Source organism: Streptomyces sp. L2, from assembly GCF_004124325.1.
Classification (GTDB): domain Bacteria; phylum Actinomycetota; class Actinomycetes; order Streptomycetales; family Streptomycetaceae; genus Streptomyces.
Genome location: NZ_QBDT01000001.1, coordinates 1599674 through 1715016 on the forward strand (window position 1 = coordinate 1599674; position 115343 = coordinate 1715016).

The 115343-nt window shown below is 71.4% G+C and carries 94 protein-coding genes and 1 riboswitch (2 of these 95 running past the window's edge); of the genes, 29 read left to right on the forward strand and 65 right to left on the reverse strand.

Features of this window, described 5'->3' with window-relative positions; translation table 11 throughout:
• From DBP14_RS06570 to DBP14_RS06580, 3 genes are all read right to left on the reverse strand, one after another.
• Positions 1–1228: the 5' portion of a fatty acyl-AMP ligase gene (locus DBP14_RS06570; protein ID WP_129306091.1), read on the reverse strand. It extends 581 nt beyond the left edge of the window; the window shows 1228 of its 1809 coding nt (coding positions 1–1228); it begins with the start codon at positions 1226–1228; its stop codon lies off the left edge, out of view.
• Positions 1229–1374: 146 nt separating this feature from the next.
• On the reverse strand, positions 1375–2682 hold the full coding sequence (locus DBP14_RS06575) for a carotenoid oxygenase family protein (RefSeq protein ID WP_129306092.1): 1308 nt from the start codon (positions 2680–2682) through the stop codon (positions 1375–1377).
• Positions 2679–3239 (reverse strand): hypothetical protein, encoded by a 561-nt coding sequence (locus tag DBP14_RS06580; RefSeq protein ID WP_129306093.1) that lies wholly within the window; start codon positions 3237–3239, stop codon positions 2679–2681. The genes DBP14_RS06575 and DBP14_RS06580 overlap by 4 nt, the downstream gene beginning before the upstream one ends.
• 96 nt (positions 3240–3335) lie before the next feature.
• Between DBP14_RS06580 and DBP14_RS06585 the strand changes: the two genes are divergently transcribed.
• Complete coding sequence (locus DBP14_RS06585) at positions 3336–3848, forward strand: PadR family transcriptional regulator (RefSeq protein WP_129306094.1); 513 nt, start codon at positions 3336–3338, stop codon at positions 3846–3848.
• 89 nt (positions 3849–3937) lie between these two features.
• Here the strand turns inward: DBP14_RS06585 and DBP14_RS06590 are convergent, their stop codons facing one another.
• From DBP14_RS06590 to DBP14_RS06600, 3 genes are all read right to left on the reverse strand, one after another.
• Positions 3938–5692 carry a SpoIIE family protein phosphatase gene (locus DBP14_RS06590; RefSeq protein ID WP_129311723.1) on the reverse strand — a complete coding sequence of 585 codons (1755 nt, stop codon included), beginning with the start codon at positions 5690–5692 and terminating at the stop codon, positions 3938–3940.
• 414 nt (positions 5693–6106) lie between these two features.
• A complete protein-coding gene (locus DBP14_RS06595) occupies positions 6107–6805 on the reverse strand; it encodes an alpha/beta fold hydrolase (RefSeq protein ID WP_129306095.1) in 699 nt (232 codons plus the stop codon).
• 119 nt (positions 6806–6924) lie between these two features.
• A complete protein-coding gene (locus tag DBP14_RS06600; RefSeq protein ID WP_129306096.1) occupies positions 6925–8301 on the reverse strand; it encodes a deoxyribodipyrimidine photo-lyase in 1377 nt (458 codons plus the stop codon).
• Positions 8302–8588: 287 nt separating this feature from the next.
• Between DBP14_RS06600 and DBP14_RS06605 the strand changes: the two genes are divergently transcribed.
• The 4 genes from DBP14_RS06605 to DBP14_RS06620 all read left to right on the forward strand — a co-directional run bounded on the left by DBP14_RS06605 (position 8589) and on the right by DBP14_RS06620 (position 13001).
• On the forward strand, positions 8589–9173 hold the full coding sequence (locus DBP14_RS06605; protein WP_129306097.1) for a sigma-70 family RNA polymerase sigma factor: 585 nt from the start codon (positions 8589–8591) through the stop codon (positions 9171–9173).
• Complete coding sequence (locus tag DBP14_RS06610; RefSeq protein ID WP_129306098.1) at positions 9170–9919, forward strand: anti-sigma factor; 750 nt, start codon at positions 9170–9172, stop codon at positions 9917–9919. The genes DBP14_RS06605 and DBP14_RS06610 overlap by 4 nt, the downstream gene beginning before the upstream one ends.
• 591 nt (positions 9920–10510) lie before the next feature.
• Positions 10511–12208, forward strand: a complete 1698-nt coding sequence (locus DBP14_RS06615) for a molybdopterin-dependent oxidoreductase (RefSeq protein WP_129311724.1) — start codon at positions 10511–10513, stop codon at positions 12206–12208.
• Positions 12209–12347: 139 nt separating this feature from the next.
• Complete coding sequence (locus DBP14_RS06620) at positions 12348–13001, forward strand: fasciclin domain-containing protein (RefSeq protein ID WP_129306099.1); 654 nt, start codon at positions 12348–12350, stop codon at positions 12999–13001.
• 91 nt (positions 13002–13092) lie between these two features.
• Here DBP14_RS06620 and DBP14_RS06625 read toward each other — a convergent pair whose 3' ends face one another.
• Entirely contained in the window at positions 13093–13821 is a 729-nt protein-coding gene (locus tag DBP14_RS06625; protein WP_129306100.1) for a lytic polysaccharide monooxygenase, read from the reverse strand.
• A 474-nt stretch (positions 13822–14295) separates the two neighbouring features.
• Between DBP14_RS06625 and DBP14_RS06630 the strand changes: the two genes are divergently transcribed.
• Positions 14296–14775 (forward strand): DoxX family protein, encoded by a 480-nt coding sequence (locus DBP14_RS06630; protein ID WP_129306101.1) that lies wholly within the window; start codon positions 14296–14298, stop codon positions 14773–14775.
• A 140-nt stretch (positions 14776–14915) separates the two neighbouring features.
• On the opposite strand, the gene DBP14_RS06635 is transcribed toward DBP14_RS06630, so the two are convergent.
• The 3 genes from DBP14_RS06635 to DBP14_RS06645 form a co-directional block, all read right to left on the reverse strand.
• Entirely contained in the window at positions 14916–15203 is a 288-nt protein-coding gene (locus tag DBP14_RS06635) for a hypothetical protein (RefSeq protein WP_241740833.1), read from the reverse strand.
• A 168-nt stretch (positions 15204–15371) separates the two neighbouring features.
• Positions 15372–17762: a glycosyl hydrolase family 18 protein gene (locus DBP14_RS06640; protein ID WP_129306103.1), complete on the reverse strand. Its 2391-nt coding sequence runs from the start codon at positions 17760–17762 to the stop codon at positions 15372–15374.
• A 155-nt stretch (positions 17763–17917) separates the two neighbouring features.
• Positions 17918–19006, reverse strand: coding sequence for a zinc-binding dehydrogenase (locus DBP14_RS06645; RefSeq protein ID WP_206739217.1), 1089 nt, complete (start codon positions 19004–19006; stop codon positions 17918–17920).
• A 90-nt stretch (positions 19007–19096) separates the two neighbouring features.
• Here DBP14_RS06645 and DBP14_RS06650 point away from each other — a divergent pair, with 90 nt between their 5' ends.
• Entirely contained in the window at positions 19097–20014 is a 918-nt protein-coding gene (locus DBP14_RS06650; protein ID WP_129306104.1) for a LysR family transcriptional regulator, read from the forward strand.
• Between the two features lie 4 nt (positions 20015–20018).
• Here the strand turns inward: DBP14_RS06650 and DBP14_RS06655 are convergent, their stop codons facing one another.
• On the reverse strand, positions 20019–20639 hold the full coding sequence (locus DBP14_RS06655) for a TetR/AcrR family transcriptional regulator (RefSeq protein ID WP_129306105.1): 621 nt from the start codon (positions 20637–20639) through the stop codon (positions 20019–20021).
• Positions 20640–20753: 114 nt separating this feature from the next.
• Between DBP14_RS06655 and DBP14_RS06660 the strand changes: the two genes are divergently transcribed.
• On the forward strand, positions 20754–21326 hold the full coding sequence (locus DBP14_RS06660; protein ID WP_129306106.1) for a hypothetical protein: 573 nt from the start codon (positions 20754–20756) through the stop codon (positions 21324–21326).
• A 609-nt stretch (positions 21327–21935) separates the two neighbouring features.
• Here the strand turns inward: DBP14_RS06660 and DBP14_RS06665 are convergent.
• The 3 genes from DBP14_RS06665 to DBP14_RS06675 all read right to left on the reverse strand — a co-directional run bounded on the left by DBP14_RS06665 (position 21936) and on the right by DBP14_RS06675 (position 29379).
• On the reverse strand, positions 21936–24731 hold the full coding sequence (locus DBP14_RS06665; protein ID WP_206739218.1) for an AAA domain-containing protein: 2796 nt from the start codon (positions 24729–24731) through the stop codon (positions 21936–21938).
• Positions 24732–25366: 635 nt separating this feature from the next.
• A complete protein-coding gene (locus tag DBP14_RS06670; protein ID WP_129306107.1) occupies positions 25367–26695 on the reverse strand; it encodes a TRAM domain-containing protein in 1329 nt (442 codons plus the stop codon).
• 632 nt (positions 26696–27327) lie between these two features.
• Complete coding sequence (locus DBP14_RS06675; protein ID WP_129306108.1) at positions 27328–29379, reverse strand: APC family permease; 2052 nt, start codon at positions 29377–29379, stop codon at positions 27328–27330.
• Between the two features lie 410 nt (positions 29380–29789).
• Here DBP14_RS06675 and DBP14_RS06680 point away from each other — a divergent pair, with 410 nt between their 5' ends.
• On the forward strand, positions 29790–30461 hold the full coding sequence (locus DBP14_RS06680) for a TrkA family potassium uptake protein (protein ID WP_129311727.1): 672 nt from the start codon (positions 29790–29792) through the stop codon (positions 30459–30461).
• The gene (locus DBP14_RS06685) at positions 30461–31135 is read left to right on the forward strand and encodes a TrkA family potassium uptake protein (protein ID WP_129306109.1); all 675 of its coding nucleotides are present in this window, start codon (positions 30461–30463) and stop codon (positions 31133–31135) included. The genes DBP14_RS06680 and DBP14_RS06685 overlap by 1 nt, the downstream gene beginning before the upstream one ends.
• 64 nt (positions 31136–31199) lie before the next feature.
• On the opposite strand, the gene DBP14_RS06690 is transcribed toward DBP14_RS06685, so the two are convergent.
• The 8 genes from DBP14_RS06690 to DBP14_RS06725 all read right to left on the reverse strand — a co-directional run bounded on the left by DBP14_RS06690 (position 31200) and on the right by DBP14_RS06725 (position 38695).
• Positions 31200–31961, reverse strand: coding sequence for a DUF3159 domain-containing protein (locus DBP14_RS06690; protein WP_129306110.1), 762 nt, complete (start codon positions 31959–31961; stop codon positions 31200–31202).
• Positions 31962–31964: 3 nt separating this feature from the next.
• The gene (locus DBP14_RS06695; RefSeq protein WP_129306111.1) at positions 31965–32363 is read right to left on the reverse strand and encodes an OB-fold nucleic acid binding domain-containing protein; all 399 of its coding nucleotides are present in this window, start codon (positions 32361–32363) and stop codon (positions 31965–31967) included.
• 69 nt (positions 32364–32432) lie between these two features.
• Positions 32433–33119, reverse strand: coding sequence for a response regulator (locus DBP14_RS06700; protein ID WP_129306112.1), 687 nt, complete (start codon positions 33117–33119; stop codon positions 32433–32435).
• Positions 33116–35707 carry an ATP-binding protein gene (locus tag DBP14_RS06705; protein WP_241740834.1) on the reverse strand — a complete coding sequence of 864 codons (2592 nt, stop codon included), beginning with the start codon at positions 35705–35707 and terminating at the stop codon, positions 33116–33118. The genes DBP14_RS06700 and DBP14_RS06705 overlap by 4 nt, the downstream gene beginning before the upstream one ends.
• A gap of 143 nt (positions 35708–35850) precedes the next feature.
• The gene (locus DBP14_RS06710; protein ID WP_129306113.1) at positions 35851–36543 is read right to left on the reverse strand and encodes an ABC transporter ATP-binding protein; all 693 of its coding nucleotides are present in this window, start codon (positions 36541–36543) and stop codon (positions 35851–35853) included.
• A gap of 196 nt (positions 36544–36739) precedes the next feature.
• A complete protein-coding gene (locus tag DBP14_RS06715) occupies positions 36740–37504 on the reverse strand; it encodes a DUF3710 domain-containing protein (protein WP_129306114.1) in 765 nt (254 codons plus the stop codon).
• A gap of 1 nt (position 37505) precedes the next feature.
• On the reverse strand, positions 37506–38042 hold the full coding sequence (dut, locus tag DBP14_RS06720; protein ID WP_129311728.1) for a dUTP diphosphatase: 537 nt from the start codon (positions 38040–38042) through the stop codon (positions 37506–37508).
• Positions 38043–38110: 68 nt separating this feature from the next.
• Positions 38111–38695: a PaaI family thioesterase gene (locus tag DBP14_RS06725; RefSeq protein WP_129306115.1), complete on the reverse strand. Its 585-nt coding sequence runs from the start codon at positions 38693–38695 to the stop codon at positions 38111–38113.
• Positions 38696–38786: 91 nt separating this feature from the next.
• Here DBP14_RS06725 and DBP14_RS06730 point away from each other — a divergent pair, with 91 nt between their 5' ends.
• Positions 38787–39245: a DUF3093 domain-containing protein gene (locus DBP14_RS06730; protein WP_129306116.1), complete on the forward strand. Its 459-nt coding sequence runs from the start codon at positions 38787–38789 to the stop codon at positions 39243–39245.
• A 42-nt stretch (positions 39246–39287) separates the two neighbouring features.
• Here DBP14_RS06730 and DBP14_RS06735 read toward each other — a convergent pair whose 3' ends face one another.
• The 4 genes from DBP14_RS06735 to DBP14_RS06750 form a co-directional block, all read right to left on the reverse strand.
• Positions 39288–40172 carry a hypothetical protein gene (locus DBP14_RS06735; RefSeq protein ID WP_129306117.1) on the reverse strand — a complete coding sequence of 295 codons (885 nt, stop codon included), beginning with the start codon at positions 40170–40172 and terminating at the stop codon, positions 39288–39290.
• A gap of 13 nt (positions 40173–40185) precedes the next feature.
• Positions 40186–40482, reverse strand: coding sequence for a DUF4193 domain-containing protein (locus tag DBP14_RS06740; protein WP_129306118.1), 297 nt, complete (start codon positions 40480–40482; stop codon positions 40186–40188).
• Between the two features lie 393 nt (positions 40483–40875).
• Complete coding sequence (locus tag DBP14_RS06745) at positions 40876–42120, reverse strand: HAMP domain-containing sensor histidine kinase (RefSeq protein ID WP_129306119.1); 1245 nt, start codon at positions 42118–42120, stop codon at positions 40876–40878.
• Positions 42121–42125: 5 nt separating this feature from the next.
• On the reverse strand, positions 42126–42779 hold the full coding sequence (locus DBP14_RS06750) for a response regulator transcription factor (protein WP_003993508.1): 654 nt from the start codon (positions 42777–42779) through the stop codon (positions 42126–42128).
• Positions 42780–43245: 466 nt separating this feature from the next.
• Between DBP14_RS06750 and DBP14_RS35955 the strand changes: the two genes are divergently transcribed.
• Positions 43246–43419, forward strand: coding sequence for a hypothetical protein (locus tag DBP14_RS35955; protein WP_164992265.1), 174 nt, complete (start codon positions 43246–43248; stop codon positions 43417–43419).
• Positions 43420–43621: 202 nt separating this feature from the next.
• On the opposite strand, the gene DBP14_RS06755 is transcribed toward DBP14_RS35955, so the two are convergent.
• Positions 43622–44449, reverse strand: coding sequence for an inositol monophosphatase family protein (locus tag DBP14_RS06755; RefSeq protein WP_129306120.1), 828 nt, complete (start codon positions 44447–44449; stop codon positions 43622–43624).
• 8 nt (positions 44450–44457) lie between these two features.
• Positions 44458–45588, reverse strand: a complete 1131-nt coding sequence (locus DBP14_RS06760; protein WP_129306121.1) for a ferrochelatase — start codon at positions 45586–45588, stop codon at positions 44458–44460.
• Positions 45589–45781: 193 nt separating this feature from the next.
• Between DBP14_RS06760 and DBP14_RS06765 the strand changes: the two genes are divergently transcribed.
• From DBP14_RS06765 to sepH, 3 genes are all read left to right on the forward strand, one after another.
• The gene (locus DBP14_RS06765) at positions 45782–47020 is read left to right on the forward strand and encodes an MFS transporter (protein WP_129306122.1); all 1239 of its coding nucleotides are present in this window, start codon (positions 45782–45784) and stop codon (positions 47018–47020) included.
• Entirely contained in the window at positions 46980–48299 is a 1320-nt protein-coding gene (locus DBP14_RS06770) for a D-arabinono-1,4-lactone oxidase (protein WP_129306123.1), read from the forward strand. Before DBP14_RS06765 ends, DBP14_RS06770 begins: the two co-directional genes overlap by 41 nt.
• A 426-nt stretch (positions 48300–48725) precedes the next feature.
• Positions 48726–49778, forward strand: a complete 1053-nt coding sequence (gene sepH / locus DBP14_RS06775) for a septation protein SepH (protein WP_129306124.1) — start codon at positions 48726–48728, stop codon at positions 49776–49778.
• 78 nt (positions 49779–49856) lie between these two features.
• Here the strand turns inward: sepH and DBP14_RS06780 are convergent, their stop codons facing one another.
• Positions 49857–50708 carry a sulfurtransferase gene (locus tag DBP14_RS06780; RefSeq protein ID WP_129306125.1) on the reverse strand — a complete coding sequence of 284 codons (852 nt, stop codon included), beginning with the start codon at positions 50706–50708 and terminating at the stop codon, positions 49857–49859.
• A 311-nt stretch (positions 50709–51019) separates the two neighbouring features.
• Here DBP14_RS06780 and DBP14_RS06785 point away from each other — a divergent pair, with 311 nt between their 5' ends.
• Together DBP14_RS06785 and DBP14_RS06790 are read left to right on the forward strand one after the other, a co-directional pair.
• Positions 51020–51811, forward strand: coding sequence for a VOC family protein (locus DBP14_RS06785; RefSeq protein ID WP_129306126.1), 792 nt, complete (start codon positions 51020–51022; stop codon positions 51809–51811).
• 178 nt (positions 51812–51989) lie between these two features.
• On the forward strand, positions 51990–52499 hold the full coding sequence (locus DBP14_RS06790) for a DUF4232 domain-containing protein (protein ID WP_164992266.1): 510 nt from the start codon (positions 51990–51992) through the stop codon (positions 52497–52499).
• Between the two features lie 7 nt (positions 52500–52506).
• Here the strand turns inward: DBP14_RS06790 and DBP14_RS06795 are convergent, their stop codons facing one another.
• The 4 genes from DBP14_RS06795 to DBP14_RS06810 all read right to left on the reverse strand — a co-directional run bounded on the left by DBP14_RS06795 (position 52507) and on the right by DBP14_RS06810 (position 58051).
• Entirely contained in the window at positions 52507–53157 is a 651-nt protein-coding gene (locus DBP14_RS06795; protein WP_129306128.1) for a thymidine kinase, read from the reverse strand.
• A gap of 55 nt (positions 53158–53212) precedes the next feature.
• Complete coding sequence (locus DBP14_RS06800; protein WP_129306129.1) at positions 53213–54403, reverse strand: nucleotide pyrophosphatase/phosphodiesterase family protein; 1191 nt, start codon at positions 54401–54403, stop codon at positions 53213–53215.
• Positions 54403–54990 carry a DUF5998 family protein gene (locus DBP14_RS06805; RefSeq protein WP_129306130.1) on the reverse strand — a complete coding sequence of 196 codons (588 nt, stop codon included), beginning with the start codon at positions 54988–54990 and terminating at the stop codon, positions 54403–54405. The genes DBP14_RS06800 and DBP14_RS06805 overlap by 1 nt, the downstream gene beginning before the upstream one ends.
• A 172-nt stretch (positions 54991–55162) precedes the next feature.
• Positions 55163–58051, reverse strand: coding sequence for a bifunctional GNAT family N-acetyltransferase/acetate--CoA ligase family protein (locus DBP14_RS06810; RefSeq protein WP_206739219.1), 2889 nt, complete (start codon positions 58049–58051; stop codon positions 55163–55165).
• Between the two features lie 177 nt (positions 58052–58228).
• Here DBP14_RS06810 and DBP14_RS06820 point away from each other — a divergent pair, with 177 nt between their 5' ends.
• Positions 58229–58510, forward strand: coding sequence for an HPr family phosphocarrier protein (locus DBP14_RS06820; protein ID WP_129306131.1), 282 nt, complete (start codon positions 58229–58231; stop codon positions 58508–58510).
• Positions 58511–58630: 120 nt separating this feature from the next.
• On the opposite strand, the gene DBP14_RS06825 is transcribed toward DBP14_RS06820, so the two are convergent.
• The 4 genes from DBP14_RS06825 to DBP14_RS06840 form a co-directional block, all read right to left on the reverse strand.
• Positions 58631–59326: a GntR family transcriptional regulator gene (locus tag DBP14_RS06825; protein WP_129306132.1), complete on the reverse strand. Its 696-nt coding sequence runs from the start codon at positions 59324–59326 to the stop codon at positions 58631–58633.
• Positions 59327–59531: 205 nt separating this feature from the next.
• Complete coding sequence (locus DBP14_RS06830) at positions 59532–60287, reverse strand: M23 family metallopeptidase (RefSeq protein ID WP_129306133.1); 756 nt, start codon at positions 60285–60287, stop codon at positions 59532–59534.
• A 12-nt stretch (positions 60288–60299) separates the two neighbouring features.
• Positions 60300–60461: riboswitch (cyclic di-AMP (ydaO/yuaA leader) on the reverse strand.
• A 271-nt stretch (positions 60462–60732) separates the two neighbouring features.
• Positions 60733–62121, reverse strand: a complete 1389-nt coding sequence (locus DBP14_RS06835) for a pitrilysin family protein (protein ID WP_129306134.1) — start codon at positions 62119–62121, stop codon at positions 60733–60735.
• A complete protein-coding gene (locus DBP14_RS06840) occupies positions 62118–63539 on the reverse strand; it encodes a pitrilysin family protein (RefSeq protein ID WP_129306135.1) in 1422 nt (473 codons plus the stop codon). Before DBP14_RS06840 ends, DBP14_RS06835 begins: the two co-directional genes overlap by 4 nt.
• A gap of 488 nt (positions 63540–64027) precedes the next feature.
• Between DBP14_RS06840 and DBP14_RS06845 the strand changes: the two genes are divergently transcribed.
• Positions 64028–66487 carry a DNA topoisomerase IV subunit A gene (locus tag DBP14_RS06845; protein ID WP_129306136.1) on the forward strand — a complete coding sequence of 820 codons (2460 nt, stop codon included), beginning with the start codon at positions 64028–64030 and terminating at the stop codon, positions 66485–66487.
• On the opposite strand, the gene DBP14_RS06850 is transcribed toward DBP14_RS06845, so the two are convergent.
• The gene (locus DBP14_RS06850; RefSeq protein WP_129306137.1) at positions 66484–67548 is read right to left on the reverse strand and encodes a GTP-binding protein; all 1065 of its coding nucleotides are present in this window, start codon (positions 67546–67548) and stop codon (positions 66484–66486) included. The genes DBP14_RS06845 and DBP14_RS06850 overlap by 4 nt on opposite strands.
• A 150-nt stretch (positions 67549–67698) precedes the next feature.
• Between DBP14_RS06850 and DBP14_RS06855 the strand changes: the two genes are divergently transcribed.
• The 4 genes from DBP14_RS06855 (at position 67699) to DBP14_RS06870 (ending at position 72484) form a co-directional block, all read left to right on the forward strand.
• Entirely contained in the window at positions 67699–68967 is a 1269-nt protein-coding gene (locus DBP14_RS06855; protein ID WP_129306138.1) for a citrate synthase, read from the forward strand.
• Between the two features lie 69 nt (positions 68968–69036).
• Complete coding sequence (locus DBP14_RS06860) at positions 69037–69978, forward strand: sucrase ferredoxin (protein ID WP_129306139.1); 942 nt, start codon at positions 69037–69039, stop codon at positions 69976–69978.
• Positions 69979–70019: 41 nt separating this feature from the next.
• A complete protein-coding gene (locus DBP14_RS06865) occupies positions 70020–71804 on the forward strand; it encodes a sensor histidine kinase (RefSeq protein WP_241740835.1) in 1785 nt (594 codons plus the stop codon).
• Entirely contained in the window at positions 71804–72484 is a 681-nt protein-coding gene (locus DBP14_RS06870; RefSeq protein ID WP_129306140.1) for a response regulator, read from the forward strand. The genes DBP14_RS06865 and DBP14_RS06870 overlap by 1 nt, the downstream gene beginning before the upstream one ends.
• Before the next feature lie 70 nt (positions 72485–72554).
• Here DBP14_RS06870 and DBP14_RS06875 read toward each other — a convergent pair whose 3' ends face one another.
• From DBP14_RS06875 to DBP14_RS06885, 3 genes are all read right to left on the reverse strand, one after another.
• On the reverse strand, positions 72555–73610 hold the full coding sequence (locus DBP14_RS06875; protein ID WP_129306141.1) for an ABC transporter substrate-binding protein: 1056 nt from the start codon (positions 73608–73610) through the stop codon (positions 72555–72557).
• Positions 73611–73695: 85 nt separating this feature from the next.
• Positions 73696–74559, reverse strand: coding sequence for an ABC transporter permease (locus DBP14_RS06880; protein ID WP_129306142.1), 864 nt, complete (start codon positions 74557–74559; stop codon positions 73696–73698).
• Positions 74549–75364 (reverse strand): ABC transporter ATP-binding protein, encoded by an 816-nt coding sequence (locus DBP14_RS06885; protein ID WP_129306143.1) that lies wholly within the window; start codon positions 75362–75364, stop codon positions 74549–74551. The genes DBP14_RS06880 and DBP14_RS06885 overlap by 11 nt, the downstream gene beginning before the upstream one ends.
• Before the next feature lie 159 nt (positions 75365–75523).
• Between DBP14_RS06885 and DBP14_RS06890 the strand changes: the two genes are divergently transcribed.
• Positions 75524–76216 carry a response regulator gene (locus DBP14_RS06890; protein ID WP_129306144.1) on the forward strand — a complete coding sequence of 231 codons (693 nt, stop codon included), beginning with the start codon at positions 75524–75526 and terminating at the stop codon, positions 76214–76216.
• Between the two features lie 37 nt (positions 76217–76253).
• Here DBP14_RS06890 and DBP14_RS06895 read toward each other — a convergent pair whose 3' ends face one another.
• From DBP14_RS06895 to DBP14_RS06920, 6 genes are all read right to left on the reverse strand, one after another.
• Positions 76254–77846 (reverse strand): cation acetate symporter, encoded by a 1593-nt coding sequence (locus tag DBP14_RS06895; protein WP_129306145.1) that lies wholly within the window; start codon positions 77844–77846, stop codon positions 76254–76256.
• Positions 77843–78391 (reverse strand): DUF485 domain-containing protein, encoded by a 549-nt coding sequence (locus tag DBP14_RS06900; RefSeq protein ID WP_129306146.1) that lies wholly within the window; start codon positions 78389–78391, stop codon positions 77843–77845. The genes DBP14_RS06895 and DBP14_RS06900 overlap by 4 nt, the downstream gene beginning before the upstream one ends.
• 77 nt (positions 78392–78468) lie before the next feature.
• The gene (locus DBP14_RS06905; RefSeq protein ID WP_129306147.1) at positions 78469–79152 is read right to left on the reverse strand and encodes a response regulator transcription factor; all 684 of its coding nucleotides are present in this window, start codon (positions 79150–79152) and stop codon (positions 78469–78471) included.
• Entirely contained in the window at positions 79149–80300 is a 1152-nt protein-coding gene (locus DBP14_RS06910) for a histidine kinase (protein WP_129306148.1), read from the reverse strand. Before DBP14_RS06910 ends, DBP14_RS06905 begins: the two co-directional genes overlap by 4 nt.
• Positions 80297–80818, reverse strand: coding sequence for a DUF1453 family protein (locus DBP14_RS06915; protein ID WP_129306149.1), 522 nt, complete (start codon positions 80816–80818; stop codon positions 80297–80299). Before DBP14_RS06915 ends, DBP14_RS06910 begins: the two co-directional genes overlap by 4 nt.
• A 587-nt stretch (positions 80819–81405) precedes the next feature.
• Positions 81406–83529: a DNA topoisomerase IV subunit B gene (locus tag DBP14_RS06920; RefSeq protein WP_129306150.1), complete on the reverse strand. Its 2124-nt coding sequence runs from the start codon at positions 83527–83529 to the stop codon at positions 81406–81408.
• Positions 83530–83967: 438 nt separating this feature from the next.
• Between DBP14_RS06920 and DBP14_RS06925 the strand changes: the two genes are divergently transcribed.
• Positions 83968–84198: a hypothetical protein gene (locus DBP14_RS06925; protein WP_030735014.1), complete on the forward strand. Its 231-nt coding sequence runs from the start codon at positions 83968–83970 to the stop codon at positions 84196–84198.
• 120 nt (positions 84199–84318) lie between these two features.
• Here DBP14_RS06925 and DBP14_RS06930 read toward each other — a convergent pair whose 3' ends face one another.
• The 7 genes from DBP14_RS06930 to DBP14_RS06960 form a co-directional block, all read right to left on the reverse strand.
• Positions 84319–85179, reverse strand: coding sequence for a serine protease (locus DBP14_RS06930; RefSeq protein WP_129306151.1), 861 nt, complete (start codon positions 85177–85179; stop codon positions 84319–84321).
• Positions 85180–85300: 121 nt separating this feature from the next.
• A complete protein-coding gene (locus DBP14_RS06935; RefSeq protein WP_129306152.1) occupies positions 85301–86842 on the reverse strand; it encodes an RNA polymerase sigma factor in 1542 nt (513 codons plus the stop codon).
• Between the two features lie 481 nt (positions 86843–87323).
• Positions 87324–88211, reverse strand: a complete 888-nt coding sequence (locus DBP14_RS06940) for a FadR/GntR family transcriptional regulator (RefSeq protein WP_129306153.1) — start codon at positions 88209–88211, stop codon at positions 87324–87326.
• 162 nt (positions 88212–88373) lie between these two features.
• Positions 88374–91115, reverse strand: a complete 2742-nt coding sequence (locus DBP14_RS06945) for an ATP-binding cassette domain-containing protein (protein ID WP_129306154.1) — start codon at positions 91113–91115, stop codon at positions 88374–88376.
• 133 nt (positions 91116–91248) lie between these two features.
• The gene (locus DBP14_RS06950; protein WP_129306155.1) at positions 91249–92007 is read right to left on the reverse strand and encodes an NUDIX hydrolase; all 759 of its coding nucleotides are present in this window, start codon (positions 92005–92007) and stop codon (positions 91249–91251) included.
• 129 nt (positions 92008–92136) lie between these two features.
• A complete protein-coding gene (locus DBP14_RS06955) occupies positions 92137–94395 on the reverse strand; it encodes a glycogen debranching N-terminal domain-containing protein (RefSeq protein ID WP_129306156.1) in 2259 nt (752 codons plus the stop codon).
• A gap of 284 nt (positions 94396–94679) precedes the next feature.
• Positions 94680–96455, reverse strand: a complete 1776-nt coding sequence (locus tag DBP14_RS06960; protein ID WP_129306157.1) for a DUF4192 domain-containing protein — start codon at positions 96453–96455, stop codon at positions 94680–94682.
• Positions 96456–96586: 131 nt separating this feature from the next.
• Between DBP14_RS06960 and DBP14_RS06965 the strand changes: the two genes are divergently transcribed.
• On the forward strand, positions 96587–98752 hold the full coding sequence (locus DBP14_RS06965; protein ID WP_129306158.1) for a RecQ family ATP-dependent DNA helicase: 2166 nt from the start codon (positions 96587–96589) through the stop codon (positions 98750–98752).
• A 284-nt stretch (positions 98753–99036) separates the two neighbouring features.
• On the forward strand, positions 99037–99654 hold the full coding sequence (locus DBP14_RS06970) for a hypothetical protein (protein WP_129306159.1): 618 nt from the start codon (positions 99037–99039) through the stop codon (positions 99652–99654).
• Positions 99655–99925: 271 nt separating this feature from the next.
• On the opposite strand, the gene DBP14_RS06975 is transcribed toward DBP14_RS06970, so the two are convergent.
• From DBP14_RS06975 to DBP14_RS06985, 3 genes are all read right to left on the reverse strand, one after another.
• Positions 99926–100555, reverse strand: coding sequence for a hypothetical protein (locus DBP14_RS06975; protein ID WP_129306160.1), 630 nt, complete (start codon positions 100553–100555; stop codon positions 99926–99928).
• Between the two features lie 68 nt (positions 100556–100623).
• A complete protein-coding gene (locus DBP14_RS06980; protein ID WP_129306161.1) occupies positions 100624–101325 on the reverse strand; it encodes a ribonuclease HII in 702 nt (233 codons plus the stop codon).
• Between the two features lie 80 nt (positions 101326–101405).
• Complete coding sequence (locus DBP14_RS06985; RefSeq protein WP_129306162.1) at positions 101406–102029, reverse strand: TetR/AcrR family transcriptional regulator; 624 nt, start codon at positions 102027–102029, stop codon at positions 101406–101408.
• 189 nt (positions 102030–102218) lie between these two features.
• Here DBP14_RS06985 and DBP14_RS06990 point away from each other — a divergent pair, with 189 nt between their 5' ends.
• Positions 102219–103766 carry an MFS transporter gene (locus tag DBP14_RS06990; RefSeq protein ID WP_129306163.1) on the forward strand — a complete coding sequence of 516 codons (1548 nt, stop codon included), beginning with the start codon at positions 102219–102221 and terminating at the stop codon, positions 103764–103766.
• Positions 103767–104227: 461 nt separating this feature from the next.
• Here the strand turns inward: DBP14_RS06990 and DBP14_RS06995 are convergent, their stop codons facing one another.
• The 3 genes from DBP14_RS06995 to DBP14_RS07005 all read right to left on the reverse strand — a co-directional run bounded on the left by DBP14_RS06995 (position 104228) and on the right by DBP14_RS07005 (position 106548).
• Positions 104228–105133: an ADP-ribosylglycohydrolase family protein gene (locus tag DBP14_RS06995; RefSeq protein ID WP_129306164.1), complete on the reverse strand. Its 906-nt coding sequence runs from the start codon at positions 105131–105133 to the stop codon at positions 104228–104230.
• Between the two features lie 12 nt (positions 105134–105145).
• Entirely contained in the window at positions 105146–105805 is a 660-nt protein-coding gene (locus tag DBP14_RS07000) for a histidine phosphatase family protein (protein WP_129306165.1), read from the reverse strand.
• 137 nt (positions 105806–105942) lie between these two features.
• Complete coding sequence (locus DBP14_RS07005; RefSeq protein ID WP_129306166.1) at positions 105943–106548, reverse strand: YdbC family protein; 606 nt, start codon at positions 106546–106548, stop codon at positions 105943–105945.
• A 151-nt stretch (positions 106549–106699) separates the two neighbouring features.
• On the opposite strand from DBP14_RS07005, the gene DBP14_RS07010 reads away from it, so the two are divergent.
• The gene (locus tag DBP14_RS07010; RefSeq protein ID WP_129306167.1) at positions 106700–107233 is read left to right on the forward strand and encodes a TerD family protein; all 534 of its coding nucleotides are present in this window, start codon (positions 106700–106702) and stop codon (positions 107231–107233) included.
• Between the two features lie 2346 nt (positions 107234–109579).
• Here DBP14_RS07010 and DBP14_RS07015 read toward each other — a convergent pair.
• The 5 genes from DBP14_RS07015 to DBP14_RS07030 all read right to left on the reverse strand — a co-directional run.
• Complete coding sequence (locus tag DBP14_RS07015) at positions 109580–109909, reverse strand: helix-turn-helix transcriptional regulator (RefSeq protein WP_129306168.1); 330 nt, start codon at positions 109907–109909, stop codon at positions 109580–109582.
• Positions 109902–111029, reverse strand: a complete 1128-nt coding sequence (locus DBP14_RS07020; protein WP_129306169.1) for a tyrosine-type recombinase/integrase — start codon at positions 111027–111029, stop codon at positions 109902–109904. Before DBP14_RS07020 ends, DBP14_RS07015 begins: the two co-directional genes overlap by 8 nt.
• Positions 111030–111143: 114 nt before the next feature.
• Complete coding sequence (locus tag DBP14_RS35965) at positions 111144–111281, reverse strand: hypothetical protein (RefSeq protein WP_164992268.1); 138 nt, start codon at positions 111279–111281, stop codon at positions 111144–111146.
• Between the two features lie 177 nt (positions 111282–111458).
• A complete protein-coding gene (locus tag DBP14_RS07025) occupies positions 111459–112247 on the reverse strand; it encodes a DUF1883 domain-containing protein (protein ID WP_129306170.1) in 789 nt (262 codons plus the stop codon).
• 210 nt (positions 112248–112457) lie between these two features.
• Positions 112458–115343, reverse strand: the 3' portion of a protein-coding gene (locus tag DBP14_RS07030; RefSeq protein ID WP_129306171.1) for a vitamin B12-dependent ribonucleotide reductase. The gene runs 3 nt beyond the window's last position; the window shows 2886 of its 2889 coding nt (coding positions 4–2889); its start codon lies off the right edge, out of view; its stop codon occupies positions 112458–112460.

The following is a 115343-nucleotide window of genomic DNA, read 5'->3' on the forward strand; positions in this document are numbered from 1 at the left end:
CGGCGACACTGTCCCCGCGCAGCCAGATCTCCCCCACGGCGCCCTCGGGCAGTTCACGGTAGCCGACGGGGTCGACGATGCGGACGTCGAAGTCGGTGACGCGGCCGCTGGAGACCAGGGTGCGGGACTCGCGGCCCGCTTCGGCGGGGGCGACGACGTCCCGGGCGAGGGCGGCCGCGTCCGCGTCCCGGCGCCGGAAGGCCTCTCCGCGCACGCCGCCGGAGACGACGAGGGTGGCCTCGGCGAGCCCGTAGCACGGGTACATCGCCTCGGCGGCGAGGCCGGCGGCGGCGAAGCGGCGGGCGAACGCGTCGAGGGTGTCGGCGCGCACCGGCTCGGCCCCGTTGAGGGCGAGGCGCCAGCGGGACAGGTCCAGCCGCGCGAGCGCCGCGTCCGTGACCCGGCGCAGGGCGAGGTCGTAGCAGAAGTTGGGGCCGCCGCCGATGGTGACGCCGTACTCGTCGATGGCCTGCAGCCAGCGCACGGGGCGCTTGATGAACGCGGTCGGCGACATCATCACCGAGGCGCTGCCCAACCAGAGCGGGTGCAGCAGGTGCGCGATGAGCCCCATGTCGTGGTAGAGCGGCAGCCAGCCGCCGAACCGGTCGGCAGGCGTGGTGTCCAGCACCCGTTGCAGGGCGGCCTGGTTGGCGAGCAGGTTGCGGTGGGTGACCATCACGCCGCGCGGCTCGGACACCGAGCCGGAGGTGTACTGCAGGAACGCCAGGTCGTCCGGGCCGGTGGCGGGCGGCTCCCAGGCCTCGTCGGCGTCGGGCAGGGCGTCGCTCGCGACGCACACCACGTCGTCGGCGCAGCCCTCGGTCGCCAGCCACAGGGCGACGTCCGGCGCGCTGGCCCGGTCGGTGAGCACGACCCGCGCACCGCAGTCCCGCAGCATCGCCGAGCTGCGCCCGAGGCGTCCCTTGGTGTTGCCCTCGGGCAGCGGCGCGGGCACGGCCACGGCACCGCTGTACAGGCAGCCGGTGAACGCCTTGAGGAACTCAAGGCTCCCCGGGTACATCAGCAGCACGGGCCGGCCGGTCATGCCGTGCGCGCGCAGCGCGCGGGCGATCCGGCGCCCGGCGCGGTCCAGTTCCCCGTAGGTCAGCCGCTCGGCGGCCGGTCCGGCCGCGGTGTCGCGGAGTTGGATGTGTACGTCATCGCCCGCGAACTCGGCGCACCGGGTCCGGACGAGGTCGGTGAAAGTGGCGAAGCGTGACAACTGCATCCCCCTCGCATGTCCCGCATGGTCCCGCATGGTCGCGTAACCCATGTCGCCCTGGATCTTGCGACGGCCGCCTAAAGGGGCGCTTGCACGCACCATCCGGACATGCGGGGCTCGGCGGTTGTGCCGGGCGGGGGCCGGGCCGGGCCTCAGTCCGGCAGCCAGTTGCCGTGGAAGCCGAACGGCACGCGGGCCGGCAGGTGCACCGTGGCGACAGGGCCGGCGGCGAGGTCGCCGGCGTCCAGCACGACGAGGTCACTGCGGTCGGTGGCGGCGTCGTACACGTACGTCATCAGGTAGCCGGGGCCGCCGGGTGTGGCGTCGGCGGGGGCGAAGGCGGCCTCGCCGGGGGTGCGGTCGGGCCCGAAGTCGTGGGTGGTGGCCGCGCCGGTGGCCAGGTCGTAGCGGACGAGGGTGCTGTCGCAGGTGATGTGGCCGTGGGCGGCGGCGAGGCCGGTGAGCCGGTCGTCGACGCGGGGGAACTCGCCGGGCCGGTCGTCGACCTGCTCCTCGCGGACGGTGCCGCGCGCCGGGTCGACGGTCCACTTCCACAGCACGGCGTCCTTGGGGGGCGTGAGGCCCTGTTCGGTGCGCCGCCAGATCTCGTCGTACCGCATGACGTGGAGCACGATGCCGCCGTCGGGGGCGTCGTAGGCGTTCAGCGAGTGGAAGACGTAGCAGGGGTCGACGGGGAACCAGCGGACCTCGCCGTAGGGGTCGTCGCGGCGCAGCACGCCCAGCCGGGCGCCGTAGCCGTCGTCCCAGCAGTAGGGCATGGTGCCGCCGGCCATCGCGAGGTCGAGGTCGAAGACGACGGGCAGGTCGAGGAAGACGATGTGCTCGGCGGTGAGGCAGAAGTCGTGCAGCATGGTCGCGCCGGGCACCTCGATGGGCCGGCTGACCGCCAACTCGCCGTTCGCGTCGGCGCGGTGGTAGGTGAGGTGCGTGGGCTCCAGGACGCCGTAGCCGAAGAAGTGCAGTTCGCCGGTGGCCGGGCAGGTCTTGGGGTGGGCGGTCATGGCGGTGTGCAGCCGGCCGCCGAAGTCGTAGACGCCCTTCGTGTCCAGCTCGGGGGTCAGTTCGTAGGGCAGGGCCGTCTCGACGAGGGCGAGGGTGTGGCCGGCGTGCCGGACGACGTGGGTGTTGGCCGGGCCCGCGGTGAGGTCGCGCCGCCCCTGGTCGTCGTACATCCGCGCCCCGTCGGTGAGGGTGCTGGTGCGCACCCACCGGTTGCGGTACGAGGCCGCGCGGCCGTCCTCGATCCTTAAGCCGTGGACCATCCCGTCGCCGAAGAACCAGTGTCCGGAGGCGGCGTCGGCCGGGTTGGGGCCGTTGCGCACGTACCAGCCGTTCAGCTCGGGCGGGAGCGTGCCGGTCACCGGCAGGTCGTGGGCGGTGAGTTCCTCGGTGACCGGGGCGTAGTTACCGGCGAGATGGCGGGGGGTGGGGGCGGTCATCGGGCCACCTGCCCGGCCTTGGCCTGGACGTAGGCGATGTAGCGGACGGTGAAGACCATCGGGACGACGAAGCCGGCGATCTGCACGATCGTGGCGGTGGAGGAGTGCGGGTGCCCGGCGTGCGCGACCAGGGCGAGGACGACCGCGGTGACGGCGAACGCCAGGGTCCATACGGCGGTGATGACCACGTTGGTCCGGATGAACGGCTTCAGTCCCCACACCTCGCGCGGGGTGGTGCGCTTGGCGATGCCCAGGGTGAACGGCTTGCCGATGGCGAGCGAGACACCGGCGATGACGGCGAGGACGCCGGAGGAGAGGGCCGCGGAGTAGTCGTGGACGCCGGAGTGCGGGTCGGCGAAGGCGATGACGGTGAGGGCGGCGAAGAAGACCGCCGAACCGCACTCGATGATCAGCGCGTCGAACCCGGTTCCGGTCCGGCGCTGCTGGGCGATGATCGCGACGGCGACGAGCAGCGCGGCCAGGGCGCCCCACTGCCAGCTGCCCGAGGGGAACACGGCGAAGACGATCCACGGCAGAAACGTGCGCAGGTACGACATTGATCTCTCCCATTCCGGTGCGGGATTCCTCTCCCGACATGTCAAAACTAGAAGGTCCTCTAGCGACATGTCAAGAGTGGAATGTAGGGTGGGGGCATGAGCCTGAGACACGCACTCCTCGGCCTGCTCTCGGAGCGCCCCGCGAGCGGCTACGACCTGCTGAAACGCTTCGACACCTCGTTGGCGAACGTCTGGCCGGCGACCCAGAGCCAGATCTACACCGAGCTGACGAAACTGGCGGGCACCGGCCTGATCACGGTCGCCGCCGAGGGCCCGCGCGGCCGCAAGGAGTACGCCCTCACCGAGGAGGGCCTCACCGAACTGCGGCACTGGCTGACCGAGACCAAGCCCCAGCGGACCACCCGCAGCGACGTGCTGCTGCGCGTGTTCTTCCTCGGCGTCCTCGAACCCGAACAGGGCCGCGCCTACCTCGCCGACCTGGCCGGGCAGTCCGCCGAGGCGTACGACGAGCTGCGCGCCCTCGCCGACTCCATCGACTGGGACGACGACGACCTCTCGGTCCACGGCCGCATCGCCCTGGAGTACGGCCTGCGCTTCCACGAGATGCGCCGGGAGTGGGCGGCCTGGGCGGCGGGGCAGCTGAAGTAGGGCGGCCGGGCGCCTTGGGCGGCGGGCCGGCTCATGTCGCGCCGCGGGCGCCGGGCCGGCTCATGTCGCGCCCCGGGCGCCGGGCCTGCTCATGTCGCGCCGCGGCCGTTCGGGAGGTCCTGTTCGACCCAGACCACCTTGCCCTCGGGGATGCGGCACGAACCCCAGCGCCGGCACAGCATGTTGATCAGCTGCAGGCCCCGGCCGCCCTCGTCGGACTCGGTGGCGTGCTGGATCTGCGGCAGGTCCGGGCCGCGGTCGGAGACCTCCAGCATCAGCCGGTCGTGCCGCAGCATGCGCAGTTCGCCGGGGGCGCCGCCGTGCCGCAGCGCGTTGCCGATGAGCTCGCTGACGACCAGCTCGCTGACGTCCGCCAGTTCCTCCAGCTCCCAGTGGCGGAGCTGTTCGGTGACCAGGCGGCGGGCGGTGCCGGCGGCGGTGCCGTCCGGGGGCAGCCGCCAGACCCGCATGTCGCCGCCGAGCGGCTCGGGCCGGCCCGCGGCGACCAGCAGCACGGACTCGTCGTAGCGGTTGCCGGTGTTCGGCACGGTCCGGGTCAGCCGGCAGCCGTCCAGGTCCTCGCCGGAGAGCCCGGCGGCGGCGGCCCGCAGCCCCTCCAGCTGCTCGTCGATGTCCTCTCCGCTGCGGCGGGTCTTCACCAGCCCGTCGCTGTAGAGGACGAGCCGTCCGCGGGCCGGGACGGTCAGGCAGGCCGCGTCGTACGGGATGACGCCGGCGCCGAGCGGGGCCCCGGCCGGCACCGGCGCGTACTGTGCGCTGCCGGGCTCCGGGACCAGCAGGGGCGGCGGATGGCCGGCGCTGGCCAGGGTGTAGGTGGCGGTCGCCGGGTCGTAGACGGCGCACAGACAGGTGGCGACCTGGTCGTCCTCCAGGTCGCGGGCGGCCAGGTCGAGGCGGGCCAGCACCCGCTCGGGCGCGATGTCGAGGCTGAGCAGCGCACGGGCCACGGTCCGCAGGCGCCCCATGGTCGCGGCGGCGGGCAGCCCGTGCCCCATCACGTCGCCGACCACGAGCGCGGTGCGCCCGCCGGGCAGCGCGACCACGTCGAACCAGTCGCCGCCGACGCCGTGCGGGTCGTCGGCCGGGGCGTAGCAGCCGGTGACGTGCAGGCCGGCGGTGCTGGGGATGGCGCGGGGCAGCAGGGTGCGCTGCAACGACACGACGTGTTCGCGCTCGCGGCCGTAGAGGCGGGCGTTGTCCACGGAGACGGCGGCCTTGGAGGCGAGCTGGGTGGCGAGTTCCACGTCGGCACGGCCGAAGGGCGGGCTGGCGCCGCAGCGCAGGAAGTCGGCGATGCCGAGCAGCACCCCGCGGGCGACCAGCGGGACGGCGAGGTAGCTGTGCACGCCGGCCTTGCGCATCTGCTCGGCCGCGCTGGACGTCGGGGCGACCCGCTCGAAGTCCGGCCGCCGCATACGGTTCACGACGGCCGCCCTGCGCTCGCTCACGCAGACGCTGTAGACCAGCTTGTTGTGCTCGAAGGTGGAGGGCTCGCCCACCGGATCGGGTTCCAGGTCGCACAGCTCGGCGACGCACGACACGGCCATCGCGCGCATGGCCGGCGCGGTGCCGGCGGTGCCGTGCGCCCCGTCCTCGCCGAGCAGCACCGACTCCAGCAGGTCGACGGCGGCCGCGTCGGCCAGCCAGGGCACGCAGAAGTCGGTGACCTCCTGCGCGGTGCGGCGCAGGTCCAGCGTGGTGCCGATGCTGGTGGACGCCTCGTTCAGCCAGGCCAGCCGGGCGCGGGCGGTCCGCCGGGGGACGACCGGGGACACCACGCCGCGCAGCCGCCGGGGCAGGGTGCCCAGCACACGCCGGTCCATGGCACTCCGCAGCCGGTGGGACACCCCGCCGAGCGGCGCCACCGGCCCGCGCTCCTCAGCGCTCAAGCCCGTGTCCTTCCCACCTCGTCCTCCCCTCCTGGCCTCGACAGCACCCAGTGTGGCGTGCCGGAGGCCCACCCGCACGCCCGCGACGGGGTATCGGGGGCCGGGCTCGGCGGGACGGGGGCGCGGTGCGGCTGCGGCACGCCGGGGGCGCGCGGGGCGCGCGGGCGCGGGCTCAGGGACGCAGCGGGCCCAGGGTGCTGCGGGCCGGGGCTCGGGGCCGCTGCGGTCAGCGGTGGCGCGCGCGATAGCACGGTACGGCGGGCCCGCACCCGGGCGCGTTCGGCGCCGGGCTGGTTCTGGGCGGTCGGCAGGGGTGCCGTCGGTCCGGGCGCGCGCGGTGTCGTGGGGTCAGCGGTGGAGGAGGCCGGGGGCGCCTGGGGCGGTGGTGGTCTGCAGGAGGCCGGTGGTGGAGGGGTGGGCGCGGAGGAGGTCGGTGACGGCCGAGGCGGCGAGGTCGTGCCAGGTCGGGAGGCGGCGGAGCATGGCGTGGTCGCCGCCGCCGATCAGCACCATCCCGGCGCGGGCCCCGGCCGCGCGGGCCCGCCGTACGAAGTGGGCGGCGTCGGCGGAGCTGGTGACCCGGTCGGCGTCGCCGTGGAACACGAGCAGCCGCCGGCCGTCCAGCTGCGCGGCCGGTTCGCCGGGCGGCAGCCAGGGGGCGAGGGCCAGCACCCCGCGCACGGCCGGGTGCCCGGCCACGGCGACCGCGGCCCGGCCGCCCATCGAGTGCCCCACCAGGACGACGGGCACCGGACCGTAGCGGGCGTCCAGCTCGTCCAGGGCGCGCCGGACGTCGTCGGCGGCGGCGCCGTCGTTCCAGCCGCGGTGCCGGTAGCGGACCTCGCCCAGCAGGACGTGGTGCAACGGCAGCCCGGTGGCCACCGCGCGCAGCACGGGCCGCATCCGCAGCGCGGCCAGATGCCAGGGCCGGCAGACGGTGTCGTCCTGCGGCCTGCCCCCGTGCAGGGTGAGAACGGCGGCTCCGGGCCGTTCCGGCGCGTGCCGTACGACCAGTGCCGTCCCGCTGACCGATGTCCGCGTCGTCATCCGCCCCGCTCCCCGCTGCTCCGACCGTCCGCCGCCGTGGGGAATCCGTAGCCGCGCGTCGCCCGGCTTGGCCGGTCCCCCTCCGGTCGTACCGGGGGGCCGTTACCGCGCGCGGTCGCTCATCCCGCCCGGCCGCGCGCCCGGCGGAAGCGGTCCAGCCCCTCCGCCAGGTCCACGACCGGCTCAGGGTAATCCAGGGCGGCCCGCGCCGGACCGGTCAGTTTCCAGGGTTCGTGCACGGCCCTGCCGTCCACGCCGTCGAGTTCGGGCACCCAGCGGCGCACGTACCGGCCCTCGGGGTCGTACCGCTTGCCCTGGGTGACGGGGTTGAGGACCCGGTTGGGGCGGGTGTCGGTGCCGGTGCCGGCCACCCACTGCCAGTTGAGCTGGTTGTTGGCCACATCCCCGTCGACCAGCCAGTGCAGGAAGTGCGCGGCGCCGATCCGCCAGTCGACGTAGAGGGTCTTGGCGAGGAAGCTCGCGGTGAGCAGCCGGGCCCGGTTGTGCATCCAACCCTCGTGGCGCAGCTGCCGCATCGCCGCGTCGATCACCGGGTATCCGGTACGGCCCTCCCGCCATGCCTCGATGTCGGCCCCGGCGGTGCGTTCCGTGCGCCAGTGGTCGTGCCGGGTGCGGTAGTCGGCGTGGGCGGAGGCGGGACGGGCGGCGAGGACCTGGCGGTGGAAGTCCCGCCAGGCGAGCTGCCGTTCGAAGGCCGCCGCGCCCGGCCCGCCGTGGCTCCTGGCGCGGTGCACCAGCTCCACCGGGGACAGGGTGCCGAAGTGCAGGTGCGCGGAGAGCCGGGAGGTGGTGTCGCCGGCCATGTCGTCGCGCGTGTCGTCGTAGGCGTCCAGGCCACGCCGCCAGTACCCGGTCACCCGCTTGCGCCCCTCGCGCTCGCCGCCGGCCGGCAGCGCGGGCGAGACGCCGGTGACATCGGCGCGGCCGGGCAGTTCTTCTCCCGGCACGTCCCCGGGCACGGGCACCCGGCGGGGTGCGGCGACGGCCGCTCGCAGCGGCTGCCGCACCCACTTGCGGTGGTACGGCGTGAAGACCGCGAAGTGGTCGGAGCCGGCCGGGGTCACCTCGCCCGGGGGCACGGCCACGGTGACGGCGTCGTACACGTGCAGGCGACGGCCGTCCGCCTCCAGCGCGCGGCGCAGCCGGTCCTCGCGGCGGGCGGCGAAGCGGCTGTGCCCGGCGCTCACGTGCACCTCCCCGGCGCCGGCCTCCGCCGCCACCCGGCAGACCTCCTCGACCGTGTCGCCCGTGCGCACGACGAGCCGGCCGCCGCGTTCGCGCAGCGAGGCGTCGAGGTCGGTGAGGCAGTCGGCGAGGAACGCGCTCCGGTTGGGCGCCGCGAAGCCGGCCCCCGCCACGGCGGGGTCCCGGACGAACAGCGGGACGACCGCGTCGGCGCGGGCCAGGGCGGCGCGCAGCGGCGGATGGTCGTGCAGCCGCAGGTCGGAGGTGAACAGGACGACGGAGACGGTCATGGCCCCACCTTCTCGCCCCTGCCCCGCGGAACCCGGCATTGTCCGGCCGTCCGGGCCGTCCGGCCGTATCCGGGGATCCTCGGTGGGTCGCGGATGCGGCCAATCCGGGCGGGCGGCAGCCTCGGATTACCCGTGCGATCCATGTATGCATGCCTTTCCCACGTCCCGTGTCGTTCCCGTGTCGGTCCCGCGTCGGTCCTCGTAGCTCCACGTCGGGCCGTGTCGGTCCGCGTCGGGCCGTGTCGGGCCGTGTCGGGCCGTGTCGGTCCGCGTCCCGGAGGAGTCCCGTGAAAGAAGTCGTCCACATCGGCAGAAACCCCGCCGCGGGGCCCGATCTGGAGGAGTTGATCGGCGATGTCGCCCGGGGCGACCGCAAGGCGTTCGCGGCCGTGTACGACGCGGTCGCCGCACCGGTCCACGGCGTGGTGCGCGCGGTGCTGCGGGACCGGGCGCAGTCGGAGGAGGTGACACAGGAGGTGCTGGTGGAGGTGTGGCGCACGGCCGCCAACTACCGGCCCGACCGGGGCAGCGCGATCAACTGGATCCTCACCCTCTCCCACCGGCGCGCGGTGGACCGGGTCCGCTCGGTGGAGGCGTCGGCGGCCCGCGAGGAGAAGGCGGCCCTGCTGGACCGAGTGCCCGAGTACGACGAGGTCACGGAGGAGGTGGAGACCCGGCTGGAGCGGGAGCAGGTACGGCGCTGCCTGCGCACGCTGACCGAGTTGCAGCGGCAGGCGGTGACCCTCGCCTACTACCGGGGCCTGACCTACCGTGAGGTGGCCGAGCTGCTGGCGCTGCCGCTGGGCACGGTGAAGACACGGCTGCGCGACGGGCTGATCCGGCTGCGCGACTGCCTGGGGGTGACCGCGTGACCGCCGCCGACCTGCACACCCTGACCGGCGCCTACGCGCTGCACGCGCTGAGCGCGGAGGAACGCTCGGCGTTCGAACGGCACATGGCGTCCTGCGAGGCGTGCGCGACCGAGGTGCGGGAGCTGTCGGCGACCGCCGGCCGGCTCGGCCTCGCCGCGGCCGTCCCGCCCCGCACCGGCCTGCGGGAGGACGTGCTGCGCCGGATCGAGTCGGTACGGCAGGAGCCGCCGCGCCACACCGGCGCGCGGGCCCCGGCCGCCGTCCGGCGCGGAACCCGGCTGACCCGGTGGGCCCTGGCCGCGTGTCTGGCCGCCGCGGCGGGGCTCGGCGGCGCGACGGTGTGGCAGCACGAGCAGGCCGACCAGGCCCGCCAGCGGGCCGCGCGGGCCGAGCACCGCTCGGACGAGATCGCCGCCGTGCTGGCCGCGCCGGACGCGCACACCACTACGGCGCGGCTGGCCGGCGGGGGCACCGCCACGGTGGTGGTGTCCCGCGACCGGGACCGCGCGGTCTTCGTCGACGCCGGGCTGGCGACTCCGCCGCAGGGCAAGGTGTACGAACTGTGGTTCGACGACCACGGCACGATGCGGCCGGCCGGCCTGCTGAGCCCGGGCCGGGCCACCCAGGCGGTGCTGATGAGCGGCGCGGTGAACGGGGCACGGGGGGTGGGCGTCACGGTGGAACCGGCGGGGGGTTCCTCGCGGCCGACGTCGACGCCGGTCGCGGCGATGCGGTTCGCGGCGTGAGCCGCGGGGGCCGACTCCCTGGGGCCGGTGGCCCGGTGCCCGAGCGAGCCGATGGTGCGGCTCGGGCGCCGGGGCGGCTCACGCCCGGCGCTGTGGTTGGTCGCGCAGTTCCCCGCGCCCCTGACGAGGCACTGCCCCCAGGGCGCCATATCCGCCTGACCCGACGTTGTGGTTGGTCGCGCAGTTCCCCGCGCCCCTGGCGGGGCGCTGGCGCCTGTCTGCCTGCTCCAGGCCGCCCCGGTGCGGCTGGTGGCTCGGTCGGGTGGCCCTCGCTTGTCCGTCTCTTCGCTGGAGGGGGTGAGTGTGGTGACGAACAGTCAGGAGCTGGCGCGCAGCGCCGACTCCCGGGCAGATCAGCTCCAGCTTGGGGATATACCCGCAGGTGATCCGTAGCCGGGCGGGCCGCGGATTGGTGCGAAACGGAAGGTGAATCCGATCCGGTGACCGACCAATCCGGCACCCGGCCGGAGCCGGATTACCGGCGTGAGGACGAAGAAGCGCAACCCCGCCGGCGTCGCCCGCCATGTGCTGGCCGCGATCAGCGGTCTGCTCGCCGGGTACGCCGCCCTGGCCGTCGCGGAGCTGGTCTCCATGGCGGTCCGGCCGCAGGCGTCGCCGGTCGTCGCCGTCGGGTCGGCGGCCATCGACCGCACGCCCGCGTCGCTGAAGGACTGGGCGATCCGGCACTTCGGCACGAACGACAAACTCGTCCTGCAGCTCGGCATCGTGGTCGTGCTCGGCGTCATCGCGCTCGCCCTGGGCATCGTCGCGCTGCACCGGCGTACGGCCGGTTCGGCGGGCGTGCTGGTCTCCGGGGCTGTGGGCGCGTGGGCCGCGCTGACCCGCCCGGACTCGACCGGCGCCGCCGACGCCCTGCCGTCCCTGGTGGGGGCGTGCGCGGGCGCGCTCGCCCTGTACGCGGTGGCGGGCCGGCTACGGAGCCGCCCGGCGAACGCCGCACCCGATACCGCACCGGCACCCGTACGGGAGAACCCCACACCCGACACCACACCGGCACCCGCACGCGAGAACCCCACACCCGACACCACAGCGGCAGCGGCACCGGTGCCGGAGGACTCCGCGACCGGTGCCACACCCGGTGCCGTACACAAGGACGCCGCGCCGGACTCCCGGCCGGGAGGGGACCCCAGGTCGCTCACGGAGAGCCTTGGCGTCGGTGGCCCGGCGAGGGAACCCGGCTGGGACCGGCGTGGTTTCATCGGCGTGGCGTTGGCCGTGGCGGCCGCCTCCACCGGCGCCGGGCTGGCCGGCCGGACGCTGAACGCGCGGCGCGGCAGCGGTGCCGCCGCCTCCCGGAACCAGATCGTGCTGCCGGCCCCCGCGTCGCCCGCGCGCCCCGTCCCGAAGGGCGCCCGGCTGAACATCCCCGGCATCAGCCCCTTCACCACCCCGAACAAGGACTTCTACCGGGTGGACACCGCCCTGGTCGTGCCGAAGGTCGACACCACGACCTGGCGGCTGCGGATCCACGGCAAGGGCGTCGCCCGCGAGCGCACCTACACCTTCGAGGACCTGCTCGGCCGGGACCTGGTCCAGCGGGACATCACGCTGACCTGCGTCTCGAACGAGGTCGGCGGCCCGTACGTCGGCAACGCCCGCTGGATCGGCGTCCGCCTGGCCGACCTGCTCAAGGAGTGCGGGGTGCGCCCGCCCTCGCGTGGCGGCGCGGCCGACCAGCTCGTCGCGCGCTCGGTGGACGGCATGACGCTCGGCACGCCCGTCCAAGACGTCATGGACGGCCGGGACGCCCTGCTCGCCCTCGGTATGAACGGCGAACCGCTGCCGTTCGCGCACGGCTTCCCCGTGCGGATGGTCGTGCCCGGCCTGTACGGCTTCGTCTCCGCCTGCAAGTGGCTCCAGGAGATCGAGCTGACCACCTTCGACGCCTACGACCCCTACTGGGTCCAGCGGGGCTGGGCGAAGAGGGCCCCGGTCAAGACGGAGTCGCGGATCGACACCCCCAAGCCGTTCGCCCGCCCGAAGGCCGGCACGGTCATGGTGGCCGGCGTCGCCTGGGCCCAGCACCGCGGTATCGGGAAGGTCGAGGTCCGCGTCGACGACGGCCCCTGGCACACCGCCCGCCTCGCCGCGCAGGACACCACCGACACCTGGCGGCAGTGGTCCTGGCCCTGGCCGGCGACCCCCGGGACCCACACCCTCACCGTCCGTGCCACCGACAGCACGGGCGCGACCCAGACCCCGCGGCGCACGGGGACCATCCCGGACGGCGCCTCCGGATGGCACTCGGTGGTGGTCACCGTCGACTGACCGTGTGCAGCAACGGCCCCGCCGGCACGCCGGGCACCGGGCCCGCGCGCCCCGAAACACAGCCCCCCGCTCCCCCGAACCACTGCCCGACGCACCGCCGTCGGCGTCCGCCGCCGGCACCTGTCAACAGGAGAACACGATGAACACTCGTACCTTCCGCTTCCGCCGCACCGCCCTCGCCGTGGCCGCCGCCGGCGTCCTGCCGCTGGCCCTGTCCGCCTGTTCCGGCGACAGCGGCAACAGCAGCAGCAAGGCGGCGGACACCTCCTCGTCCACGGCCGCGTCGAAGGCGACCCCCTCGGGGACGATGACGGCGGACCAGCCGTTCGGTTCCGCGTGCTCGGCGGTGCCGAAGAACGGCGCGGGCTCCTTCGACGGTATGGCCCAGGACCCGGTGGCGACGGCCGCCTCGCACAACCCGGTGTTGTCCACCCTCGTGTCCGCCGTGAAGAAGGCCGGCCTGGTGGACACCCTGAACAACGCGCAGAACATCACGGTGTTCGCGCCCACCAACGACGCCTTCGCCAAGATCCCGAAGGCCCAGCTGGACAAGGTCCTCAACGACAAGGCCGAGCTGACGAAGATCCTCACCTACCACGTCGTCGGCGAGAGGCTCACGCCGAAGGACCTGGAGCACCGCTCCTTCACGACGCTGGAGAAGGGCAAGGTCACCACCTCGGGCTCCGGCACGAGCTACACCGTGGACGACTCGGCCAAGGTGGTCTGCGGCAACGTGAAGACGGCCAACGCCACCGTCTACATCATCGACTCGGTCCTGATGCCGAAGAACTGACACAGGCTCCGAGTCCGCCGACGGCCTCCGGGGAGGGGGACCCCGGGGGCCGTGCCGTGCTGCCGGGACGCTGGAGGAGCTCCGCCCACGCTCACGCGGCCGCGCAGGCTCCGAGGTCCTCCCAGACGCCCCACTCTCCCGTGGTGCCGGGCTTGTCTCCGGTCACCCACCACTTGGCGCGCCAGTTGTGGTCGTCGTAGGAGACGGTCTCGCCGCCGGTGTAGACGGCCGTCTCGCTCCAGGCGGGCGCGGTGCAGGTGCCGGGATCGCCGCCGGTGCCGCCTCCGTCGCCACCGCCCCCGGTGCCGCCGATGTTGACGTCGACGCAGGAGTAGAAGGCGTTGGCGGTGTCCGCGATGTTCCAGACGGCGAGGACCTTCTGACGGCCGGTGAAGCCGCCGAAGTTCACCTGCTGGCTGAGGTCGGCGGGCGGCTGCTGGCCGTGGCCGTCGAACTCGGCGATCTTCTGGCCGCCGATGAAGTACTGCCAGTTGAGGGTGGCGTGCCGGGCCGTGTTGTGCCAGGTGAACGTGGCGGCCGTACCGACCGGGGTGACCTGCCAGCCCTTGCTGTCGTCGTCGAGTTCGGCGAACTCCGAGTGACCGCCGCTGCAGCTGTGCAGCCCCTTGGGGCCCTCGACGCTCTGCGGCTCGTACTTGATCTCGCCGCACTGGACGACTCCCTCGGCGCACTGCTCCTGACGGCTCGTGGGGAGGGTCACCCAGCCGTGGGCGCTGGCGGAGCTCGCCGGCAGGCTCACCGCGAGCAGGGGTGCGACCAGCGCGCCGATGGCGACAGCCGCCCGTCTCTTCGTGTTCATGCCGTGCCACTTCCTTCACTGTGTGGGGGAACCGCCGCCCGGGAGGCTCGGGCGAACGGAGGCAGGTATAGGTCTAGACCTGACGGCCACTAGGTCTAGACCATAACCAGGAATCGCCTCCGGTCAAGGGGCTGAACGCGCCGAACTGCCAAACCGCAGGCCAGAGTTGATGGAGGGCGAGCGGACGGAATGTGACCGGCCTTTGGTCTAGACAAAGTCCGTCAGGGTGGTTCAATGTTCGACCGCACAGGCGTGTCACCCCGACCGACACCGCCCCCTCTCACCGAGCGGCACGCCACCCCCACGGACGCGGCGCCCCCCCCCCCAGGCGCACCACTACCCGGGCACCGTCCCGGCACCACCGTGCACCGACCCGACCGGGCCGGTGCGCCCGCAGCCGCGGCTCAGCACCGCCACACCGCCCCCACCGCGTCGCAGCGCCCACGAGGCCGCTGCGCGAGAGAGGATCGACCGATGGAAGCGCTCGAACGAAGCAGAGAGCCCGTCATCGGGCTGTTCCGTGTCGTCGTTGGGCTGCTGTTCGCCTGCCACGGGGCCGCCGCCCTGTTCGGCGTGCTGGGCGGCCCGCACGGCGCCGAGCCCGCGTTCGCCGCCTGGCCCGGCTGGTGGGCCGCGGTCATCCAGCTGCTCGGCGGCGCCCTGGTCCTGTGCGGCCTCGGAACCCGCGCGGCAGCCCTCCTGTGCTCCGGATCCATGGCGTACGCCTACTTCGACGTGCACCAGCGGCACGCGGTCATGCCCATCCAGAACGGCGGCGAGGCGGCGGTGATGTTCTGCTGGTCCTTCCTGCTCATCGCCGCCCTCGGCCCGGGCCGCTGGGCCCTCGCCTCCCTCCTCCCCTCCCCCCGCCGCCCGGCCCGCGTCCCGGCCGCGGCAGTAACAGCGGCAGCGGCGCCCACGGATCCGTCGGCGTCCGTGCGGGCGGACACCTGAGAGTCGCGCCGGCGACGGCCGGGCGGACGACGGTGCACGACACCGCCGTCCGCCCGGCTCCTCCGCCGCCGTCCTGTCCCATCCCCGCCGTCATCTGTCCGGGCCGGCCTCCGTCACCGCCTGCTCCCGCCCCCTCCGGGTTACCGGGCGTTCGCGAAGTTCTGCAGGCCGGTCCGGACGTCGTCCAGATTCATGACGGGAATGAATTCGATCCGGGCGTTCAGCTCCTGGAAGAACGGTTCGGCGACCGAGGGAATGTCCGAGGCGTTCACCAGGTCGAAGACGACGTACGCCGTACGCATGCCGTCCTTGGCGCCGAAGTGGGCCGCCTCGGGGCGGATCCGCTCGAACACCGACTCCATGATGGCCGCCAGCCTGCCTTCCGTGATCGCCTTGTTCGTCAGCTGGGTGTCCAGCTCGACAGTCATGAGGACGCGCATGCTTCCTGCCCTTCCGAACGGCCGCTCAGTGGGCGCCGGTGCCCGAGGCAGACCGGTCGCCCTGTACGGCAACTGTTCACCGCCGGACCGGACGGCGCCCTGCCGGTTAGGCCGTTTGCATCCTCCGCCCGGCTCGGGTCAGGGCCCCGTCCTCCCTCACGACAGCCCGTCGTCGAGCGCGGTCATCAGCGCGCCGTTCGGGGTGTCGCCGGACATCTCCCAGACGAAGCCGCCCAGGAGGCCCTTGGACTTGATCCAGGCCGTCTTCTTCCCGATCGACCAGGCGTCGTCGAAGGTCCACCACTGGCCGCCGGGGCCGGTGTAGCCGAACGTCGACACCGACTGCTCGTCGTGGTGGACGGTCATGGACGGGAAGCTGGTGATCAGGTTGTCGTAGCCGCGGGTCCCGGCCTCGGTGTCGAACTGGCCGGGTGCGGCCCCGTTCGCGTCCTGCCATTCGCCGGCCGCGCCGCCGTCCGTGACGGACTGCCATCCGCGGCCGTAGAACGGGAAGCCCACCGTCAGCTTGCGCGGGTTGACCCCCGCGTCCAGGTACGCCTTGATCGCGTTCTCGATGCTGAAGTGGACGGGGTAGGGGTCCTGCGCGTCGGTGTAGAGGTTGGAGCCGTCTCCCGTGCGCTTCGGCTCCCAGGAGTTGTCGCTCCCGGCGCCGTGGAAGTCGTACCCCTGCACGTCGGCGTAGTCCAGTGAGTCGAAGATCCGGGTCAGGTCCCAGCCGGCCGCGATCTTGGCCGGGTCGGCCGGCGTGAAGGCGGTCAGCAGCTTGTGCTCGCCGCCGAGCGCGTCGAGCTGCTTGCGGAACTCGGCGAGCAGGGCGGTCAGGTTGTCCTTGTCCTGCGTGCCGTAGTGGTTGCCGGGGTGGCCCTCCGAGCCCGGCCACTCCCAGTCGATGTCGAAGCCGTCGAAGATGCCGGCCGCGGTGCCGGGCCCGCCCGCGCCGCTGTAGACGGGCAGGTTGCCCTTGATCCACACGTCGATGCAGGACTTGACGAACTTCGCCCGGGACTCCGGCGTGGCGGCGGCGTCGGAGAAGAACTTCGAGTACGTCCAGCCGCCGATCGACGCCAGCACCTTCAGGTGCGGGTACTTGGCCTTGAGTTTCCTCAACTGGTTCAGGTTGCCGCGGAGTTTGCCCCAGCCGTCGTCGGCGACCCCGTCGACCGACTGGGCGGCGGACATCGGGCGCGCGTAGTCGGCGTCCGCGTCACCCGCGTCGGTGCCCTGGTCGGGGTCCTCCGGGTCGGTGGTGGTGCCCTTGGTCACGCCCGCCTGGCAGGTGAGGTTCTTCGAATCCAGGTTCTCGAAGGCGTAGTTGACGACGTCCAGCTTGGCCGCGGCGCCGGAGGTGTCGAGGTTCTTCACGAAGTACTGGCGGCCGTAGATGCCCCACTGCACGAAGTAGCCGACCTTGAGCTGCTTGCCCGTCCCGGCGACGTCGTCGGTCGTGACGCTCACGGGCGTGGAGGCGGCCGACGGGTTGTCGGCGGTGTCGCGGGCCTTGACGGTGAAGGTGTAGGTGGTGGCCGGGGAGAGCCCGTCCACCGTGGCCGACGTGGTGTCCGCGCCGACGGACTTCACGAGCGTGCCGCCGCGGTAGACGTCGTAGGCGGCGACCGCGACGTTGTCGGTGGACCTGTCCCAGGCCAGGCTGACGCTGGAGGAGGTCTTGCCGGTGGAGTGGAGGTTGCCCGGCACGGTCGGCGGCGTGGGGTCCGTCGACGGGTCCACCGTCTGCACGGTCAGCGGGGCGCTGGCCGGACCGGTGTTCCCGCGCGTGTCCACGGCCCGCACGGTGAAGGTGTATCCCGTCGCCGGGGTCAGCCCGGTGACCGTGGCCGAGGTGCCGCTCGTGGTGGCGACGGTGTCCGAGCCGCTGAGCACCTCGTACGACGCCACCGCGTGGTCGCCGGGCTGGGCGGCGGCCCAGCTCAGCGCGACCGAGTGCGCGGTGACCGCGGTCGCCTTGGGCGTTCCGGGGGCGGTGGGCGGGACGTCGGGCGTGCCGTCGCACTTGTCGCCGTTGACGGTGCAGCCCGTCGGAGCGCCGATCGGCCCGTTCGCGATGAACCAGTAGCTGTACGGCTCGGTGCTGCCGCCGGCCGGGACGCTCGCGTTGTAGAAGGCGTTGTGGACGGTCACATGACGCCCGGAGACGGTGGCGTCGCCGTTGTAGTGCCCGGTGACGGAGACCCCGGCGGGCAGGTCGAACTCCAGGGTCCAGCCGCTGACCGCGGCCGTGCCGCTGTTGTGGACGACGTACGCGCCCTTCCACCAGGAGCCGTTGTCCTGGGTGCTGAAGGTCGCCGTCAGCGTTCCGGCGGCCTGGGCGGGTGCCGCGAGGCCGGTGAGCGCCGCGAGGGGGAGGATCAGCGCGGCGGCGAGGACGGCGATCCGCCGCCACGTCCGCGTGTTTCTTACCTGAAGGGACCCGCTTCTCCTTCCCGGAAGTGACCAGCCCCTTCTTTCCCGAAGGAACCCGCTTCTTCTCTCTCGAATCTCCCGAGGTGATCTGCGCCTGTGGAACATGGTTCTCCCTGTGGTGGTGGGGTGGTACAGGGGTGAGGTGAACCGTGCATGTGCGTGGGCGGGGCCGGGACACGGCCTACTGCCGCCTTTGTTCAGGCGTCCACAACGTAGAAGGTCTGGACCAATGCGTCAACAGGCCCGCCGCGGTACGGCGCTCAGCCGGCGGCCGGGGTCAGGACGGTGCGCTCGTACGGCCCTCCGTGCGCGGCCGCGTACGCGACGGCCTCGTTGACGGCGTCGAGGGGGAAGGTCCGGATCCGGTCGGGACCGAGGTCGAGCGCACCGGACGCGATCAGCCGGATCATGCCGGTGTTCGCCGGGCGCGGGTACATCCACCGGCCGCGCACGGTCACCGAGTTGCGCATGAGCCACGGGTAGGGAAGGGACAGGTCCGCGCCGCCGAGCATGCCGACACCGCCCATGAGGACGACGCGGCCGAACTCGCGGACGGTCATGGCCGCCGCCCGCGCCACCGAGCTGGGCGCGGCGGGCGGGAGCAGGTCGATCACCATGTCGATCGGGCCCTCCGCGGCAGCGGACATGGCCGCGCGGTCCGCGTCCTCGTCGCCGGTCAGCTCGACCGGGCGCACGCGCGGGCCGAACCGGTCGGCGAGGAGGCCGAGCACGCCGCGGTCGCGGCCCGGTGCGACCACGCGTCCGGCGCCCATGGCGAGGGCCACGGCCACCGCCGCGCTGCCGAGGTTGCCGGTGGCCCCGCTGACGAGCAGCGTCTCCCCCGCTTCGAGTCCGCCCGCCCGCAGTCCGCCGTAGGGGATGACGTACACGCCGAGCGACGACCAGCGGGCGAGGTCGGACGCGGCCCGCGGCGGGAGCGGATAGACGTTCTCGGTCGGGACACGCATGAGTTCGGCGAACGCGCCGTCCGGCAGGTGCCGGGCCAGCCGGGCGCCGCCGTCGCCGCGGGAACTCCAGCCCTGCAGCGTGATGTCGGGGGTCAGCGCGTCGTCACGCGCGCGGACGGTGCAGTCGCACCAGACCAGGTCACCGGCGCGCACCCGGGTGGCGTCCGGGCCGACGTGGACGACGCGCCCCACACCGCCGATGCCGGGGACCACCGGGGGTTCGAGCGGATAGTTGCGCCGACCGCCGAAGACCTCGTCCGCGTACGGCGGGACAGCGGCGGCGAGCACCTCGACCACCGCCTCGCCGCCACGGGCCCGGGGGTCGGCCCTCTCCCGCACGGTGAGCGGTGCGCCGAACTCCGTCAGGACTGCTGCTCGCATCTGCGCCTCCTTGATCGTCCTCTTCGAGGCTAGGAGCGCCGACGCCATGCGCCAAGCGACGATCCGGCATGTGTGGTATGCGTAGTGCGCATGGACTTCTCCAGCGCCTCCCTCCGGGTTCTGCGGCAGGTCGCCGAATCGGGGAGCTTCACCGCGGCGGCCGCCCGGCTCGGCTACACGCAGTCGGCGATCTCACGCCAGGCGGCGGCTCTCGAACGGAGCGCGGGCAAGGCCCTGTTCGAGCGCCGTCCCGACGGGGTGCGGCTCACTCCCGCCGGCCAGACCCTGCTGCGGCACGCCCGCGCGATCCTGGACGCGGTCGAGGCCGCCGAGCAGGAACTCACCGGCCCGACGACGCCTGGGGAGGTGGTGCGGCTGGGACTGTTCCCCAGCGCGGGGGCCGTGCTCCTGCCCGGTGTGCTCACGCGGCTCGCGGCGGCCGGCCCGCACCTCACGGTCACGACGCGTGAGGGCACCACGCCCCGCCTGCTCCGGGCCCTGCGGGCAGGATCGATCGACCTCGCCGTGCTGTCGTCCCGCCCGCCGCACCGGCCGTCGGACGGCGAATCACCCCGGCTGCGCGTCGAGACGGTCGAGGACACCGAACTGCTCGTGGCCGCGCGGACGAACGGCCCGCTCGCCGGCCGCACCGCCGTCCACGTCGACGAACTCGTCGACGCGCCCTGGATCTCCGCCCCGGCATCGAGTACGGAACCCCTGCTCGGCGTATGGCCCGGCCTGCCCGGACGGCCCCGGGTCGTCCACACGACGGGCGACTGGCTGACAAAGCTCCAACTGGTCACCGCGGGCTTCGGCGTGACGACCGTCCCGGCCCGCATGCGGCCGGTCCTGCCCCCCGGCGTGTCGCTGCTGCGCGTGGACGGAGCGCCCCCCGAGATCCGCCGCATCCTCCTGGCCCGGCTCCCGGGCCGGCCGGCACCGGGAATCGTCACGGTCAGCCGGGCGATCACGAGTCGCGATGAGGGAGCGCCGACGCACCCCGCCTGACGCGTCAGCGCGGAACGGACCGCACCGCGCGGCTGCCCGGGCCCGCGGAACGCACCCGCACGATCCCCTCGACGCCCTCGACGAACGTCTCGGTGATCAGTGCGGGATCGGAGAGGCATCCCGCGGCCATGGCTCCGTCCCGGAGCATGACGAAGTGCCGCCCCGCCGCCTCGGCGGGCGCGTCTCCGACCTGCGCCAGCAGGTCCGTGACCATACCGAGGAACCACTGCCGGTGCGCGAGAACGGCCTGGTGGATCGGGTGCGCCGGATCGGGATACTCGGCCGCGGCGTTGAGGAAGGCGCAGCCGCGGAAGCCCTCCGACCGGATGCCCTCGGCGATCGCGCGGGCGACCGCGCGCACCTTGTCGTCCGGACTCCGCACACCGTCCTGGGCGGCCGACAGCTGCGCCCGGATGCCCTGGTCGGCCTGCTGGAGGTAGGCGAGGACGAGGTCCTCCTTGCCGGAGAAGTGGCGGTACAGGGTCGCCCGGGTCACCTTCGCTTCCTCGATGATCCGATCGACGCCGACGGAGTGGATCCCCTCCGCGTAGAAAATCCTGACGGCCGTGCCGAGCAGCCGCGCTCGGGCCTCGGACGTGCTGCCCTCTGGTGTCTTCCGGCTCATGACTCCCACCCTACAGCGCGAGGGAGAACGTTCGGTCTTGACAGATTCGACGGGAGCGCCCGATGATGCGAAGAGACCGAACGTTCTCCCTCCTCAGCGAGAGGCGGATCCGTCATGGACACCGTCGGCAGCCAGCCCGCTCCCCCCGCCCCGGCCACGCTCCCGGCGGCCCTGCGCAAGCTGTATCTCCTGCGTTTCGCGTTCGCCGCCGTCTGGGCGGCCCTGCTGTTCGCGACAGCCGACAGGCTGGGCCCGCTCAGCGGGACGCTGCTGGTGCTCTACCCCCTCTTCGACGCGGCCTGCGCGGTCGTCGACCTGCGGTCGGCCCGAGCGGACCGCGGCGCGACCAGGAGGCTGTCCGTGAACATCGCGCTCAGCGTTCTCGCCGGCATCGCCCTGGCCGTAGCGGTGACCTCCGGCATCCCGGCCGTCCTGCGGGTCTGGGGCGTCTGGGCCGTCACGGCGGGCATCACACAGCTCGCCGTGGGCCTGGTCCGCCGCCGCATGGGCGGCCAGTGGCCGATGATCGTGAGCGGCGCCATCTCCACCCTCGCCGGCGCGAGCTTCTTCCTCCAGGCCGGCAAGGACGGCGCCACCCTCCAGAACCTCGCCGGCTACGCCTTCCTCGGCGGCGTCTTCTTCCTCGCCTCGGCACTCCGCCTCAAGCCGGCGGACCGCGACAACTGAACGCCGCCCTCGGAATCGGCGTCCCCAGAGCCCGTCGGCTGTCGCACCGCGCGGGGAAGCGCGTCCCCGCCCGACGGACACACCCCGCCCCTGTACGGTCGTGCGCCGGACGTGCGTCAGGACATCACCCCGACGCACCTCACGCAACGCACCGAAACCGCGGGTCAGCGACGCTTCTCAGCGGGCTCCAGAATCGGCGCGCACTCCGCGCGGTGCGTCATCGGGAACAGCGTCAAACGAGCGTGCCCTCCCAAGTGAGGTCCTCGATCAGGTGCCGGAGCGTGCAATTCGCGTCGCGATACAAGGTTGGGGGCACAGCCGAGGATTCCTGACGTCCGAGGTGACTGGTCGACGGAACTGGTCAGAGACCCAACTAGGTCGTTCTATGAACGCCTTGGGAACAGACCCGTGCGCTGGAGCGCGCCTGACGATGACGGGTCCGGAAGTTCAGAGTGATCCACAACCCAGCGCGGGTGGGCACGACAGCCTTCCCCCATGTACGCCCCCACCGTCAGGCCGAACAGCACCCATTCACCAGATTTGCGGTCGTCGTCATACGGTTTCTGGCTGGCGGGGGACGTCCCTTGCAGCTCGCGGAGCGAGCTTCCCCTACGGCAGCCAGCGCGCCGCCTGTTCCCGGGTGATCCGGTCCGCGTCGACCCACCAGCGCCGGGCCTCCCGGTCCCACTGGGCCCTGAGCAGGCGCTTGGCCTCGTCCTTCTGCTCGAACGGGACGTCGAGGTACAGACGACCATCCCGCACAAGCCCCGGGTACACCTTGCCGTCCGGCGCCTCGGCTCGCTGGGCAGGCATCTCGGACGCTGGAGCGATCTCCCTGGCGGGACGCCACAGCCCTCGTGCCGGGCGTTCCATGCGGGTGCGCTCCATAAGCCGCCGTACACGGTCGCAGGAGGCAGGGTCCGTGTAACGCATCATCAGGTCCGTCGGCCCGATGTTCGCGAGCAGGTTCTTCGAGCCGTGCCACAGAACCGAGCCGTCCAGGATGAGGACCTTCTCGTGCATACGATCGCGGAACTCGACCCGACAGCCGACGGCCTCCAGCTCCCCGACCAGCTCCCTGTGCCGCGCCACGCGCGAGGGCTCCTGCTGCTCCTCCGACGGGCGGGTGAAGACCGTGATCTCAAGCCCCTCAGCCGCCTTTGGACCGAGCATCCGCGCCCACCGGCGGACGGGAGGTGCGTCCATGAACGCCGAGTACAGCTCGATGCTGCGCTGTGCTCGCTCCACATCCCATGCCACCGCCTCCAAGACCTCGCTGTGCTCGAAGAACGCCGGTCGCGCCAGTTCCTCCTCCGACAGGGTGGCCAGCTGGCCCGCGTCGCGGATCGGGATCAGCTGGTCGGCGGAGATGGTCTGCGCGTGCGCCTCCAGATGGTCGACCATCGCCAGTGCCTCACTGTGCGGGGCCAGGTGCTGGCGCAGGAAGGCGACGTCCGCCACGACGACCAGGTGGTCCTGGGCCCGGCTGAGAGCGACGTTCAGGAGGCGGCAGGTCTGCGATGACAGTCCCGTTCCGCTGTAGAAGAATCCGGGATCCTTGCCGGCGCCCGCCACCGTGTCGAGGAGCACGACGGGACGCTGACTGCCCTGGAACCGGTGGACGGTGTCGACCAGGCCGTCGTAGTCCTCCCCGAACCGGTGGGCCAGGCTGCTCTTCAGGGCCTTGACCTGCTCCCGGTACGGGGAGATGACGGCGAGCCGGTCGGTCGCCCGTTCCCCTTCGGGCACCTCCTGCCACTTGCGTCCGGGCAGAACTCCCTCGTACTGGAGCCCTCGGACCAGCTCGTGGATGACCGCGGCGTGGACGGCGTTCGTCATGTGGGGCTTGCGGCCGCCACCGGGGATTCGGCGGCCGGACGTGTCGATCAGGATCACCGGGGAGTCGATGAGCGGGGCGAACGGCAGGCGGCTGGTGTTCCCGCGCCCGGTCCTGAGCGGCGCGTCCGGATACGCCACTTCGTTGACGACCGCGCAGATCGGCTCCCGCATCCGGTACTGGGTGTCGAGCGCCACCAAGCGAGGGTCCTGGCGCACCCGACCGGAAGGGTCGACCAGCCCGGCGGCGTGGAAGGCGTCCCGAGCGGTCCACTCGCGGGAGTGGGTGCGCTCCTCTTCGCTCGCCTCCCGGTCACCGTCGCCCTTGGTCACTGCGGGCAACTGTCGGAAGTCTCCCGCGACGACCACCCGCTTACGGGCGAGACCGGCAGCGAACCAGGCCGATGGCAGGTTGACCATCCCGGCCTCATCGATCACCACGACATCGACTTCGTCAAGCAGTTTCCTCGACTGGACAGCCTTGGCCACGGTCGCTCCGAGCACCCGGCAGTGGGAGCGAACCTCGTCCTGGATCTGCTTGCGTCTCCGCCCGAGTTCGTCAAGTTGCTCCTGAAGCGAGGCAGCGGACTCGGCGACGATCTGCCTGGGCGGGATCCCTTCAACTGCGGCACAGGCCGCGGGGAGGGCTCGGCGGGCCTCGGCCGCCTGCTTCTCGCCCGCCGTGCGGCGCCGGGCCGCGCGCGCCACGTCCGCCCTGGCCCGCTTCGCCTCGTCCTCCTCGTGCGCCAGGGCGGACCAGAGGTCGCTCAGTTTCGCCGTTCTGCGCTCCGCGAGGAATCCGGTCGGTGGCCCCACTTTCTCCATCTTCCGCCGCAGCTGCGCGGCCAGGGTGTCCGCGGCCGCGACCATCTTCGCCGCCGCGGCGTGGTCACGGTCTGCCCCCGCCATCTCCTCTGTACCGGTGGCCAGATCCGACTCCAGGTCCCGGATCCGGTCGTGCAAGGCCAGCGCCGCCCTCGCGCCCTTGAGCTGGTCGGTCGCCGTGCTGATCTGTCGGTCGATGCTCTCCACAAGCAGGGCGGCAATCCGGGCCGGGTCGACCTGGTCTCCGTAGCGGCTGCGCAGCGACGGCAGGACGATGCTCCCTGCCCTCTGGACGATCCCCTCGGCGAAGCCCTCCTCGTGCTCCAACAGGGAGCACATCCGCTCCAGAGCCTGGTCCACCGCGACGTTCGTGGGGGCGAGAAACAGGACCTTGAGTCCTTGGCGGAAACTGCCCTCGACGATGTGACCGACGACGTCCGTCTTCCCCGTGCCGGGCGGTCCCCACAGGAACAGCACCTCACTGGCGAGGGCCTGTGCGACGGCGTCGCGCTGACGTGGGTTCAGCTGGAGCCCCGCCCAGTTCGCCACCCACTGCCCCGGGTTCTCGGCACGGCCGGTGCGCGGGGTACCCCGGCCGACCAGCCAGCCCGCGTGGTCCGCATCGACAGCGCTGTCCTGGCCGCCGGCCGCCTCCAGGCGCTCGGCCAGCGCGGCCCAGTTCGCGGAGTCGTCCTTGCGGATCTGAATGTTCGCGGGCGCCGCCCCGAGATCGGCCTTCGTCACGAGCCGTACGGTCCCGTCCGGAGCTCGAGACGCCTCGGCCGGGTCCCACGCCTTCCGGGAACGTGACGGCCGGGCAAGGACCGAAACACCGTCCAGGCTGTCGTGCCAGGTGCGGCACTCGAAGAGATACTCACGTGTCCCCCCAGACTGTGAGAGAAGCCGCCCCTTGGAAAGAGCAACCTTCATGGCGCCCTCGGCGTCGTTCCGGAGTTCGGCAAGGATCTCAGCGCGCACCGCCGTCAAAAGCTCCTCGACGGGATAAGGCCGCCCCACCCCTGTCATGTACACCGCTCCCCCAACATCGCCCCACAGGTCCGAAGACCGTACGTGAGTCTGCAGCCGCCGAACGGTGCACTCGACGGCTATGGCCAGTCACAGACCTGTCGCTGGCCGGAATCATTCGCGATCAGCCATTACCGGTGGCGACTTCGGCAACCCTCGGCCAGGGCGTTCGGATCGCGGTGAACGGCTGCTGCAGGAACGCCTTTACATCGAAGCGACGAGATGCCACATCGACGTCTCTTGCCTACCGGCCTCTGACCTAGGACCACAGCAGCCCGGGTACTCCACACAGTGTGCCCGTCCAACCCCCGAAAGCAGGTCGAACAAGCTCACAGGAAATACAAAAGGGCTGGTCAGACGCCCTTCGTCACTGGCTCTAGCACAGCAACACACTCCACGTGGTGCGTCATCGGGAACAGGTCGAACGCGCGGAGGGTGCGGACCCGGTAGCCGCCGTCGCGGAAGTACGCCAGGTCGCGGGCGAGGGCCGCGGGGTCGCAGGCGACGTAGGCGATGCGGCGGGCGCCGAGGGCGGTGAGGTGAGCGACCGTGGTGCGGCCCGCGCCGGCCCGGGGCGGGTCGAGGACGATGAGGTCGGCCTCGGTGATGCCGGTGCGCGGGAGGACCGACTCGACCTTGCCCTGTTCGATGCGGACGCGCGGGAAGTCGGCGAGGTTGTGCCGCGCGTCCTCCACCGACCGCTTGCCGGACTCGATGCCGAGGACCGCGCCCTGCTCGCCGAGGCGGTCGGCGAGGGCGCCGGCGAAGAGGCCGACCCCGCAGTAGAGGTCGAGGGCGGTCTCGCCCTTGCGGGGCAGCAGGCCCTGCATGACGGCCGTCACCAGGGTGTCGGCGGCCTTCGGGTGGACCTGCCAGAAGCCGCCGTTGCCGACGCGGTATGTGTGGTCGTCGGCGCGCTCGCGGACGAAGGGGCGGCCGTGGACGCGGTGGACTCCGCCGTCCTTCTCGCCGACCCGGAGGACGGAGACGGGCCTGTCGAGTTCGACGAGCGGGAGGCGGGCGCCCGGGCGGGGCGTCAGGATCACCTGGCGGTCCTGCGAGCCCGTCGCCGCGATCGCCTCCACCGACTCCATGCCGGTCCAGTCGCGCTTCTCGATGCCCAGTTCACTGACCCCGGCCGCCGCGATCATGCAATGGTCGATCCGCTCGACCTCGTGCGAACGGTGGCGGCGCAGACCGGCGTGGCCCTCGGCGTCGACGGCGTACTGAACGCGGGTGCGCCACTGCGGGACCTGTCCCGCGGGCAGCTTGTCGCCCTCGGCCGGCATCACCGTGCCGTCCCAGCCGGCCTCCTCGGGGGTGAGGCCCGCGAGGCGCTGGAGCTGCTCGGCGATCACCTCTCCCTTGAGCCGGCGCTGGGCGCCCGGCTTGGCGTGCTGCCAGTCGCAGCCGCCGCATCGGCCGGGCCCGGCGAAGGGGCAGGGGGCCTCGATACGGTCCTTGGAGGCGTCGAGGATCTCCACCGCGTCGGCCCGCAGGAAGCGGGCACCCTCCTCGCCCTCGGTCACCCGGGCCCGTACCCGCTCCCCCGGTAGCGCGTGCCGGACGAACAGCACCTGGCCCTCGGCGGTGCGGGCGATGCAGTGGCCGCCGTGCGCCACCGGGCCGATCTCGACCTCGTACTCGTCCCCGACCAGCGACTTCTTCGGTTCTGCCTGCATGGCGGGGTGACTCCAGATCGGGAAGGGAGGGACGGGGAGCGAGGGGGAAGGCCGTAGGCCGGTGGCCTCGCGGAACAACAGCCCACCAGTCTACGGCCTCCCCACCCGGCCTCGGCCCGTGGTCCGTACGCCCCCGGCCGCCGCCCTCGGCCCGTGGCCCGCACAGCCCCGGTCGCCGACCCCGGCCCGTGGTCCGCACAGCCCCGGTCGCCGCCCTCAGGCCGTAGACCGCACAGCCCGGCCGCCAGCCTCCGCCCGTGGTCCGTACGCCCCCGGCCGCCGCCCCCGGCCCGTGGCCCGCACAGCCCGGACGCCGGCCTCCGCCCGTGGTCCGTACGGCCCCGACCGCCGACCCCGGCCCGTGCTCCGCACAGCCCCGGCCACCGCCCTCAGGCCGTAGACCGCACAGCCCGGCCGCCAGCCTCCGCCCGTGGTCCGTACGCCCCCGGCCACCGCCCCCGGCCCGTGGCCCGCACAGCCCCGACCGCCGCCCTCAGGCCGTAGACCGCACAGCCCGGCCGCCAGCCTCCGCCCGTGGTCCGTACGCCCCCGGCCACCGCCCCCGGCCCGTGGCCCGCACAGCCCCGACCGCCGGCCCCGGCCCGTGGTCCGTGCGGCCCCGGCCGCCCGCCTCAGTCCTTGTTCGCCTGCGGCTCCTTCGGGCGCTCCACCGCCGGGCCGCGGCGGACCGCGCCCGGGGCGTTCCATTCCTGGCGCCTGCGGGCCCGGTTGCGGGCGCGTTCGGAGGAGGCGAGCTGGTAGGGCACGGAGGTGACCATGATGCCGGGCGTGAACAGCAGCCGGCCCTTCAGGCGCAGGGCGCTCTGGTTGTGCAGCAGGTGCTCGTACCAGTGGCCCACCACGTACTCGGGGATGATCACCGAGACCGCGTCGCGCGGGGACTCCTTGCGCAGGCTCTTGACGTACTCGATGATCGGCCGCGTGATCTCGCGGTACGGCGAGTCCAGCACCTTCAGCGGTACGTCGATCCCGCGCCGCTCCCACTCCGCGCGCAGCGCCTTGGTCTCCGCCGCGTCGACGTTGACGGTGAGCGCCTCCAGGGTGTCCGAGCGCATCAGTTTGGCGTAGGCCAGGGCGCGCAGGGTGGGGCGGTGGATCTTGGAGATCAGGACGACCGAGTGGACGCGGGAGGGCCGTACGGTGTCGTCGCCCGGACCGTCGGGGGCGGAGATCTCCTCGGCGACACGGTCGTAGTGCTTGCGGATCGCCGTCATCGTCGCGAAGAAGATGCACATGCCGAGCAGCGCCACCCAGGCGCCGTGGGTGAACTTCGTGACGAGGACGACGACCAGGACCAGGCCGGTGAAGAAGGCGCCGAAGGTGTTGATCGCGCGCGAGCGGAACATGTGGCGGCGCTTGGCCTGGTCCCGTTCGGTGGCCAGCAGGCGGTTCCAGTGCCGGACCATGCCGGTCTGGCTGAGCGTGAAGGAGACGAACACGCCGACGATGTAGAGCTGGATCAGCCGGGTCGACTCGGCGCCGTAGATGACCACGAGCAGCATCGCCGCGCCGGCGAGGAGCACGATGCCGTTGGAGAAGGCGAGGCGGTCGCCGCGGGTGTGCAGCTGGCGGGGCAGGTAGCGGTCCTGGGCGAGGATCGCGCCGAGCAGCGGGAAGCCGTTGTACGCCGTGTTCGCCGCGAGGAACAGGACCAGCGCGGTGGCGGCGGCGAGCAGCACGAACAGGAAGCTGCCCTTGCCGAACACCGCCTCGGCGACCTGGGAGATCACCGGGTCCTGGACGAAGCCGGAGCCGACCGGGACGCCGTGGTGGAGGAGGTCGGCCGCCGGGTTCTCCGCCATGCGGACCTTGGTCGACATGGCGAGGGCGATGATGCCGCAGAACATGGTGACGGCCAGCAGGCCCATCATCGCCAGCGTGGTCGCCGCGTTCTTCGACTTGGGCTTGCGGAAGGCCGGCACGCCGTTGGAGATGGCCTCCACACCGGTCAGCGCGGCACAGCCGGAGGAGAACGCGCGCAGCATCAGGAAGATCAGCGCGAAGCCGGCGAGGCCCTGGTGCTCGGCCTTGATGTGGAAGTCGGCGGTGGGGGCGCGCATGGTGTCGCCGAGGACCAGGCCGCGGAAGGCGCCCCACAGGATCATGATGAAGACGCCGCCGACGAACACGTACGTCGGGATCGCGAAGAGCTTGCCCGACTCCTTCACACCGCGCAGGTTCATCAGCGTCAGCAGCACGATCACGGCGACCGCGCACAGCACCTTGTGCTCGACGACGAAGGGGATCGCGGAGCCGAGGTTCTCGATGCCGGAGGCGATGGACACGGCGACGGTCAGCACGTAGTCCACGAGGAGCGCGCTGGCGACGGTCAGGCCGGCCTTGGGGCCGAGGTTGGTGGTCGCCACCTCGTAGTCGCCGCCGCCGCTGGGGTAGGCGTGGACGTTCTGCCGGTAGGAGGCGACGACGGTGAACATCAGCACGACGACCGCGACGGCGATCCAGGGGCTGAAGCTGTACGCCGACACGCCCGCCGCGGACAGGACCAGCAGGACCTCTCCGGGCGCGTAGGCGACGGAGGAGAGCGGGTCGGAAGCGAAGACGGGGAGTGCGATGCGCTTCGACAGAAGGGTCTCGCCCAGCCTGTCACTGCGCAGTGCGCGCCCGATCAGGATCCGTTTGGGCACGTCGGTCAGTTTGGACACGAGAGAGGATCGTAAGCCTTCGAACAGGCAGCCGCCCACCCGGCTTCCCGTATCCGGGCCACGAGGTTGCGCTGTCTGCTCCGCGAGTGAAATCCGGACCGTCCGGACCTGCGGTTTCCGTGGTGGGGCCGCGGTACGTGTCTAGATGGCAAAGACCGCCTGTCCTCGCCCTCCGGAGGTCCCATGCCGCCGACCGCAGAGCTGATCGGGGCCCTCCTGGCCCTCGCCGGCCTCGGAATCCTGACCCTGTGCAGCGTGCGCAGCATCACGCGCCGACGGGGCCGGCGAACCGCCGCACCGGGGTGCCCACCCCGAAGTGCCCGTGTGTAGCTTTGGGCATCGGTCTGAGACCCTGAGGCTGAGCAGTCTCCTATGGACGCCAGTCTCTTATGGACACCGGAAGGACGGTCGTGCACATCGTCATCATGGGCTGCGGAAGAGTGGGTTCCGCTCTTGCCCAGACCCTGGAGCAACAGGGACACACGGTCGCCGTGATCGACCAGGACCCCACCGCCTTCCGCCGGCTGGGACCGGGCTTCGGCGGCCGCCGGGTCACCGGTGTCGGCTTCGACCAGGACACGCTGCGTGAGGCGGGCATCGAGGAGGCGGGCGCGTTCGCCGCCGTCTCCAGCGGTGACAACTCCAACATCATCTCCGCGCGCGTGGCCCGCGAGATGTTCGGCGTGGAGAACGTGGCCGCCCGGATCTACGACCCGCGCCGCGCCGAGGTCTACCAGCGCCTGGGCATTCCCACCGTGGCCACGGTGCGCTGGACCGCCGACCAGATGCTGCGCCGGCTGCTGCCCTCGGGCGCGGAGCCGCTGTGGCGCGACCCGACGGGCGGGGTGCAGCTCGCCGAGGTGCACGCCGCCGCGAACTGGGTCGGACACAAGATCAGCAAGCTGCAGGACGAGACGGGCGTGCGGGTGGCGTTCCTGACCCGGCTCGGCGAGGCGATCCTGCCCACGTCGCAGACGGTGCTGCAGGAGGGCGACCTCGTGCACGTGATGATGCGGACGGACGACGTCGAGAAGGTCGAGGCGGCGTTCGCCCAGGGCCCGGAAGAGGAGGGCGGTCACTGATGAGGGTCGCCATTGCCGGAGCCGGCGCCGTCGGCCGTTCGATCGCGGGCGAACTGCTGGAGAACGGCCACGAGGTCCTGCTCGTCGACAAGGCCCCGACCGCCATCTCGGTGGAGCGGGTGCCGCAGGCGGAGTGGCTGCTGGCCGACGCCTGTGAGATCACGTCCCTGGACGAGGCGGCGCTGCAGCGCTGCAACGTCGTGATCGCCGCGACCGGCGACGACAAGGTCAACCTGGTGGTCTCGCTTCTCGCCAAGACGGAGTACGGCGTTCCGCGCGTCGTCGCCCGGGTGAACAACCCCAAGAACGAGTGGCTGTTCAACGAGTCCTGGGGCGTGGACGTGGCCGTGTCCACCCCGCGTCTGATGTCCGCCCTGGTCGAGGAGGCGGTGAGCGTCGGCGACCTGGTCCGGCTGCTGCGCTTCAGCCACGGCGACGCCAACCTGGTCGAGCTGACCCTGCCCGAGGAGTCGGCGCTGGCGGGCACCCAGGTCGGCGAGGTGCGCTGGCCGGAGGACACCTCGCTGGTCACGATCATCCGGGGCACCCGGGTGCTGACCCCGTCCAAGGAGGACTCCCTGGAACCGGGCGACGAACTCCTCTTCGTGGCCGCGCAGGCCCGCGAGGAGCAGCTGGAGGAACTGCTGTCGGTGCGACGGGACGACGAGGCCTGACATCCGACGGTACGACGAGGAAGGGCGCCCCGGACAACCGGGGCGCCCTTTCACTTGCCGGCCTTCACTTACGGTGCCGGCCGCCAGCCTCACCCGGAGCCGAAGCCGGAGCGGCGGCCTCCGCGGCCTCCTCCGCGGCCTCCTCCGCCTCCATCTCCGCGAACACGTCGATCGGCGCGGGCGCCTTCGCCAGGAAGATCCAGGTCAGCCAGACGGCCAGCAGGAACGGCGGGATCTTCAGGGCGACCAGCACCCAGCCGAGCTGGGTGGTGTCGGCCCACCAGTAGAGCGGGAAGAGGATCGCGCTCTTGGCAAGCAGGATCAGGCCCCAGGCCCAGCTGGCCTTCGTGTAGGCCGCCTTGCGCCCGGGGTTGCGGGTCCGCCAGGACAGGTTCTCCTTGAAGACCGGGCCGAGCATCAGCCCCAGCAGGGGAACACCGGCCACGGCGCTGACGATGTACGCCAGCGCCAGGCCCAGGGTGTAGAGCATGCCCGGCAGGTAGAAGTTCTTGGCATTGCCGGTGATCATCGCGAAGACGACACCGAAGGCCACGCCGAAGACGCCACTGAAGGCGTGCTTGACGGTGTCCCGGCGGACCAGCCGGACGGCGACCATCACCAGGGACACGATCAACGCGGCGATCGCCGACACGTGCAGGTTCTTGTCGATCGTGAAGATCGCGACGAACAGGAGGCCTGGCACGACCGTCTCGACCATGCCGCGGACCCCGCCGAACGCCTCGAACAGCGCGGCCTCGGTCACCGCCCGGGCATCGTCGGGCTGGGTCTCTTCGGTGTCTTCGGTCGGCTTGTCGAGTGACGTCACCGGCTACTCCCGTCCGAGGGGTCGCAGTTCGTACTTGGGGTTGAACAGCACCCGGCGGCCCCGGCTCATGGAGATCCGGCCCGATGCGATCAGCTTGCGCCCCGGTTCTATGCCCACGATGGAACGCCTGCCGAGCCACACCACGTCCAGTGCGGCGGAGCCGTCGAACAGCTCGGCCTCCAGGGCCGGCACCCCGGCACGCGGCCGCAGAGTGACCGTGCGCAAGGTACCAGTTACGGTGACGATCTGCCGGTCCCGGCAGTCACCGATCTTGACGCAGCCCGCCGTCTCGGCGTCCTCGCGCAGCTCCTCCGACTCCAGGTCCTCCTGCGACGAGGAGAGCCGGTCGAGCATGCGCCGGAACCGGCCGGCCGGCTTTTCGGAACGAGGAACAGCACCCATACAAGAAGCGTACCGGGGCCCACGGACACGACCGTAACCAGCTCACGCGCCCCTGCTCACATGCCCGCCCTACTTCTCGAACCGGTACCCCATCCCCGGCTCGGTGATGAAGTGCTTCGGGTGGGACGGGTCGGCCTCCAGCTTGCGGCGCAGCTGGGCCATGTACACGCGCAGGTAGTTGGTCTCCGTGCCGTAGGACGGGCCCCAGACCTCCTGGAGGAGCTGTTTCTGGCCGACCAGCCTGCCGGTGTTGCGGACCAGCACCTCCAGCAGGTGCCACTCGGTCGGAGTGAGCCGGAGGTCCTTGCCGGCGCGGTTGACCTTCTTCGCGGCCAGGTCGACGGTGAAGCCCGCCGTCTCCACGACCGTCACGTCGTCCTCGCCCGGCCCGGCCGGCTCGGCCCGGCGGACCGCGGCGCGCAGCCGGGCCAGCAGTTCGTCCATGCCGAAGGGCTTGGTGACGTAGTCGTCGGCGCCCGCGTCCAGCGCCTGGACCTTCTCGTCGGAGGAGTGCCGGGCCGACAGCACCAGGATCGGCACCCGGGTCCAGCCGCGCAGTGACCTGATCACCTCGACGCCGTCCAGGTCGGGCAGGCCGAGGTCGAGGACGACCACGTCGGGGTGGCGCGAGGCGGCGAGTTCGAGGGCGGTCCGTCCGTCCGACGCCGCGTCGACGTCGTACTTGCGTGCCTTGAGGTTGATCACGAGGGCGCGCACGATCTGCGGCTCGTCGTCGACCACGAGGACGCGGGTCATAGGGTCTGCCTCTCTTGTTCCACGGTGACGTCTTGTTCCACGGTGACGTCCTGTTCCTCGGTGACGTCCTGTTCCTCGGTGACGTGCTGCCGTGATCCCGCCGCCCGGAGGCTGAGGACCATGGTGAGTCCGCCGCCCGGCGTGTCCTCGGCGTTCAGTGTGCCGCCCATCGCCTCGGCGAAGCCCCGGGCGACGGCGAGGCCCAGTCCGACGCCGGCGCCGCGCGGAGCGTCCCCGTACCGCTGGAAGGGCTCGAAGATGCGGTCCTTGGCCACGTCCGGCACGCCCGGCCCCCGGTCCACGACCCGTACCTCGACGCGGTCGGCCATGGCGCTGGCTGCGACCAGGACGGGCCGCTCCCGCGGGCTGTACTTGACGGCGTTCTCCACCAGGTTGGCCACCGACCGCTCCAGCAGCCCGGGGTCGACGGCGACCATCGGAAGCGTCTCGGGCACGTCCAGCTCCACGCTGCCCTCCGGTACGCCCCCCAGGGCCATCGGCACCACCTCGTCGACGTCGATCTCGCGGATCAGCGGCGTGACGGTGCCGGTCTGCAGCCGCGACATGTCGAGCAGGTTGCCCACGAGGTGATCGAGCCGGTCGGCGCCGTCCTCGATGCCCTCCAGCAGCTCCGCCCGGTCCTCCTCCGACCAGTCCACGTCGTCGGACCGCAGCGAGGAGACGGCGGCCTTGATGCCGGCCAGCGGGGTGCGCAGATCGTGGCTGACGGCGGCCAGCAGCGCCGTACGGATCCGGTTGCCCTCGGCGAGCGCGCGAGCCCGGTCGGCCTCCTCCTGGAGGCGCCGGCGGTCCAGGGCGACGGCGGCCTGGGCGGCGAACGCGGCCAGCACCCGGCGGTCCTCGGCGGGCAGCACCCGGCCGGTCAGGGCGAGCGCCAGGTGGTCGCCGACCGGCATGTCGACGTCGGCTTCCTCCGGGCGCCGCAGCGGCGGCCCGAGTCCGGCGCGGCCCGCGCAGGTCCACGGCTCGACGTCGCTCGCCCGTTCCAGCAGGGCGGCCGACTCCATGGCGAAGGTCTCCCGGACCCGCTCCAGCAGTTCCTCCAGGCTGGTCTCGCCGCGCAGCACGTTCCCGGCGAGGAAGGAGAGGATCTCCGACTCGGCGCGCAGCCGGGCCGCCTGGTGGGTGCGCCGGGCCGCCAGGTCCACCACGGAGGCGACGGACACGCCGACGCCGACGAAGATCGAGATGGCGACGATGTTCTTCGGGTCGGCGATCGTCCAGCGGTGCAGCGGCGGCGTGTAGAAGTAGTTCAGCAGGAGCGAGCCGAAGGCGGCCGACGCCAGCGCCGGGAGGAGCCCGCCGAGCAAAGCCGCGGCGACGGTCACGGCCAGGAACAGCAGCATGTCGTTGGCGAGGCCGAGGTCCACGGTGTTCAGCAGCACCGCGAACAGGGCCGGTCCGGCCAGCCCGGTTCCCCAGCCCCAGACGATCCGGGCCCGGCCGAGCCGCGCACCCCGGGCGACGGGCAGCCCGCGGCCCTTGGCGACCTCCTCGTGGGTGACGATGTGCACATCGAGGTCGGGTCCGGAGTCCCGGGCGACCGTGGCGCCGACGCCCGGTCCGAAGACGTACTGCCAGGTCTTGCGGCGCGAGGAGCCGAGCACGATCTGGGTGGCGTTGACGCCGCGCGCGAAGTCGAGGAGGGCGGCGGGTATGTCGTCGCCGACGACGTGGTGGAAGGTGCCGCCGAGATCCTCCACCAGGGTCCGCTGGACGGCCAGTTGCTTGGGTGAGGCGGCGGTCAGGCCGTCGCTGCGCGAGATGTAGACGGCGAGCACCTCGCCGCCGGCGCCCTTCTCGGCGAGCCGCGCGGCCCGCCGGATGAGGGTGCCTCCCTCGGGGCCGCCGGTCAGGCCGACGACGATCCGCTCCCGGGAGCCCCATATCTTCGAGACCCGGTGCTCGCTGCGGTACTCGTTCAGGTACTCGTCGACCCGGTCGGCCACCCACAGAAGCGCCAGCTCGCGCAGGGCGGTGAGGTTGCCGGGCCGGAAGTAGTTGGACAGGGCGGCGTCGACCCGGTCCGGCTGGTAGATGTTGCCGTGGGCCATGCGGCGGCGCAGCGCCTGGGGCGACATGTCGACCAGTTCGACGTCGTCGGCCCGCCGTACGACCTCGTCGGGCACGGTCTCCCCCTGCCGTACCCCGGTGATCGACTCCACGATGTCGCCGAGCGACTCCAGGTGCTGGATGTCGACGGTGGAGACGACGTCGATGCCGGCAGCGAGCAGTTCCTCGACGTCCTGCCAGCGCTTGGCGTTGCGGGAGCCGGGGACGTTGGTGTGGGCGAGTTCGTCCACGAGGGCGACGGCCGGGGCCCGGCGCAGCACCGCGTCGACGTCCATCTCGCCGAAGGTGGCGTCCTGGTGCGTCAGTTCCCGGCGCGGCACGACTTCCAGGCCGGGCAGCAGCGCCTCGGTACGGGGCCGGTCGTGGTGCTCGGCGACAGCCACCACGCAGTCGGTCCCGCGTTCGACGCGGCGGTGCGCCTCGGCCAGCATGGCGTAGGTCTTGCCCACGCCCGGTGCCGCCCCGAGGTGGATCCGAAGTCTGCCGCGTGCCATGGCCCCATTGTCTTCCGGTGACTGCCGCCTACGCAGCGTCGACCCTACGTCCCCGGAAGCGGGCGAAGCGGACGGGGAACCGCTCGCCGGCGGTCCTTGACGCAACCCTGACGACCCCGGGCCGTCGTCCGCCGGCCGCCGGCTCAGTGCTCGGTGATCTCCCCGTCGTGCAGTTCCAGCACCCGGTCGGCCAGGTCGAGCAGGGTGGTGTCGTGCGTGGCGACCAGGGCGGTGACCTGTTCGCTGTGCACGACGGTCCGCAGCAGTTCCATCACGGAGTGCCCGGTCTCGGCGTCGAGCTGGCCGGTCGGTTCGTCGGCGATGAGCAGGGCGGGCCGGTTGGCGAGGGCGCGGGCGATGGCGACCCGCTGCTGCTGCCCGCCGGACAGCTCCCCGGGCCGCTGGGCGGTGTGGTCGGCCAGCCCGACGAGGGACAGCAGCAGCTCGACGCGCTCCTCCCGCTCCCGGGGGTCGGCCCGGCGCAGCCGCAGCGGTACGCCGACGTTCTCGGCGGCGGTGAGAATCGGAATGAGCCCGAACGACTGGAACACGAACCCGACCCGGTCCCGGCGCAGCCGCAGCAGCCCGTCCTCGCCGAGCCCCGCGAGATCCTCCCCGTCGACCTCCACCCGCCCCCGGTCGGGCGCGTCGAGCCCGCCGACGATGTTCAGCAGCGTGGTCTTCCCCGACCCCGAGCGCCCCTTGAGCGCGACGAGCTCCCCCCGAGGCACCTCGAACGAAACCCCCCGCAGAGCATGCACGGCCCCCGCCCCCCGCCCATAGGCCTTGTGCACCCCGTCGACCCTGACCATGGTCCCGGTGACCACACCACTCACCACGCCTCCCCCTTCGCCGGTGCGCCAGTATCCCCGGTCACCCCATCGCCCCGAAAGGGGCGCGGGGAACTGCGCGACAAGCCACAACGCACCCGCACCCGGCAACGCACCGGCGCCCCACGGCGATCCCCCGCAAACGGGACACGGGCCGCACCTCGAAGAGGTACGCCCCGTGTCCCACAGCTGACCCCAGCGGTCAGCGGACTTCCGTGATCTCCGGCCCCCGCTGCAACTGCCCCATCCCCCCGGCGAACCGAGAGGACTCGTCCTGCTGCTGAACCCCTTCAGGAACCATCTGCGCGTCGTTCGGCAGCTTCAGCACGATCGGGTCGCGAGGAGCCATCGGCCCCTCGCCCCGCACCACGACCGTGTCCCGGAAGATCTGCTCCAGCAGCCCGGCCGCCTGCGGCTGCACCGCTCCCTGCCCGGAGATGACACCCCGCAGGAACCAGCGCGGGCCGTCCACGCCGACGAACCGGACGACCTGGAAGCCGCCGGTGCCGTCCGGCAGCTGCACCGGGACCTGCGCGCGCAGCTCCCAGCCCAGCGGGCCCTCGACCTCGTCGATGATGCCGCCCTGCTGGGTGATCCCGGAGCCGATCTCCTCGCGCACCTCGCCCCAGATGCCCTCGCGCTTGGGTGCGGCGAACGCCTGCAGCTGGATGGCGCTGTCGCGCAGCACGACGGTCGCAGCGACGATCGCGTCGCCGGCGACCTCCACCCGCAGCTCCATGCCGTCGACGCCCGGCACGAACAGGCCGCCGAGGTCCACGCGCCCCTCGCCCGGGTCCGTCACCTCGGTGCTGTCCCACGGCCCGTCGGGCCGCGGCTCGGGCTCCAGCCGGACGCGCTCGCGCTCGGCCTCCTCGTCGTCCGCCTCGGTGTCGACGCTGTCGACGACCTGCTCGGCCTCGCCGGCCGCGTCCTCGGCGGCACCCTTCTTGTTGCGACGTCCGAACACGTCACTGTCCTTCCCGGTCGGATACGACCGAAGCGTATCGATTCCCACCCGCCAGACCGCCCACGGCGGCCTGACCGCTTGTGCCGCTCTCGCCGCCCACCGCGGCATGGCCACCGGTGGACCCGAAGCCCCCTTCGGCCCGCGCGGAGCCGGGAAGTTCCGCCACCTCGTGGAAGCGGACCCTCTCGACCTGCTGGACGACCAGTTGGGCAATCCGGTCGAAGCGCTCGAACCGCACGGTCTCGTGCGGGTCGAGATTCACCACGATCACCTTGATCTCCCCACGGTACCCGGCATCAACCGTCCCTGGGGCATTCACCAGAGCGACGCCGCAGCGGGCGGCCAGACCGGATCGCGGGTGCACGAAGGCCGCGTACCCCTCCGGGAGGGCGATGGACACTCCGGTGGGCAGAACGGCCCGCTCGCCCGGCTTCAGTTCGCAGGCCTCGGTGGTGCGCACATCGGCGCCGGCGTCACCGGGCCGCGCGTACTCCGGAAGCGGTACGTCGGGGTCGACGCGGCGGATGAGCACCCGCAGGGCCTCACGGCCGGGGCCACCCGGACCGGCGTCGAGGCCGGGGTCGACGTGGGGGTCGAGGTCGGGGCTCACGGGTTCACCTCGAAGGCGCGGGCCCGGCGGATCTGGTCGGGGTCGCTCATGGCGGCCCGGATCTCCTCCTGGCGGCCGTGGTCGATGAAGTGGTCGACCTTCACCTCGATGAAGAGGGCCTCGGCGCGGACGGCGACGGGCCCGTCGGGGCCGCCGATGCGTCCGGTGGCCCGGGAGTAGATCTTGCGTCCGGCGACGGCGGTGACCTCGGCCTCCAGATGCAGCGTGGTGCCGACGGGGACGGGCCGTACGAAGTCGGTCTCCAGCCGGCCGGTGACGGCGATGGTCCGCAGCAGCCAGTTCAGCGAGCCGAGGGTCTCGTCCAGGGCCGTGGCGAGCACACCGCCGTGCGCGAGGCCCGGGGCGCCCTGGTGGGCCGCCTGGACGGTGAACTCGGCGGTGAGGGACACGCCCTCACCGGCGCGGGCCTCCAGGTGCAGTCCGTGCGGCTGCTCGTGCCCACACCCGAAACAGTGTTCGTAGTGGGCACCGAGAGGCTCGCCGGGCGCGGGCGCGTCGGGATGCCGTACCGGTGGGACCGCGTCGGCGGGGGGCTGAAGAGCCGGGGAACTACCACTCACAGCCGCAGACCTTACCCGCACCGCCTGGAGGCGCCTCGCGCTCGCCGCCCTGATTGCCGTCCCTTCCGGGCACCGTGCCAAGCTTGGCTCCATGCAGCTCTCCCCGGCCCCGTACGAAGAACGCCTCACCGCGCCCCGCTCCTGGTGGCTGATCAGCTTCCTCGTGGGCGTCTCGTTCGCCCTGATCCTGCTCCCCTTCGGCACACTGCCGATGCTGGGCGGTCTGGTCGGCGGTACGGCCGCGGCCGCCGTGGTCGCCAGTTCCTACGGCTCCCCGCGCATCCGGATCGTCGGCGACTCCCTGATCGCGGGCGAGGCGAAGATCCCCGTGTCCGCGCTGGGCGAGTCGGAGGTCCTGGACGCCGAGGAGGCCCGCGCCTGGCGTACGTACAAGGCGGACACGCGCGCGTTCCTGCTGCTGCGCGCCTACATCCCCGGGGCCCTGCGGGTGGAGGTGACGGACCCGGCGGACCCGACCCCGTACCTGTACCTGTCCACCCGGGAGCCGGAGAAGCTGGCGGCGGCGATCAAGGCGGCGCGGGGCGCCTAGGCCGCGGGCGCGGGCCGTGCGGCGGGGCGCCCGGGGCAGCGTCTAGGGAAGTTTCAGGGGGTCGGCCGGAGGCTCCAGCGGTGGCAGCTCGGGGAGGCTGTCCCACGGGACCTGGATCTTGCGCAGGTCGGCTCTGATGCGGGCGGCGACCCGCTTGGTGTCCCGGCGGTTCATCACCGCTCCCACCGCCGCGCCGACCATGAAGGGCATGAGGTTGGGCAGGTCGCGGACCATCCGCTTCATGATCTGCTGACGCAGTTCGCGTTTCATCTGCCCGCCGAGGGCCGCGTTGACCGTCGCCGGCTTCATCACGTCGATCCCGCGCTCCCCCGACCAGGAGGACAGATACGCGGTGCTGCGGGCCTTGAGGCCGCCGGGCGGCCGTACGCCGTAGACCTCGTGGAGTTCGGCGATGAGCTTCAGCTCGATCGCGGCGACCCCGGTGATCTCCGCGGCCAGTTCGGTCGGCATCGCCGGTGGCACGGGCAGCATCGCCGCCGCCCCGATCCCGGCCCCGACCGTGGACGTCGCGTTCGCCGCGCCCGCCACGAGCTTGTCGGCGAGCTGTTCCGGCCCCAGTCCGGGGAACTGCCGGCGCAGCGCCGCGAGGTCACGTACGGGGACACGCGGGGCCATCTCGATGATGCGGTCCGTGAGGTACGACAGTCCCGCTCTGGCGCGGCTGCCGCCCTTACGGGTGCCTTCCCGGGCCCTGTCCCGGATCGCCGCGGCCCTGCGCCGGGCGACAGGGCGTGGCGGTGGTGCCGACGCCGGCGGGTCGTCCCGGCCGGCCGCCGGTCCGAGCGAGGCTCCCGCAGGCGGTGAGCCCCGCTCGTCGTCACGCGCGCCGTGGGGGCCGTCGGACGGCCCCGGGTCCGCTCCCGGCAGGGGGAAGCGGCGCTTCCGTGGAGGGGTCGAGCCAGTCACGGCCGACCCGTCCTCAGTCGCAGTCGCGGCAGATCGGCTGGCCGTTCTTCTCGCGGGCCAGCTGGCTGCGGTGGTGCACCAGGAAGCAGCTCATGCAGGTGAACTCGTCCTGCTGCTTGGGCAGTACCCGGACGGCCAGCTCCTCGTTCGAGAGGTCGGCGCCGGGCAGTTCGAGGCCTTCTGCGGCCTCGAACTCGTCGACGTCCACCGAGGAGGTGGCCTTGTCGTTCCTGCGAGCCTTCAGCTCTTCAAGACTGTCCGAGTCGACGTCGTCATCGGTCTTGCGTGGAGTGTCGTAATCGGTTGCCATGTCGCTCTCCCCCTCTGGGTGTCTGCGGTGTCTCCAGCGCACGTAACGCGTGAGAGGCCGGACTTGTGCCCGACCTGAGGCGGAGATTTTGCCTCACATCAAGGTCTGTTACTCAATCGACACCCAACCCGACCCCTCAAGAGTGATCGGCTTGGATGGCGGTGAGGACCGTACACGGTTCCCATAGCGCGCCTCAAAGGCGCCTCACCGTGTACTTCCCGTGATCAGGAGCCCTGAAAACTGGCATTTTCCCGGCTTTCTGTACCACTTCATGATCACAGAGTGTGCATGGCCGGAAATCCGCCCATGTGATCGATCACACAGCAAGAACCTCGTAAGACGGACGGAAAATTCCGCGCAAAGCGAACATCCTCCGCGTGTGTCGGCCCTGTCTCATACCGGCAGGGTGACGCGCATCACGAGGCCGCCGCCGTCTCGCGGCTGGGCAGCGATGTGGCCGCCGTGCGCGCGGGCGACGGAGCGGGCGATGGAGAGGCCGAGGCCCACGCCCTTGTCGCTGCCCGTGCGTTCCGTACGGAGCCGTCTGAAGGGCTCGAAGAGGTTGTCGATCTCGTACGCCGGCACCACCGGCCCGGTGTTCGAGACGGTGAGCACCGCCTGCCCGTGCTGCACCTGTGTGGTCACCTCCACCCAGCCCTCCTCCGGCGCGTTGTAGCGCACCGCGTTCTGTACGAGGTTCAGCGCGATCCGCTCCAGCAGGACGCCGTTGCCCTGCACCACGGCCGGCTTGGTCTCGGCGCGGATCTGCACGCCCTTGGCCTCCGCCTCCGCGTGCACCTGGTCGACGGCCTGGGCGGCCACCTCGGCCAGGTCGACCGGTTTGCGCTCGATGATCTGGTTGTCGCTGCGGGCGAGCAGGAGCAGCCCCTCGACCAGTTGTTCGCTGCGCTCGTTGGTGGCCAGCAGCGTCTTGCCGAGCTGCTGCAGCTCCACCGGGGCGTTCGGATCGGACAGGTGGACCTCCAGGAGGGTCCTGTTGATCGCGAGCGGGGTGCGCAGCTCGTGGGAGGCGTTGCCGACGAAGCGCTGCTGCGCGGTGAAGGCCCGCTGGAGCCGCTCCAGCATGTCGTCGAAGGTGTCCGCCAGCTCCTTCAGCTCGTCGTCCGGGCCGTCCAGCTCGATACGGCGGGACAGGTCCGAGCCGGCCACCTGGCGGGCGGTGCGGGTGATCCGGCCGAGCGGGGACAGCACCCGGCCCGCCATCGCGTAGCCGAACGCGAAGGCGATCACGGCGAGGCCCAGCAGGGCCAGCAGGGAGCGGCTGAGCAGGTTGTTCAGGGCGACCTGGCGCTGGTGGTCCATGCACTGGGTGATCGCGTCGTTGAACTGCGACAGCGGCAGGTCGTTGGCGATGCCCGGGCAGCGGTTGCTGGTGACCTTCAGACCGCTGGCGTCGACGATCTTGAACAGCGGCTCGTTGCCCGTGTTGATGGCCTGCGCGGCCAGCAGGTAGATGATCGACAGCAGCAGGATGCCGGCGATCAGGAACATACCGCCGTACAGCAGCGTGAGCCGTATGCGGATGGTGGGGCGCAGCCACGGGAAGGGCGGCTGCTGCCCGCGGGGGTCCCAGGTGGGCTTCGGTGGCGCCTGTGGCGGCGCGGGGGTCGCGGCCATGGCGGTCAGATCCGGTAGCCGGAGCCGGGCACGGTGACGATCACCGGCGGCTCGCCGAGCTTGCGGCGCAGGGTCATCACGGTCACGCGGACCACGTTGGTGAACGGGTCGGTGTTCTCATCCCAGGCCTTCTCCAGCAGCTGCTCGGCCGAGACGACCGCGCCCTCGCTGCGCATCAGCACCTCCAGCACCGCGAACTCCTTGGGCGCGAGCTGGACCTCCTTGCCGTCGCGGAAGACCTCGCGGCGGTTGGGATCGAGCTTGATGCCGGCGCGCTCCAGGACCGGCGGCAGGGGCACGCTGGTGCGGCGGCCGAGGGCACGCACGCGTGCGATCAGCTCGCTGAAGGCGAAGGGCTTGGGCAGGTAGTCGTCGGCGCCGATCTCCAGGCCCTCGACGCGGTCGCTGACGTCGCCGGAGGCGGTGAGCATGAGCACGCGCGTGGGCATGCCCAGCTCCACGATCTTGCGGCAGACGTCGTCGCCGTGCACGAGGGGGAGGTCGCGGTCGAGGACGACCACGTCGTAGTCGTTGACGCCGATGCGCTCCAGGGCGGCCGCACCGTCGTACACGACGTCGACGGCCATGGCCTCCCGGCGCAGTCCGGTGGCCACCGCATCGGCGAGCAGCTGCTCGTCCTCGACGACGAGTACGCGCACGTCGGTTGTCCTTCCTGTGTCCGCCCGCACGGCGCTTCCTCGGGCGCGTGCGGGCAGGGGTGTTCGTGGGGTGCGGCTTCCATCCTGCCCTTTTCGGTCATAAGTCGGCTGTAAGACGGGCTGCGGGCCGCAGAGACGGGGGTGACGGAGCGGGAATGCGAGATTTTCTCCGGCGGTTGAGGTTTCCGCGGAAGGGAGCTTGGGGAGGACGGCTGTACACCCCGCGATCACGCTCTGCATGTGCCGCAGCACCATGCGGTACTCCACGGTCCGCTTTCACAGAGCGGTCGTGGGTGTCCGGCACCGTCGCCGCCCGGCAGGGCAGCGCTGGGCACCTGCGAGAGATGTGATCGCCCCTTCCGAACGGCACACCCCCGTGCCAAGCGAGCGAGCCGACGGGACCCGAGGCGTCCCGGGGCGAGCGAGCGGGAGAACCGACCCACGACCCAGGACGAGGGGGCGCAGCATGGACGCTTTCACCGCAGGACTTCTGCAGCGCATAAGGGCGACCGAGTCCGACCTGACGCGGGCTCGTGACGAGGGCGACGACTTCCTCGTGGAGGTGGAGCAGGGAGAGCTCGACGACCTGCGCCGCCTCGCCGCCGAACACGGTGTGGAGGTCAGCGCGTCACGCGTCTGATCGGCCCGAAGCGCGACACGGAGCCCCCGGCGAATCCAGCGCCGGGGGTTCCGCCCGTTCCGGGTGCCCACCCGAACCGGTCATCACCGCCCCGCCGGACGTGCCCCGAAGGGGCGCGGGGAACTGCGCGACCAGCCACAGCGCGCCTGCGGACGAAGACGGCGCAGACCGGCGTCGGTGGCGCTCGGATACCGGCGCGCCCTCAGTCGTGCCAGGCTCCGGCGTCCTCCAGGAGGTGCTGGAGGGGCTCGAAGACGCCGGGGGTGGCGGCGAGTGCCAGCTCGCCCGTGGGGCGCTTTCCGGGGCGTCCACCGGTCAGCGCGCCCGCTTCCCGCGCGATCAGGTCGCCCGCCGCGAGGTCCCATGCGTGGAGCCCCCGCTCGTAGTACCCGTCCAGCCGGCCGCAGGCCACGTCGCACAGGTCGATCGCCGCCGAGCCGCCGCGCCGGATGTCGCGCACCCGCGGGACGAGCCGCGCGGCCACCTCCGCCTGGTGGGCGCGGACCTCGGCGACGTAGTTGAAGCCGGTGGAGACCAGCGCGTGCGCCAGGGGCGTCTCCGTACGGCAGGACAGCGGGCGCTCGCCCTCCCACGCGCCCGTGGCCCAGGCACCGCCACCGCGCACCGCGTGGTACGTCTCGCCGCGCATGGGGGCCGCGACGACCCCGACGACGGTCTCGCCGTCCTGCTCGGCCGCGATCGACACCGCCCAGGTCGGCAGCCCGTACAGGTAGTTCACCGTGCCGTCGAGCGGGTCGATCACCCACCGGACGCCGCTGGTGCCCGCCGCGGACGCGCCCTCCTCGCCGAGGAAGCCGTCGTCCGGGCGCCGGCCGGAGATCAGATCGGTGATCAGCTTCTCGGCCGCGATGTCCATCTCGGTGACGACGTCGATCGGGCTGGACTTGGTGTGGGCCACGGCGAGGTCGGCCGGACGGCCGTCCCGCAGCAGCTCCCCCGCCCGCCGGGCGGCCTCCTGGGCGAGCCCCAGCAGGTCGGCGTACGGGCGGTCGTACTGGCTGTCGGTCACGGCGCTCCTCACGCGTCGTACGGGCTGTCGGCGCCCGCGGCGGCCGGGTGCGGGGTGCGGGCCGGGCAGCAGCCGACCGGGCAGAGGTCGTGGCTGGGGCCCAGGGCGCCCAGGGCGCACGGGGTGACCCGCTGTCCGCGCTCCGCGGCGGCGCGCTCCGTGATCAGTTCGCGGACGGCCGCGGCGAACCTCGGGTCGGCCCCGACGGTGGCCGAGCGGCGCACCGGCAGGCCCAGTTCCCCCGCTCTGGCCTCGGCCTCGGTGTCGAGGTCGTACAGGACCTCCATGTGGTCGGAGACGAAGCCGATGGGCGCCATGACGACGGCCGGGGCGCCGGCCGCCCGCCGCTCCGCGAGGTGGTCGCAGATGTCGGGCTCCAGCCACGGGATGTGCGGGGCGCCGGAGCGGGACTGGTAGACGAGCTGCCAGGGGTGGTCGACGCCGGTGCGCTCGCGGACGGCGTCGGCGATCAGCCGGGCCACGTCCAGGTGCTGCGCGACGTACGCCCCGCCGTCGCCGTGGGACTCGACGGGGCCGGAGGTGTCGGCGGCGGCGGTCGGGATGGAGTGGGTGGTGAACGCGATGTGGGCGCCGTCGCGGACCTCGTCGGGGAGGTCCGCCAGGGAGCGCAGCACGCCCTCGGTCATGGGTTCGACGAAGCCGGGGTGGTTGAAGTAGTGCCGCAGTTTGTCGATCCGCGGCGGCTCCAGGCCCTCGGCCCGGAGTGCGGCCAGCGCGTCCGCGAGGTTCTCCCGGTACTGCCGGCAGCCCGAGTAGGAGGCGTACGCGCTCGTGGCGAGCACCAGGACGCGGCGGCGGCCGTCGGCCACCATCTCGCGCAGCGTGTCCGTCAGGTACGGCGCCCAGTTGCGGTTGCCCCAGTAGACCGGCAGGTCGAGTCCGTGCTCGGCGAAGTCCTTGCGGAGGGCGTCGAGCAGGGCGCGGTTCTGGTCGTTGATCGGGCTGACCCCGCCGAACAGGAAGTAGTGCTGCCCGACTTCCTTGAGGCGTTCCTTCGGGATGCCCCGCCCGCGGGTGACGTTCTCCAGGAAGGGAACCACGTCGTCCGGGCCTTCGGGGCCGCCGAAGGAGAGCAGGAGCAGGGCGTCGTAGGGACTGGCATCGAGCGCGTCTGGCATGTCTCGATCCTGCCACCCGGCACTGACAGCCGGAAACGGACGGCCGCCACGGCGGTTTCCGGCCACTTCGGAGAACCGGGTTCCGGCGCGATCCGGAAGGGTTCCGGCCGAAATCCGGTGCCTGGCGGCCCGGTCGGCTCGTAAGCTGTATCCACCGCGTTCGCGGCTTACCGAGTCACTTCCGGAGAACCCCGTGCCGAGCCCCTACCGCGCCCTGTTCGCCGAGCCCGGCACCAAGGCCTTCTCCGCCGCGGGGTTCCTCGGGCGCCTGCCGCTGTCCATGATGGGCATCGGCGTGGTGACGATGATCTCCCAGCTCACCGGGCGGTACGGCCTCGCGGGCGCGCTGTCGGCGACCATCGCCCTGTCCGCGGCCGCCATCGGGCCGCGGATCTCCCGGCTGGTGGACCAGTACGGGCAGCGCCGGATCCTGCGCCCGGCGACCCTGGTCGCGCTCGTGGCGGCGGCCGGGCTGCTGCTCGCCGCGCATCTGGGCGGCCCGGACTGGACGCTGTTCCTGTGCGCCGCCGGGATCGGTTCGGTGCCGAGCCTCGGCGCGATGATCCGGTCCCGCTGGGCGGCCCTGTACCGGGGGACGCCGAGGCTGCACACCGCCTATTCGTTCGAGTCGGTGGTCGACGAGGTGTGCTTCATCGTCGGTCCGATCGTCTCCATCGGCCTGTCCACGGCCTGGTTCCCGGAGGCGGGGCCGCTGCTGGCCGGATGTTTCCTGGCGGCCGGCGTCTTCTGGCTGACCGCGCAGCGCGCCACCGAACCGGAACCGCACCCGCGCGAGCGGCACGGCGGCGGCAGCGCGCTGCGCTCCCCGGGCCTGAGGGTGCTGGTGGCGACGTTCACGGCGACGGGGGCCATCTTCGGGTCGGTCGACGTGGTGACCGTGGCCTTCGCCGACGAGCGCGGCCACAAGGCAATCGCGAGCGTCGTCCTCGCGCTGTACGCCGCCAGCTCCTGCGTGTCCGGGGCGGTCTTCGGACTGCTGCGGGTGGCGGGGGCGCCGGAGCGCAGGTGGCTGCTGGGCGTGACGGCCATGGCCGTGAGTATGATCCCCCTCCTACTGGTCGGAAACTTGCCGCTTCTGGCCGTGGCGCTGTTCGTTGCGGGCCTGTCCATCGCACCGACGATGATCACGACGATGTCCCTCATCGAAGAGCACGTACCTCGCGCGCGGCTCACCGAGGGCATGACGTGGGTGAGCACCGGCCTCGCGGTCGGGGTCGCGCTCGGCTCCGCCGTGGCCGGCTGGGTGATCGACGCAGCCGGCGCGCGCGCCGGGTACGGGGTTCCGGCCGTGTCCGGAGCCGTCGCGGCCGCGGTCGGTTTCCTCGGGTACCGCCGGCTCCGCAGGCCGGCCGCGGGTCGGGGAGGCACCGTTGAGCAGCACAACGAGCGGGAAGAACGGCACCTGGCGTAACTGGGGCGGCAACGTCGCCGCCCGGCCCGCCCGGCAGGTCGTGCCGGCCTCCGTGGACGAGCTGGCAGCGGCCGTGCGCCGCGCCGCCGAGGACGGCCTGAAGGTGAAGGCGGTCGGCACCGGGCACTCCTTCACGTCCATAGCCGCCACCGACGGTGTGTTGATACGCCCTCAACTGTTGACCGGTATACGCACCATCGACCGGAAGGCCATGACCGTCACGGTCGAGGCCGGCACCCCGCTCAAGCGACTCAACCTGGCGCTGGCGCGCGAGGGTCTGTCGCTCACCAACATGGGCGACATCATGGAGCAGACGGTCTCGGGGGCCACCAGCACCGGCACGCACGGCACGGGCCGCGAGTCGGGCTCGATCTCCGCGCAGATCAAGGGACTGGAACTGGTCACCGCGGACGGCTCGGTGCTCACCTGTTCCGAGACCGAGAACCCCGAGGTCTTCGCGGCCGCCCGCATCGGCCTCGGCGCGCTCGGCATCGTCACCGCCATCACCTTCGCCGTCGAGCCGGTCTTCCTGCTCACCGCCCGCGAGGAGCCGATGCCGATCGAGCGGGTCCTGGCCGAGTTCGACCAGCTGTGGGCGGAGAACGAGCACTTCGAGTTCTACTGGTTCCCGCACACCGGGAACACCAACACCAAGCGCAACAACCGCAGCGCCGGCCCGGAGCAGCCCGTGGGGCAGCTCGCCGGGTGGTTCGAGGACGAGTTCCTGTCCAACGGCGTCTTCCAGGTGGCCCAGTGGGTCGGCCGGGCCGCGCCGTCGACCGTCCCCGCCATCGCCCGGATCTCCAGCAGGGCGCTGTCCGCGCGGACGTACACGGACGTCCCCTACAAGGTCTTCACCTCGCCCCGCCGGGTGCGGTTCGTGGAGATGGAGTTCGCCGTCCCGCGCGCGGCCCTGACCGATACTCTGCGTGAGCTGAAGGCCATGGTGGACCGGTCGGGCCTGCGGGTCAGCTTCCCGGTGGAGGTGCGCACCGCGCCGGCCGACGACATCACGCTGTCGACCGCCTCGGGCCGGGACAGCGCCTACGTCGCCGTCCACATGTTCCGGGGCACGCCGTACCACGCCTACTTCACCGCCGCCGAGCGCATCTTCACCGCGCACGAGGGCCGTCCGCACTGGGGCAAGATGCACACCCGGGATGCGGAGTACCTCGCCGAGGTCTACCCGCGCTTCGGCGAGTTCACCGCGCTGCGCGACCGCCTCGACCCGGAACGCCTGTTCCAGAACGACTACTTGAGGAGGGTTCTGGGCGCGTAGTTCCCGAAGGGGGCGCACGGGCGAAGCCGTCGTTCCGCATCGGGGGATCGCGTGAAGTTCGCCACCCGCGTGATCGCCGAAACGGGTTGCGGAGGGCCAAGTCCCGCCCGTTGCCAGAAGTTGGGCGGCGTGCCAATCCACGCACGTGGCCCGAATGGAGTACTGTTGCGAGCCCTGGGTCCGGTCTCCCACCAGGGTGCCCGCGGCCTCGAACGACCGCCGGGAGGGGGCTAGTTGCACAGGGTGACGGAGTTTGTCACTTAGCGTTGCGAATAGGTAACCGTGCCATAACGGCGGTCCAGGGCCCGTGCCCGACACGCCGGGCAACTCGGCAAGGTTGTGGCAGGCTGCACCCGGGCAGGCCACACTCGACTAGCGGAAGCAGCGACGCACGTGACGTCGGCAGGCACCACCCGGGAGGTCCCCATGCCCGAACTGCGTGTCGTGGCCGTCTCGAATGACGGCACACGGCTGGTGCTCAAGGCTGCCGACTCCACGGAGTACACGCTTCCGATCGACGAGCGGCTGCGTGCCGCCGTGCGCGGCGACCGGCCCCGGCTCGGCCAGATCGAGATCGAGGTGGAGAGCCATCTCCGCCCCCGTGACATCCAGGCCCGTATACGCGCGGGCGCCACGGCCGAAGAGGTCGCCCAGCTCGCCGGCATCCCCGTCGACCGGGTACGGCGCTTCGAGGGCCCCGTGCTGGCCGAGCGCGCGTTCATGGCGGAACGGGCCCGCAAGACACCGGTCCGCCGGCCCGGGGAGAACTCCGGCCCGCTGCTCGGCGAGGCCGTGCAGGAACGGCTGCTGCTGCGCGGCGCCGACAAGGACACCGTGCAGTGGGACTCCTGGCGCCGCGACGACGGCACCTGGGAGGTCCTGCTGGTGTACCTGGTCGCGGGCGAACCGCACTCGGCGAGCTGGACGTACGACCCGCCCCGGCGGCTCGTGCAGGCCGTCGACGAGGAGGCGCGCTCGCTGATCGGCGAGTCCGACGACCTCGCCGTACCGGAGCCGAGCTTCCCGTTCGTGCCCCGCATCGCCCGCCTGCCGCGCGACCGTTCGCTCGACCGCGCGCTGGACCGGGCGCTCGACCGGGGCGACCGGGACCGGCCGAGCCTGCCGGCCCAGTCGTCCGAGCCGGCGGAGGAGAGCACCGGCGAACGGGACTCGCTCACCAGCCTCCTGGAGGCGGTGCCGAGCTTCCGGGGCGATCTGGTCGTCCCGGAGCGGCCCGCGGAGGTGTCCGAGGAGCCCGTCGACGAACCGGTGGAGGAGGAGCCCCCGGCGCCCGCCGCCTCGGCCGGATCCGCCTACGCGGACGTGCTCATGCCGCGTTCCGTCGGCAGTCACCGCGACCGGCTGATCGGTGCCACCGACCGCCAGGCGGAGGCCGACGGCGTCCGCCCCGGCCGCCGGGCCGCGGTGCCGAGCTGGGACGAGATCGTGTTCGGCACCCGGCGCAAGAAGCAGGAGTAGCGGCCTCCTGGACCGCGAAACCTCGTCACGGAGGGGGCACGCACGCGTGCCCCCTCCGTGCCGTCCGCGCGTATGTGCCTACTGCGGGTCCGGGCCCACCGCCACCGGGCGAGACGGGTCCGAGGACCACTCCGACCACGAACCGACGTACAGCGCCGCCGGGATGCCCGCCGCCGCCAGTGCCAGGGCCTCGTGCGCCGCCGAGACGCCCGAGCCGCAGTACACGCCCACGGGGGCGTCCTCGGACACGCCCAGGGCCTTGAAGCGGTCCCGCAGCTCCTCCGCGGGCAGGAAACGGCCGTCGGGGCCCACGTTCTCGGTCGTCGGCGCCGACACCGCGCCCGGGATGTGACCGCCGACCCGGTCGATGGGCTCCACCTCACCGCGGTACCGCTCCCCCGCGCGCGCGTCCAGCAGCACCCCCGCGCGGGCCAGCGCGGCGGCCCCGTCCGCGTCGAGCAGCGCGGAGGCGTCCGGCGCCGGCTGGAAGTCGCCCTCCGCCGGCGTGGGCACCTCGGTGGACAGGGGGCCCTCCCAGGCCGGCAACCCGCCGTCCAGGACCCGCACGTCCGGGTGACCCGTGAAACGCAGCATCCACCACGCGCGCGCGGCCGCCCAGTTCAGCCCGCCGTCGTACACGACGACCGGCCGGGACGCCGACACGCCCGCGCGGCGCATGACCGCGCCGAACTCCGCGAGGTCCGGCAGCGGGTGCCGGCCGCCCTCCCCGTGCGGCGCGGCCAGCTCCTGGTCCAGATCGACGAAGACCGCGCCGGGCAGGTGCCCGGCGGCGTACTCGGCCCGGCCGTCCTGGGCCGGGGCGCCCGCCGCCTTCGCCAGGCTGAACTGCCAGCGGACGTCCAGCAGTACGGGCGGACGCGCGCCGGTCAGCTCATGGACGAGTTCGGGTGCGGTGATGATGGCTGTCATGGCGTCCATCCATACGTCAGGGGTGGCCGCGGCGTCCAGCTACGGCTACTCTGCTCCGCCGGACAGGGTCGATCACGAGGCGTATGGGATCGAGCACATGCTGTACAGCTGACGAACACGTGTCGGCACTCGTCAGAAAGCGGCGCTACACGTCCATCAGGGCATCCTTCGGATAGCCACCGCCGCGCGCCGGCGCACGCGGCAACCGCGCAGGACGCGGGACCGGCACGGGCGTGCGCGCGCCAGCGGCACAGCCCCTTCCGGGAGCGGAAGCGACACGGCCACCACGAGGGCCGGGGAGAGAGTGATAGATGACCGAGGCACGGGAGCCGGCCGGTCCGCACGCGCGGCGCACGCCCGGCACGCCCTGCTGGGTGAGCCTGATGGTGCATGGCCTGGCCACCACCGAGGAGTTCTACGGGGAGCTGTTCGGCTGGGAGTTCCGGCCCGGCCCGCAGCAGCTCGGCCCGTACGTGCGGGCGCTGCTGGACGGCGACGAGGTGGCCGGCATCGGCCAGCTGCCGCCGGACCGCAGGCTGCCGATCGCCTGGACTCCCTACCTCGCCTCGGACGACGTGGACCAGACGGCCGATCAGGTACGGCTGTGCGGCGGCACGGTGGCCGTCGGTCCGCTGGACGCGGGCGACGCCGGGCGCATGGCCCTCGCCTCCGACCCCTGCGGCGCCGTCTTCGGCATCTGGCAGACGGCCGCACACCTCGGCACGGCGGTCACCGGCCTCCCCGGCACCCCCGCCTGGGACGAGCTGCTCACCTTCGAGACCGAGAGCGTCGCCAAGTTCTACTCCGCGGTGTTCGGTTACGAGGAGGAGCCGGTCGTCTCCGCCGACATCGACTACGTCACCCTGCGCCTCGAAGGCCGCCACGTGGCCGGCATCCACGGCGTGGGACAGGCGGTGCCCCGGGAGCGCGGACCACACTGGATGACGTACTTCGAGGTCGCGGACACCGACGAGACCCTGGACCGGGTCACCGGCCTGGGCGGCCAGGTCCTCAAGCCCGCCCGCGACAGCGCACACGGCCGCGTCGGCACGGTTGCGGACCCGGAGGGAGCGGTCTTCTCACTGGTCCAAAGCCCCCACTGAACCGCCACCGGGCCCATGCTCACAGTGGACCAAGGCCGGTTGAGTCGGACAAGCTGCTGCGTACAACCTTCCGCCCCGTACGCATGTCTCATCAAACAGAGACATATCAATCACCTTGATCAACCAGAACGCGACCGAGTCCACTGATCAAGGGTTGATCACGATGGGGGCGTACATCATGCAAGCAATCCCGAGGCGCGTGGCCGTGTTCGGTACGGCCGCGCTGCTCGCCGCCGCCGGAGGTACCTGGGGCGCGGTCCAGGCGAGCGCGGCGACGGCCGGCACGCGGACCTGTACGACGAACGACCTGTATCTGTCCATGGGCCGCCAGGACGCGGCGGCGGGCTCGCTGTACTGGCCCGTCCGGTTCACCAACACGAGCACCAGCACCTGCGCGCTGCGCGGCTACCCCGGGGTGAGTGTGCTCAGCACGGCGCACCACCAGATAGGTGCCGCCGCGTCCCGGACCGGGGAGAAGTACGGCACGGTCAAGGTCGCCCCGGGCCAGACGGTGACGTCGGTGGTCCGCACGGCGAACGGCCCGGTCGGCGGGCCCTGCAACAGCACCGGGAAGTACCTCCGGGTGTATCCGCCGGCGTCGACCAAGGCGGTCCTCGTGCCGGCCCCGCTGCGGGTCTGCTCAGGCCTGTTCACCGTCGCTCCGGTAACGACCCGGACGGTCTTCTGAGGCGCGGTCAGGACGGGACGACCGGGAGGACGTCCGGGGAGAGGACGCCGGCCCGGGCGGAGGCGCTGGTCATGCGGCGGCGGTGGTGACGGCGGCACAGCACCTCGTAGCCGACCTCCGCCGCCGGCCGGTTCACGTCTCCGACGACGACCTGTTCACCCTCGACCACCATCTCGCCGCCGACCGTACGGGCGTTGTGCGTGGCGCGCGCTCCGCACCAGCACATCGCCTCGACCTGGAGGGCCTCTATCCGGTCCGCCAGTTCGATGAGCCGCTGCGAGCCCGGGAAGAGCTTGGTGCGGAAGTCGGTGGTGATGCCGAAGGCGAAGACGTCCAGTCCCAGCTCGTCGACCACCCGGGCGAGCTGGTCGATCTGGTCCGGGGCGAGGAACTGCGCCTCGTCGACGATCAGATAGTCGACCTTGCCGCCGCGGGACATCAGGCTGACGACATAGGCGTACAGGTCCATGCCCGGTTCGGCCTCGACGGCCTCCGTCACCAGGCCGAGCCGGGACGACAGCTTGCCCGCGCCCGCCCGGTCGTCACGCGTGAAGATGACGCCCTGGAGGCCGCCCGCGGACCGGTTGTGGTTGATCTGGAGAGCCAGTGTCGATTTCCCGCAGTCCATCGTTCCGGAGAAGAACACCAGCTCGGGCATGGTGGGTGGGGCACCTTTCGGTGGGGGTGTCGAGGGGCGGCGGCGCGGACGGCGTTCAGGAGCGTACTTCGAGCAGCGGGACGAGCTGCTCGGCGGGGGTCATCGAACCGTGGTTGCCGACCAGCGCCGACTCCTTCGGCTCCCGCTCGGAGGCGATGATCAGGACGTCGTCGTGCGCGGCCGCGATCACGTCCCCGAGCCGCGCGTACACGCGCTCGTCGACGGCCGGCCCGAACCAGCCCGCCGCGATCGCCTCGTCCCGCGAGGCCACCCAGAACCGGTCGCCGAGCACCTCGCGCCAGCAGGTGAGCACGTCACTCGCGGCGCCCGGCACCGCGTACACGTGTCGCGCCCGCCCCTCGCCGCCCAGCAGGGCCACGCCGGCACGCAGCTCCCAGTCCTCGTCGAAGTCGATGCGGTGCTCGTCGTCGAACGGCACGTCGACCATGCCGTGGTCGGCGGTGACGTACAGGGCGCTGCGCGGCGGGAGTTGCTCGGCGAGCCGCTGGGCGAGCCGGTCCACGCACATCAGCTGGCCGCGCCAGGTGTCGGAGGCCACGCCGTAGCGGTGCCCCGCGCCGTCCAGCTCGGCGTAGTACGTGTACACCAGCGCGCGGTCCCCGGCGGCGAGTTGTTCGGCCGCGAGGTCCATGCGCTCCTCGCCGGTGAGCCGCCCGTGGAAGGTGCCGCCGCTGAGCGCGATCTTCGTCAGCGGTGTGCGTTCGAAGATCGGCGAGGACACCTGGGCGGCGTGCACACCGGCGTCGTGCGCCCGCTGGAAGACCGTGGGGTACGGCTGCCAGGGGCGCGGATCGGTGTACGGCTGCCAGCGGAGCTGGTTCATCAGCTCGCCGGTGGCCGGGTTGCGGACGCTGTAGCCGGGCAGCCCGTGGGCGCCGGGCGGCAGGCCGGTGCCGACGGAGGCGAGGGAGGTCGCGGTGGTCGCCGGGTAGCCGGCGGTGAGGGGGCGGCCGGTGCCGCCGCGGGAGCTGCCGAGCAGCGAGTTCAGGAAGGGGGCCTCGTCGGGGTGCGCCCTGAGCTGCTCCCAGCCGAGCCCGTCGACCAGGAAGACGCAGACCCGGTCGGCCGGGGCGAGTTCCCCGATGCCGGCGGTCAGGCCGGGTACACCCATCCCGGCGGCCAGGGTGGGCAGCAGGTCGGCGAGCGAGCCGGTGCCGTACTCGGGCAGCGGCGCGGTGTTCAGGGCGAGCGGCTCCGGGTGGTCCCAGACGAAGGACTGCGTCATCAGCGGCCGACGTCCGCGGTGGCCTCGGAGACGGCCTGGGCGAAGACGAGCGTCTGGCGCACGGTCTCGGGGCCGTCACCGGCCTCGCTGACCCTGAGGCTGAGGTCGTCGGCCGTGGAGTTGCCCGTGTAGCCGTGGTCGGCCTCGCAGTTGGGGTCGCCGCAGGCGGCGGGTTCCAGGTCGAGGCGGCTGACCGCGCCCCAGCCGATGGTGAGGACGACCTCGCGGGGCAGCGTGCCCGGGACGTACTGCTCCGGGTTGGCCACCACCCGGCTGACCACGACCGACGAGATCCGGCCGAGCTTCACCGACTCCGTGGAGGTGGTGGCGTACGGCGTCGGGGAGGTGCTGTCGGCTGCCTGCTCGTCGGTGTGGCTGACGATGAAGCGGTTGCCGGTGAGCACCAGCACGGTCACGTGCCGGCGCACCTCGTTCTGATCGAACGTGGTCTCCTGGTGGACCAGGTACGACCGGATGGGCTCGCCGCCCACGGCGGCCTCCACCGCCTCGGCCACGAGGGCCGGGTAGTAGCCGCTGCGCTCGATCGCCGCGCGCAGCCCCTGGGTCGTCGTACTGGTCTTGGCCATGGCGTCCATCTTAGTCCGTGGGCAGGACGGCTCCGGGCCAGTCACGGGGCACGGGGGCCTGGGCGGCGGGCCTCGGGGCGCAGGGGACCGACGCCGGCGACAGCGGGCCCAGGGGCGCGGGGAACCGCGCGAGAACCCACCACGACCCGCTGCCCGCGCGCGGGCAGCGGGCTCAGTACGCCGGCATGGTCCGGGGGCCGAGGTCGTCGCGGGCCGGCGGCGGCGCCAGCCGCACCGTGGCTCCCAGCACACTCACCCCGTGCTGCGCCACCACGACCGGCTCCAGGGTCACCGCGACGACCTCCGGGTGGTCGTCGACCAGCCGGGACAGGCGCAGCAGCAGTTCCTCCAGCGCGGGGGTGTCCACGGGGGTCGAGCCGCGCCAGCCGAACAGCAGGGGCGCCGTCCGGATCGACCGCACCAGCGAGGTCGCCTCCCGGTCGGTGACCGGGACCAGCCGGTGCGCCATGTCGCCGAGCAGCTGCGAGGAGGCCCCGGCCAGCCCGAAGGAGAGCACGGCACCGGCCGCGGGATCGATCACGGCGCGTACGACGGTGTCGACGCCCCGGGGTGCCATGGCCTGCACCACCGGCCGCAGTTCCTCCGGGGGGCCGAACAGCCCGGTCAACTCGGCGTAGGCCCTGCGCAGTTGTTCCTCGTCCGCGAGGTCCAGCCGGACGCCGCCGAGGTCGGCACGGTGTCGCAGGTGCGGCGCGGTGGCCTTGAGGGCGACGGGGTAGCCAAGGGCGCGGGCGGCGTCGACGGCCGCCTCCGGGCCGGTGGCGGGGATGGCCCGGCGGACCGGGATGCCGTACGTGCCGAGCAGTTCGCAGGTGTCCGCCTCATTGATGCTCAGGCCCTGCCCGCGCGCGAGCAGTCCGCTGATCAGGTCGGCGGCTGACTTCTCGTCGATGTCCTCGTACTCGGGCACCTTGCCCGGCCGGCCGCTCTCCCGCCTCCACTCGCCGTACCGGACGGCCTCGGCGAGAGCCCGCACGGCCCGCTCCGCGGCGGGGTAGGCCGGAATAAGCCGGTCCACCCCTCCGAGTCCGGCACCCGAGTCGGCTGGCGGGAGCGCGTCTGCCCCCGACTGTCGCGTCGCCGGGTGCGGCTGCGTCGTGGCTCGTCGCGCAGTTCCCCGCGCCCCTTCGGGGGCGACCGCTGCATTGCCTCTGTCGGTCACGGGTGGGCCCGTGCTCGCCGCTGCCGAGAGTGCCTCGGCGAGGCCGCCCAGTTCCACGTGGACCACCAGGACCGGCTTGCCCGGTGCGGCCGCCGCCGCGGAGCGGAGGGCGTCCGCCAGCTCGGCGTCTCCGGGTGATCCCTCCCCGATCGCCGGGATGGCGGTGACGACGACGGCGTCGCACGTGTCGTCGGCCAGGGCCCGCGCAAGGGCCCGGTGGAAGTCCTCGGCCGTCGCTCCGGTGGTCAAATCCAGTGGGCGGGAGGGGCGCAGTCCCTCCGCCAGACAGCGGTCGTACGTCAGGACGCCCAGCGACTCCGAGTTACCGAGGATCGCGACCCGGGGCCCGGCCGGCAGCGGCTGCCGGGCGAGCAGCAGCCCCGCGTCGACCAGCTCGGTGATGGTGTCGACCCGGATCACCCCGGCCTGCCGCAGCAGCGCGGACACGGTCGCGTGGGGCAGCCGCGTCGCCCGGACGGCGTGCCCCTGCGGCGCGGACCCGGCACCCTGCACCACGACCAGCGGCTTCGCCGCCGCCGTCCGCCGGGACAGGCGCGTGAACTTGCGGGGGTTGCCGATGGACTCCAGGTACATGAGGACGACGTCGGTATCGGGGTCGTCGTACCAGTACTGCAGGACGTCGTTCCCGGAGACGTCGGCCCGATTGCCGGAGGAGACGAAGGTGGACACGCCCGTGACCCCGGTGACCCCTCCCCCGCGCCGGTGCAGCCGGGACAGCAGGGCGATCCCGATGGCCCCGGACTGCGCGAACATCCCGATGCGCCCGGGCCGGGGCATCTCCGGTGCCAGCGAGGCGTTCAACGAGACGCCGGCCGCGGTGTTGATGATCCCGAAGGCGTTCGGCCCGATGAGCCGCATCCCGTACGCGCGCGCCTGCCGGACGAGCGCCCGCTGCCGCTCGCGCCCCTCGGGCCCGCTCTCGGCGTACCCGGCGGCGAGCACGACGAGCCCCTGGACCCCGTGCTCACCGCACGCGTCGACGACCTCGGGCACCCGCTCCACCGGTACGGCGACGACGGCGAGGTCCACCGGCCCCTCGATGTCCCGCACCGACCGGTACGCGGGCACCCCGTCGGCCTCCTTGAGGTCCTCGGGGAAGGCCGCGTTCACCGCGTGCAGCCGGCCGGGGTAGCCGGCGTCCCGGATGTTGCCGAGCACGCTGCGCCCGACCCCGCCGGGGGCGCGGCCGACGCCGACGACGGCGACGGAGCCCGGCGCCAGCAGCCGTCGTACCGAGCGGGCCTCGGCGCGCTGTTCCCGCGCGCGCTGCACGGCGAGGGAGCGGTCGGTGGGTTCGAGGTCGAACTCCAGGCGTACGACGCCGTCCTCGAAGCTGCGCTTCTGTGTGTACCCGGCGTCGGTGAACACTTTGATCATCTTGTTGTTGGCGGGCAGCACCTCCGCGGTGAAGCGGCGGATGCCGCGCTCGCGGGCGACGGCGGCGATGTGTTCCAGCAGCGTGGAGGCGACGCCTCGGCCCTGGTGCGCGTCCTGCACGAGGAAGGCGACCTCGGCCTCGTCGGCCGGGGCGGACGCGGGCATGCCGTCGGCGCCGACGCGGTCGTAGCGTACGGTGGCGATGAACTCGCCGCCGATCGTGGCCGCGAGTCCCACCCGGTCCACGAAGTCGTGGTGCGTGAAGCGGTGGACGTCCTTGGCGGAGAGCCTGGGGTACGGCGCGAAGAAGCGGTAGTACTTCGACTCGTCCGAGACCTGCTCGTAGAAACTGACCAGGCGGTCGGCGTCATCAACGGTGATGGGCCTGATGCGTGCGGTGCCCCCGTCGCGCAGCACCACGTCCGCCTCCCAGTGGGCGGGGTACTGGTGCCGGTCCTGCCGGTCCGCCGAGGTCTGCATGGGCCCCAGAGTACGGCTCGCGTACGACAACGGCGCGAGGCAGTCTGTGGAGGGCGGCACCCGGACCGAGGCCGCGGTCCGGTGCCGGAGGAGGGGCGGGCGCACGACCGCTCCGGGCATGCTTCACGATGTGGGAAACTGGTCTAGACAACCCTGAACACCGAAGGGCAGCATCACATGGCTGAGCGCCGCGTCAACGTCGGCTGGGCCGAGGGCCTCCACGCCCGCCCCGCTTCCATCTTCGTCCGGGCCGCCACGGCCGCAGGTATCCCGGTGACGATCGCCAAGGCCGACGGCAACCCCGTCAACGCGGCCTCCATGCTGGCCGTCCTCGGCCTCGGCGCCCAGGGCGGCGAGGAGATCGTCCTGGCCTCCGGCGCCGAGGGCGCGGACGCGGCCCTGGACCGGCTGGCCAAGCTGGTCGCCGAGGGCCTAGAGGAACTGCCCGAGACCGTCTGAGCGCGGCACCCGCAAAACACCGTGGCCGCGTCACCCTTTACGGGTCGGCGCGGCCGTGCTGTTTATCGGCCGGACATCCGGTCCACCTTTTCGCGCGGAATTCCGTGTACCCCATCGGTGTTAATTCCGCGAATCCGGAGTGTTTACAGCACGTTGCGCATCCCTCACGCGCGCGGCGGGTTCGGTGAGCCGGGCGGGCCGCAACTGATGCGCCGCCGCCGTGCGCTGGGTATGCGCCGCCGTGAGCGCCCGCGCGCGTTCGCCGTCGCCGCGCGCCACCGCGTCCACGATGGCGCCGTGCTCCGCCCAGGACTGGGCGGGATTCAGCGCCGGCCGTACCGCGAACATCCAGGTGATCTTGTGCCGCGTCCGGACGAGCGTCGAGGCCAGCGAGGGACTGCCGCACGCCTGGGCGAGCGTGTCGTGGAACCAGCCGCCGAGCGGGCGCAGGTCGCCGCCGGCGCCCCGGCCCGCCCGCTCCTGGCCGAGCCGGACCAGGCCGCGCAGCACCTTCAGATGGGCGTCCGTGCGCCGCTGGGCGGCCCGGGCGGCACCGAGCGGCTCCAGCAGCAACCGCATCTCCAGCAGGTCGGCGGCCTCCTGTTCCGTCGGCTCGGCCACGCACGCGCCCGCGTGCCGCCGGGTCACCACGAAGCCCTCCGCCTCCAGGGTGCGCAGGGCCTCCCGGACCGGGACGCGTGAGACGCCGTACCTCCGGGCGAGCACTTCCTCGGTGAGCCGGCCGCCACGCGCGTGGACGCCGGCGACGATGTCGTCCCGGATCGCCGTGCACACCGAATGCGCCGGAATACGCATGACCGACCTCCGCCTTGGTCCCCGTGAAACGCCGACGACGGGCGTTTTCCGCGACTCTAGGCCAGGCGGCCTGAATTTCCGACGAGAAGCCGGAATTCATGGATGCCTTTTGGACAGCGGGGTGATGTGCGGTGCCTTCACGCACCCGAAAAACGGCGAAAACCCCGGCCGGCGGGCCGGGGCTTCCGTAGTGCTGCGGGACGGATCAGACGTGCACGCCGTGCTTGCGCAGGTAGGCGATGGGGTCGACGTCCGAGCCGTAGTCGGGGGTCGTCCGGGCCTCGAAGTGCAGATGCGGGCCGGTGACGTTGCCGGTCGCGCCGGACAGGGCGATCTGCTGGCCCGGGGTGACCTTCTGGCCCACCGTGACGCCGATGGACGACAGGTGGCCGTACTGGGTGTACATGCCGTCGGCCATCCGGATCACGATCTGGTTGCCGTAGGCGCCGCCCCAGCCGGTGGAGACGACGGTGCCGGAACCGACCGCGTGGACGGCGGTGCCGCTCGCCGCGTGGAAGTCGATGCCGGTGTGCGAGCCCGACGACCACAGAGTGCCGCCGACCTTGTAGCCCGTCGAGACGTACGAGTGCGCGACCGGGGCGACGAAGGTGTTCAGCCGCTTGCGCTCGGCCTCGCGGGCGGCGCGCGCCTGGGCCGCGCGCTCCTCCTTGGCCCGCTCGGCGGCCACCTTGGCGGCGGCCTCCTCGGCCGCCTTCTGCTCCGCGGCGGCCTTCTGGGCGGCGGCCTGTGCGTCGATCTGCTGGGCGACGTCGTCGCTGACGGTGATGACCGGGGTGAGGCCACTCTGCTCGACGGGGCTCTCCGCGGCGAGCGCCGGAGAGGCCGCGAGGGTGCCGATGACACCGGTCGTGGTGAGGGCGGCGATGCCGGCGGCCTGCGCGGTGGTGCGCTTGACCCGGCCGGGCTTGCGGTGCTTCCCGGTGGCGCACATGAACGCCATGAAGTGGCTGGTCCTTTCCTTCCCTCTCGCCTACCGGGTTAGCTGACGGGTTCGGAGCAGGAAGGTCTCCTACGGACCCCCTCGCTGCGCGCGGGCGTCCGATTCACCCCAGGGACTGCGTGGGTCCCCGGCTCCCCTGGCTCGCGCCGTACGGGGACTCGGCGATGGCTGTCCGGTGCCGCGGGTGCGGCGCACTGCCTGACGAACAGCCCGGACGACGCTAAGGCGGGGTGCGTTCAATACCCAAACGCATCCGGGTTTTTGTAGCGCATGCCACAGGGCAGACAGGCAACCTCTGCCCCAATTCGGACATCTGAGGGCGAGCAAGGGGAACGGGCCGAAAACGGCGTGGGCCCCTGACGACCCGTCGGTCGTCAGGGGCCCACGCGCGCGTGCGGGACGCGCCGGCTCCGCCGATGCCTTACACGGCGGTCACGCAGGCGCTCTACTCGGCCGTCACGACGGTGACTTCGCCGATGCCGAGCGCCTCGACCGGCTCCTTGATCTGCGTCGCGTCGCCGACGAGGACGGTCACCAGCCGGTGCACCGGGAAGGCGTTCACGGCGGCCGCGGTGGCCTCCACGGTGCCCGTGGCGGCGAGCCGCTGGTAGAGCGTCGCCTGGTAGTCGTCGGGCAGGTGCTGCTCGACCTGGTCGGCCAGCGTGCCCGCGACGGCCGCCGCCGTCTCGTACTTCAGCGGGGCCACGCCGACGAGGTTCTGCACCGCGACGTCGCGTTCGGCGTCGGTGAGGCCGTCCGCCGCGAGCGTGCGCAGCACCGTCCACAGGTCCTGCAGCGCGGGGCCGGTGTTCGGGGTGTCCACGGAGCCGCTGATGGCGAGCATCGCGGCGCCGGTGCCCTCGGGGGCGGCGCGCAGGACCTGCCCGAAGGCGCGCACCCCGTAGGTGTAGCCCTTCTCCTCGCGCAGGACGCGGTCCAGACGGGAGGTGAGGGTGCCGCCGAGGCAGTAGGTGCCGAGCACCTGGGCGGGCCACACGCGGTCGTGCCGGTCGGGGCCGATCCGGCCGATGAGCAGCTGCGTCTGGACTGCGCCGGGCCGGTGGACGATGACCACGCGGCCGGTGTCGTCCGCGGTGACCGGCGGCACGGGCCGCGGTTCGCCCGGGGTGCCCGTCCAGGCGCCCAGGGTGTCGCCGAGCAGGGCGTCCAGGTCCGTTCCGGTGAGGTCGCCGACCACGATCGCCGTGGCCGTCGCGGGCCTTACGTGACGGTCGTAGAAGGCGCGGACCGCCGCGGCGTCGATCTTGGCGACGGTCTCCTCGGTGCCCTGACGCGGGCGCGACATGCGCGAGGTGGCCGGGAACAGCTCCTTGGAGAGTTCCTTGGCGGCCCGCCGGGCCGGGTTGGCGAGCTCGTGCGGGATCTCGTCGAGGCGGTTGCGGACCAGCCGCTCGATCTCGCTCTCGGCGAATGCGGGCGCCCGCAGCGCATCGGCGAGCAGGCCGAGACCCTTGGCGAGGCGGGAGGCGGGAACCTCCAGGCTGAGCCGGACGCCGGGGTGGTCGGCGTGCGCGTCGAGCGTGGCGCCGGCGCGCTCCAGTTCGGCGGCGAACTCCTCGGCGGAGTGCTTGTCGGTGCCCTCGGAGAAGGCCCGCGCCATGATCGTGCCCACGCCGTCCAGGCCGGCCGGCTCGGCGTCCAGGGGCGCGTCCAGCAGCACCTCGACGGCGACGACCTGCTGGCCGGGGCGGTGGCAGCGCAGCACCGTCAGGCCGTTGCCGAGCGCGCCGCGCTCCGGGGCGGGGAACGCCCACGGCTTCGCCTCGCCCGGCTGCGGCTGGGGGTGGAAGTCCATCGTGGCGAGCTCGCTCACTTGCCCGTCTCCTCGTTGTCGTTCCGGTCGGCCCGGTCGGCGCCCGCTTCGACGGTGGCCTCCGACTCGGGGTCCTCGGGCAGGCCCGGGTCGTCGGTGTGTTCGGCGGATTCGGCGGACAGCGGCTCGTAGACGAGCACCGCGCGGTTGTCGGGGCGCAGCCGGGCCTTGGCGACCTCCTGGACCTCCTCGGCGGTCACCTCCAGGACACGGTCGACGGCGGTCAGGGCGAGCTGCGGGTCGCCGAACAGCACCGCGAACCGGCACAGTTCGTCGGCGCGGCCGGCCACGGTGCCGAGCCGGTCCAGCCACTCGCGCTCCAACTGGGCCTGGGCGCGTTCCATCTCCTCCGGAGTGGGGCCCTCCGCAGCGAACCGGGCGAGTTCCTCGTCGATGGCGGCCTCGATGACCGGCACCTCGACGTCACCGGAGGTCTTCACGTCCAGCCAGCCCAGGGAGGGCGCGCCGGCCAGGCGCAGCATGCCGAAGCCGGCGGCGACGGCCGTGCGGTCGCGGCGCACCAGGCGGTTGTAGAGGCGGGAGGACTCGCCGCCGCCGAGGACGGTCAGGGCGAGGTCGGCGGCGTCGGACGCGCGCGTGCCGTCGTGCGGGAGCCGGTAGGCGGCCATCAGGGCGCGCGCGGGGACCTCCTCGACGACGACCTCGCGCTTCTCCTCGCCGAGGATGTCCGGCAGCGAGCCGTCGCGGGGGGCGGGCTTGCCGTCGTGCGCGGCGATGGACCCGAAGTACTTCTCGATCCAGGCGAGGGTCTGCGCGGGGTCGATGTCGCCGACCACGGAGAGGACCGCGTTGCCCGGCGCGTAGTAGGTGCGGAAGAACTGGCGGGCGTCCTCCAGGGTGGCCGCGTCCAGGTCCGCCATCGAGCCGATCGGCGTGTGGTGGTACGGGTGGCCGTCCGGGTAGGCCAGGGCGGTCAGCTTCTCGAACGCGGTGCCGTAGGGCACGTTGTCGTAGCGCTGGCGGCGCTCGTTCTTGACGACGTCCCGCTGGTTCTCCATGGACTCGTCGTCCAGGGCGGTGAGCAGGGAGCCCATGCGGTCGGCCTCCAGCCAGAGGGCGAGCTCCAGCTGGTGGGCGGGCATGGTCTCGAAATAGTTGGTGCGCTCGAAGCTGGTGGTGCCGTTCAGCGAGCCGCCGGCGCCCTGCACCAGTTCGAAATGGCCGTTGCCCTTCACCTGGCCGGAGCCCTGGAACATCAGGTGCTCGAAAAGGTGAGCCAGGCCGGTACGCCCCTTGACCTCGTGGCGGGAGCCGACGTCGTACCAGAGGCACACCGCCGCCACCGGGGTCAGGTGGTCCTCGGAGAGCACCACGCGCAGACCGTTGGCCAGGCGGTGCTCGGTCGCTGTCAGGCCCCCGGAGCCTGCCTCGGCCGTGGTCGTGTGACCCATGGGCATGTACGTCCCTTCGCGAGCGGAGGCGGTTGAAAAAACCGCGGTCTTCCTGCCGTTCCTGCCACTTTATGCAAAGCGTGCGGGACCCCGGCGAAGTTCCCGCGAGGCGTACGCCCACAGCGGATCGCGTAGCCTGCCTCCGGCGCGGGCGCGGGACGGCCGCGGTGCCGCGGTACGGCACCGGCGGGCGACGGCCGCGGGTCGCCGTCCGGCACCGGCGGGCGACGGCCGCTGGGCGTCGGTCGGCACCGGCGGGCGACGGCCGCTGGGCGTCGGTCGGCACCGGCGGGCGACGGCCGCTGGGCGTCGGTCGGCACCGGGCGCGGCCGTTGACACCGGGTCGCGGCCCGCGTTGTCAGTGCCGAGGTCCACAATGGTCCGCGACAGATCCCGTCACACCCGTCAGAGATACCGTCACACGCTTCAGCACGAGCGAGCCGAAGGGTGCGCGCCCCGTAGGCGAGCGACCAGATCAGGAGGAGCCGGCAGCGATGGCCCGCCGCACCACGAAGACCCCGCCGCCCGACGATTCGTACGAGGAGAAGATCCTCGACATCGACGTCGTGGACGAGATGCGCGGCTCCTACCTCGAGTACGCGTACTCGGTCATCTACTCGCGCGCCCTGCCGGACGCCCGCGACGGTCTCAAGCCGGTGCACCGCCGGATCGTCTACCAGATGAACGAGATGGGCGTGCGCCCCGACCGGAGCTACGTGAAGTGCGCCCGTGTCGTCGGCGAGGTCATGGGCAAGCTGCACCCGCACGGCGACGCGTCGATCTACGACGCGCTGGTGCGCATGGCCCAGCCGTTCTCGATGCGCGTCCCGCTGGTCGACGGCCACGGCAACTTCGGCTCCCTGGGCAACGACGACCCGCCGGCCGCCATGCGGTACACCGAGTGCCGGATGGCCGAGGCGACCAGCCTGATGACCGAGTCGATCGACGAGGACACGGTCGACTTCGCGCCGAACTACGACGGTCAGGAGCAGGAGCCGGTGGCCCTGCCGGCCGCCTTCCCGAACCTGCTGGTGAACGGCTCGTCCGGCATCGCGGTCGGCATGGCGACGAACATGCCGCCGCACAACCTGCGCGAGGTGATCGCGGCCGCCCGGCACCTGATCAAGTACCCGAACGCGGACCTGGACGCGCTGATGAAGCACGTCCCGGGCCCGGACCTGCCCACCGGCGGCCGGATCGTCGGCCTGGACGGCATCCGGGACGCGTACGCGTCGGGCCGGGGCACGTTCAAGATGCGCGCGACCGTCACGGTGGACACGGTGACCGCCCGCCGCAAGGGCCTGGTGGTCACCGAACTGCCGTTCACGGTGGGCCCCGAGAAGGTGATCGCCAAGATCAAGGACCTGGTGAACGCCAAGAAGGTCCAGGGCATCGCCGACGTCAAGGACCTGACCGACCGCGAGCACGGCCTGCGCCTGGTCATCGAGATCAAGAACGGCTTCGTGCCGGAGGCGATCCTGGAGCAGCTGTACAAGCTGACGCCGATGGAGGAGTCCTTCGGCATCAACAACGTGGCCCTGGTGGACGGCCAGCCGCTCACGCTGGGGCTGAAGGAGCTGCTGGAGGTCTACCTCGACCACCGTTTCGACGTGGTCAGGCGGCGCAGCGAGTTCCGCCGTACCAAGCGCCGGGACCGGCTGCACCTGGTCGAGGGCCTGCTGACCGCGCTGGTCGACATCGACGAGGTCATCCGGCTGATCCGGTCCAGCGAGAACTCGGCGCAGGCCAAGCAGCGCCTGATGGAGCGGTTCTCGCTGAGCGACGTGCAGACGCAGTACATCCTCGACACGCCGCTGCGCCGGCTCACCAAGTACGACCGCATCGAGCTGGAGGCGGAGAAGGACCGGCTCACCGCGGAGATCGAGGAGCTGACCCGGATCCTGGAGTCGGACGCGGAGCTGCGCAAGCTGGTCTCGGCCGAACTGGCCGGGGTGGCGAAGAAGTTCGGCACCGACCGGCGCACGGTGCTGCTGGAGTCCGGGGGCGCCCCGGTGGCCGCCGTGCCGCTGCAGGTCGCCGACGACCCGTGCCGGGTGCTGCTGTCCTCGACGGGTCTGCTGGCGCGTACGGCGACGAACGAGCCGTTCCCGGCCGCCGCCGGCGCCAAGCGGGTCAAGCACGACGTGATCGTCTCGGCGGTCCCGGCGACCGCGCGCGGCGAGATCGGCGCGGTGACCTCCGCGGGCCGGCTGCTGCGGATCAACGTGGTCGACCTGCCGCAGCTGCCCGAGACGGCGACGGCCCCGAACCTCTCCGGAGGGGCTCCGCTCGCCGAGTTCGTGTCCCTGGAGGACGACGAGACCCTGATCTGCCTGACCACGCTGGACGAGTCGTCCCCGGGCCTGGCGCTCGGCACCGAGCAGGGCGTCGTCAAGCGCGTCGTGCCCGACTATCCGTCCAACAAGGACGAGTTGGAGGTCATCACCCTCAAGGAGGGTGACCGGATCGTCGGCGCGATGGAGTTGCGCACCGGCGAGGAGGACCTGGTGTTCCTCACGGACGACGCGCAGCTGCTGCGCTTCCAGGCGTCGATCGTGCGTCCGCAGGGCCGCCCGGCGGGCGGTATGGCGGGCATCAAGCTCGCCGAGGGCGCCAAGGTCATCTGCTTCACGGCCGTGGACCCGGCGGTCGACGCGGTGGTCTTCACGGTGGCGGGCTCGCGCGGCACGCTGGACGACTCCGTGCAGACGACGGCGAAGCTGACCCCGTTCGACCAGTATCCGCGCAAGGGCAGGGCCACCGGCGGCGTGCGCTGCCAGCGGTTCCTGAAGGGCGAGGACTGCCTGTCCGTGGCCTGGGCGGGCCCGTCGCCCGCGCGGGCGGCCCAGAAGAACGGCACCCCGGCCGAGCTGCCCGACATGGACCCCCGCCGGGACGGTTCGGGCACGTCGCTGCCGAAGACGGTGTCGGTGGTCGCGGGACCGGTGCTCTAGGAGTCGTACGGCTCGGGGCCGGGTTCTTCCTCGGTGCCCGGTACGTAGCGCAGGACGCCCCACATGCCTTGCTCGTCGGCGTGCGGGGCGTCCTGCACACACTCCTGGAGTTCATTGCGGAGGGCGTCGGCGTCGATGCCGGCACCGATGAGCACGAGCTGGGTGAGGCGGGCCCCGGCCGTGGGCCAGGGCTCGGGGTAGAAGCGCAGGAAGCGGCCGACGGCGTGGACGGCGTACCGGTTGAGCGTGTCGTACGGCCCGAAGTCGACGTATCCCTTGATCCGGTACAGCCCCTCGGGACGGCTGTCCAGGAACCGGATCAGTGCGCGCGGGTCCATCGGCGCCCCGGAGGTGAAGGACAGGCTGTCGTAGCCGGTGTGGAGATGGCCGGCGGTCTCGTCCTCGGATCCGCCGTGCTCGTGCAGGTCGTCGAAGGACAGCTGGCCGACGCGTTCCTCGCTCGGCCTGCAGTCGAAGAGGAACTCGGGGGCGACGCGGCCGTAGGTGGCGGGGACGACGGCGGCGCGGTCGGTGAGCGTACGGACGAGACCGAGGACGCGGTCGGTGTCCGCGGCCCGGTCCAGCTTGTTGACCACCACCACGTCGGCGAGGGCGAGATGCCGGTCGATCTCGGGGTGCCGCGCGCGCGTGTCGTCGAACTCGGCCGCGTCGACGACCTCGACGAGACCGCCGTAGACGATGCCCGGGTGCTCGCTGGCCAGCACCATCCGGACGAGTTCCTGCGGTTCGGCGAGTCCGCTGGCCTCGATGACGATGACGTCGATCCCGGTGCCGGGCGCGGCGAGCCGGTCGAGGTAGCCGTCGAGTTCACCGGCGTCCACCGCGCAGCACAGGCAGCCGTTGCCGAGCGAGACGGTCGAGTCGCCCAGGGCGCCGGCCACGGCCATCGCGTCGATCTCGATGGCCCCGAAGTCGTTGACGATCGCCCCGATCCGGCTGCCCCCGCTGCGGTGCAGCAGGTGGTTGAGGAGCGTGGTCTTCCCGGAACCCAGGAATCCGGCGAGCACGACGACGGGGATCTGCTGCGGACTGTTCGCCAAGGGGGCGGGCCTCTCTGGGAGGGTGGGCGGACGGACAGCCGGACGGCCGGGACCAGCATAGGAGCGGGCGCCCCCGGTCCCGCCCGGGGCGCTCACCCACGCGTATCCGGCGGTCCGGCGACGTGGGAGACGGCCGCTACGGTGAGGCCCATGCGCGATCACGAACCCGTTGCCGGTCGCCCCGGGCGGAGGCTGACCACCAGGGAGACGGCCGAGCTGCTCGGTGTGAAGCCGGAGACGGTGTACGCCTATGTGAGCCGCGGGCTGCTCGGCAGCAGGCGCGAACCCGGCGGGCGGGCCAGCACCTTCGACGTACGGGAGGTCGAGGCGCTCGCCCGGCGCAACCGGCGCGACGCCGCGGGGACCCCCGGTTCTGGCGGCGAGTTGTCCGTCCGGACGCGTCTCACGCTGATCGACGGTGACCGGTACTACTTCCGTGGTGTCGACGCCACGGAACTGGCCGTACGTCACTCCTACGAGGAGGTCGCGGAGTGGCTCTGGACGGGCCGGCCGGCCCCCGGCGCGACGTTCACCGCGCCCGGCACCACGGTCGCGCTCGCCCGGCACGCGGTGGACGCCCTGCCCGAGCACACCTCGCCCACCGACCGGCTCCGGGTCGCGACGATCGCCGCTGCGGCCGAGGACCCCCTGCGTTTCGACCTGTCGGAGGAGGCTGTGCTGAACACCGCGCGGGTCCTCATCCCGACCCTGGTCGCGGCGCTGCCGCCGGCCCGGCCGGGCCACCGGGACGAGGGCTCCCTGGCCCGCCGCCTGTGGGGGCGCCTGAGCGGGCGGCCCGTCGACGAGGACTGCCTGCGCGTCCTGGACACCGCCCTCGGCCTGCTCACCGATCACGACCTGGCGGCCTCCACGCTCGCGGTGCGGGTCGCGGCGTCGGCCCGCGCGCACGCGTACGCGGCCGTGTCGGCCGGGCTCGGCGTGCTGGAGGGCCCTCTGCACGGCGCCTCCAGCGGTCTGGCCCACCGGCTGCTGCTGGACGTCCTCGACCGGGGCACGGCCGTTCCGGTGATCGCGGACGAGCTCCGTGCCGGGCGCCGCATCCCCGGGCTCGGCCACCGGCTCTACACCGGGGAGGATCCCCGCGCGCGCGTGCTGTTCGGCCTCCTGGAGCAGGTCCCGCGCGCGGAGCCCGCCCTGCTGGCAGCTCGCGACATCGTCGCCACCACCGCCCGGCACACCCCGCTGCACGCCAACGTGGACCTGGCGCTCGCCGTGTTCACCGTTTCCTGCGGCATGCCCGCCTCGGCGGGCGAGACGATCTTCGCCGTGGCCCGTACGGCGGGCTGGATCGCCCATGCCCTGGAGGAGTACGGCGAGCGGCCCCTGCGCATGCGTCCCAGCGGCCACTACGTCGGCCCGCGCCCGCCGCAGCCCCTGCCGTACCAGGCCCCGCACTGAGGGCGGCGCCGGTGAGACACGACCGCGGCCGGAAGTCACCGCGCCCCGGGGCAGGTTAGGCTCGCCTGTGTGAGTAGGTGTACGACCGTCTCCCGGAGCCTTGACGAGCCCGTTTCCGGCACGGCGGCCACGGCGGCGACGTGGCTGCTCCTCGAACAGCCGGGACCCTGGGGTGCCAAGGCGCTCACTTCGAGCCATCTCGACCCCGCGCTGGGCCGGGCGCTGGAGGCCGCCGCCGAGGGGACGGGCGTACGCGTCGCGCTCGTCCGGCGCCCCGGCCGTCACGCCGACCCCGGCCGGCCCTCCGTCCGGCACGTGTACGCGGCGCACTGCGTCCCCGGGAACGTCTGGCTGCACAGCGCCACCACCCGTGACCCGTACGCCCTGCTCGACCTGGACCTCGCGGGGCTCGGCGCGGGTGACCCGCGTTCCTTCGGCACGGTCCTCGGCGGCCGGCGGCACCCGGACGGTCCCCTCGCACTCGTGTGCACCAACGGCAAGCGGGACCGCTGCTGCGCCCTGCTGGGCCGGCCGCTCGCCGACGAGCTGTCCACGTCCGGCGCGCACGACGTGTGGGAGGTCACCCATCTGGGCGGTCACCGGTTCGCGCCGACGGTGCTCGTGCTGCCGTACGGCTACGCGTACGGCCGCGCCGACGTCCGCACGGTCGAGGCGGCGCTGCGCGGCGCGCTGGAGGGCCGCGTGGTCCTCGACGGGTGCCGGGGCTGCTCCGCGTGGGAACGACCCGGCCAGGCGGCCGAGCTGGCGGTCCGCTCGACGGCGCGCGAGGACGCTGCCGGTGCGCTGAGTGTCGTACGGACCGAGGGCGGCGCACCGCGCTGGCAGGTCACCGTCGCCCACGCCGACGGCCGCCGCTGGCGGGTCACCGTCGTCCAGGGCGCGTCCCTGCCGCCGCGCCCGGAGAGCTGCGGGGCGGCGGTCCTCGGGACACCGGCGCGGATGGACGTGGTGGCCGTCCGGGAGGTACGGCCGACGGCTCTGGCGAGCTGACTGCTGGAGGGCTCCGGGCCGGTACACGTACCGTCTTGGGTATGAGCCCCAGTCCCCCCGCCCGCCGTCTGCGCCTCGGGCTGCCCCGCCGGGTCTTCTCCCAGGTGCTGCTGATGCAGCTGACGATCGCCGCGGGAGTCGCCGTGCTCGCGACCGGCCTGTTCCTGGCGCCGCTGAGCAAGCAGCTCGACCAGGAGGCCGAGCACCGGGCGCTGGCCATCGCGCAGACCACGGCGCAGGACCCGCAGATCGCCGAGGGCGTGCTGACCACGCCGCCGACCGCGAGCGGGCCGGTGCAGAAGGAGGCCGAACGGATCCGCAAGGCCACGCGCGCGGAGTACATCGTGGTGCTGGACCGGCACAAGCTGCGCTGGTCGCACCCCACGCTCTCGAACATCGGCAAACCCGTCTCCACGAGCCCGGAGGAAGCGCTCAAGGGCCATGAGGTCATGGAGATCGACAAGGGCACCCTGGGACGCTCGGCGCGCGGCAAGGTGCCGCTGTACGACGCCCGTCACCGGATCATCGGCGCGGTGTCCGTGGGCATCGCCTACGACAGCGTGCGGGCGCGGCTGATCAGCGCGATCCCGGGACTTCTCGCGTACGCCGGCGGCGCTCTGGCGGTGGGCGCGCTGGCGGCGTGGCTGATCTCCCGCCGGGTGCAGCGGCAGACCCGGGACCTGGCCTTCTCCGACATCTCGGCGCTGCTCGCGGAGCGCGAGGCGATGCTGCACGGCATCCGGGAGGGCGTGGTCGCCCTGGACCGCGGCGGCCACATACGCCTCCTCAACGACGAGGCACGGCGGCTGCTGGGCATCGGCGACGAGGCCGTCGGCCTGCCGCCGGACGAGGCCCTGGGCGAGGGCCGTACGACGGACGTCCTGGCCGGCCGGGTCACCGGCACCGACCTGCTCACGGTGCGCGGCCACCGGGTGCTGATCGCCAACCGGATGCCCACGGACGACGGCGGCGCCGTGGCCACCCTGCGGGACCGCACCGAACTGGAGCAGCTGGGCCGGGAACTCGATTCCACGCGCGGGCTCATCGACGCCCTGCGCGCCCAGGACCACGAGCACGCCAACCGGATGCACACCCTGCTCGGACTGCTGGAACTGGAGATGTACGACGACGCGGTGGAGTTCGTCGGCGAGGTGGTCGGCGACCACCGGGTCACCGCCGAGCAGGTCACCGAGAAGATCCACGACCCGCTGCTGGCCGCCCTGCTGGTGGGCAAGGCGACCGTGGCCGCCGAACGCGGCGTGGCCCTGTGGGTGTCGGAGCGCACCCGGCTCCCGGACCGGCTGATCGACCCGCGGGGGCTGGTGACGGTGGTGGGCAACCTGGTGGACAACGCCCTGGACGCGGTCGCGGCCACCCCGCACGCGCGCGTGGAGGTCGAGTTGCGCGCCGAGGGGCGCACGGTGGTGCTCAGGGTGAGCGACACGGGCCCCGGGATCCCGGAGGAGCAGCGGGAGCTGATCTTCACCGAGGGGTGGTCCACCAAGAAGCCGCCGGCCCACGGCAAGCGCGGCATAGGGCTTTCGCTGGTGCGCCGGCTGGCGGAGCGCCAGGGCGGGAGCGCGACGGTGGGCGCGGCGGACGGCGGCGGCGCCGAGTTCACGGTCGTCCTGCCCGAGGCGCTGACCGAGCCGGAGCTGCAGCCGGTGCTGACGGCGCACGAGCCGGGTGGTGTGCCGGGTGCCGGGCTCGGGGCTGGGGCCGGTGCTGGTGGGGCTGGCGCCGGTTCCGGTGCAGGTGCCGGTTCCGGTGGCGTGGCGGGTGCCGGGCCGGTGGCCGGGGCCGTCGTCGCCGAGGAGGAGGTGTGATGATCGAGGTCCTGGTCGTGGACGACGACACCCGGGTCGCCCGGGTCAACGCCGCCTACGTGGAGAAAGTGCCCGGATTCCACGTGGCCGGCGAGGCGCACAGCGCGGCCGAGGCGCTGGACCGGATGGAGACACTGCCGCACCTCGACCTGGTGCTGATGGACCACTATCTGCCCGACGACACGGGCCTCGCGGTCGTACGGGAGATGCGCCGGCGCGGCCACCAGACCGACGTGATCATGGTGACCGCGGCCCGGGACGTCTCCACGGTCCAGTCAGCGATGCGGCACGGGGCGCTGCAGTACCTGGTGAAACCGTTCGCCTTCGCGGGACTGCGGGCCAAGCTGGAGGCGTACGCCCGACTGCGCCGGACCCTGGACGGCGGTGGCGAGGCGGAACAGGCCGAGGTGGACCGCATCTTCGGGGCGCTGTCCGCGTCGTCGGAGCCAGGGCTGCCCAAGGGGCACTCCCCCACCACGGCGCAGCTGGTGCGCCAGGCGCTGATGAACGGCGAGGGGCCGCTGTCCGCCCAGGAGATCGCCGAACGCACCGGGCTGAGCCGCCAGACCGCCCAGCGCTACCTGAAGCTCCTGGAGCGCACGGGACGGGCCCGGCTGACCCTGAAATACGGCGACGCGGGCCGCCCGGAACACCGTTACGTGTGGGCGACCCGCGCCTGAGCGGGCTTCGAACCGGCTTCGCGGCGGCCCGGCCGGCCGCGGCTACTTGGCCGCGCCTACTTGGCCGCGGCTACTTGGCCGCGTCGACGAACTCCGTCGTGTACGTCTTGCTGAGGTCCACCTTGGCGTTCTTGATGTTCGGGTTGAACGCCTTGAGGACCTTCTCGACGGTCTGCGGCCCGTTCTGGGGCATCACGCCGTCGTCGGTGAACATCGGCAGGGTGCTCTTGATCGACTCCGCGTAGAGCTTCTTGTTGCCCTGCGAGTAGTCGGCGGGCATCTTGGCCGCGATCTCGGACGCGCTGTGCGTGGACATCCACTTGAGCGTCTTGACGAACGCGTTGACCAGCTTCTGGACGGTCTCCTTGTGCCCGTTCACCCAGTCCGTCTGCATGTACAGACTGGACGACGGGTACGGGCCGCCGAGCGCCTTCTGCGAGCCCTCGGGCGTCCGCATGTCGAGGAGGACCTTGCCGGCCTTTTTGTCCAGGATCGTGGCGACGGTCGGGTCGGTCGTCATACCGGCGTCGATCGAGCCCTGCTGCAGCGCCGCGATGAACGTCGGCCCCGCTCCCACGGCGACCGGGGTGAAGTCGCTGACCTTCACGCCGTTCTTGACGGCGAGGTACTTGGTCAGGAAGTCGGTCGAGGAGCCGAGACCCGTGATGCCGAGCTTCTTCCCCTTGAAGTCCTCGGGCGAGGAGATGCTCCCCGACTGCTTGGCGGAGACGACCTCCACCTCGCCGGGCGCGTGCGAGAACTGCACAACGGACTCCACGGACTTGCCCTTGGTCTGCAGGTCGAGGGTGTGGTCGTAGAAGCCGACCGCGCCCTGGACCTGGCCGGAGACGAGCGCGGTCTCGGCCTGGACACCGGCGGGCTCGCTGAGCAGCTCCACGTCGAGGCCCTCGGAGTCGAAGTAGCCGAGCCGCTGGGTCAGCATCGCCGGCATGTAGATGACCTTGTCCAGGCCGCCGACCATGATCTTGACCTTCGTGCCCTTGCCGTCACCCTTGCTGCCGGCGGTGGAGGTGCTGCTCGCCGCGTCGTTGGCGCAGGCGGTCAGCGAGGAGAGGGCGAGCAGTCCGGAGGCGGCGAGCGCGGCGTATCTGGCGGTCTTGCGCATGACGGTTCACGTCCTTGTGGGAGAGCGGGGCGGGAAGGGGGTGTCTGGGAACGCTCGGCCTCGGGCGGCCGGGTGCGGGCCGGGCTCAGTGGCCGGAGTTAGCCGGCTTCCACCGGAAGACGCGGTGCTCGGCGAAGGTCAGCAGGCCCTCGGCCAGGAGGGCGACGACCGCGAGGATGACCATCGCGGCGTAGACGCCGGCGGCGTTGAAGGTGCCCTGCGACGCGGCGACGAGCAGGCCGATGCCCTTGGTGGCGCCGATGTACTCGCCGACGATGGCGCCGATCAGGGCGAAGCCGAAGCTGATGTGAAGGCTGGTGAAGATCCAGGAGGTCGCCGAGGGGACGACCACCTGCAGCGTCACCCTGCGATCACTCGCGCCGAGGATGCGGGCGTTGGCCACCAGGTTGCGGTCGACCTCACGGGCGCCCTGGAAGGCGTTGAAGAACACCGGGAAGAACACCAGCACCACGGCCGAGGCGACCTTGGAGGCGGGGCCGAGCCCGAACCAGATCACGAAGATCGGGGCCAGGACGATCCTGGGGAGGGAGTTGAGCACCTTGATGAACGGGCCGAGGACCTCCGCGAGGAAGGTGATCCGCCCCAGCGCGATACCGAAGACCACACCGGCGACCACGCCGAGGACCCAGCCGAGCAGAGCCTCCTGCAAGGTGGCCCAGATCTGCTCGCCCAGCGAGCCCTGGGCCGTTCCGTGCATCACCCAGGTGGAGATCTGGTCCCAGATCTTCGAGGGCATCGAGAAGTTGAACGGATCGATGATCTTCGCGCGGGAGAGCCACTCCCACAGCCCGAGGAAGGCCACGAGGACCAGGGCGCGGGTCGCGTTGACGACGACCTTGTGCCGGCGTGCGGCACGCGCGCGTGACTGTGCGCGGTCGGGGGTCTTGACGGTGTCGACGACGGGCGTGCTGAGAACCTCAGGCGACATGGGCGGCACCTCTTTCACGGGTGATGCGGACCTCTTCGCCGAGGGACTCCCAGATCTCGCGGTAGATCTCGATGAACCGCGGCTCCAGGCGGACGGACTCGACCTTGCGCGGCCGGGGCAGGTCGATGTCGAAGACCTGCTTGACGGTCGCCGGGCCGGCGGTCATCACGACGACCTTGTCGGCCAGCGCGATGGACTCCTCCAGGTCGTGGGTGACGAAGACGACGGACGCGCCCGTGCCCTCCCACAGCTCCAGCAGCTCGTCCGACATCAGCGCCCGGGTCTGCACGTCGAGCGCGGAGAACGGCTCGTCCATCAGCAGGATCTCGGGGTCGTTGACGAAGGTGGCGGCGAGAGCGACACGCTTGCGCTGGCCGCCGGAGAGCTGGTGCGGATAGCGGTCCTCGAAGGCGGCGAGGCCGACGCGGGCCAGCCACTCGCGGGCCCGCTCCTTGGCCTCGGCCTTGGGCACGCCGCGGAAGCGTGGCCCGGCCATGACGTTGGACAGGACCGTGCGCCAGGGGAAGGTGGCGTCCTGCTGGAAGACGAAACCGACCTTGTCGCCGACGCCGTCGACCGGTTCGCCGGCCACCAGCACCTCGCCCTCGGTGGGCTCCTCCAGACCGCTGACCAGGGTCAGTGTGGTGGACTTGCCGCAGCCGGTGGGTCCGACGACGGCGACGAACTCACCACGCCGGACGGTGAGGTCCAGACCGTGCACGGCCGTGTGCAGACCCCCCGACGGGGTCTTGAAAATCTTGCTCGCGCCCCGGAGCTCGATGGCGGGGCTGGTGTCTGCGCTCATGGCCCGGGACGGTAGATGTGGCCCCCGCCACAGCAGCAGTCTTGTGAGCACATGCCGTTCTTTTGCTCGCAAGAGCCTGTTGTGCTCATTCTGCTCGGGTTACAACTGCGGAGCCGAAACACGGGCCAAGCGCTCGCCGGCCTTGTGAGGAGAGGCCCGATGATTGACGTCCTGGTGGTGGACGACGACTTCCGCGTCGCCGAGATAAACGCCAAGTACGTGGGAAAGGTTCCCGGCTTCCGGGTCACCGCCCGCGCGCACAGCGCTGCCCAGGCGCTGGCCGCCGTCGAACGCCACTCGGTCGACCTCGTGCTGCTCGACCACTACCTGCCCGACGAGACCGGCCTGGACCTCGTGCACCGCATGCGCGAACACGGCCACGGCACCGACGTCATCATGATCACCGCGGCCAGCGACGTGACGACCGTCCAGAAGGCGATGCGCCTGGGCGCCCTGCACTACCTGGTCAAACCCTTCACCTTCGCCGCGCTGCGCACCCGTCTGGAGTCCTACGCGGCGCTGCGCCGCACCGTCGACCGGGTCGGCGGCCGCGGACTCACCGGCCAGGAGCAGGTCGACCGCATCTTCGGCGCCCTGCGGACGGCCCCCGCGCCCTCGGCCCCCGGCCTGCCCAGCGGCCACTCGGAACCCACCACGGATCTCATCTGCGACGTCCTGCACCGGGCCGAGCACCCCCTGTCCGCCCACGAGGTGGCCGCCGAGACCGGCCTGAGCCGCTCCACCGCCCAGCGCTACCTCCGCCACCTGGAACAGGCGGGCCGCTTGCGCCTGTCCCTGAAGTACGGCGACACCGGCCGGCCGGAACACCGCTACGCGTGGGTGGCGCCCTGAGCGGGCGACCGCCGTGGCAGCGTCGGGGACCGCGGGACTACGCGGCTCCGGCGCCGGTCAGCGAGCGCACCTCGGTCTCCGCGTACTTGGCCTCGTCGGCGGCCTCGTCCGAGGTGAGCGTGCCGAGCCAGCCGGCCAGGAAGCCGAGCGGAATCGAGACGATGCCCGGGTTCTGCAGCGGGAAGTACTGGAAGTCGACCCCCGGGAACAGCGAACCCGGGCTGCCCGAGACCACCGGGGACAGCACCACCAGCCCCAGTGCCGGGATCAGCCCGCCGTATACGGCCCACACCGCGCCGCGCGTCGTGAAGCCCCGCCAGAACAGCGAGTAGAGCAGCACCGGCAGATTCGCGGACGCGGCCACGGCGAAGGCGAGCCCGACCAGGAAGGCCACGTTGAGGTCGCGGGCCAGCAACCCGAGCGCGATCGCGACGACACCGATACCGACCGCCGCCCACCGCGCCACCGCCACCTCGCTACGGGCCTTGGAGTCCGGCCTCCGCAGCGACGCGTACAGGTCGTGGGCCACCGACGCCGACGAGGCGAGCGTGATCCCGGCGACCACCGCGAGGATGGTGGCGAAGGCCACTGCGGCGACGACCGCGAACAGCACCGTGCCTCCCGTTGATCGCGCACCGCCGCCCAGGTCGAGGGCGAGCAGCGGCACCGCGGTGTTCCCGGCCGCGTTGGAGGCACGCACCGCCTCGGGACCCACGATCGCGGCCGCGCCGAACCCGAGGACGATCGTCATCAGGTAGAAGCCGCCGATCAGGCCGATGGACCACACCGCCGAGCGGCGGGCCGCCCGTGCGGTCGGCACGGTGTAGAAGCGCGAGAGGATGTGCGGCAGCCCGCCCGTGCCCAGTACGAGCGCGAGACCCAGACTGATGAAGTCCAGGCGCGCCGTCCAGCTCCCGCCGTACTTCAGGCCCGGTGCCAGAAAGGCGCTCCCGTGTCCGCTGCGCTGTGCGGCGGTGACCAGGAGCCGGTCGACATCGCCGTGGAAGCGCACCAGCACCAGCACGGTCAGCGCGATCGTCCCGCTGATCAGCAGGACCGCCTTGACGATCTGGATCCAGGTGGTGGCCCGCATCCCGCCCAGCGACACATAGACCACCATGAGCGCGCCGACCCCGATGACCGTCCACGCCTGGGCCGCCCCGCTCGTCCGCCCCAGCAGCAGCGCCACCAGGCTGCCCGCGCCCACCATCTGCGCCACCAGATAGAGCACGGACACGGTGACCGAAGACGTGCCCGCAGCGATGCGCACCGGCCGCTCGCTCATCCGCGCGGCCACCACGTCCGCCAGGGTGAACCGCCCACAGTTGCGCACCAGTTCCGCCACCAGGAACAGCACCAGCAGCCAGGCCACGAGGAAGCCCACCACATAGAGCAGCCCGTCGTAGCCGTACAGCGCGATGAGTCCGGTGACGCCCAGGAAGGACGCGGCCGACATGTAGTCACCGGAGATGGCAAAACCATTCTCCATCGGAGAGAAGAGCCGGCCGCCGGCGTAGAACTCCTCGGCCGACCCACGCCGGTTACGGCTCACCCACGTGGTGATGCCCAGCGTCACGGCCACGAAGCCGCTGAACAGCACCAGCGCCAAGGCCTGGTGATGCCCAGTCACGAGGAACCTCCGCCGACCCCGCGCGTCATCTCCTGCGTGTCCCAGCGCAGTTCCAGCGCGGCCCGGTCCCGGCGCAGCCGCGCGTGCCGGACATAGGCCCAGGTCAGCAGAAACGTGGTGAGGAACTGGCCGAGCCCCGCGAGCAGCGCCACGTTCACCGCCCCGGCGACGGGCCGGGCCATCAGCCCGGGCGCCGTCGTCGCGGCGACCACGTACGCGACGTACCAGGAGAGGAAGAGGACGGCACCCGGCACCACGAATCCGCGGTACCGCGAGCGCACCTCCTGGAAGGCCTCACTGCGCTGCACTTCCAGGTATACGTCGCGGGCGCGTACGACCGTTTCCCCCGCCTCCCCTCTCGGGAAGGGCACGGCCGGCGCCGAGGTTCCGGTGCCGGCGGCCTCGCCCCATCCGGAGGCGAGCGCGTCGTACCAGGGATCCTCGTACCTCACCTCGCGGGAGGCCGCGGCCCGGTCGTCGTGGTTGCCGGCGGGGCTCTCGGGACTGTCACCGGCTCCGCGGGAACGGCCGTTGTTCGAGTGCATGCCCAAGGATGGACAGACCGGAAGATCCCCGACTCTTCTTCCCTCAGGTCTTCACCCCATCAGGTGACCTCGGTGACTCACTCCCCGGAGGGCCGCACCAGCCCCTTCGCATACGCGTAACGCACCGCCTGCGCCCGGTCCTTGAGGCCCGTCTTGGCGAACAGGTTGTTGATGTGGGTCTTGACGGTCGCCGTGGACACATGCAGCCGCTGGGCGATCTCCTGGTTGGTGAGGCCGTCCGCGATCAGCACCAGGACCTCGGTCTCCCGCGCGGTCAGCCCGTCGGGCGGTTCGACGGCCGCCGGTCCGGGCTCGGGCTCCGACAGCCGTTCCAGCAACCGGCGCTGGACACTCGGCGCCAGCCCGGCCTGCCCGGACAGAACGCTGTGCACGGCCCGCACGATCTCGTCGCCGCCCGCGTCCTTGGTGAGATATCCGCGAGCCCCGGCGTGCAGCGCGGGAAACAGCGATTCGTCGTCCGCGTACGTGGTCAGCACCACGACCTGGGTTCCCGGATACTGCGACCGGATCCGCCGCGTCGCCTCCACCCCGTCGCAGCGGGGCATCCGCAGGTCCATCAGCACCACGTCCGGAGCGAGGTCGGCGACCAGCCGCACCGCCTCCTCACCGTCGCCCGCGGAACCGACGACCTCGACTCCCTCCAGCAGACCGAGCAGCATCACGATGCCTTCCCGGACCACGGTCTGGTCGTCGGCGACCACCACCCGCGCCGGCTTCCCCTCCTCCTTCGTTTCCGTCATACGGGCACCTTCAGCGTCACCACGAACCCCTCCTCCTCCGGTCCCGCGTCCAGTGAACCGCCCAGCAGTTCGGCGCGCTCCCGCATCCCCAGCAGACCGTACCCGCCGCCGGCCCCGGTGAGTTCGCCCGGCCGGCCACCCGAGTCCCGTACGTTCAGCATCACCTGGTGATCGCTGTAGTCGAGCCGCAGCTGGACCTTGGCCCCTTGCGCGTGCTTGCGGACGTTCGTCAGCGCCTCCTGCGCCACCCTGCGGACCGCCTGGGACGCCTCGGCCGGCAGGGGCCTGCGCTCACCCGTGACGGTGACCTCCGCACCGGCGGCCTCGCTGACGAGCTCGCTCAGGAAATCCTCGAGCGGTGTCAGCTCACCGCGCAGCGCGGACAGTGCCTGCCGCGTCTCGGTGAGCCCGTCGCGGGCCATGCCCCGGGCGGCGACCACCCTTTCGAGGATCTGCTGCCGGTCGGCCCCGCGCTCGATCAGCAGCCGCGCCGCCTCCAGGTGCACCAGTTGCGCCGACAGGCTGTGGGCCAGCACGTCGTGGATCTCGCGCGCGATCCTCGCCCGCTCCGCCAGCGCCGCGGACTCCGCCTCGGCGGCCCGGGCCGCCCGCTCCTGGGCGAGCAGCCGCTGCGCGCTCCCCCGGGCCTCCGCGTCCAGCCGCAGCACGTATCCGGCGAGAGCCATGCCCGCCGCGGTGGCGGCGGTGGTCAGCCACACGTCGTTGTTGAACGCGGAGAACGACGCCAGCGCCACCGACGTCACGGGAAGCGCTGCCCCGAGCGGCAGCCGTTCCAGCGCGGTGATACCGCAGCCGCACCAGATCACCAGCGCCACCACCCTGAATCCGGTGGCCTGTGCCGCGACCGCGATAGCCAGCAGCACGCTGACGCACACCAGAGAGGGCACCAGCCGGTGCTGGTAGGTGGTACGGAAGAAGGCCCAGGAGACCGCGCCGGCCAGAAGGACTCCCGCCCCGGCCAGGATTCCGGCCCAGATGCCGACGCGGTTCTGGCTGAAGGTGCCCCACAGGAGCATCCCGAGGGCCAGCATCCGGACGGCCCAGCCGATCATTCTCCGGACCCGGGCGATCCCTTCGCTGCCGAGCGCTTCGCGCGACGGCCAGCGCGTCCAGGCGTTCTCCGTCACACGAACTCCTTCCGGGTGGCCGGCATGGCGTCACCGTACGCCGAGACCGAGGGGCTCACGTCGTCGAGCGACCGCGCCCGCCAGGTCAGGACGCCGGAGCGGACGAGCAGGGTGCCGGCGAGGCCGAGCATCAGGGCGGAGCTGTCCTGGTGGATCCCGAGGGCCGCCCCGAGGGCGAAGACGCCGACCCGCAGGGCTATGCCGGCGGCCCACACGGCGCCGCTCGCCTTGCTGCTCCTGGTCCACACGGACCCGTCCGGCTCCGTCCACACCCGCGTGGTCCACGCCCATCCGGCGCCCGTGCCCAGACCGATCAGCAGTTCCACGGCGAGCAGCACCGCGGACCCCGTGTGGTGATGGGCGTCGAGTATGCCGGGCTCGCGCAGCGCGACGACGGCGAGGACGGCGGGCAGCACCCACCAGCGCCGGTCGGTGTCGATCGGGCGCGCGCGGAACTGTCGTGCGATCACTAGGGCGGCGACGATCACGATCACCAGCGCATTGACGAGCCCGGGCATCAGAGCCTCCGTGAGCGGGGAAGGAATGTCGGAGCCGAGCGCTGCCGACGCCTTCGACGTTACGGAAATCCACGGTCCAGGAGATCGGAGCGGGGGTGGATCACGGGTGGAAACCCGAGCCCCGACGGTCTCCACCCACGGGTGGAGAAACGCGGGGTCGCACCGGCGAGGGGGCGCGGCTGCCCAGCCCACGGGCCTTCCGGGGCGGAGGGAGTGGCTCCCTCGGCTGTTCATCAGCGGAGGAGCGGCTCCGCCGGTTCGACGGACGAGGGGGCAGGGGCAGGGGCAGGGGCAGGCTGGAGGGGCGACGGGTACCGCGGAGCCGTGGGCGAGGCCGCGTGCATGTGGTGCGGAAGCCCGCCCACTCCGCCGGGCGGCCGAGCCGCAGCGCCGCATGCCTGGCCGGCCGCCGACTCGGCACCTCACCGGCCCGGCAGCGCACCGGCGTGCGGCTCGCCCGGGACGCCCCGCCCGCCCTCGGCGACCACACCGCACTCGGCCGTCCCCGGGCCCGTACCCGGCCATCCCCGGTCGAGCCGCCGTACCCGGTCGCAGCCGCCCTGTCCGGCCCCAGCCGAGCGCAGCGGCTACGCGTCGATGCGGGACCGGTCCAGGGTGGCCGCCGAGCTGGAGATGAACTCCTTGCGCGGCGCCACGTCGTTGCCCATCAGCAGATCGAAGACCTGCTCGGCGGCCTCCAGGTCGGCGAGGTTGATGCGGCGCAGGGTGCGGTGGCGGGGGTCCATCGTGGTCTCGGCCAGCTGGTCGGCGTCCATCTCACCGAGGCCCTTGTAGCGCTGGATGGAGTCCTTGTACCGGATGTTCTTGCTCTGGAGCTCCATGAGCTTGTCGCGCAGCTCGCGGTCCGAGTACGTGTAGACGTACTTGTCCTGGCCCTTCTTCGGCTGGATCAGCTCGATGCGGTGCAGCGGCGGCACGGCGGCGAAGACCCGGCCGGACTCGACCATCGGCCGCATGTACCGCTGGAACAGCGTGAGCAGCAGGCAGCGGATGTGAGAGCCGTCCACATCGGCGTCGGTCATCATGATGATCTTGCCGTAGCGGGCCTGGTCGATGTCGAAGGTGCGGCCCGAGCCCGCTCCTATGACCTGGATGATCGCGCCGCACTCGGCGTTCTTGAGCATGTCGGTCACCGACGAGCGCTGCACGTTGAGGATCTTGCCGCGAATGGGCAGCAGCGCCTGGAACTCGGAGTTGCGCGCCAGCTTCGCCGTACCGAGCGCGGAGTCGCCCTCGACGATGAACAGCTCGCTGCGGTCCACGTCGTCGCTGCGGCAGTCCGCGAGCTTGGCGGGCAGCGAGGAGGACTCCAGAGCGGTCTTCCGGCGCTGGGCGTCCTTGTGCTGGCGGGCCGCGACGCGGGTGCGGGCGGCGGCCACCACCTTCTCCATGATCACCCGGGCCTGGGCGGCCGCGTCCCGCTTGGTGGACGTCAGGAACGCCTTCAGTTCCTTGGTGACCACGTTGTTCACGATGCGGCGGGCCGCCGAGGTGCCGAGGACCTCCTTGGTCTGCCCCTCGAACTGCGGCTCGGAGAGCCGCACGGTGACGACGGCGCTGAGGCCTTCCAGGGCGTCGTCCTTGACCACGTTGTCCTCGGCGACGCGCAGCAGCTTCTTGGCGCGGAGCACCTCGTTCATGGTCTGGGTGAGGGCCTGCTCGAAGCCGGCCACGTGCGTGCCGCCCTTGGGCGTGGCGATGATGTTGACGAACGACCGCAGGGTGGTGTCGTAGCCGGTGCCCCAGCGCAGCGCCACGTCGACACCCAGTTCGCGGGTGACCTCCTTGGGCGTCATCTGGCCGTGTTCGTCCAGGACGGGGACGGTCTCCTTGAAGGTGCCCTGTCCGGAGAAGCGGAGGATGTCGCAGACGGCCTTGTCGCGCGCCAGGTACTCGCAGAACTCGCTGATGCCGCCGTCGAAGCGGAAGGACTCCTCGCCCTTGCTGCCGCCCTCACCGAGGCCGAACTCGTCCCGGACGACGATGGTGAGGCCGGGGACCAGGAACGCGGTCTGGCGGGCGCGCTGGTGCAGGTTCTCCAGGGAGAGCTTGGCGTCCTTCAGGAAGATCTGCCGGTCGGCCCAGTAGCGCACGCGCGTGCCGCTGCGGGTCTTGGGCACCTTCTTGGTCTTGCGCATGCCGCTCTTGGCCTCGAACTTCGCGTCCGGGCCGGCCGCGGCGAAGGCGCCCGGGACGCCCCTCCGGAAGCTGATGGCGTGGGCATGGCCGGCCCGGTCGACCTCGACGTCCAGGCGGGCGGAGAGCGCGTTGACCACCGAGGCACCGACGCCGTGCAGGCCGCCGGAGGCGGCGTAGGAGCCGCCGCCGAACTTGCCGCCCGCGTGGAGCTTGGTCATGACGACCTCGACACCGGACAGGCCGGTCTTCGGCTCCACGTCCACGGGGATGCCGCGGCCGTTGTCCCGCACCTCCACCGAGCCGTCGTCGTGGAGGATCACCTCGATGTGGTCGCAGTAGCCGCCCAGGGCCTCGTCCACCGCGTTGTCGATGATCTCCCACAGGCAGTGCATCAGACCGCGGCTGTCGGTCGAGCCGATGTACATGCCAGGGCGCTTGCGCACGGCTTCGAGGCCCTCAAGGACGAGCAGGTGCCGCGCGGTGTAGTTGGAACCGTCCCGGTCTGCTCCTGCCAGCAGCGCTGTGGACGGCACGGACGTATCGGCGGTCACGCGGTTCGCTCCTCGCTGAATTTCAGGTGACCCCCTACTGGGTAAGGGGATGGCGTCGGTTGCCGCTCAGAGGGTACCGAGGCCTGGTAGAGCCGTTGTAACGCCACCCTCGTCGAGAACTCAGACTAGTCCAGCGTCGCATGGATGTTCGATCCCTCGTAGGAGTGAAGTACACATCACGTTCCCTTGGAGGCATGAACCATTTAGGCTCCGGGCACGTCCTCATGAACAACCGGCAACCCCGCCGGGAGGACTGAAACGAAGACAGCGCGAAACCGTAAGTACACAAGAGACGCACTACGGCACATTCGCCGCCAACCGGCAGCAGACAGCCGCCCCGAAAGATTTTTTCGAGGAAAAGCCACGAGCGGGAACGTTTTCGGGCTGGTTGGATGTTGACCCTGGTACGACAGCTCGTCGAGCTAGAGAAGAGGCGACGTGACTACTGTTCTGACCCCCGCGAGCCCACTGACGGCCGCCGATCGCTGCGACCGCTGCGGCGCCCAGGCATACCTGCGCGTCGTCCTGCTGAGCGGCGGAGAACTGCTCTTCTGTGCCCACCACGGGCGCAAGTTCGAGCCGGAACTCAAGAAGATCGCCGCTGAGATACAGGACGAGACGGAGCGGCTCACGTCCGTTCCGAACACCGCCTCCGAAGAAGAGCGCTGAATCTCGCACCTACGACGAGCCAGCCCCGGCACAGGCCGGTGAACGGGCGGTCGCTCCTTCCGGGGAGCGGCCGCCCGTAGCTCTTGCCTCGGGGCCCTTCAGAAGGGCCCTTCGTGGCCCTCAGGTGACGCTGCCGGCCCCCTTCAGCGCCTGTACGACGTCCGACACCCGCGTGTAGACGCCGGGGTAGCCCGGCCGCCCGCAGCCGCTGCCCCAGGACACCAGCCCGATCAGCCGTCCGCCGGCGACGAGCGGGCCTCCGCTGTCTCCCTGGCAGGCGTCGGGGCCACCCGCGGCCTTTCCGGCGCACAGCATGGTGTCGGCCCGGTAGGTCCCGTCGGAGCTTCCCTGGTAGGCACGCTCGCACAGGTCGTCGGAGAGCACGCTCACGTGGGCGGCGTGGAGCCGGCGCGCGTAGGCGCCGCCACCGGTCGTGTCACCCCACCCGGACACCAGGGCCGCCGTGCCCGGGGCGTAGGCCGCGTCGCCCGGGCCCGCCATGGTCACGACCGCGCTCTCGGGCAGCGGCTCGGCCAGGGTGAGCAGGGCGAAGTCGCCCGAGTTGTGAGCGGCGTCGTAGGCCGGATTGACGCGCGCGTCACGCACGGCGATCTCCTGCCCGTCGCTGCCCAGCAGGTCCGTACGGCCCGCGATGACCTTCAGGTCGCGCGCCTGGTTGGGAGGCGCCCCCAGCACATCGGTGGCCAGACAGTGGGCCGCGGTGAGCACGGTGGTCCGCGCGATCGCCACACCCCCGCAGAACTGCCCCGCCCGCGTACCCCCGAACCGGTCACGGCTGCTCAGCGCGACGGTCCAGGGGGCCTGCGAGATGTCTATCGGAAACCCCCCGACGACAACGCCGTCGACGGCCGCCGGAGCGCTGCCGGCGGCCGCGGGAGCCGCGCCGGCCAGTGGTATCGCGGCCATGACGGCCGCCAGAGCCAGCGGCCGGACCAGGGTGCGGGCAAGGGAACGACGCATACAGGATCCTCACTCTCGGTGGTGCTGGGAAACCCAGAGTGATCCACGACGCCGCCTCGCGCAGCACGAAGGCCCGGCCCCCGAAAGGGGAACCGGGCCTTCGCCGTCGTAGGGCCGCGGCCTAGTCGAGGTAGTCGCGCAGGACCTGGGAGCGCGACGGGTGGCGCAGCTTCGACATGGTCTTGGACTCGATCTGGCGGATGCGTTCACGGGTCACGCCGTAGACCTTGCCGATCTCGTCGAGGGTCTTCGGCTGGCCGTCGGTGAGACCGAAACGCATGGAGACGACGCCGGCCTCGCGCTCGGACAGGGTGTCCAGGACGGAGTGCAGCTGCTCCTGCAGGAGCGTGAAGCTGACGGCGTCGGCCGGGACGACGGCCTCGGAGTCCTCGATGAGGTCACCGAACTCGCTGTCGCCGTCCTCGCCCAGCGGGGTGTGCAGGGAGATGGGCTCGCGGCCGTACTTCTGGACCTCGATGACCTTCTCCGGGGTCATGTCGAGTTCCTTGGCCAGCTCCTCCGGGGTGGGCTCGCGGCCCAGGTCCTGGAGCATCTGGCGCTGCACGCGCGCGAGCTTGTTGATGACCTCGACCATGTGCACCGGGATACGGATGGTGCGGGCCTGGTCGGCCATGGCGCGGGTGATCGCCTGACGGATCCACCAGGTGGCGTACGTGGAGAACTTGTAGCCCTTGGTGTAGTCGAACTTCTCCACCGCGCGGATCAGACCGAGGTTGCCCTCCTGGATGAGGTCCAGGAAGAGCATGCCGCGCCCGGTGTAGCGCTTGGCCAGGGAGACCACCAGACGGAGGTTGGCCTCCAGGAGGTGGTTCTTGGCGCGTCGGCCGTCCTCGGCGATGATCTCCAGCTCGCGCTTGAGCTTCGGGGCGAGCTTGTCGGCGTTGGCCAGCTTGTCCTCGGCGAACAGGCCCGCCTCGATGCGCTTGGCGAGCTCGACCTCCTGCTCGGCGTTGAGCAGGGGGACCTTGCCGATCTGCTTGAGGTAGTCCTTGACCGGGTCGGCGGTGGCGCCCGCCGCGGCGACCTGCTGGGCCGGCGCGTCGTCCTCGTCCTCGTCGGAGAGCACGAAGCCCGCGCTCTCGGCACCCTCGGGCTCGTCGGCGGCCTTGGTCTCCTCGAGCGCCTCTTCCTCGATGACCTCGGCGTCGTCCTTCTTGCCGGCCGTCTTCTTGGCCGTGGCCTTCTTGGCGACGGTCTTCTTCGCGGTCGCCTTCTTGGCGGTCGTCTTCTTCGCCGCGGCCTTCTTGGCGGGCGCGGCTTCTTCGGCGGGGTCTACGGCCTCGGCGTCGGCGGGCGCGGCCGGGGCAGCCGCGGTGGCGGTGGCCTTCCGGGCGGCCACCGTCTTCGCGGCGACGGCCTTGGTGGCGGTGCGCTTCGCCGGGCTCTTCGCTGCGACGCTCTTTCGGGTGCGCTTGGGCTCTGCGGCACTGACCATCAGCGTCACACCCTCTTCCTCAAGAATCTGGTTGAGGCTGCGCAGTACGTTCTTCCACTGAGTGGCCGGAATCTGGTCAGCTTCGAAGGCCCGACGCACATCGTCGCCGGCGATCTGCCCCTCAGCCTTTCCCCGCTCAATGAGCGCCATGACAGAGACGGACTCGGCGATCTCCGGCGGGAGCGTACGGGATGTGCTGGCCGACACGAACAACCTCTCGGAACGTTGGAAAACGGCTTCCGGCCCCGTCCATGACGGACAGGAGCCGACCACCGGCCTGGGGATGGGCCGACGGAGCGGGCGGGGCCGGGAAGATGCACAGCGCCTTGCTCGGCGTCCGTATTCCCTCCGCGGCTGTCACCTCTTAGGTCATCGCACTGTCTCCGCGAGCGTTACGCCCAATCTGCGTGGCCCGAGTCACACCCCGTAAGCGGCCAAAATCGGTCAGATACGCTCAGATGAGATCACCCATACCCCGATCCGGGCCGCCCGGACACTTCTTCGGACCACGAGGCCCGCACTTCTCCGTACTACGACGGGCCCACCGGGACCCGTGGCGACTCGCCTGCCGACTCACACCGCCGGGCCCGGCCGGACCCCGCGGGATCCGACGAGGTCCGGCCGGTTCGGGTTCCCGGAGCCGCCGCGAGAACACCCCGCACTCACGATCGCACCGCCTTCGGCGCGGTCAGTGCTCGCGCGGGGCGGGGACCACCCGTTCCACCTCAGGGTGGACCGTGAGCAGTTGCCTCATGGCCGTCTCCGCCGCGGTGCCGTCGCCCGTGCCGAGCGCGTCGACGATCCGCGCGTGCTGCGCCAGGGACGCCTCGTTCGGCCGCTCACACCCCGTGACAGGACCGCCGGACACCTGGAGGGCCGCCGACACGATGCCGGACAGGTGCTCCAGCATGCGGTTGCCCGCGACCTGGATGAGCAGCGCGTGGAACTCGGCGTCGGCGCGCGAGAAGGTCAGCGCGTCGCCCTGGGCCATGGCGTGGCTCATGATCTCGACCATGTCACACAGACGCTGCTGCACCTCTTCGCGCCCGTGCCCGGCGGCCAGCCGGGCGGCGAGCGGCTCGATCGTCCACCGCAGCTCGCTCAGCTCGCGGCGCTGGTCGTCGCGCTGGGGGCCGAAGGCCCGCCACTCGATGATGTCCGGGTCGAGGAGGTTCCAGTCGCTGACGGGCCGCACGCGCGTGCCGACGTTCGGCCGGGCGCTCACGAGTCCCTTGGCCTCCAGCACACGGAGGGACTCGCGGACGACGGTGCGGGACACCTCGAAGCGCTGGCCGATCTCCTCAGGGACCAGCGGGCGGTCCGCCCCAAGGTCGCCGGAGACGATCATCTGACCCAGCTGCTGGACGAGTTGACCGTGCAGGCCGCGGCCGCGGTTGCCCGCGGTACGCCGGCCCACCCGGCCGAGTTCGGGTTCCCCTCCGTCCCAGACGGGCGCTCCGACGCGATCGGGCAGCGGCGCCTCCGCGTAGGGGTAGCGGTCGAGTTCGCCCGGGCCGGACAGACCGGAGTCGGCGGAGCGGGCGGCGGTCATCATGGTGTGCGCAAGGGTACTCACGCATCCTTTGTCGGCGTCGTCTCCAACTCCCTTGAGGGCTTTGGTGAAAAGCACACGAAAGGGTGATCGCTCACCCCATCGCAATTGACGCCTTATCGGAAAGAAATGGCCGCTCTTCGGGAAGTTGTGCGCACGCGAGGACCGGAAGCGTCCGGGAGCCTCTCATCGCGCCCGCGCGCGGAGCGTCGTGAACAGGTACGCGCACAACAGGGCAGTCAGGGACAACGTCAGGGCGCCCCCCACGGGTTGGGCGATGATCCGGACCAGTCCGGCCAGGTAACGCTCACCCCCGAAGGGCCACTGCGACAGCAGGACCTCGCGGGTCCGCAGCGAGAATCCGGCCGCGTCCCGCACCGCTGATCCCTTCAGCACCGTGTGCACCAGGGGTACGACGACGACGGGTACGGCGAGTACGGCGGCCAGGCCGGCCATGGTGGACCGGAAGACACCCGCCGCCAGCACACCGGCCCAGGCACAGCCGAGTACCAGCCCGAACCAAGCGGCGGTCAGCGAGAGCCAGTCCGTGGGAACCTGCGTCGTCTCCCGTCCGTATACGAGGTAGAGCACTTCGGCGTCGCAGCCCACGGTGAGGAAGGCGAGCAACAGGGCGGTGGCTCCGCAAACGGCGAGCTTCGCGGTGAGCAGGCCCAGTCTTCGGGGCACCGTGCCGCGATCCGCCGCCAGGGCGGGGTGGCGGAACTCGTCTCCGAAGGCCAGTGCGCCCAGCAGCCCGGCCACGAGTGCCGTGGGCGGCAACGGCAGTTCCCGCGGCCAGGCCGCGAACAGCCGCGCCTGCGGGGTGTGCCCGAGACGTGCCAGGAGTACGGCGGTGAGCGCGGACACCGCCAGGGCGGCGCCGCAGGCCAGGAATCCGGTGCCGATCCCCCCGGCGCGCCGGAGTTCGTAGCGCAGCGGGCGGAGCGGGCTGGGGGCGGGACGCACGGAGATGGGGGGTGGAAGGGCGGACAGGGGGTCGACGCGCGATGCGGGTCCGGCCGGCCGGGGTGACCGGGGCGACTCGGGCCGGGGGGCGCTGGGTCCGGGGGCGCTGGCGGGTTCCGGGGTGCCGACGGGGTGCGGGGTACCGGCGGGCCCCCGAGCGCCGGCGGGGTGCAGATTCGGGGCCGGGTGCGGGTCCGCCTGCGGGCTCGGCTCCCGGTGCGGGTTCGGGTGCGTGTGCGCGTCCGAGGAGCGGAGCGGGGAGGTGGGGAGCTCGACGGAGGCCGGGCTCGGCGGGGCTGGGGTGAGGGCGGCACGGTGCCCTGTTCCAGATCCGTGAAGGGGCCCCGTTTGTGAGCCGGGACGTTTTTCCACCTCGGTGCCGGGGTTGTGTCCGGCCTGAATGCTGGGGCGGTGCCCTGCCTCGGTGCCGGGGTGGCGGCCGGGTCGGGGGCCGAACGCGGACTCGTCGCTCGCGGAGGGCGCCTTCGCGGCGCGGGAGGCGTCGCGGAGTTTTGCCGTCTTCTCGGCGTCGGGCTCGTCGGCGCACAGTGCGAGCACGACGGCGAGGGTGTCGTCCTCGGGTTCCGGCCGGGTGTTCTGGGAAGGCCGGGGGCCGGGCTGCGGTTCGCTCTGACCGGCTGATTCGCTCTGGTCGGGCGATTCACCGGCGGTGGCTGTGGATGTCCGGGAGGACTCACCTGGCGCGTCCTGGCCGGCTTCGGGATGCCGGTCCTGGGCCTTGACGGCCGAGATGGCAGATCTGGTTCCCTCGGCGGCCGCCGGACCGGGCACGACGGGCGCGGACCGCTTCATCGGCCGGGTCTGCGGCTCGGCAGCCGGTGCGGGCGTTGCGGCGGCGGGCCGCTCCTCCTGCCGCTCGTGCCCTTCCGGCCGCTCATCGCCATCCCCCCGCCGCTGCCCCGCCGAGGGACCCGGGACTGCCCGCGCGGACCGCGCCGCCGCGGATTCCTTCTTCCGCTGGGGGCGCTCCCCCGCAGCCCGAGTCGTCTCGCCGGCCGGCACGTGCGCCGCGGCACGGGCGATACGGCTGGGCTCTGCGCCGCCCTCCGCTTCCGTTCCCGAGGCCGGGCCCATATCGCCGACTTCGTCAGCGAGTTGGTGGACGAGGATGCCATTACGGAACGCGATCTCGCCGACGTCGGCGGTCGTACTGCCGTACACGGAGAGGCGGTTGCCACCCTCTCGCACCACTTCGACGGAGCGGCGGCCGGCACGAGCCTCCTTGGCCAGCAGGGCTGCCAGACGGGCCGCGTGAGGACTGCGCACCGCCACACGGGGGCGGAGTCTGGTACGGGCGAACTCCTTGCCTTCCTGGTCGGCGAGCAGCCTGCCACCGTCGAGTGTGACGACCCGGTCGGCGGTGCGCGCGGCCTCTTTGGGGTCGGCCGTCGTGAACAGCACCGTGCCGCCCTGCTGGGCGTGGGCACGCAGCATCCCGTGCAGCCAGCGCTGCTCGCGGGGAGAGAGTCCCTCTGTGGGTTCGTCCAGGACCAGGGTGTGCGGGTCGGGCAGCAGGGTGCAGGCGAGACCGAGTCGGCGGTCCATGCCACGCGACAAGGTGCCGACGCGCTCCTCCCGGAAGCTGGCGAGACCGACCACTTCGAGGACCTCGTCGGCGCGGCGGACGGGAACGCCCGCCGCGGCACAGAGCATCCGCAGATGGCCGCGGACCGAGCGGGCCGGATGCCCGGGTACATCGCCGAGCAGGACGCCCACCTCGCGCGACGGATGGGCGATCCGGTGCAACGGCCGCCCTCTGAAGTAGGCGGTGCCCCGGCCCTGTTGGAGTTCGAGCATCAGTCTGAGCGTCGTCGTCTTACCCGCGCCCACCGGCCCGAGCAGCGCGGTGACATGGCCGGCGCGCGCCTCGAAGGAGACGTCGTCGACGGCGGGCGGGTGCGCCTTGCGGGGATTGCTGGTCAGTCCGAAGGCCTCGATCACCTGCAGCAAGATAGCGTGCGGTGTCCGTTTTTTCCCTGTATAAGGCGTCTTGTCCGCGAGTGGCGCGCCTACCGACGCCGCGAATGTCCGCCATTCGACGGACCACGCCGCAGCCGGCCCGGCGCCCTACGGGTCACACCTCGGGTCGGAGCATCGGCGGGTTGAGCAACGTGGCTCCACCCGCCCGGAAGAGCTGAGCCGGACGACCACCTTGCCGCGTGGTCGTACCGCCGGTGGGGACGAGGAATCCGGGCGTGCCGGTGACCTTGCGATGGAAGTTCCGGGGGTCGAGCGCTACGCCCCACACCGCCTCGTAAACCCGCCGCAGTTCCCCCACGGTGAACTCGGGCGCGCAGAAGGCGGTGGCCAGCGACGAGTACTCGATCTTCGAGCGGGCCCGCTCGACCCCGTCCGCGAGGATCTGTGCGTGGTCGAAGGCGAGCGGCGCCACCGGCTCGCTGTCGCGGCCGTAACCGCCCTGCTGGAGCAGTTCTTCGACCGGTGCCCAGCGTGCGTTGCTCGCGTCACCGCCGGCCCTGGGAGCGGGCAGGTCGGGGGCGAGCGCGAGGTGCGCGACGCTGACGACGCGCATCCGCGGGTCCCGCTTCGGGTCCCCGTAGGTGGCGAGCTGTTCCAGGTGTGCACCGTTGTCCTGGACGGGCGTCGCGGTGTCGTGGGCGCGCAGCCCCGTCTCCTCGGCCAGCTCACGCGCCGCCGCCTGGGACAGATCCTCGTCGGGCCGCACGAAACCCCCGGGCAGTGCCCAGCGACCCTGGAACGGGGACTCACCCCTGCGTACTGCCAGCGCGCAGAGCGCATGGCGGCGCACGGTCAGCACGACCAGGTCCACGGTGACGGCAAACGGCGGGAAGGCTGACGGGTCGTAGGGCATGCCGCGATCATAGTCGTCTGCCTGACGATAAACACTCCCTTCGTCAGCCGCAACGACGGCTGATCCGCTTCGTTCGGTTATGAGCGCACAGCCCGCTCCCGCTCTTGACGGCTCTCGTGTCGTGCGAGGTCAGGCTCCCAATTGCAGTCCCTCCGCCGCCTCCTCGACGAGGGCGACTCCGAGCCGGGAGACGCGTACGGAGAAGGGCGCGCCCGCGACGCGCAGGCCGGTCAACCCGGTCTCGCCGAGAGGAGCACTCCGCATGGGCCGCAGGGTGACCGTGCGGGCGGGCGCGTCGGGCCGGATGCCGAGGAGCGCTGTGAGGAGCAGGACCGCTGAGGCCGCCGCCGTGGCGGCCGGCCGGCAGGCCGCGGGGTGCGGGAGTGGGGCGCTTCCGGTGGTGCGCTGCTCACCGGCGAACATCTCCGGCAGGCGGTGGCCGAAGTGTTCCGCCGCCTCCAGCAGGCCCCGCAGCAGGGTGCTCGCCTCCCGCTCATAGCCCGCGGCGGCCAGTCCGGCGACGGCGACGGCCGTCTCCTGGACCCGTACGGCTCCGGCTCGGTGCCCGAACGGATTGTGTCCGGGCTCTCTCGCGCCCAGGCCGCGCAGGCCCCAGCCCGTGTCCATGGCCGGTTCCCCGAGCAGCCGGGCGAGGCGTTCGGTTCGCACGGTGTCGAGCAGGCCGGGGGCGAACCGGCCGCCGCCGAGCAGGCCGGTGTCGAGGAGATGGGCGGCTGCGCAGCTCAGGTGGGGCAGGGGGCGGCCGTCGGGCGTGAGGGCGGCGGCCGGGCGTCCTCCGGACCGGTCCTCGATCCAGAAGTCCTCCCGGAAGGCAGTCCGGAGCGCCTGGGCCCACCGTCGTAGTTCCGCGGCGCCCGGTCTGTCGTAGGCCTCGAGGAGATCGGCTCCGAGGAGCGCCGCGCGGTGCGCGTGGGCCTGGGTCTCGCAGCGGACGGGGTCGGTGGTTCGAGCGCCGGCGAGGTACGAGCCGTCGCCCGCCGTGGTGCGTAGCCAGGTCAGGCAGCGCTCGGCGGCGGGCAGCAGTTCCTGCGTCTCGGGTTCCGGGAGGCCCCAGCGGCGGGCCTCCGCGAGCAGGACGGGGAAGAGGAGCGTGGCCTCGGTGCCCGTGCAACCGGGCGGGAGGTGCGGGCCGGCATCACGTCGTGGGCCCGGAATCATGCCTGCCCGCGGCCCCGTGCCGAGGTGCTGAGTGCGTGCCAGCGCGCGCAGAGTGCCCTCCGCGAGGCGGGTGCCGAGGGGCAGCACCATCCGGGCCGCGGCCAGGGCGTCGGCGGGGGCCATCCCGCAACGCCAGGGCACGCCTGCGGCGAGATGGATGTCCGAAGGGTGCGCAGGGTCGCGGAGCAGCAGGGCCTGGAGGTCCTTGACGGACGCCCGCAGCAGGGTGGCCGGGCGTGGATCGTCTCCCGCGGCGCGCGCCGGCGCGAAAGTAGCGGCCGCGGTGTGGCTCACGGGCCGGAGCGGGCCCGCTCCGTCCGGGCGTACCCGCAGTCGCACGGTCGCCGTGCCGCCTGGAGGCAGGTCGAGCTCCCAGCGCAGTAGTCCGGCGGACGCCACAGCGTCGGCGGGAGGCGGGTCGGCGGTGACACAGGCACCTACGCCGGAGGAGGCCCAGCGCAGTCCCGAGTCGTGGACCGCGGCAGGGAGTTCGGGGCCCGCCCTGCCGGACGCGATGGCGCCGAGCTCCGCCAGGTCTGTACCGAGGGTGATGTCGAGCGGCATGCGCAAGGGCCGTGAGGCGGCGCTGCGGAGCGTGACGACTTCGGTTCCGTCGGCGTGGCGGGTGCGCTCGACGACGACGTCCGGGTCGGGACTCGCCGCCGAAGAGACGCGCAGCGTTCCCACGAAACAGGCTCGGTCGGCACCGATCGGCCGCGCTTGAAGAGGCAGGGGTTCCCGCCCGCCCACGCGCACCCGGCACCGCGAGAGCAGGCGTCGGCCTCCTCGGTAGAACCCTTCCAGTCCCTGGCCGGTGAGCTGACCATGTTCGCCGGAGATGGCGAGCCCCGGAAGGGAGACACAGATAAGGGCCTGGTGGGTGGGCGCCAGGTCCGGGACGCTACGGGGACTCGCGGGCGACACCCCCGCCACGGTCACCGGCGGAGGCGGGGCGGAGGGCCGGCGTGCGTGGGTCTGGGCCGGTTGTGGAGCCGGGGCGGTTGTGGGCGGTGGCGGCTTTGGCGTCCCCGCGGGCGTCGGTGTCGAGGTGCCCGCCTCCCGGGTCGGGCGGGGCTGCGGGCTGCAAGGCGCGCCTGGGCCTTCGCCGCCTGGTGGGCGGGGTGCGGCGCCTCCGGGCGGGTGAGCCACACGGTGGCCCGGAAGCGGACGCGGGCCGGTGGGGGGCGGCACCGTCGGCTGCTGGTGCATGGTCTGGCTTCTCCTGCACTCGGTGCGCCTCGGACGTGCTGAGCGCCGGGGGCGCCCGTCGGGACACGGGTCGTCGTAGGGCGGCCGCACCCGTCCAGGTGTTCCGCCGCTCAGGTGAACGGAGGGACGCCTGCGGGGGTCACGCCTCCCAGCGGTGAAGCCGACCGGAGGACGACGAGTCGGAGTGAGGGCGCTGTGCCGTTCGGCGCAGGACGGGCCGGCGCCATGGGCCCGGGCGCGGATCGTCCCGCCCCGGAGAGGGCCGGCGCCGCCCGTCGTGCTGCTCATTCGTCGCCCTCTCGGTCCGGGCTGTCGTCGGCACAGGGCACGTTTCCGGCGGCCGTGCTTCGAGGGTCCGCGCTGGTGCGGCCGTCGACAGTACGCGTGCGCGTGCCGTCCGGCCCAGTGGTGCCGGCACGTGAGCGTCCGGCCACCGAGGGCCTGGGACGCGTACCGGTCGGCCGCCGACGCCGCCCGGCTTCCGCCCGAGCCGGTCGCGGGGCACTGTCGGCGTGGTCCGAAGAGCGCACCCGGCGGCGGCGCCGTGGGCCCGGGACCGGTCCGGGCTCGTCATGGTCGTCGTCTCCCGGAACCAGCACTGCGGGGCCCCAAGGCCGTCCTGGAACGGCGGCGCCGTCGGCGGACTTCCCGTTCCGGGGAGCTCCGGGCCTGTTGAGGCTCTCGACGGGAAGGCCCCGGTCCGCAGCGTCGGGCGTGTCCGCCGGCACCGCCACGCCCCGGGAGCCCGCCTCTTCGGAGCGCTGGGCCTGTGCGAGGGGGGCCGCGGCGGCCGCGCGCTGGGTGCGCAGGCAGCGGCGGATGGATTCCGGGTCCAGCCCCTCGTTGCAGGCCTGGTGCAGCAGTCGGGCGAAGAGGTAGTCCGGGTCCGCGCCCAGCGCCATCGCCAGTGCCTCCCGTGCCTCCAGTTCGTCGCCGGTCGACCAGGCGACCCAGCCGGCCAGGGTCAGTGGCGCCGCCGCGTGCTCGCCGTAGGGCCCGACGCACCGGCGGGCGAGGGCGCGCCAGAGCCGCAAGGCCGGACCCGCCTCGTCCCCCTCCATCCATGCGGCGGCCTGGTCGCGGGTCGTGCGGTCCTGGAGGCCGAGGATGAGGACGGCCGCTTCCTCGTGCGTCAGCAGTTCGTCGTCGCGCAGGTCCGCCGGATGAGTGCCGGAGACCGGTGGTGCTCCGGCGAGGCGGCGGATGATTCGCTCCGCGAGATCAAGGGTCTCGTCGGCCACAGCGGCGCGGGAGGTGTCGTCCAGAATCCGGGGCACGATCCCCGTGCCGGCCGTGTCCAGGGCGATCTCCTGCCTCCCGGCCGCGGCGGCGCTCTCCCAAGGTGACAGCCTGGCCCGCAACTCCCGGAGGGTGCCGCGCACTTGGATGCCTGCGTAGGTGGCGGCCGCCGCGAGGACGGAGGTGCCCGGCAGGCCCATCGGCGATCCTTCGCCGGGGCAGCACCCCCCGACCGCGCAGCAGTACGACCAGAAGCGCCCGTCCGAGAGGCACAGAGCCTCGATGACCGGCACGTCGAGGTCGCCGCACTCGGTGCGCAGCAGTTGGGCGAGCGGGCGGAGCCGCCGCATGACGTCACGGCCCGTCTCACCCGGACCCGGCTCCTGGCAGACATAGGCGACCATCTGCTCGGGCCGGGTCCCGCGTCGCTCGGCGCCCGTCACCAGACCACGGGCCAGCTGTCGTGCGGCCGCTTCCCAGTCGTCCGGACTGGCCGGAATCCCGAGCCGGGCCCGGCCGCCGAACCGGCCCTTGCGGTCCCGGTCGTGCAGGGCGACCAGGACGATGCTGTCCTCGGGGCGGTAGCCGAGCAGGTAGGGCAGGGCGTCGGCCAGTTCGGCGGGGGTGCGGAGGATGACCTGGGTGTCGTGCGCGGACGGCAGGTCGAGCGGCTCGCGGCGGACGATGCCGTGAGGGTCGCCCCCGGTGACGCGCGGGGCCGTGCCGCCTCCGGCCGAGCCCTCACCGGCGTCATGCTCCGTGCCGCGTCCGGCCACGTCGTCGTTTTCGAAGGGCCCGGTCGTTTCGCTGTGATTCGTCATGCGCAGACGATCTCGCGGATCGCGACATTCCGGTTGCCCTGTGGATAACTCGAATCAGGGACACGTCAACGCCCTCCCGGGTTGTCCACAGGCCCGTCCGCTTGTCAGTCCTGTCGTGTTGTATGGAACGCATGGAGCACACGAACAACGCGGACCTCAGGGCGCGGGCCGACGCCGTCCTCTCCCGTCTCGTCGGGGATGTCACGGGCGCCGCCCGGCTGCGGGAGGACCAGTGGCGGGCGATCGAGGCACTCGTCGCCGATCGCCGCCGGGCCCTGGTCGTCCAGCGCACCGGATGGGGGAAATCCGCGGTCTATTTCGTGGCGACGGCCCTGCTGCGAGCCAGAGGCGGCGGGCCCACGGTGATCGTCTCACCGCTGCTCGCGCTCATGCGCAACCAGGTGGAAGCCGCGGCCCGGGCGGGCATCCGCGCCCGGACCATCAACTCGTCGAACACCGAGCAGTGGGAGGACGTGCAGGCCGAGATCGCCGCCGGTGAGGTGGACGTGCTGCTCGTCAGCCCTGAGCGGCTGAACAACCCCGACTTCCGCGATCAGGTCCTGCCCAAGCTCTCGGCGGCGACCGGCCTGCTGGTAGTGGACGAGGCGCACTGCATCTCCGACTGGGGACACGACTTCCGTCCCGACTACCGGCGGCTGCGCACCATGCTCGCCGACCTCCCGCCCGGCGTGCCCGTACTGGCCACCACCGCCACGGCCAACGCCCGCGTCACCGCCGACGTCGCCGAGCAGCTCGGCACGGGCGGCACCTCGGACGCCCTGGTGCTGCGCGGCCCGCTGGACCGGGAGAGTCTCAGCCTCGGAGTGCTGCGGTTGCCGGACGCCGCTCACCGGATGGCCTGGCTCGCGGACCACCTCGGCGAGCTGCCGGGGTCCGGGATCATCTACACGCTCACCGTGGCCGCCGCCGAGGAGGTCACCGCGTTCCTGCGGCAGCGCGGGCATGTCGTCGCGGCGTACACGGGCAAGACGGAGAACGCCGAGCGACAGCAGGCCGAGGACGATCTGCTGGCCAACCGGGTCAAGGCGCTGGTCGCCACGTCGGCGCTCGGCATGGGCTTCGACAAGCCCGACCTCGGATTCGTGCTGCACCTCGGGTCGCCGTCCTCCCCCATCGCCTACTACCAGCAGGTGGGCCGCGCTGGACGTGGTGTCGAGCATGCGGAGGTGCTCCTGCTGCCGGGCAAGGAGGACGAGGCGATCTGGACGTACTTCGCCTCGCTCGCCTTCCCCTCCGAGGACCTCGTCCGCCGCACCCTGGACGTCCTGGCCCGCGCCGGCGGTCCGCTGTCGCTGCCGGCCCTGGAACCGCTGGTGGAGCTGCGCCGTTCGCGGCTGGAGACGATGCTGAAGGTCCTCGACGTGGACGGGGCGGTCAGACGCGTCAAGGGCGGCTGGATCGCGACCGGGCAGCCCTGGACCTACGACGCGGACCGGTATGCGTGGGTGGCGCGGCAGCGCAAGGCCGAGCAGGAGGCGATGCGCGCGTACGCCTCCACCACCGAGTGCCGGATGGAGTATTTGCAGCGGCAGCTCGACGACGAGGGCGCCAAGCCGTGCGGCCGCTGTGACAACTGCGCCGGACCGCGCTTCACCGCCGACACCACCGGTGCGGCTCTGGACGCGGCACGCGTCGACCTGGGCCGTGCGGGGGTCGAGGTCGAGGCCCGCCGTATGTGGCCGACCGGACTGCCGGCGATCGGCATCGAGCTCAAGGGACGCATCCCTGTGAGCGAACAGGCCTCTCCCGGAAGGGCGTTGGGCCGCCTGTCGGACATCGGCTGGGGCAATCGGCTACGACCGCTGTTCGCATCCGTGCCACCGGACGCGCCGGTGCCGGAGGACGTCGCGCGAGCCGTGGTGGACGTGCTGGCCGACTGGGCGAGGGGCCCCGGCGGCTGGGCCTCCGGCTCGGCCGACGCACCCGCCCGGCCCGCGGGTGTGGTCACCCTCGCCTCACGCACCAGGCCGCTGCTGATCCAGTCGCTCGGCGCGCGCATCGCCGAGATCGGCCGGCTGCCGCTGCTGGGGTCCGTGGAGTACGCCGGTGACGCTCACCGGGTGCCCCGCAGTAACAGCGCCCAGCGGCTCAGGGGGCTGGACGGGGCGTTGACGGTACCGGCCGCGCTCGCCTCCGCCCTCGCCGGAGCACCCGGACCGGTCCTGCTGGTCGACGACTTCACGGAGACCGGCTGGACCCTCGCCGTCGCGGCGCGGCTGCTCAGAAAGGCCGGGGCACAAGGCGTGTTGCCGCTGGTGCTGGCCGTCCAGGGATGACACGGCCGCACCGGACGCCGGGGGTGACACCGCGCCGCGGGGACGTACCGGAGTCCGGTGTTCCGCGCGTCGCCGACGGCACCGGTGGGTAGGGATATAAGCCTCGCACCGTCAGATAACCCCCGGTGGCCCCAATTGCTCGTTGCCGCATCCCAGTTCGCCAGGAAGAATTGAAGTCCGCACCCCGCGCGACTCGCCCATCATCCGATAGGGCTTTGCTGCGGTGCGCGCTCCCCCGAATCCGACCTCGCCCGCAGTGTGGGCGCGTAGCCGAAGGGAGGAACGTGACCTTCGGATTCGCCTCGTCCTCGGCCGCACCGCTGACGTCCGCGTCCGGCGCGTCCGCCAGTCGCCTGCTGGAGCCCGCGGAGTGGGCTGCCGCGGGAATTCCCTTGCTGCGCAACCCTCGTGAAGTGGTGAGCGGGCTGCACGCCCGGCACCACCCCGGGCCGTCCACCGCGATCGTGGCCGTGCTCGATCCGGAGGAGCGGCTTCGCGCGAGCGCGTCGTTCACCCGCCGTCAGGCCTCGGCCGACGGCTGGATGTTCCGCAACGCGCTCCTGGCCCAACTGCGCCGGGTCATCCCCCACGACCTGCGTCGCCGCACCCCCGTGCGCACGGCGGTCCTGCTCTACTGCCGCGAGGGCGACGCGCGGTGGACGGAGGAGGACGGCGCGTGGATGTGGGGGCTGCGCGATGCCTGCACGCTGCACGGACTGCGCTGCGGGGCGTACATCACGCTGACCCAGGACGGCTGGCAGGTACTCGGCGAGGGCCGCGGAGGGCGCCGCCCTCACGCTCACTCGGAAGCGGAGTCCGTCGCCCTGTCTGAGGCTCCGCCCCTGACGCCGCGCACCGGCGGTCCGATGTCCGAGGTTCTGCGCCGCGCAGCGGCCCGCTGAAGCGGCCGGCCCACGGGCCGTTTCCACCCCGGCCCGGCGCTCCAGCGTGCCACCAGGACACCAGGCGGCCACACACTCCGGGACGCTCGACCACACCCGAGGTGACAGCCCCGCGCCCCCGGCTCCCTCGCGGGACGACCACGGAGGCGGCGTTCCCGGCGGCCGCTCCAGGGAGCGGCCGCCGCGGGCCGTCGGGGCATGCCGGACACCCCACCGTGCGGCCACCCGCGAAGGCGGCACCGGGACCACTGTCCTGAGTGTCGGACGTGGCTCAGACGCCGGCGCCCAGCACCGCGTTGATCTGCTGCGGGTCGCCGCAGACGATCAGCAGCGCACCGGCCCGGGAGAGGGCCAGCGGAAGCGCGGCGGCGGCAGCGGAGTCCGGGCCGCCGTTGACGGCCACGACGACCACGGGGCGGGACGCGGCACGGGAGGCGGCGGTGGCGTCGGCGTAGAAGACGTCGTCACCGGCGTCGTGCTGCGCCCAGTAGGCGGCCTCGCCGAAGGACAGTTCGTGCTCGGCCCACGGGTGTTGGGCACCGGTGGTGACCACCAGCACCTCACCGGGGGCACGGCCCGACTCCAGGAGCAGGTCCAGCGCCTCCTCGGCGGCGTCGAGCGCGCCCTCGGCCGAAGCGGGGATCAGCTGGATCTGCGGGGTCGCCGAAGCGGCGGGAGCGGCCGGGGCCGACGGGCCGGGCTTGGCCGGGGCCGCGTCACGCGGCGTGCGCTGCACCGGCGGCGCGGGCCTCGGCGGGCCGGGACGACCGGGGCGCGGCGGCGCCGCGGGGCGGGGGCCGGGTACGGGACGGGGGGTCGGCGCGGTACGGCCGTTGGCCGGAGTGACGCGGGGACCCTGGGCACTCTCGTGAATCTGAGGCTCCTCGGGAAGGAGAGGCATGAGCTGATTTTTATCAAACGTTGGCGCGGTGCGGATGACCGGGTGGCACATCAGTGCGAGCGGAACCGTCAGAAATCGAAGCCGAGCTGACCCTCGATCTCCGGAATGGATCCGTCCGCCCAGCTGCGGACCTTCTTGAGGTGCCGCCACTGGGGCAACGCATCAAGATACGCCCACGACAAGCGGTGGTACGGGGTGGGTCCCCGTTCCTCCAACGCGGCTTTGTGCACGGGGGACGGATACCCGGCGTTGTCCGCGAAACCGAAGTCTGCATGGTCGGCACCCAGTTCGGCCATCACTTTGTCGCGCTGGACCTTGGCGATCACCGACGCCGCCGCGACGGCCACGCACGACTGATCGCCTTTGATCACCGTGCGCACCCTCCAGGGCGTGCCGAGATAGTCGTGCTTTCCGTCGAGAATGACGGCGTCGGGACGGACCGGCAGGCCCTCCAGGGCGCGCATGGCGGCCAGCCGCAGCGCGGCCGTCATTCCCATGCTGTCGATCTCCTCCGGAGAGGCGTGCCCGAGCGCGTACGACGTGACCCACGACTGCAGGATCGGGGCGAGTTCCGTACGCCGCTTGATGGTCAGCAGCTTCGAGTCGGTGAGACCCTCGGGCGGCCGACGGAGGCCGGTGATCGCCGCGCAGACCGTGACGGGCCCGGCCCAGGCACCACGCCCCACCTCGTCGACGCCGGCGATGATCTTCGCTCCGGTCGTGGCGCGAAGGGAGCGCTCGACGGTATGAGTAGGCGGTTCGTACGGCATGGCGCCCTTAGACTACGCCGCCCGGAACCCCACGCGACACCCCGGTCCCCCGCTGTCACCGCCCTCACCGGGGCCGCCCTTCACTCCTCGGCCGGCCGCAGCAGCGGAAGCATCAACTGGTCGACCATCTCTTCGAGATCACGGTCGCTCCATTCACTTGTGCACATCTTGGAGCGGTACATCATCATCGCCGGAATGGCGTCGTAGACATACCCGTTGGCCGCGTCCGAGCGGACTTCTCCGCGCTGTATGCCCCTGTTGATCACCTCTCGCAGCAGTGCGCTGACGGGTTCCACCACCCCGTCGAAGATCACCGCATGGAAGCGTTCGGCCTGCGATGGATCACACTCGTGAATCACGGCGCGAAGAGCGAGTCCGGGGCGCGAGTACATGGCGTCCCGCGCCCGGCGGCACAGGGTCAGCAGATCCTCGCGGACACTGCCCAGATCCGGCACCTCCTCCATGCTAGGCAGGCCGGCCTCCAGCGCGTCGGCGACGAGATCCTCCTTGGAGGGCCACCGGCGATAGACAGCAGCCTTTCCGGTCTGGGCGCCGGCTGCGACGCCTTCCATGGTCAGGCCCTTCCAGCCGACGGTACTGAGCTGCTCCAGAGCGGCGTCGAGGATCGCACGCTCCAGCACCGGACCGCGCCGACGAGGGGAAGCCGACCGAGCGGTGGCGGCCGTCCAGGGCGAGGTAGCCATTCGAGTTGTCTCCAGCGAACAGGGGAAGCGGGGGTTCCGGGGCGGGGGGGGTGCGCCGCGCGGCAGCAAGGGGGGACGCGACACGCGACGCGAAATTAAGTGAACGCTTGCGTTCTCTGTCAGGGACTCACTACCGTTGGCGCAACAGTGAACGCGAGCGTTCACTAAAGCCTTCGTGGGGGACGCATAGTGACAACCTCTCAACTCCTGCAGGAACAGAAACCGGGCGCGGCCCGCCGGGGCGGGCACCCCGGCATCGCACTCACCGTCATCGCGGCCTGCCAGCTCATGGTGGTCCTCGACGCGACGATTGTGAACATCGCGCTCCCGCACATTCAAGACGCACTCGAGTTCAGCACCACGGACCTCACCTGGGTCGTCAGCGCCTACACACTCACCTTCGGCGGTCTCCTGCTCCTCGGAGCACGGGCCGGCGACATCCTCGGCCGCCGCCGGGTCTTCATGAGCGGCATCCTCCTGTTCAGCTTCGCCTCGCTCCTCGGCGGCTTCGCCCAGGAACCCTGGCAGCTGCTGGCCGCACGCGCCTTGCAGGGGGTGGGCGGCGCGATCGCCTCGCCCACGTCTCTGGCGCTGATCACCACCACGTTCCCCGAGGGCCCTGAGCGCAATCGGGCCTTCGGCGTGTTCGCCGCCGTGTCCGCCGGTGGCGGCGCCATCGGCCTGCTCGCCGGTGGCATGCTGACCGACTGGCTCGACTGGCGGTGGGTGCTGTTCGTCAACGTGCCCATCGGGGTGCTGATCGTCGTCCTCTCGCCCCTGTACATCAGCGAGTCCGAGCGGCATCCGGGACGGTTCGACATCGCGGGCGCCCTGACCTCGACGACCGGTATGGCCTCTCTGGTCTACGGCTTCATCCGGGCCTCGGAGAAAGGCTGGCGGGACGGCCTCACCCTCGGTTCCTTCGGCGCCGCGGTGGTGCTGCTGATCGCCTTCGTCCTCATCGAGATACGAGCGCGGGAGCCGATCACCCCGCTGCGCATGTTCGCCTCCCGCAACCGCTCCGGCACGTACGTGGTCATGCTGTGCCTGGCCGCGGCGATGTTCGGCATGTTCTTCTACATCGTGCTGTTCGTGCAGAACGTGCTCGGCTACAGCGCGATCAAGGCCGGGCTGGCCTTTCTCCCGGTGACCTTCGCGATCGCGGTCGGCGCCGGCCTGTCGCAGCGCTTCCTTCCCACGCTCGGCCCGAAGCCGTTCATGATGGCCGGATCGGGCCTCGCCGTCGGCGGACTCGTGTGGCAGAGCTTCATCAGCCCCGACAGCTCCTATGTCGGCGGCGTGCTCGGCCCGATGCTGGTGTTCGGCTTCGGCATGGGCCTGAACTTCGTGACGGTCACCGTCACCGCGGTGTCGGGTGTCGCTACGCACGAGGCGGGCGCGGCCTCCGGGCTGCTCAACGCCATGCAGCAGGTGGGCGGGTCGCTCGGCCTGTCCATCCTGACGACGGTCTTCGGCTCCGCCAGCAAGGACGAGGCGAAGAAGCAGCTCCCGAAGTTCCTCGCCAACGGCTCGGCGGACCAGAAGGCCCAGTTCGCCAAGACCCACCAGTTGCCCGCGCCCTGGGGGCACGACGTGCTCGCCCACGGCATCTCGACCGCGTTCGTCCCGGCAGCGGCGATGGCGGTGCTCGCGTTCCTCACCGCCTGGCTGGTGATCCGGGTACGCAAGAGCGACCTCGACGCGCTGGCCGGTACGGCGGGCGCGGGCATGGGCTGACCCGGATCGGGCCGCGCAGAGCCGCGGCCGGCCGGACCGCCGCCGGGGGATCTCCGGAAGGAGCGGTGGTCCGGCCGGCCGCACCATGCCCCTCAGCAACACCCACCACACCGCGGAGACCAGCAGGAACGACACCAACACCCTCACCCCAACCCCGTCCTCGATTCCGTCACCGGTCGAGCGCTGCCGCCGCGTCCACGTCGAGTTCGTCTTCGACTCGCTGCGAAGGGCGGCACTCGGAAAACGGCCGAGGGTCACACAGAGTTCCCATCCGATACAGAGAGTTTCCATCGGTCGGGAGGAGGGAGGGAGCGTGGTCGGCCCGCAGAGCCACTCGCCGCAAACAGACCGCGAGCCGCATGCCATGGCAGAAGTGGTGAGGTGCGGCAGGTGCGGCAGGTGCGGCAGGTGCGGCAGGTGCGGCAGGTGCGGCAGGTGCGGCAGGTGCGGCAGGCGGAGCCTCAGACGCTCGTCGGCACCCAGTCGGGCAACGCCTCGGTCCGCTCCACCCACGCGGCGGGCGGTGCCCCGGCCTTCCCCGCGGCGAGGACGCCGCCCACGATGGCGCAGGTGGTGTCCACATCCCCGCCCACCTGTGCGGTCGTCCAGAACGCCGTCTCGAAGTCGGCGAGGGATCTTGCGGCCGACCAGAGGGCGAAGGGAACGGTGTCGTGCGCGGACGTACGACGGCCACAGCCCAGGACAGCGGCGACCGTGGCAGCGTCCGCATAGTCGAGCATGTCCCGGGCACGGCGCAGCCCCTGGCCGACGGCGCTCTTCGGGATGAGGGCGATCACGCCGTCGAGGAGCGTCTCCGGATCGGGCGGGCCGTCGGGGGAGGCGGCCAGCGCGACGGCCGCGGCGACGGCCATGGCGCCCACGACCGCCTCGCGGTGCTGGTGGGTGGGGTAGGCGGAGATCTCCGCCTGGTGCGTGGCCTGCTCCGGGTCGTCCGCGTACCAGGCACCGAGGGGCGCGATGCGCATCGCCGCTCCGTTGCCCCAGGAGCCCTGCCCGTTGAAGAGCGCGGCGGCCAGTTCCCGCCAGTCCTGGCCCTCGCGGACGAGGCGGAGGAGCCGGTTGACCGCGGGACCGTAGCCGCGGTCGAAGTCGTGGTGCTCGGCGAAGGAAAGGGCCAGGGCGTCCTGGTCGATGCGGTGGTGGGCGGCCAGCACGGCCACGACGGAGCAGGCCATCTCCGTGTCGTCCGTCCATTGCCAGGGAGCGTCGGGCAGCTCACGTCGCTTCAACAGCGGATAGTTCGCCGGGACGAAGAACTGGGAGCCCAGGGCGTCCCCCACAGTAAGTCCGCGCAGGCAGGCCAGGGCGCGGTCCAGGCGCGCGAGGGGAGAGGAGTCAGCGGTCATCGCCCTGCCACTCTATCCGGTGACCCAGTGCGGCACCGGATCCCGCCAGCGCTCGAAGGGCCGGTCCAGTCGGTACTTGCCGTTCTCCCCCAGAACGAGCATGCGCATCTCCGCGTTCCCGGGGTTCGACAAGGACTCGAATTCCGCCACCGTCCAGTGGAACCAGCGCATGCAGAAGAGCCGCATGGCGAGTCCGTGCGTGACCAGGAGCACGTTCGGCGGATGGTCGGGCGCCTCGAAGCTGCGGTACAGGCTCTCCAGGAAGCCGCCGACCCGGTCGTAGACATCGGCTCCGGACTCCCCCTGCGGGAAGCGGAAGAAGAAGTGGCCGTAGGCGTCCCGGTAGGCCTTCTGCAGGCGGACGTCGTCACGGTCCTGCCAGTTGCCCCAGTCCTGCTCGCGCAGCCTGGGTTCCTCGCGCACCCGTATCAGGCCGGGGTCGAGGTGGAAGGCGCACAGCGTCTCGTGCGTCCGGCGGTACGGGGACACGTACACGCTGACGCGTTCCTGCCCGAAGGTGTCACGGAGCCGCTTGCCGGTCTCCTCGGCCTGCCGCCGGCCGCGCTCGGTCAGGGCCAGAGCGTGGTCCGGTTCCCGCTCGTACACGGAGTCGTCGACGTTGCCCATGGACTCGCCGTGCCGGACAAGGACGATGCGCCGTGGTCGTGCCATGCCAAAACCCTAGATCGAGTGGCGGGCTGCCGAGCACTTCTCCGGTCCCTGTACGGCGTAGGTCACAGAATCCCTGCCTCAGGGCGCCGACGAGCGCTCGCTCCGCGCGTTGGTTCCTCACACACTCCCGGTGTCTTTCACACCGTCCAGGATGGCTCCAGTTCCACAATGTCACCCGACAGGGCCGCGATGTCCGTCTCGGTCTGGGCGCGCAGGGCCAGGCGCTCCACCCGTTCGGTGCGGTACTTCCCGTGCTCGGCCGCCGCCCGCCACATGGAGAGGATCATGAACTCCTGTTCGGGCGCCTCCGCGAACATGCCACGGATCATGCCGGGTGAGCCGGCCATCGCGGGGTTCCAGACCTTCTCCTGCATGAGGGTGAAGTGTTCGACCCGGTCCTCGCGGACCTGGCAGAGGGCGACGCGGATCAGGTCCGAGTCGGTGAACCGGGGTTCGAAGCCGGTCTTCACGTCGAAGCGGTACTCGAACAGTTTGACCTGGGGATCTTTGAACGTGCCCGCCTGGGCAGCGGCCAGGCGGTCGTGGGAACGGGCCATGAAGGAGTCGTAGAAGGCGCGGCTCTCCCAGAAGGCGAAGATGTGCGCCACTCCGGCCCGCTGCCGGCTCCAGCCTCCGCCCTGTCCCCGAAACCCCGGCTCCCCCAGAAGCCCCGCCCATTTCCGCTGCCCCCGCTCGAAGCCGCGGCGGTCCACCACGGTGCAGCGAATCCACTTGACCAGCACCGCGCCATCGTACGGCCACAGGACGTGGCGTCGGTCACGCTCCGGCGGAGATCGCCCGCGCACGCTCCCCCGCGCGCGTGGCACGATGGGCAAGGAGCCCCTGCTCCTGGGGAGTTGGGCGAGTGGATCTTCAAGGGGGGAAGGGGGCCTGATGAACGGTTTCGGCAAGGGAATCCGCAAGGTGGAGGTCGCGCTCAAGTGGGACCCGAGTCCGGCCGGTCTGCCACCCACCGATCTCGACATCGTGGCCGCCACGTTCGTCTCGGGGGACGCGTACCGAACTCCGGCCTATCTGGTGCATTTCGACAGCCGCTCCCCCGACGGCACGATCTTCCTCAACCGCGACAGCACGGACGGCAGGGGCTTCGGCTGGGACGAGGTCATGTCGCTCGAACTCGACCGTCTCGACGCGCGGTACGCGCGCGTGGTGGTCGGTGTCGTCATCCAGCAGCAGTCGGCGCCGCGGACGTTCGCCGACGTGCTCAACCCCGCCCTGCGCGTGCGTTCGGGCTACACGGTGCTCGCCGAGGACGACTTCGGATCCGTCCTCGGGGCTACGGCCGCCACGGTCGCCGAGTTCGTGCGCGACGAGGCCGGTGACTGGGTCTTCCGTCCCGGTGTCCACGGGTTCGACGAGGACCCCGCGGCTTTCTCCAGGGTGATGGGCCGGGCGCACCCGGCCTGAAGCGACGGAAGCGGCAACCGAAGTAAGGGGCGCCGGCCTATGGCCGACGCCCCTTACTTCAGCTACTTCAGCAGCGGCGTGTCATACTGGTGGAGACCACTTATTCCCGAGGTGCCGTATGTCTGCGGCTCTCGACGTAGCTGGCCCAGTCTCGCTTCACGTACTTAACCCAGTGCACTGCCGTGTTGATGTGCACCCCGAGGATCTGGCTGAGTACCGGTGCTGGCAAATCCGATGCAAGCGACAGAACCGCCGTGTTCTTGGCCGCCCGAACACCAATTCCATGAGTTGCGAGCCTCCGCGCCAGAGGAGTGGCACCAATCGCCTTGCCGGCCAGGTTTCCCGGAAAGAGCCAACGAGTGCCGTCCGATCGCCCTACCACCGATCTCGGACTGCGAGATGCCTGGTCCATAACAAGCCTCGCGATGGCGGGTGGCATCAGTACGGGGTAGTCCCCAAAGGTCAGATAGATCCCATCGCTCCGCTCTTCTAGATGTTTCAGAGTCAACTGAGAAATGCGACTGACAGGAACTCCATACAGCAGGACTAGTGCACCTGCCGCCCGAACATCGATCGGGAGATTGACGTCCTTAACGCAGCGCATCAGAAGTCTGACCTGATCATCTTCCGAATGAAAATTCACCGGGTCGCCGGAAGCCCGAACTGGAACGCTTAGGTCACCACAGAGGTGGCACCTCTTAGCCCAGTTCAAGAAGTCTGCAATGCGATATCGTGACGTGGCACCTTCGGAAATCCAACGCTCAACCTGCCCTTGAGTAACCGACTCAAGGTCTATCCCCTCTTCATCGAGCCACCGCAAAAAGGTTGCGGAATTCGAGATCAGGGCTCTCGCATAGTTGGCCCCAGCGCGCGTGAGCCCGCGCGTCTCGGCCCGGCGGCGCGCTCGACGTAGAACGACCCAGAGAGCATAAGGCTGGATAACGGCCCGATGGTGTTCAGCCTCTCTCAGGAAGTCATCAACCCATTGCTCCGTCCGGGCCACGTTCTCATCGCGTGCGGGAAGAGCGCCAACATGCACCAGGATGTGCCTTACGTGGGTAGCTGCCTGCCGACGTGGAAAGTCATCAAGGAGCTCATGGCTGAGCTGATGACCAGAGCGAAGCAGTTCCCTCAATAGATGCGCCCCACCCTGCTTGTATCGGAGCCAGAACAAGACGGTGCGCGGATTTTCCACGGTCTCAAGCTCGGAAACCAACGATGAGAGTTGGGTGTTGCGGCTAGGGTCGAAGTAGTCATTAAGCTCACGCCGAAGTACACACCTGGCACACTCTCCACGTCGATAAAGATCGCCGCACCCGTCGCAGTTGCTGCAGGAGTACGTCAGATCGACCCCAGCGCAGGGACCACAGCACCGCTGACTCGCGCTGGTAATTCCGATCAGAGGACGAATCTTCTGACACACTGGACATGCCGCCGGCCTGCCACGAACGCGTTTATAGCATGTGATACATACGGGGCCAATGGGCCAACGAATCGTGACCGGTCGAACGCGGCTGCACTCTACGCAGGGCACCTCAGGAACGGGAGACTTAGGCGAACAGGTGACACAAATCGGTCGGCCCTTTTTCACACCCTTGCATGGCTTTTCGAGCCCGCATACGGAACAAAGAGCCACCTGACCTCTATAGCAACTGACGCATAGGTCGCCTTGATCACCCTGGCTTCGGGCAGCGATCTGCATGATGCGCCCACACCGACTACACAAGCGCTCCGGGCGGCTATAGCATCGATCACAAACTGGGCCGTCCACAGTCTGAGCCTTAGTTTCCCCGAGCTCGCCGCAGCGAATACATAAGCGCCTGGGCCGACGGTAGCAACGTTCGCATGTCGACGAGCCATCATGCAGCCGTGCTGCAACCCTGCTTAGCTGGCCGCACTTACCACAGTTCTCAAAACGCGACGGATCCTTGGCATAGCAGGTTCCGCAAAGGGCTCTTCCATTGCGTCTCGTTATGATCGGCCGTGTTCTTCCGCAAGAGCTACACAGGTCGGCAGCGCGGCGCAGGCAGCACCCTTGGCAGATCCGGTAGCCATCCCGGCGGACTCGCGTCAGGTTCCGTCGCTTACCGCAGTCGGCGCATCGAGGCACAACAACATTCCCAGGCCTCAACTCCTCCAGTCTGCCCAGCATGCGGAACACCTGAATTGGAGCTGTCCCATCACCGGCCGACAAGAAATTGGGATGGCTATTGATGTAGCGCTGAAGCTTCAGCACGGTATTCCCTGGTGCTACCTCTTCAACAATCTGCAGGATATTCTCATAGCGGACGTCCGGAAGTAAGGACGAGACAACGCCAGCGACTACCTTCGCAGCATCGGCTCTTTTCATGATCCATCCGGACGTCGAATCGTAGTCCGCCTAACAACAGGCGTTGGCCCGGCAGCACTCTCACCACCCGCGACCTTCCGCACCTGTTGATCAACCACGGTGACTTCGATAAGTTGCTCCACACCGCACTCAAGAATGTCGCAAAGTGCTGCCAGCGTGTCCATAGAGAGCCTCTGGGGTGGCTGCGTCACCAAACGAAATACTTGTTCACGCGAAAGGTGCACTCCCCTCTCCGCGAGGAGGGGGACCAGGTCTGTGGTCTGGAACATCCCCCGTGCCGCCATGAGCTGACGCAAGTGCCAGCGATACCCCATCTTCTTAATCACTACCCGACTCCCACAGGACTGCATGTCGCGCTTCCAAAGACTTACGGACTAGGCGATTTCGATAGTCATCAGAGACTCCCGAGTAAATAGCCGTAGTTGAAGCGTACTCGTGCCCAACTTGATCCTGAACAAAGCGTTCCGGATAGTCGAACTCAAGCAGATGTGTGACATAGGAATGTCGAAGGCTATGCAAATCGAGGTCCTCTGAAATCCCTGCTGCCGCACGGGCTGTCTCGAAGGCTTCGTCAAGGCGGCGCAACGATAATCGCCCGCGCCTTTCCGTGATCCAAAGCGCCGGGTGCTTGCCCGGCAGAAAAGCTGGCCGCACTTCGTCCAGGTAATGATTGAGCACATCAACCACCCAGTCGAACTCCGGCACCGTTAGGACAGTTCGACGCTTTGGCGGCGATCCTTTCGATGCCTTTCCGTACCGGACGAACAATGCTCCACAGCGCCCATAGTCCAGGACCTTCGGATTTCGACGCAGGTCAGATAGGTCGAGGCAACACGCTTCCTGCCTCCTGAGACCATATGCGTAAATAACCTTCAAAGCTGTGGAATCGCGCATCGCAGCAAGCGCGCCCTTCTTGCCGCGCGCGCGGATCTCTTCGGCCCGTCCGTCAGCTGCATCGAACAGTGCCTGAACTTCGTCATACGTCAAAGGGCGCCGGCCCGGACGACCTTCGTAATCGCTAGTGTGGACAATGGCGTTCCACTCGTGGAAAATCTGAGTCGGCACTTGGCCAAATGAATCCAGGCACTTACCGGGCCAGCAGTACCGCGCGTCCGTGATGTAATCGCAGAACATCCGCAGAGCATTCTGGTAACCACGCGCCGTCGAGAAGGCGAAGTCAGGCTTTCGCGATCTGAGGTGGTCAAGGAAGGCCTCAGCTTCAGATGGCTGCCACTGCCACGGGTACTCGTTCGTGAACTCTGCAAACCTCCTGACCAATCGTAGCCGCGGCGCAATGGTGGCTTCGTGATTCAGAAACCGAGCCCGCTGCTGCAACTCCCAGCCGTCCAGCATTGCTTGAAAGGTCGCTGACTCCGGATCAAGATGCACCACCCCGCCTGCAAGCACCAGATGCGCAGCACCTGGCAGGTTCGCCCCACCACTCATGATGCGTCTAACGCAACATCGTTGAGTTGGTTACGGTCTCAGCGTTGACGGCTACGAGACCTGGGTCACTCCCGCCGTGGCGCCCAGGGCGCGGGCCCTGGGCGCCACCAGGTGTTACTTCTTCTTGGACGGTGTCTGCGACAACGCGCTTGCCGCCGCAGACTTCTCCGCCTTGGTCGACTTCGGGTTGGCCAGGACCTTAGCGGCGGCCGAAGCAGCCTTCTTGCCTGTCTGTCGTCGGTTCTTGGACATGATCACATTTCCTTTCGTGCCACTTTGCGTTGCAGCTCGGAACGTGATGTCATGCATGCCTGCATGCGGTACAGGACGTCACGTTCTGGCTGCGGCGATCGCCTGACTCGTGCGAAGGGTCAGGCGATCGCCATTCCAGCGGCCTTTCCGCTGGAAGTTTTAGCTGCGGACCTCAGGTCACCCAGCGTTACGCTGGGCATCACCATCTCGAATCACATCCGCAATCTCGCTGGCGATCTCTTCCACCGTGTACTGGGCTGTGCTCCTGGCCAACTTGTCGGACAGTGACGGGCTTTGCGCCATGACCTCGTCTTTGGTGATGTTGTGCCAGATAGGCAGCAGGTTCTGTTGCCCTGTCACATACCTTGTCACCAGGCCGTCGAGCTCATACTGCGGCCATCCCTTTTCGAAGAAGGGGCGGGAGAGAATCACGATGCCGAATCGACTGTTAGCCAAGCCTTGGTCGATCTTGCGGCGGAGGCTGTCGCCGATCCTCAATTCGAGGACGTCGAGCCACACAGAGATGCCGGCCTCTTGCAGATACTGCGCGAGCGGGCGGGCCACTGCCTCTTTGTCCTCACTGGCATGAGAGATGAAGACATCTCGTACGGACTCGGCCCGGCCGATGGAGTAGGGCGGCGGCTCATGTCTGATTTGGGTCAGGGAACCAGCATTGCTCGGGCGTAGCACCGGCAGCGGCGGCGGTTCGACGGAAGCCGAGGACCTCACTCTTCCTCTGAGGCCCAGCATGTCAACGGTCACGTACCAGTGGCCGCTCCGCGGAATCGCAAGGCGCACCGGAGAGTGTTTTGCGAGCCCACCTGCAAAGCGGGGGTTTCTTCCGGCCTTGTACTTCTGATAGTTGCTCGAGTCCATCAGGCGCACATTGGCTGCACTGCCGGACAATTTGATGACCGCGGTCGCGCCCTTGGGCTGACGGCCGAGATCGTGGACCACGTAGTCCATGATTTTTCCTCTGTATCACCTTCACAGGGGACCTGTAGGGGCGGTTGCGCTGGATGCAACATTGTTGCGGGCGCTAGAGCGGCGGGTGTATCCCCAGGCCAGCCGCTACGCGGGAGGGGCGTCAGCGCGAGGCTGACGCCCCTCTCATCAGGGATTACTTGTCAGGTGAGCGTTTGCCGAGTGTTGCACTCGATGCAATTCCGCCCAGTTTCAGCTGCAGCCGCTGGTCGAGCCGCAGCCCTCGCAGATGTAGCAGGAACCGGCCCGCTGCATCTTCGTACCGCAGGAGAAGCACAGCGGGGCGTCGGCCTGGATCCCCAGCTGCATCTCCACCAGTTCGGCGCTGGTGTGGGCCTGCTGCGGCGCCGGCTTGGCCACCTCGGCCTCGGCCTTCGGCGTGGCGACGGCCTTCAGCTCCTGGGCGCGCGGCGCCGACTGGGCCAGCCCCTCGACGTCGACCTCGTCCTCGGAGGGCTCGTAGGAACCGGTCTCCAGGTGGCGCTGACGCTCCTCGGCGGAGTGGATGCCGAGCGCGGAGCGCGTCTCGAAGGGCAGGAAGTCCAGCGCCAGGCGGCGGAAGATGTAGTCGACGATCGACTGCGCCATCCGCACGTCCGGGTCGTCCGTCATACCGGCCGGCTCGAAGCGCATGTTGGTGAACTTCGAGACGTACGTCTCCAGGGGAACGCCGTACTGGAGGCCCACCGAGACGGCGATGGAGAAGGCGTCCATCATGCCCGCGAGGGTCGAGCCCTGCTTGGACATCTTCAGGAAGACCTCGCCGAGGCCGTCGTCCGGGTAGGAGTTGGCCGTCATGTAGCCCTCGGCGCCGCCGACCGTGAAGGACGTGGTGATGCCGGGACGGCCCTTGGGCAGGCGCTTGCGGACCGGGCGGTACTCGACGACCTTCTCGACCTTGCCCTCGACGGCGGCGGGCTCCTTGGCCTTCTCCTCCGCGGTGTCCTTCTTCTTGGCGGACAGCGGCTGGCCGACCTTGCAGTTGTCGCGGTAGATCGCGAGCGCCTTGACGCCGAGCTTCCAGGCCTCGTAGTAGATCTCCTCGACCTCCTCGACGGTCGCCGTCTCCGGCATGTTGACCGTCTTGGAGATGGCACCGGAGATCCAGGGCTGGATCGCGGCCATCATGCGGACGTGCCCCATCGGGGAGATGGCGCGCTCGCCCATGGCGCAGTCGAACACCTCGTAGTGCTCGTGCTTGAGACCGGGGGCGTCGATCACGTTGCCATTCTCGGCGATGTGGGCGACGACCGCCTCGATCTGCTCCTCCTGGTAGCCCAGACGACGCAGGGCCTGCGGGACGGTGCCGTTGACGATCTGCATCGAGCCGCCGCCGACGAGCTTCTTGAACTTCACCAGGGCGAGGTCGGGCTCGACACCGGTGGTGTCGCAGGACATCGCCAGACCGATGGTGCCGGTCGGGGCGAGGACGGACGCCTGGGAGTTGCGGAAACCGTTCTTGTCGCCGAGGCGGACGACGTCCTGCCAGGCCTCCGTGGCAGCGGCCCACACCGGCGTGTCCAGGTCGTCCATGCGGACGGCCGTGCCGTTGGCGTCGGCGTGCTGCTTCATGACGCGGTTGTGGGCGTCGGCGTTGCGCGCGTAGCCGTCGTACGGGCCGACGACGGCGGCCAGTTCGGCGGAGCGGCGGTAGGCCGTACCGGTCATCAGAGAGGTGATGGCGCCGGCCAGGGCGCGGCCGCCGTCGGAGTCGTACGCGTGGCCGGTCGCCATCAGCAGGGCGCCGAGGTTGGCGTAGCCGATGCCGAGCTGGCGGAACGCGCGCGTGTTCTCGCCGATCTTCTGGGTCGGGAAGTCCGCGAAGCAGATGGAGATGTCCATCGCGGTGATGACGAGCTCGACGACCTTCTGGAAGCGCTCGGTCTCGAAGGACTGGTTGCCCTGACCGTCGTCCTTGAGGAACTTCATCAGGTTCAGCGAGGCCAGGTTGCAGGACGTGTTGTCCAGGTGCATGTACTCGCTGCACGGGTTCGACGCGGTGATCCGGCCGGACTCGGGGCAGGTGTGCCAGGTGTTGATGGTGTCGTCGTACTGGATGCCGGGGTCGGCGCAGGCCCAGGCGGCCTCGGCGATCTTACGGAAGAGCGCCTTGGCGTCGACCTCCTCGATGACCTCGCCGGTCATACGGGCACGCAGGCCGAACCGGCCGCCGTCCTGGACCGCCGTCATGAACTCGTCGTTCACCCGGACCGAGTTGTTGGCGTTCTGGTACTGGACGGAGGCGATGTCGTCGCCGCCGAGGTCCATGTCGTAACCGGCGTCCCGCAGGACGCGGATCTTCTCCTCCTCCTTCACCTTGGTCTCGATGAAGTCCTCGATGTCGGGGTGGTCGACGTCGAGCACGACCATCTTGGCGGCGCGGCGGGTGGCACCACCGGACTTGATGGTGCCGGCGGAGGCGTCCGCGCCGCGCATGAAGGAGACGGGACCCGAGGCGTTGCCGCCGGAGGAGAGCAGCTCCTTGGAGGAGCGGATGCGGGAGAGGTTCAGGCCGGCGCCGGAGCCGCCCTTGAAGATCATGCCCTCTTCCTTGTACCAGTCGAGGATCGATTCCATGGAGTCGTCGACGGACAGGATGAAGCAGGCGGAGACCTGCTGGGGCTGGGGCGTGCCGACGTTGAACCAGACGGGACTGTTGAAGCTGAAGATCTGGTGCAGGAGGGCGTACGCCAGTTCGTGCTCGAAGATCTCGGCGTCGGCGGGCGAGGCGAAGTACTTGTGGTCCTCGCCGGCCTTCCGGTACGTCTTCACGATGCGGTCGATCAGCTGCTTGAGGCTGACCTCGCGCTGCGGGGTGCCAACGGCACCGCGGAAGTACTTGCTGGTGACGATGTTGACCGCGTTCACCGACCAGAAGTCGGGGAACTCGACGCCACGCTGCTCGAAGTTGACCGAGCCGTCGCGCCAGTTGGTCATGACGACGTCACGGCGCTCCCAGCTCACCTCGTCGTACGGGTGCACGCCCGGGGTGGTGTGGATGCGCTCGACCCGCAGCCCCTTGGTGGCCTTGGCGCCCTTGGCTCGGGAACCTCGTGCCGGACCGCTCGCCGTCTCTGT

What these genes read in the sequence shown, in the direction of transcription:
- DBP14_RS06865 (WP_241740835.1), top strand. Translation starts at nt 70,020, where the DNA reads ATGAGCCCCAGTCCCCCCGCCCGCCGTCTGCGCCTCGGGCTGCCCCGC.
- DBP14_RS06670 (WP_129306107.1), bottom strand. Translation starts at nt 26,695, where the DNA reads ATGCAGGCAGAACCGAAGAAGTCGCTGGTCGGGGACGAGTACGAGGTC.
- DBP14_RS06975 (WP_129306160.1), bottom strand. Translation starts at nt 100,555, where the DNA reads ATGCCTCTCCTTCCCGAGGAGCCTCAGATTCACGAGAGTGCCCAGGGT.
- DBP14_RS06660 (WP_129306106.1), top strand. Translation starts at nt 20,754, where the DNA reads ATGGACACCGTCGGCAGCCAGCCCGCTCCCCCCGCCCCGGCCACGCTC.
- DBP14_RS06655 (WP_129306105.1), bottom strand. Translation starts at nt 20,639, where the DNA reads ATGAGCCGGAAGACACCAGAGGGCAGCACGTCCGAGGCCCGAGCGCGG.
- DBP14_RS06595 (WP_129306095.1), bottom strand. Translation starts at nt 6,805, where the DNA reads ATGACGACGCGGACATCGGTCAGCGGGACGGCACTGGTCGTACGGCAC.
- DBP14_RS06620 (WP_129306099.1), top strand. Translation starts at nt 12,348, where the DNA reads ATGAACACTCGTACCTTCCGCTTCCGCCGCACCGCCCTCGCCGTGGCC.
- DBP14_RS06650 (WP_129306104.1), top strand. Translation starts at nt 19,097, where the DNA reads ATGGACTTCTCCAGCGCCTCCCTCCGGGTTCTGCGGCAGGTCGCCGAA.
- DBP14_RS06825 (WP_129306132.1), bottom strand. Translation starts at nt 59,326, where the DNA reads ATGCGTATTCCGGCGCATTCGGTGTGCACGGCGATCCGGGACGACATC.
- DBP14_RS06875 (WP_129306141.1), bottom strand. Translation starts at nt 73,610, where the DNA reads ATGCGCAAGACCGCCAGATACGCCGCGCTCGCCGCCTCCGGACTGCTC.
- DBP14_RS06580 (WP_129306093.1), bottom strand. Translation starts at nt 3,239, where the DNA reads ATGTCGTACCTGCGCACGTTTCTGCCGTGGATCGTCTTCGCCGTGTTC.
- DBP14_RS06785 (WP_129306126.1), top strand. Translation starts at nt 51,020, where the DNA reads ATGACCGAGGCACGGGAGCCGGCCGGTCCGCACGCGCGGCGCACGCCC.
- DBP14_RS06600 (WP_129306096.1), bottom strand. Translation starts at nt 8,301, where the DNA reads ATGACCGTCTCCGTCGTCCTGTTCACCTCCGACCTGCGGCTGCACGAC.
- DBP14_RS06705 (WP_241740834.1), bottom strand. Translation starts at nt 35,707, where the DNA reads ATGGCACGCGGCAGACTTCGGATCCACCTCGGGGCGGCACCGGGCGTG.
- DBP14_RS06635 (WP_241740833.1), bottom strand. Translation starts at nt 15,203, where the DNA reads ATGACTGTCGAGCTGGACACCCAGCTGACGAACAAGGCGATCACGGAA.
- DBP14_RS06845 (WP_129306136.1), top strand. Translation starts at nt 64,028, where the DNA reads ATGGCCCGCCGCACCACGAAGACCCCGCCGCCCGACGATTCGTACGAG.
- DBP14_RS06960 (WP_129306157.1), bottom strand. Translation starts at nt 96,455, where the DNA reads ATGACGAATCACAGCGAAACGACCGGGCCCTTCGAAAACGACGACGTG.
- DBP14_RS06695 (WP_129306111.1), bottom strand. Translation starts at nt 32,363, where the DNA reads ATGGGTGCTGTTCCTCGTTCCGAAAAGCCGGCCGGCCGGTTCCGGCGC.
- DBP14_RS06730 (WP_129306116.1), top strand. Translation starts at nt 38,787, where the DNA reads ATGCAGCTCTCCCCGGCCCCGTACGAAGAACGCCTCACCGCGCCCCGC.
- DBP14_RS06900 (WP_129306146.1), bottom strand. Translation starts at nt 78,391, where the DNA reads ATGCACTCGAACAACGGCCGTTCCCGCGGAGCCGGTGACAGTCCCGAG.
- DBP14_RS06965 (WP_129306158.1), top strand. Translation starts at nt 96,587, where the DNA reads ATGGAGCACACGAACAACGCGGACCTCAGGGCGCGGGCCGACGCCGTC.
- DBP14_RS06820 (WP_129306131.1), top strand. Translation starts at nt 58,229, where the DNA reads ATGGCTGAGCGCCGCGTCAACGTCGGCTGGGCCGAGGGCCTCCACGCC.
- DBP14_RS06995 (WP_129306164.1), bottom strand. Translation starts at nt 105,133, where the DNA reads ATGACCGCTGACTCCTCTCCCCTCGCGCGCCTGGACCGCGCCCTGGCC.
- DBP14_RS06795 (WP_129306128.1), bottom strand. Translation starts at nt 53,157, where the DNA reads ATGCCCGAGCTGGTGTTCTTCTCCGGAACGATGGACTGCGGGAAATCG.
- DBP14_RS06645 (WP_206739217.1), bottom strand. Translation starts at nt 19,006, where the DNA reads ATGCGAGCAGCAGTCCTGACGGAGTTCGGCGCACCGCTCACCGTGCGG.
- DBP14_RS06805 (WP_129306130.1), bottom strand. Translation starts at nt 54,990, where the DNA reads ATGGCCAAGACCAGTACGACGACCCAGGGGCTGCGCGCGGCGATCGAG.
- DBP14_RS06685 (WP_129306109.1), top strand. Translation starts at nt 30,461, where the DNA reads ATGAGGGTCGCCATTGCCGGAGCCGGCGCCGTCGGCCGTTCGATCGCG.
- DBP14_RS06740 (WP_129306118.1), bottom strand. Translation starts at nt 40,482, where the DNA reads ATGGCAACCGATTACGACACTCCACGCAAGACCGATGACGACGTCGAC.
- DBP14_RS06985 (WP_129306162.1), bottom strand. Translation starts at nt 102,029, where the DNA reads ATGGCTACCTCGCCCTGGACGGCCGCCACCGCTCGGTCGGCTTCCCCT.
- DBP14_RS06880 (WP_129306142.1), bottom strand. Translation starts at nt 74,559, where the DNA reads ATGTCGCCTGAGGTTCTCAGCACGCCCGTCGTCGACACCGTCAAGACC.
- DBP14_RS06615 (WP_129311724.1), top strand. Translation starts at nt 10,511, where the DNA reads ATGGCGGTCCGGCCGCAGGCGTCGCCGGTCGTCGCCGTCGGGTCGGCG.
- DBP14_RS06640 (WP_129306103.1), bottom strand. Translation starts at nt 17,762, where the DNA reads ATGTTCCACAGGCGCAGATCACCTCGGGAGATTCGAGAGAGAAGAAGC.
- DBP14_RS06830 (WP_129306133.1), bottom strand. Translation starts at nt 60,287, where the DNA reads ATGGCGTTCATGTGCGCCACCGGGAAGCACCGCAAGCCCGGCCGGGTC.
- DBP14_RS06915 (WP_129306149.1), bottom strand. Translation starts at nt 80,818, where the DNA reads ATGCCCGGGCTCGTCAATGCGCTGGTGATCGTGATCGTCGCCGCCCTA.
- DBP14_RS06760 (WP_129306121.1), bottom strand. Translation starts at nt 45,588, where the DNA reads ATGCCAGACGCGCTCGATGCCAGTCCCTACGACGCCCTGCTCCTGCTC.
- DBP14_RS06625 (WP_129306100.1), bottom strand. Translation starts at nt 13,821, where the DNA reads ATGAACACGAAGAGACGGGCGGCTGTCGCCATCGGCGCGCTGGTCGCA.
- DBP14_RS06905 (WP_129306147.1), bottom strand. Translation starts at nt 79,152, where the DNA reads ATGACGGAAACGAAGGAGGAGGGGAAGCCGGCGCGGGTGGTGGTCGCC.
- DBP14_RS35955 (WP_164992265.1), top strand. Translation starts at nt 43,246, where the DNA reads ATGGACGCTTTCACCGCAGGACTTCTGCAGCGCATAAGGGCGACCGAG.
- DBP14_RS06800 (WP_129306129.1), bottom strand. Translation starts at nt 54,403, where the DNA reads ATGACGCAGTCCTTCGTCTGGGACCACCCGGAGCCGCTCGCCCTGAAC.
- DBP14_RS06885 (WP_129306143.1), bottom strand. Translation starts at nt 75,364, where the DNA reads ATGAGCGCAGACACCAGCCCCGCCATCGAGCTCCGGGGCGCGAGCAAG.
- DBP14_RS06840 (WP_129306135.1), bottom strand. Translation starts at nt 63,539, where the DNA reads ATGCCCATGGGTCACACGACCACGGCCGAGGCAGGCTCCGGGGGCCTG.
- DBP14_RS06780 (WP_129306125.1), bottom strand. Translation starts at nt 50,708, where the DNA reads ATGACAGCCATCATCACCGCACCCGAACTCGTCCATGAGCTGACCGGC.
- DBP14_RS07010 (WP_129306167.1), top strand. Translation starts at nt 106,700, where the DNA reads ATGAACGGTTTCGGCAAGGGAATCCGCAAGGTGGAGGTCGCGCTCAAG.
- DBP14_RS06855 (WP_129306138.1), top strand. Translation starts at nt 67,699, where the DNA reads ATGCGCGATCACGAACCCGTTGCCGGTCGCCCCGGGCGGAGGCTGACC.
- DBP14_RS06700 (WP_129306112.1), bottom strand. Translation starts at nt 33,119, where the DNA reads ATGACCCGCGTCCTCGTGGTCGACGACGAGCCGCAGATCGTGCGCGCC.
- DBP14_RS06955 (WP_129306156.1), bottom strand. Translation starts at nt 94,395, where the DNA reads ATGCACCAGCAGCCGACGGTGCCGCCCCCCACCGGCCCGCGTCCGCTT.
- DBP14_RS06890 (WP_129306144.1), top strand. Translation starts at nt 75,524, where the DNA reads ATGATTGACGTCCTGGTGGTGGACGACGACTTCCGCGTCGCCGAGATA.
- DBP14_RS07020 (WP_129306169.1), bottom strand. Translation starts at nt 111,029, where the DNA reads ATGAGTGGTGGGGCGAACCTGCCAGGTGCTGCGCATCTGGTGCTTGCA.
- DBP14_RS35965 (WP_164992268.1), bottom strand. Translation starts at nt 111,281, where the DNA reads ATGTCCAAGAACCGACGACAGACAGGCAAGAAGGCTGCTTCGGCCGCC.
- DBP14_RS06745 (WP_129306119.1), bottom strand. Translation starts at nt 42,120, where the DNA reads ATGGCCGCGACCCCCGCGCCGCCACAGGCGCCACCGAAGCCCACCTGG.
- DBP14_RS06790 (WP_164992266.1), top strand. Translation starts at nt 51,990, where the DNA reads ATGCAAGCAATCCCGAGGCGCGTGGCCGTGTTCGGTACGGCCGCGCTG.
- DBP14_RS07000 (WP_129306165.1), bottom strand. Translation starts at nt 105,805, where the DNA reads ATGGCACGACCACGGCGCATCGTCCTTGTCCGGCACGGCGAGTCCATG.
- sepH (WP_129306124.1), top strand. Translation starts at nt 48,726, where the DNA reads ATGCCCGAACTGCGTGTCGTGGCCGTCTCGAATGACGGCACACGGCTG.
- DBP14_RS06575 (WP_129306092.1), bottom strand. Translation starts at nt 2,682, where the DNA reads ATGACCGCCCCCACCCCCCGCCATCTCGCCGGTAACTACGCCCCGGTC.
- DBP14_RS06950 (WP_129306155.1), bottom strand. Translation starts at nt 92,007, where the DNA reads ATGCCCTACGACCCGTCAGCCTTCCCGCCGTTTGCCGTCACCGTGGAC.
- DBP14_RS06585 (WP_129306094.1), top strand. Translation starts at nt 3,336, where the DNA reads ATGAGCCTGAGACACGCACTCCTCGGCCTGCTCTCGGAGCGCCCCGCG.
- DBP14_RS06590 (WP_129311723.1), bottom strand. Translation starts at nt 5,692, where the DNA reads ATGGACCGGCGTGTGCTGGGCACCCTGCCCCGGCGGCTGCGCGGCGTG.
- DBP14_RS06810 (WP_206739219.1), bottom strand. Translation starts at nt 58,051, where the DNA reads ATGCAGACCTCGGCGGACCGGCAGGACCGGCACCAGTACCCCGCCCAC.
- DBP14_RS07025 (WP_129306170.1), bottom strand. Translation starts at nt 112,247, where the DNA reads ATGGACTACGTGGTCCACGATCTCGGCCGTCAGCCCAAGGGCGCGACC.
- DBP14_RS06930 (WP_129306151.1), bottom strand. Translation starts at nt 85,179, where the DNA reads ATGCGTCGTTCCCTTGCCCGCACCCTGGTCCGGCCGCTGGCTCTGGCG.
- DBP14_RS06630 (WP_129306101.1), top strand. Translation starts at nt 14,296, where the DNA reads ATGGAAGCGCTCGAACGAAGCAGAGAGCCCGTCATCGGGCTGTTCCGT.
- DBP14_RS06870 (WP_129306140.1), top strand. Translation starts at nt 71,804, where the DNA reads ATGATCGAGGTCCTGGTCGTGGACGACGACACCCGGGTCGCCCGGGTC.
- DBP14_RS06980 (WP_129306161.1), bottom strand. Translation starts at nt 101,325, where the DNA reads ATGCCGTACGAACCGCCTACTCATACCGTCGAGCGCTCCCTTCGCGCC.